The organism is Pseudomonas cuatrocienegasensis (assembly GCF_900110925.1).
GTDB lineage: Bacteria > Pseudomonadota > Gammaproteobacteria > Pseudomonadales > Pseudomonadaceae > Aquipseudomonas > Aquipseudomonas cuatrocienegasensis.
Genome location: NZ_FOFP01000001.1, coordinates 224,330 through 338,199, shown reverse-complemented (window position 1 = coordinate 338,199; position 113,870 = coordinate 224,330). Strand labels below are relative to the sequence as shown.

Here is a 113,870-nt window from a genome sequence, read left to right as displayed (position 1 = left end):
ATTGTGGTGTCGAGCCAGGATAAAAAAGCTGAGAATCTAGTGGCCGGGTTCTGGTTTCCAGAGCTTACTCATCCGGTCGAAGTCTTTGACGAGGCCGGCATTGACTACGACCTCGCGAGCCCTAAAGGTGGCCTGGCGCCGTTCGATGGTTTTGACTTGCAAGACCCAGCCAGCCTGAAGTTTTGGACCAACCCAGAGCATCGCAACAAACTGGGCAACACCCTCAAACTCTCAGCTGTCGACCCGTCGAAATACGATGCGATCTTGCTCGTGGGTGGCCACGGCCCGATGTGGGACTTCGTCAACAACAGCGAACTGAGTAACGCCGTACGTACCATTTATGAAAACGACGGCATTGTCAGCGCCGTTTGCCACGGTCCGGCGGGGCTTATCGACGTCAAGCTCAGCAACGGCAATAACCTGATCAGTGGACGCCGCCTTACTGCGTTCACGGCTGAAGAGGACGCCTCGCGGCAATACGACAAGATAATACCCTTTGAGCTGGAAGGCGCTTTGAAGAAAGCCGGCGCACTATTTGAATCCGCCCCACTCTTTGAAAGCCGTGTAGTGGTCGATGGACGCCTGATAACCGGTCAAAACCCGGCATCCGCGAAAGCGTTTGGAGAGGCTATCGTCACCGCACTGAAAGAAAAGGCCGAGTGACGGCAGATAACTCACCCAAGGGAAAGGGGCTGATCGATGGAACAGCCCCTACTCTGAACCTACCGCCCCAAAAAAAACACAGTCCTCAATCCAGCACAGCCACCATCTGATCCGCGAGTTGGCCAAGGTCGATAGCCACATCATCGAACGGTTCATTGACCAGCGGATAATTGGCCGCGCACGCCTGCTTTAGTCATTTGCCATGAGCGCAGAAGGACAGCAATCCCATCTGTGACCGGCCCGCTTTGACCAAGCCGCGAACGCTTGTGGGGTTCGCGAAGCAACTGGTGAGTGTGTTGCTGCAACACGGCTCACGACGAAAAGGCAATAGCGCCTAAAGTCCGGCTAGCTCTCCGACACATAACTCCACTCAACCCGATTGCGCCCTGCCGTTTTACCTTGGTATAGCGCGGCATCTGCCTGCTGCAAAAACGCCTCAAACGCTTGCGCGCGGGTGAACTGACCCGAGACGCCGATGGTTGCGGTGCAGCGGATCAATTGGCTGTCGCTGGTGCTAGGTACTTCGCTGTATTCGATCGCCGCCCGTGTACGCTCTGCCAATTGCATGGCACCAACGTGGTCGGTATCCAGAGCGATGATCACAAATTCCTCACCACCCAGCCTGCACACCAGATCGCCTTGCCGGGCAGTAGCCTTGAGGACGTCGGCAACGTGGCACAAGACAAGATCGCCGACGTTGTGCCCAAGGGTATCGTTGATACGTTTGAAGTGGTCGATGTCGACCATCAGCAGGTACGCAGGCCCGGCAGCGCGTGAGCGGAAGTGCGCCTCCAGCGCATCCATCAGCCCGCGCCGGTTCAGCAACCTGGTGAGCGGGTCATGGGCGGCCAAGGTAAGCAGCTCATCCGTAAGGCGACGCAGCACCAACCACACCGCGCAGGGCGGTAGTACCGTCGCCAGGAACGACATGTAAATGTAAAAGACCTTCTGGAAGCCGCTGCTCATATCGAGGGCCGCCATACCGCCATCGATAATGAGTAGAAACTTAGCGGCGTTCAGAAGACAAATGCCGCCGATCAGTACGGCAAATACGAGCATTTCCACATGCAGGTCCTTGGCAAAGCTTCGTCTGCCATAGAGCACTGCCACTGTCATGGCCAGAAAGAGCATCGCACACAAACCTGCCAATAACGCATGGCGGGCCTCTTGCCCGAACAGCGATTGCATCAATAGCTGCAACATCGTGTAGACAGCCGCCACTGCGAGCAGCGGCCGTAATACCGGGGTTGGGCGATCGAAAAAGCGCATGGCGCCAAGGACATAAGCAACAGGAGCACAGAACGTCAGTGTGTGGCTGGCAACACTCATAAAACCCCAACCCGGAGGGCCCTCGAGCAATTGCAGGATATACGCGAGCCCGAGCAAAAAGTTGCCGAGAGCAAAGACTTCCATGCCCATCTTCTTGCCATTCAGCCGGGCGCTGATCAGCCAGAACATCAAGCAGAAACACAGGAGGTGCACGCAGAGCATGCTGATGATGACAGTGGTGATCATAAGATTCGCGCAAATAGAGACATTGCAATAGCAGCCGTGCATTGGGGGAATGGCAAAGCTACCCGTTTGCTGGAAGCCCCCGTGCTGCAGTCGTATTCAGTATGGCTATTTAACACCACCGCGAGGGCTCGCCATAGCCACAATGACTTGGCGCCTTGAGCCTACTCGCTCTATCAGTCACGTCGCCACTCAGTCGGTGCACACGCCTAAACCAGCGCCTGTTCTGTGACGAAAATCCTGACAGTGGATTGTCTTCTCTGCCTTTACCCATCCATCTGATCCGCTTTTTATTGGAAAACCTGAGTCTGTTACCAGATCAGCCCTGCCCGCATCATTCACCTCGCCTGATAAAGCCCGACGAGGCCCGTAATGAGCGAACGAATTCCCGCGCAGATCATCGAGACCATCGATCCGCGCCAGCCTATCCGCCTGACCCCGTCACAAGCCGGCGGGCCGATTCATACCCGCAGTTTTAGCGGCCGTTTTCGTAACCTGCGCCTGTATGGCGCAGGCTTGCTGTTTCTGATCTTCTTCGGCACCGCCTGGCTGGACTGGGGTGGTCGCCAGGCGGTGTTATGGAATTTGTCCGAGCACCGTTACTACATCTTTGGCGCGACCTTCTGGCCGCAGGATTTCATTCTGCTCTCGGCGCTGCTGATCATCGCGGCGTTTGGCTTGTTCACCATCACCGTGGTGGCCGGGCGGGTGTGGTGCGGCTACACCTGCCCACAGAGCGTGTGGACCTGGGTGTTTATGTGGGCCGAGAAGGTCACCGAGGGTGAGCGCAACCAGCGGATCAAGCTGGATGCCGCGCCCTGGTCGCTGAACAAGCTGCTGCGACGCAGTGCCAAGCACGGAATCTGGCTGGGCGTCAGCCTGCTTACAGCGGTGACCTTTATTGGCTACTTCACGCCGATCCGCGAGTTGGCCAGCGACCTGCTGCACCTGCAGTTGGAGGCCGGCACCCTGGTCTGGGTGTTGTTCTTTATGGCCGCCACCTACCTCAACGCCGGCTGGCTGCGCGAGAAGGTCTGCGTGCATATGTGCCCCTACTCGCGCTTTCAGAGTGCGATGTTCGACGATGACACCCTGCTGGTGGCCTACGACGCCAAGCGTGGCGAAAGCCGTGGCCCGCGCAAGAAGGACAGCGACCACAAGGCCGAAGGCCTCGGCGATTGCATCGACTGCACTATGTGCGTGCAGGTCTGCCCGACCGGTATCGACATCCGTGATGGTTTGCAGATCGACTGCATCAGTTGCGGCGCGTGCATCGATGCCTGCGACTCGATCATGGACAAGATGGGCTACGCCAGAGGCCTGGTCGGCTACCACTCGGAGCGGCAACTGCAGGGCGGCAAGACTCACTGGCTACGCCCCCGACTGGTCGGCTATGGCATCGCGCTGGTGCTGATGTTCGGCGCCTTTGCCTGGGCCTTGAATGAGCGTTCGATGCTGTCCATCGACTCGGCCAAGGACCGCAGCATGTTCCGCGAGAACCAGCTGGGGCAGATCGAAAATACCTATCTGCTCAAGGTGATCAACAAGACCCAACAGCCACAGCGCTATGGCCTGGCCCTGGTCGACAGCCCCGGCTTGCGCCTGGACGCGCCGCAGCAGTTGCAGCTGAACCCCGGGGAGATTCTCGATGTACCGGTGACGGTGGTGCAGGAGAGCGACACGCTCGAAGCCAGCGCCCTGCCCGTGCGCTTCGCGATCCATAACCTGGTCGATGCCAGCGAGCAGGCGCAGACCCAGAGCACCTTTCTCTCGCCGCGCTGGCGCTGACAGACATGGCTCGGCAACTCCCAGTAGACTGTGGCCTCCCCCTGGCCGCAGTCACGGATACGATGAAACGCTACGAGAAATTCGCCGACCAGATTGCCGAGCTGATTCGCTCTGGTGTGCTCGCTCCCGGCGAGAAGGTGCCGTCGGTGCGTCACGCCAGCCGTACTCATGGGGTCAGCCCGTCCACGGTGTTTCAGGCGTACTACCTGCTGGAAGATCGCGGCCTGATCCAGGCGCGCGCGCGCTCCGGCTACTTCGTTCGCGAGCTGGCGCGGCACTCCCTGGCCGAACCGGAAACCAGCCAGCAGCCGACGCAAACCACCGAGGTGGATGTCAGCGAGCTGGTGTTCTCGGTGCTCGCTTCGCTGAAAGACCCCGGCACCGTGCCGTTCGGCTCAGCCTTCCCCAGCCCCCAGCTGTTTCCCCTGCCGCGTCTGGCCCGCTCCATGGCGCAGAGCGTGCGCGATATGCCGGCGCAAGCGGTGATCGCCGATATGACCGAGGGCAACCCCAACCTGCGCCGGCAGATTGCTCTGCGTTATATGGTCAGCGGGGTGATGCTGCCGCTGGAGGAACTGGTGATCACCAGCGGCGCCATGGAAGCGCTCAACCTCTGCCTGCAAACGGTGACCCAGCCTGGTGACCTGGTGGCCATCGAGGCGCCGGCCTTCTACGCCACGTTGCAGGTGCTGGAGCGCTTGAAGCTCAAGGCCGTGGAGATACCGGTCAACCCGCGTGAAGGCATCGACCTGGACGTGCTCAGCGAGCGCCTGACCGACCTGCCGATCAAGGCCTGCTGGTTTATGAGCAGCCTGCAGAACCCGCTCGGCGCAAGCATGAGCGACAGCAAGAAAGAGGCGCTGTATCAGTTGCTGCAGCGCCATCAGGTGCCACTGATCGAGGATGACGTCTACGCCGAGCTGTATTTCGGCAGCCAGCCGCCCAAACCGGTCAAGAGCTTCGACCGCGAGGGCCTGGTGATGCATTGCGGCTCGTTTTCCAAATGCCTGGCGCCGGGTTATCGGGTTGGCTGGGTGGCCGGCGGGCGCTATGCCGAGCAGATCAGCCGGCTCAAGCTGATGACCACCATTTCGCCCTCCGTACCGGCCCAGGCCGCCCTGGCCGACTACCTGCAACACGGCGGTTACGACCGCCACCTGCGCAAGCTGCGCCATGCCCTGGAGGCGCAGCAGGCGTCAATGCTGGCCTCGGCGGCGCGGCACTTTCCCACGAGCACCAAAGTGACGCGGCCCAGTGGCGGCTACTTTCTCTGGTTCGAGTTCCCCGAACAGGTCGATGCGCTGCGCCTGTTTCAGCTCGCCCTGGCCCAGGGCATCAGCCTGGCACCGGGGCCGATCTTCTCCGCCACCCGGCGCTTTGGTAATTGCGCCCGGCTTAACTACGGCCACCCCTGGGGCGTCGAGAGTGAACAGGCGATGGCGGTGCTGGGGCGGATTCTCGCGTCGTTCTGATCCGTCAACGCAGGTCGTTTTTCGCGGCCTGCGGCCTCGGCGCTGCATAACCCTTTCCAGACTCTTGCGCTAAACCTGTACAACTCTCGTATAAATATAAAGATCATGCACAGCTTTCCTGCACCGACCACCCGCTTGCTGAGCAGCGCATTTAGCCCAGAATTTTCGGGCATTACAGCCATTTCATGGACTTACATGTCACCCATTACCGGCTATCGGTTACTCCGGTAAAAACCCTAAATAAATTGTACAAAAAAAATTACCTGTATAAGATTTGCACAAGAGGGCACTCACCACCTGCTGAGCCTCCCCTGCACACGCAGCAAGCAGTCGCAGCCCCCCAAGGGCAGAGGAGCGGATTTCATGCAAGCACAATTAAGCATCGCACAACGCCTGGGCCTTGGATTTGGGCTGATCCTGTCGCTGATGATCCTGATTGCCCTCATCGGTGTACTGCGCGTGAGCTTTATCGATGAGACGCTCACCGCCGTCAGTGAAGGGGCCTCACTCAAACAGCGCTATGCCATCAACTTCCGTGGCAGCGTGCATGACCGTGCAATCGCCATCCGCGATGCCGTGCTGGTGGACAACGACGCCGCGTTGAATCGCCAGTTGGCAGAAATTCAGCGGCTCAAGGATTTCTACCAAGCGTCGGCCCAGGACATGAACAGCCTGCTGCGTGAACAACCAGCCACGGACACCGAGCAACGCCTGCTGAGTGATATCCAGACGATAGAGCGCAGTACATTGGCCTTGACCGAACAGCTGATCGGCCTGCGTAGCCGAGGTGATACAGCCGCGGCTAAAACCCTGCTGATGGATCAAGCGTCGCCGGCCTATGCCGAATGGCTCAAGCGCATCAATGCCTATATCGATCACCAGGAACAAACCATTGGCAAGGATATTGGCGAGGTGCGCGAAGCCGCAGGTGGCTTCCGTCTGCTGATCCTGCTGGTCAGCGCAGCCGCAGTGCTGCTGAGCATTGGCGTCTCTCTGGTCATCATCAACAAGCTGAAATCCACCCTCGGTGCCGAACCGTATCGAGTGGCCGACGTCATCCAGCGCTTGGCCAAGGGGGAGCTTAACCAGAGTATCCAGACCCAATACCCGAACAGTGTCATGGGCGATCTGCAAAACATGGTCAAGCACCTCGCCGAGACCATCGCGCAGGTGCGTAGTGCTGCCAGTGAACTGACACTGGCTTCAGACCAGTTGTTGACCACCTCCGACAGCAACAACCAGCAGATCCGTCTCCAGTCCAGCGAGGCCGAGCAAATGGCCACCGCGATTAACCAGATGGCGGCAACCGTTAATGAAGTGGCCAACTACGCCGCCAGCGCTGCTTCGGCCACGCGCAATGCCGACAGCGAAGTGGCCACCGGCAACCAGGTGGTCAGCGCCACCGCCAGCGCCATTCAGAACCTGGCGCGCACCCTGGAGAGCGCCGCCGAAAGCGTGCAGCAGGTGTCCACCGACAGCGAGAGCATCGAGAAAATCATCGAAGTCATTACCTCCATCGCCGAGCAGACCAACCTGCTCGCCCTGAATGCGGCGATCGAGGCCGCACGGGCCGGCGAACACGGCCGTGGCTTTGCCGTTGTGGCCGACGAGGTACGTTCCCTGGCTACCCGTACCCAGGATTCTACTCGGGAGATTCGCGGCATGATCGGCAAGCTGCAGGACGGCGCTGGTAAAGCCGCCGAGGTGATGCGCAACAGCCGCCACCTGGCTCAACAGACAGTCGAGCAAACCGGTCAGGCTGAAACTGCGTTGAACAAGATCCGCAGCGAAGTCACCGCGATCAAGGACATGAACGCACAAATCGCCAGCGCCTCGGAAGAACAGAGCGCGGTGGCCGAAGAGGTTAACCAGAACATCAACCGCATCCACAGCGCCACCCTGGAAACCTCAGCTGGCTCTGCACAGGTAGCCTCCTCCAGCCGCGAACTGGCCACCCTGGCCAATCGCCTGACCGATAAGGTCAGTTTCTTCAAGCTGTAACAGCCTGCCGGGCGGGGTTGCAGTCTCCTCGAATTAGGCATGGGTAGAAACGGAGGGAGCGTCCAGCCTTTATCGCGAATAAATTCGCTCCTACCTCGTCTGCCGTAGGGGCCTGCTAGCCGAAACCTTTGCTTGAACTTTTCTCTCGGTATTCACCTGTCAGCTCGGCTAACGTAGCGGCCCGACTTTGCGAGATTCACGTTATATGGACTCGATTACCCAGGCCGTCCTCGGCGCCACTATTCAAGGTGCCCTGCTCGGCCGCTGGCAAGGCCGCAAGGCCCTGCTGTATGGCGCCATGCTCGCCACCCTGCCGGACCTGGATGTGGTCATCGATTATGGCGACGCCGTTGCCGACATGACCTACCACCGAGGCTTCAGCCATTCGCTGTTCGTCCTCAGCGGCCTGGCACTGCTGCTGACCTGGCTGACCCGACGCTTGCGGCACAACCCCGGTTATTCATCACAACGCCTGTTTCTGACCTTGTGGCTGGTGCTGATTACCCATCCCTTGCTCGACGCTTTCACCAGTTATGGCACCCAGTTGTTCTGGCCATTTATGCCCATACCCACGGCCTGGTCGAGCATTTTCATCATCGACCCGGTGTACAGCGTGCCGCTGATTGTCGCCGTGGTTGCAGGGTTACTGTTCGGCCTGCACGGCAAAACGCCGCGCGCGCCCGTGATCGCCCTGGCGCTGTCGACCCTGTACCTGGGCACCACCCTGGTCGGCAAGAGCATGGCCGAACAGCGGGTGCAGACCCAACTGGCCGAGCAAGGAATACAGGCCGAGGCATTGTTCAGCACACCGACACCGTTCAACAGCCTGCTCTGGCGGGTGATCGTTGTGGATGGCGAGCAGTATCACGAGGCCCTGGTCGGCTGGTTCGATGACGCGCCCCCGCAGCTCGCCAGCATGCCCCGCGGCACAGCCCTGGCCGCAGCGCTGGCCGACTCGCCGATGCATGCACGGCTGCAGTGGTTCACCGACGACATGTTGCGCTACGACCGCATCGACGATCGCCTGATCGTCACCGATATCCGCCTGGGCATGACCGGCTTTCACCCCTTCCGCTTCGACTTCGCCCACTGGCAAGACGGCGCCTGGCAGCTACAGACACCGGTCGAGCGCTGGCCTGTGGAGCGCGGCGACATGGCGCGTCTGAAACAGCTTGGTCAACGCATCTGGCAACCGGACACGCCGATTCCGCTGGCCAGTTGGGCCGCTGAGCTGAGTCGACCACCGCTGGCCAGCGGCAGCGTGCAGTAACAGGATCCAGCGGCGCCCACAGAGGCGCTGTGCATGGTCTAGGCTCAACTCCAACCTTTACCCGTTGGAGTATGGCCATGAACATTCGACAGAAGATGATCGCCTGTGGCGCGATCAGCGTACTGGCAGCCGCTCTACTGGGCAGCATCGGGTTCTGGGGGCAGACTCGCCTGGCTGGTGCCCTTAACGAAAACCAGTTGAGTGTCAGCGCCCTGCGCAACCACCTCGAAGGCGACATGATGCACGACGCCCTGCGCGCCGATGTACTCGCCGCCTTCTATATCGACCCCGCTGACAGCGCAGCGGTGACCCAGGTACGCGATGACCTGCGCGCGCACAGCGAATGGTTTACCCGCACCCTGAATGACAACGCCAAGCTGCCGCTCAGTGCTGATATCCGTGAAGCCATCAGCGAGTCGCAACCGGCCCTGGCCAGTTACATTCAGCAGGCCGAAGGCATCGTCAACCTGGCCCTGACTGACCCGCAGGCCGCACGCCAGCAGATGGCCGCTTTCGATGCCAGTTTCGGTGATCTGGAAGAAAAGAACGAAGCCCTCAGCGGCCTGATCGAGGCGCACTCGGCGCAAACCCGCAGCGAAGGTGAGGTCGCCGTGGAACAGGCCGCCTGGTTACTGATTGGCGGCATTCTGCTGGTCTGCTGCTTGCTTTGCCTGCTCACTACCCAGTTGATGAAAGCGGTATTGCGGCCACTGGAGAAGATTATCGGGGTGGCGCGTAACATTGCCCAGGGCAACCTGCGCAGCACCATCAGCATCGACAGCAACGATGAGGCCGGGCAACTGCAGCAGGCACTGGCGGACATGCAGGGCAACCTGCGCAAGATGATCGACAGCATTCGCCAGGAAGGTGAACAGTTGCAGCAAACCGCGCAGAGCCTCAGCGGCGCCTCGCAGAACATCGTGCGCAGCACCACGGAAGGGTCGCAAAGCGCCAGCAGCATGGCTGCGGCCATGGAGCAGATGATAGGGAATATCGGACAGATTGCCGGCCACGCGCGCAATGCCCAGCAGATTTCCTCGCACTCCGAACACCTGGCCAGCAATGGTGGCCAGGTGATCATGGGCGTCGTCGATGGCATGAGCCGGATTGCCGAAGCGGTCAACGAGTCCAGCGCCACCATCACCGCGCTAGGCGAGTCATCCGAGGAAATTCACTCGATCATCCAGGTGATCAAGAGCATCGCCGAACAGACCAATCTGCTCGCCCTCAACGCCGCCATCGAGGCGGCGCGCGCTGGCGAGGCCGGCCGTGGTTTTGCCGTGGTGGCCGACGAGGTCCGCAACCTGGCTGCGCGCACCGCGCAGTCGACCCAGGAAATCACCGGGATGATCGAACGCATCCGCACCAGCACCGAACAGGCGGTCAACAGCATGCAAACCGGGGTCACTCGGGTAAGCGATGGCGTGACCCTGGCGCGTCAGGCTGGGGAATCAATCAATGAAATTCGCGGCGGCGCACAGCGCGCGGCCGAGGTGGTGGAAGAGATATCGCAGACCATCAGCGAGCAGAGCCGCGCCAGTAGCGAAGTGGCGCAGCAGGTCGAACATATCGCACAGATGTCGCAGCAGAATAGCCGCACCGTCAACGAGCTAGCCGACGCAGCGCAAACCCTGGATCGCGTGGCGCGCAGCATGCAGAGCGCGGTGCTGCAGTTCCAGACCTGATCCGTTGGGGTATGTTGACGCTTTGTCGCACTACGGGTTGCCGCGCAAAAGCTGGCCTGGCTTACGGAATTCGCCCTATTCATATGGATGTGCATGGTGAGGGCGATGGTGTTGCGATTATCGCGAATAAAGGCTAGGCGCCCCCTTCGCTCCTGCAGGGCCGTACTTTGCCTAGGGTCTGTTGCCGTTTCGTTCGCGGACGCGCCGAAACGGCAACAAGGCCAAGCCCATCAGGTGCGGAATTGCCGCACCAGGTTCTGCAGCTCGACACCCAGGCGCGCCAGTTCGGCGCTGGAGGCAGCAGTTTGCTCACTGGCACTGGCGCTTTGCTCGCCAATGTCACGTACCCGCGTCACGCTCTCGCTGATGGTCTCTGCCACCGCGCTCTGCTCTTCGGCAGCGGCGGCGATCTGCTGATTCATCTGTTCGATGGTGCTGACTGCCAGGGTGATGCGGCCCAGGGCGGCGCCCGCCTCGGCCGCCAGGCTGACGGTGCGCTGGGTCATGCTACGGCTGCTCTGCATCTTTTCCACCGCAGCCTTGGCCATACGCTGCAGGCTGGCAATCAGTTGCTCGATCTCTTCGGTGGAGTCCTGGGCACGCTTGGCCAGTGCCCGCACCTCGTCCGCCACCACGGCGAAACCACGGCCTTGCTCACCGGCACGCGCTGCCTCGATTGCCGCGTTGAGTGCCAGCAGGTTGGTCTGCTCGGCGACGTTGCGGATCACTTCCAGCACACTACCGATGCGCCCACTTTCCTGGTTCAGTGCTTCGATGGACTCGGCCGACTGTTCAACCTCGCCCGCCAACTGGCCAATCTGGCCAACGGCCTGCTGCACCACGCTGTTGCCCTGCTGTGCTTCGCTGTCGGCATCACGCGCGGCCAAAGACGCCTGCTCGGCATTCTGCGCCACCTCCTGCACGGTGGCGGCCATCTCGTGCATCGCGGTGGCGGTCTGTTCGGTTTCCTGCTTTTGCGTCTGCACACCCGCGCTGGTTTGCGCGGTAATCGCCGACAGTTGCTCGGCAGCGGCGGCAATCTGCGTGACGCTGCCACCAATGCGCCCGACCAGGCTGCGCAGGCTGACAGTCATCGCCTGCATGGCAGCCATCAGTTGGCCAACCTCGTCGGCGCGTTGCACCGCCAGGTCCTGGCTCAGGTCACCGCCGGCAATGCGCTGGGCAAAACTTACCGCCAGACGCAGCGGGCTGACGATGGAGCGGGAAATCAGCAGCGCCGAACAGATGCCGATCAGCACCGCCGCACCGCCCATCAGGCCAAGCAACAGCAGCACCTGGCGGCTCTCGGCACTCATCACCGCTTCCTGCTGAACCTTCGCCTCGTCGGTCAAGGCCAGCACGGCACGCGCCTTGTCGATCATTGCGGTTTCGATTTCGCTGTTCTGCTGGCGCACCTGCTGGTAGTTGGCAAAAGCATCCTGGTAACGCTTGAGGGCGACCAATGAGGTTTCAATAGCCTCCTTCTGGCTCTCATCCAACCAGATGGTCAGGTTGCGGGCGATGGAAGTCTGCTCCTCACTGATCAGCGACCAGTTCTCCAGCGCTTCGGCGGAGCCGTCGATGATGTACTGGCTCTCGTTGCTGCGCAGGTCGAGCATGCGCTTGCTCAGGCCTGATGCGGTTTCGGCCAGGGTCAGCGGGTCACTGCCACGCAATTTGTCGCCTTGCAGGCGCAACTCGCGAACGGCGTCATACATGTCCAGTTCGACGATATCGAACTGCTCGCGGGCCTCGGTAGCAGCCTCGTCCATTTGCTGCCGGGCGGCGCGCGCTTTGTCGCGCTGGGCAACGAAGGCTTCAAACTGCTGCAGATAGTCCGCAGTCGCCTGTTCCATGGTCTGCAGGCGCGCACGCTGTTCACTCGCAGCGCCTTCGGCGCGCTGGTTCAGCAGTGCGCGAACATCGCTCAGGGCCTTGCGCACTTGCTCGGCCCGGGCGGGATCGCCGCTGATCGCAAAGTCACGCTCCATGCGCCGGGCCTCCAGGATCATCGCGTCCACCTCGGAGAACTGGCTGACCTGCTGATGCCGCTCAAGTACCGAGCTGACCGAGAAGAACCCGGTGCCGGTCACCATGACGGTCAGCAACAGCACCAGGCCGAAACCCAGCAGGAGTTTCTTGCCCACGGCAAGATCGGTGAACAGGCGGGTAGCAGACGACATAAACAGCTCCAGTCATTCTTGTTCAACAACCTCAAAACGCGCCGCACAGGCCGCAGCTTGGGCATTTTTACCCGTGCGTCTTGAAGGTGGTTCGGTTACAGGGCAACGCCCGTACCAAGCCTACACCGCTGTGTCGGCAGGGATCGGCAATTCATGAGCTAGACACTCACGAGTTCAACCCCGTGAGGCGCCCGCCAGACAGAGTTTAGTACAGGTATGACGGCGTTCTGCCAGTCTGGTCAAACAAAAGGCTCTTCTCCAGTTGGCTGTTGCAGCCGCAACGCAAATCCCGTGGGAGCGTCGCCCCGGCGCGAAGCTTCTGGACTCACAGATGTTGCAGATTCTTGGTGCGCGCAGCGCACCCTACTGTAGGAGCTAAGGGCGCGCCCAGCCTTTATTCGCGACGTTCGCGACACAATCGCGAATAAATTCGCTCCTACAGCTAGGGTGCGTTTTAGCGCTCGGCCAGCACCTGCACAATGCGCGGCCGCAGTACCTCGCCTAACACAGCCAGAGCGCCAATTGCCCCGGCGATCCAGTACCAGCGCTGTACCGGGTCAAACCCCAGCCAGCCGAGGGCGTGCAGAAACACCATGAGGATCAGCACCGGGCTGACATAGCGCACCATGAACAACCACAGCGCGTAACCCAGCGGCGGCAAGCCCAACTCGTCACGCATGATCTCACTGCGCAGCGCGTAGCCGGCCAGCAGCACCATGAAGATCCCACCCAGCGGCATCATCCAGCGCGAGGTGAGGAAATCCAGCCAGTCGAAGACGTTCTTGCCCAGAGGCGTCCAGCCGGCCAGCAGGTTGAACGAGAGCATCGCCAGCAGGCTGATCAGCAGCAACACCACACCCGATGCGGCGGCGGCTTTCAGCCGGCTGATACCGTGCTTCTCGTTGAGGTAAGCGACGCTCGCCTCAACCATGGAGATGGCCGACGACAGCGCTGCCACCGAGACCATGGCGAAAAACAGCACACCGAAGACAGTGCCGAACGGCATTTGCTGGAACGCCAGGGGCAGGCTCATGAAGATCAGCCCCGGCCCGGCACTGGGGCTCATGCCGTTGGCGAAGATGATCGGAAAGATCGCCAGCCCGGCCAGCAGCGCCACGCAGGTGTCGCAGAGCACCACCATAAAGGTGGTCCGGGTGATCGACTGATCATCAGGGATATAGGAGCCGTAAGTAAGAATGGCGCCGGAGGCCAGGCTCAGGGTGAAGAAGGCATGGCCAAGTGCAGCCAGCAGCGCCTCGCCAGTGATTTTCGAGGCGTCGAAATGGAACAGGAAGTCGAAGCCGGCCTTGAAGCTGCCGCTGGTAAAGGCGTAGCCGACCAGAGCCAGCAGCATGACGGCCAAGCCGGGCATCATCCAACGCAGGGAGCGCTCCACGCCGGCCTGCACACCCTTGCCGACGATGCACAGGGTCAGCAGCGCCACCAGCACACTCCAGCCGCCCAGTTGCCAGGGGTTGGCGTTGTGCGCCTCGAACACCCCGCCCAATGCCTCGACGCTGCTGGCAGCCAGGGAACCGTCGAGCATCTTCCAGGTGTAGGCAAAGGCCCAGCCCGCCACGACCACGTAAAAGCACAGGATCATAAAACCGGCCAGCATGGCCATGCCGCCAACAGCCCTCCACAGCGGGTTACCGCCGTTCTCGCGCACCACTCGGCCAATGGCGTCGATGGGGCTGCCCCGACCACGCCGGCCGATGGCGATCTCGGTCATCATCACCGGGATGCCAATCGCCAGGATGCAGGCCAGGTACATCAGCACGAAGGCGCCGCCGCCGTATTCACCGGTGATGTAAGGGAATTTCCAGATATTGCCGAGGCCGACGGCCGAGCCGGTTGCAGCGAGGAGAAAACCCCAGCGCGAGCGCCAGAGGTTCTTGGGAGTTTCACGGGGCATGCGTCACCTGCTTGTTTTTATCTGTGACGGGATCGAACCCGCGGCGCTTATGGCGCTGCGGAGTGCACGGCTTTTATGAAGCCAGGTTCACTGGGCGTCGGGCGGCACCTCCTGCGCAGCCCGTTTGCCAGGACTACGGGGATTCACCGCGCGCCACCACAGCGAGGATACGCAGCAGGGTCACAGTTAAAACGGCGCGCATTATAGCGTTGCGCAAGCGCATCAGTCGGCAGCGATCACGCCACGACGCACCTGGTCTTCTTCGATGGACTCGAACAACGCCTTGAAATTGCCCTCGCCAAAGCCCTGATTGCCCTTGCGCTGGATGATCTCGAAGAAGATCGGGCCGATCACCGTGTTGGTGAAAATCTGCAGGAGGATGCCGTCATCGCTGGGCGCGCCATCGATCAGGATGCTCAGCTCGCGCAGCACCTCGGTCGGCTCGCCATGCCCGGCCACGCGGCTGTCGACCTTGTCGTAGTAGGTGCCGGGGGTGGCCATAAACGCCACGCCATTGGCCCGTAACTGGCGCACGGTGGCGTAGATATCGTCGCTGCTCAGGGCGATGTGCTGGATGCCTTCGCCGTGGTAGTCGCGGATAAACTCCTCGATCTGCGACTTGTCGTCGGCCGACTCGTTGATCGGGATGCGAATCTTCCCGCAGGGCGCAGTCATCGCCCGCGACAGCAGGCCGGTGAGCTTGCCTTCGATATCGAAATAGCGGATCTCGCGAAAGCCCGCAATGCGCTCGTAGAAGCCTGACCAGACGTCCATCTGCCCACGCTTGACGTTATGGGTCAGGTGATCGATTTCGCACAGGCCCAGTGCATTATCCTGGGGCGTACGCCCTTCGATATAGTCGAAATCGACGTCGTAGATGCTCTTGTCGCCATAGCGGTCGACCAGGTACAGCAAGGAGCCGCCGATGCCCTCGACACAGGGAATGTTCAGCTCGCCAAAGTTGGCGTGGCTGCCTACCAGCGTGGCGCCCTGGGACTCTACATAGGCTGCGGCCTGGGCGGCATTGTGCACGCGAAAGGCCATGGCGCAGGCACTCGGCCCGTGCTTCAGACCGAACTCGCGCACATGCCCGCTGGGGCTGCCGTTGAGCACGAAGTTGATGCCATTCTGCTGGAACAGCCAGACATCCTTGGAGCGGTGTTTGGCGGTTTCGGTAAAGCCCATGGCGCGGAATAGCTCACGCAGTTGCTGAATGCCTTCGGGCGTCGGTGCGGTGTACTCGACGAACTCGAAACCGTCGGTGCCGATGGGGTTGTGCTGCTCGATCCTGTTCACGGCGTTCATGGCGCCTCCTGATTGTTGTTGTGGTCAACCGCTGCAGGTGGAGCAACGGCGTGGAGTGACCTCATAACAACCGAGCGTGGGGCGCTACTCAAGACTGGCCTGGGCAGATGCCCTCCAGCGCTGCTGAGCAACCGGCACGATTTTCTTACAGGACTCGAATATTCGTAGATAGCCAGCGCACCAACCCGCCGGTCGTAACGCTTTATTTACAGAGTGGTTGGCAAACGTGCCAGCCACTCACGCAGAGCGCTCGAATCCATAAGCACGCTCTACCTTCGCCACACGGGTAGTACAGGCGGCATACCAGATAGCCCGGCCCTTCTCACGCACCACGACATGCTCGGCGTGGTTGCGCCAGGCGAGAATCGCCTCTTCGCTTGCCCAATAGGACAAGGTAATACCCAGGCCATCGCTGCGCGCCGACTCGACACCGAGAAAACCCGGCTGCTCGCGCGCCAGCTCGAGCATGCGCTGCGCGGCGGCGGCATAGCCGTGGTCCCCAGGAGTGCGTATCGAGGTGAACAGCACCACGTAATACGGCGGTGTGGGCGTGGCGGCGATCATGCCGGCTGCACCTGACGCGCTTCATGGGTAGCCTGCACGGCGCAGGCGCCGACCAGCCCGAGCACTACGGGCGGCACCCGCCCTTGTAGCGCTGCGCGCTCGGGCTGGAACAGGGTGGCGATAAAGAACGGATGGTCATCCAGCTCGATGGCGCGCACCTCGCCGCCATCATCGTGACCGCTGGCCTTCAGCGACTGTGCCAGCAGCGGCTCGCGAAACTGCTCCTGCAGACCATAGCGGCACAGGTACTGCTCGCTGATCTCGCGCACGCCATACAGCTCGGCAATCCGCGAGCCGGAGACCAGACGCACCCGCGCACTCACATCCAGCAGCGCACAGGCCAGCGGCGCGATCATCGGGTTGGCAGCCTGGGGCGTCAGCTCGGCGTGTTCGGCATCCACCCAGCCGAGCTGGTGCCGCGCGTATTCCAGCAACGCATGCTGAAACCCACCACAGGTGCCGAGGAACGGCACTTTGCGCTCACGGGCCAGGCGAATCGCACAGAGCGCGCCGGCCGTGCTGACATAGGGGCTGCCTGGCACGCACCAGATGCCGTCATAGTCTTGCAGGCACTGCCCGTCGCCGATGCTGTCGCTGGCCAGCCAGTCAAAAGCGACCGTAACACCCAGCGCCTCACCGGCCAGGCGCAAGGCCTCGGGAATCGCGCGGTGCGCCGTGATCGCTGCGTTGTAATCGCCTACCAACGCGACCTTGATCCGACATTCGCTGAGCATGTGCTTCTCCCCTGTTGTGTGATGGCCCGCATCCCACTATAAAAGGGCGTTAACGCAATAATAATTGGCGCTTAAGCAACTAGAGATTGCACCCATGCAATATCAAATCGGCCATGCCGACCTCTGTCTGGTGCTGGCCCTGGTCCGCGGTCGCTCCCTGGCCCGCGCCGCCGAACTGCTGCAGGTCGACGTCTCGACCATCTTTCGCGCCATTCGCCGGCTGGAAGCGGCGCTGGGTGTGGCCCTGTTCGAAAAAAGCCGACGCGGCTACACGCCCACCGACACCGCCCAGGCACTGGCCGAGCAGGCCGAACGTGCCGAGCTGGCACTGGACGCCGCCCGGGTAGCGCTGGAACAGGGCAAACAGGTGGTCAGCGGCACCGTGCGCCTGACCTGTACCGACGCCGTGCTCAGCAACCTGCTGCTGCCCGCACTGGCGCGCTTTATGCCGAACTACCCAGCGCTGGCGCTGGAACTGGTCACCTCCAACGACTTCGCCAACCTCAGCCGGCGTGATGCCGACGTCGCCCTGCGCCTGACCCGCCAACCACCGGAACACCTGGTCGGCCGCCGACTCGGCGCCGTCTCCTATGTGGTCTGCGCGCGCGCCGATGGCCAGGACCGCAGCGACCTGCCCCGGCAAAGCTGGATCGCCCCCGACGAGTCGATGCCAGACCACGCCACCGTAGTCTGGCGCCTAGACCATCTGCCGGGGGTAGTCCCCAGCTACCGCTGCAGCAGCATGTCCGCGGTGGCGCAACTGACCGCCGCCGGTCTCGGCGTAGCCGCCCTGCCCGACTTTATCCTGCGCGGCCGGCCCGAACTGCACGCCATCAGCGAGCCCTTGCCAGGCTGCGACACCGAACTCTGGCTGCTGACCCGCCCAGACTGCCGCTCGCTGCGCTCGGTGCAGACGCTGTTCGAGGAACTCAGCAAGGCCTTGATGAGCGAAGGCTGAGCCGCATAGCCGGAGATCGCAGGGAGTGAAGAGCGACGTCCACCCTACATCTGCAAAACCAGGCGACCTGGGCAACGGCTAAAAGCATCGCCGCTAAAGCGCCTCCCACAGGTGCAAGGCTGCGCCTTGGTGGGAGGGGCTTCAGCCGCGACAGGCTTTATTGGTTTACCGGCTAGATGCTGCGGGCTCACATGCCCAGGGCGCTTCTGTCCAACAGGTGACTCATGGCCGCTTTGAGCTTCATCGGCCGTACCGGTTTGTGCATCAGGGTGTGGCCCAGCTCGCGCATTTGCTGTTTGAGCTCGTTGCTGTAGTTCGCGGTGATCATCAGGGCTGGCAGCTGTGCGCTGCGCCGCGCGTTGATCTGGGCGACGGCGTCGACGCCATTGCGGTCGTCGTCGAGGTGGTAGTCGGCGATCAGCAGGTCGGCGTCGGCGTGGAAGTTGTCGACCTGGCGCGCCAGATCCTGCTCGGACAGCGCGGTGATCACCTCGCAGCCCCAGGTTTCCAGCAGGGTGCGCATGCCGGCGCAGATCGCCGCGTCGTTATCCAGCACCCACACCCGCGCGCCGCCGAGGCGTTCGACCAGCGGGTTCGGCGCTTCCTCCAGCGCCCGGCTGCGCGGCGCGCGGGTGGTCAGCGGCACTTCAATGGCGAACAGCGAGCCCTTGCCTTCGCAGGACTGCACGCGAATGCGGTGGCCGAGCATGCCGGCGATCTTTTCGACAATCGCCAGGCCCAGCCCCAGACCGCGGTCCTGCTTGCGCAGGCTGGCGTCGCCGCGTTTGAACTCCTGGAAGATCTCGACCAGTTTGTCCTGGGCGATGCCGATGCCGGTGTCCCAGACTTCAATCGACAGGCTCTGCCGATGCCGCCGACAGCCAAGCAGAATGCGCCCATGCTGGGTGTAGCGGATGGCGTTGCTCAGCAGGTTGCGCAGAATCCGTGCAAGCAACTGCAGGTCGCTGCGCACCAGCGCCGAGCAGGGCACAAAATCCAGGCTCAGGCCTTCGCTGCCGGCGATCTGGCGGTATTCGGCGGCGAGGTTTTCCAGCAGGTCGCTGACCGCAAAGGGCGCGATATCGGGCTTGATCACCCCGGCGTCGAGCTTGGAAATGTCCACCAGGGTGCCGAGCAGGCTTTCCACATCCTCCAGGGAGTTGCTGATATTGCGCACCAGCGGCGCGTGACCGGCCGCCCCCTTCTCCAGCAGCGCGCTGGTGAACAGCCGGGCGGCGTTGAGCGGTTGCAGCAGGTCGTGGCTGACCGCCGCGAGAAACTTGGTCTTCGACAGGTTGGCCTGTTCCGCCTCGCCCTTGGCCTCGCGCAGGCGCACCTCCATGCGCGTGCGCTCGTCGATCTCACGGCGCAGTTGGCCGTTGAGTTCGGTCAGTTCGGCAGTGCGTTCACGCACCCGTTGCTCCAGGTGCTGATAGGCCTGATGCAGCGCCTCGGCGGTGCGGCGGCGCTCGGTGATGTCGCGGATCAGCACGAAAATACCGACCACCTCGCCGCTGGCCTGCCGATTGGGCACGTAGGAACGCAGCATGTAGCGCTCCTGGCCATGGTGGTTGGTTTCGGCAAACTCGAAGGTCACGCTCTCCCCCGACAGTGCCCGCTCCACGTATGGCTCCAGGCGCTGCCAGTGCTCCTGGCTGTGCACCACCCGCAGGCTCTGGCCGAGCATGGCGTCGCGCGGCCAGCAGTACCATTCCTCGTAGACCTTGTTGGTGAACTGGTAGACCAGATCGGCCGTGAGGTAGGCGATCAGCGCCGGTACGTGGTCGGTGATCAGGCGAATCCAGCGCTCGCTCTCGCTCAGCGCCTCGGCCTGGCGATAGCGCTCGGTGATGTCGGTAAAGGTGTTGACGAAGCCGCCGGTGGGCAGCGGATGGGTGCGCACCTCGAGCATGCGGCCGTCGAACAGGCGCAGCTCCATCTCGCTGATCGGTTTGCCCTGGGCATCGCGACTGGCCGGGGTCAGCAGGGCCAGTTCGCTGTCGGCCATGACCTCGGCGAACGGCCGGTGCGCGTTGATCGGCGCCAGCCCGCAGAGATCGAGAAAGCGGTGATTCCACAGCTCCAGCGCGCCCTCGGCGTTGACCATGGCCATGCCCTGGGACAGGTTGTCGACGGCGCGCTGCAACAGCCGCGACTTCTGCGCCAGGGCCTGTTCGCGGCGCAGGGTTTCGTTCTGTTTGACCTCGGTGATATCGGTGTAGAGGATCACCAGCCCGCCCTCGCGGGTCGGCCGTTCGCTGACCTGCACCCAGCGCCCGTCCTGCAGGCGGTAGAGCATGTGCTCGTCGCGGCTGCCGCGCTGCTCCTCGACCACCAGGCCGGTGCTTTTGCTCAGGCGTTTGATTTCTGCCAGGCGCGTACCGGCGCCGATGCGCGCGCGGCTGTGCGACCAGAACGACTTGAAGCGGCTGTTGAACAGCACGATGCGCTGCTCACGGTCGAACAGCACGAAGCCATCGGAAATGCTTTCGATGGCATCGATCAGGTGCTGGTGCGCGGTCTCGGCGCGTAGGCGGGCGTCGCTCAGCAATTGGTTGCTGGACTTGAGTTCGGCCATGGCCTGGTTCAGCGCATCGGTGCGCTCGCGCACCTGCTCGGCCAGCACCACGGAATGCTGGAACGCGGTGTAGCCGTCGTCGCCGTGGGCCTGGGCCGATTCGACCCGCTCGATCAGCGCCGCGTTGATCCGCTTGAGCTTGTGATTGGCCAGCTCCAGCGCCTCACAACGGGCTTGCAGAGCGGCGCACTCAGCCCCGACCGGGGCGCCCGATGGCGACGCCGGTGAAGGTCTGGTTGATGTGCATTCCATTGAACTGCTCCCCGTAGGTGTTGAAGCCGATCACAGGCTGGTTGCGCAAGAACGCCGAGACCGGCTCGACGCCGCCCTGGGCCTCGATCTCCAGGCGCCGCAGGAAACAGTCACAGCCGATGGTCAGCAGCAGCGGCCCAAGACGCTCGCGCAACCCGGCGAAGACCTGCTCCAGGTCGGGCAATAACGGCCCAGGGCGCATGGCGGTGAGCACGATGCCGTTCTCCACCGCGCAGTAAAACGTCAGGCTGAGGTCATCGTTGACCCGCTGAATGGAGCGCACGTAGTACTGCTCGCCAATGCGCACCGCCAGCGGGTGAGCAGCGAACAGTTGATGGTCGAGAGCCTCCAGCGGCACGCCGATCAGCTCGGCATACTCCAGGGCGGCCGGCCCGGCATTCAGTTCGAAGACCCGACGGCTGGCGCTGTCGGCGCGGGTCACCACGAGTTTTTCGCTGCCCGGCAACATGTGGTGGGTGCTGAACACCTCGAAATCCAGCCAGGTGTTGAACAGCACCACCACCGCCGCGCCACGGTGGAACTGGCCGCCGTGGTAGACGTGGGTGTGGGTCAGGTGGTTGTCGTCCCCGGCCGACCCGCCGAAATGCGGGATGCTGCCAAAGGCGGCGCTGAGCGCACCGAGCACCACCTCCTCGCGGCTGGACAAGCCATCGAGCAGGGTCAGGGCAAAACTGTGGCCCTTGATCGAGGCCAGTTCGTTGTTGCGGCAATCGCCCACCAGGCGTTCCACCAGTTGCTGGGCGTCGATCAGGCTGAAGCGCTCCATCTCGTCGATCAGCGCGCTGGCGATGGAAAAGCTGCGGTGGTCGAAGCCCACGGCGCTGACGCAGCCGCGGTCGTAGCCCTGGGCGGTGATCTCGCCGGCGCTGGTGCAACCGACCAGGCTGACCCCGCCGAAGTACTGATCCAGGGTCGCGCCCAGGCGCTCCAGGTCGTATTCGGCCGAGCAGAAGAACAGCACAAAGCCCAGGTGCGGGTGGATCAACTGACGCGCCAACTCCTGGGCCACCAGCTCGACATCGCTGGCATTGGAGGTGGCGGTGACGACGCCCTCGGTGTGCAGGTGTGGCATGGCGGGCCCCGTAAAATCGCCTACATGGCATGGGGTCATTCTACGAAGCGCGCCCCGCCGGCCCCATGCCACTTGAGTAGCGCCGGCCTCGTTCCTAAGTAGCAGGTTGGCTGACGGTCGTCGGTTCACGACAGATAGCGGCGTAACACCAGCGGCAACCCGAGGAACAGGCCGGTGACAATCAGCAGGATCGATAACAGTTCAAGGCTGTAGATGCTCATCGAGGATCCTCCGCAGGCAGTGTGCAAACACACAAAAGCCGGGGGGTTTAACCCACCCGACTTTTGCGCACGTCTAAAAAGCCACCGTAGATGCTTTGTAAAAGTGTCCTGTGGGGCGACTTACCAGCTGACCACGGCCCCTACAGCAAAGGTGTCGGTGTCTTCGCCCAGACCGCTGCCGGTGGCGGCATCGATCTCGTACTGGTTGTACTCGGCGACCAGCTTGAGGTTGTCGTTGATGGTGCGGAAGTACGCCACGCCGCGGGTCTCATAATCGGCGGCCGTGCCCAGGCCGTTGCCGTCGTCTTCGGTCTTGCCGTAGGACAGCGCCAGGCGGTTCTTGCCGAAGGTGTAAGAGCCTTGCAGCAGGTAGCCTTCGCTGTCGATCTCGCGCAGCGTGGCTTCACCAGCGTTGTTGGTGAAGAACGGGTTGATGCCCTCGGCCTGGAAGCCCGAGGCGGTTACCGAGAAGCCGTTGAGCTTGGCCTGTACACCGTAGCCGAGGCCCTGGGAAGTGACGGAATCGACGCTGTTGTCGGTGTTATCCGAGGTCTGGTAGGCGCCGTTGATCCACGAGTAAATGGTCGCGCCGCCGAGCTCGAACTGGTAGCTGACCTCGGACTCGAAACGCGGCTCTTCCTGGTACGACTTGCCCACCGCGCTGTCGTCGTTGGTGTCCACCGGGTCAATGATGCCCACCGCCACGCGCAGGCCCTCGGCCAGGTTGTTGTTGCGGTAAGTAATCTGCGAAGTCGGGAACGGGTACGGGTAGCCGGTGCCGATATTGCCGAAGGACACGCCGGTACCATCGACCAGGCCGAGGGTGTCGCTGACGTTGCCGTAACCGGCCAGCAGCTCGTCGAGGAAGATATTAGAGCGCGAGAACAGGCCGAAATCCTTACCCACCAGCACTTCGCCCCAGGCCGGGTTGGCCACGGTGCCGTAGAACTGGCGCACGTCGATGGCGGTGTCGGTGCCGTTGGTTTCGCTGTCGTTGATGGTCACCCAGAACGAGGCGCGGCCACCGACTTTCAGATCGTCGATCTGCTTACCGAAATTAAAGCCCAGCCAGTTCGGCAGAAAGCCCATTTTGACCCGCGACTGGCGACGGTCGAATTGCTCGCCTTCGCGGTCCACGTCGCTGTTGACGAAGAACGCGTTGATATAGCCGTCGGTGGAGAACGTGGTGTCGTCCTGGTCGTACAGCACGATCTCGGCGGCGGCCTGCTGGGCGCTGGCCAGAGCCACGGCAGCTGTCAGGGCGAGGGGCAGGAATAGAGGGGTGGCGATTTTATTGTTGTGCATAGCGCTCTCCGCGTCAGGGGTCGACCATCGTCAGTCGGGTCGGGGCCGATTATCGAAAAGCCCTGCCCCGCGCCCCATGCGCCCTTGGCAGCGAACGCCTGCTGCTTTGGCCGCTGCGCCCGGCGCAGGCGCAAAGACGTACGACCCGGCGCGCGCGGGCGCTACATCCAAGGGTGTATGGCGAAGGTCGTAGACGCCGGAGTTGCAGCGTTTTTCGCGTCGGCGCGATCCCAGCGAGCCCAGCAAGCGCCCAGGCATCACTGCGCCATGCCCGGCTATGGGGCGGCGCCCTGCTTGATCAGTTGACGGGGCGATAAGGGCGGCGCGACGCTTTCATATGCGAGAACATACAAGTCGTGCCCTGTGGCGAATGCTATGCACAACATCGATGCAGTTGAATGGCTGCAATCGCTTCGCCACAGGCGTGGCGCCAACGGCTGCTGGATGCTGCAAGCCGGCTCATACAGGTCACGCGTGGTGGCCTGAACAGACTTGCAACAGCCAACGGGGCATAGCCTTCCGTGGCTACGTCAGAACGGCCGGTTACCCGCTGCATGGTCCAGCAGCAGCGCCGGGGGCTGGAAGCGCTCACCGTACTGCTCGGCCAGGTACTGGGCGCGGGCGACAAAGTCCTGCAGCCCGTACTGGTTGATGAACTGCAACGCGCCGCCGGTCCAGGCGGCAAAGCCGATGCCGAAGATCGAACCAATATTGGCGTCCGCCACTGAGGTCAGCACGCCCTCCTCCAAGCAGCGCACGGTTTCGATGGCCTGGATAAACAGCAGGCGGTCACGCACATCCTGTGCGGCTATTTGCGCCTCAGGCTGCTCGAAACGCGTCTTCAGCTCGGGCCACAGGTATTTCTTGCCGGCTCCTGGGTACTCATAGAACCCCGCGCCGGCCGCCTTGCCGGGACGTTTGTACTCGCCAACCATCATCTCGATCACCGCGAACGCCGGATGCTCGGGCATGGCCTTACCCTCGGCCGCCAGGTCCTTGAGGGTCTGCTGGCGAATATGCTGCATCAGGCTCATCGACACCTCATCGCTGATCGCCAGCGGCCCGACCGGCATCCCGGCCTTACGTGCCTCGTTCTCGATCAGCGCGGCGCTGACGCCCTCGCCCAGCATGGCGATGCCTTCGTTGGTGAAGGTGCCGAACACCCGCGAGGTGAAGAAGCCACGGCTGTCGTTGACCACGATCGGGGTCTTTTTAATCTGCATGACGTAGTCAAAACCGCGCGCCAGGCTCTCGTCGCTGGTCTGTGCGCCTTTGATGATCTCCACCAGGGGCATCTTGTCCACCGGGCTGAAGAAATGCAGGCCGATAAACCTGTCCTGCTGCTGCACCGCCGTGGCCAGGCCGGTGATCGGCAGCGTGGAGGTGTTGGACGCGATCAGCGCATCGACCAGGGCAGCCGCAGCGGCTGCCGCCGTGACCTTGCCCTTTAGCTCGCGGTCCTCGAATACCGCCTCGATGATCAGGTCGCAGCCAGCAAAGTCAGCCTCACGCTCGCTGGGTGTGATCAGGGCGAGAAAGGCGTCGCGCTGTTCGACGCTCATATGGCCCTTGCTGACTTTCTTGTCGAGCAGTGTGGCCGAGTAGCGCTTGCCCTTTTGCGCGGCCTCGAGCGAGACATCCTTGAGTACCACTTCGATGCCCGCCGCCGCGCTGACATAGGCGATCCCGGCGCCCATCATGCCGGCGCCGAGCACGCCGACTTTCTTGGTCTGGTAGGTCGGCAGCCCCTGGGGCCGCGAACCACCGGCGTTGATCTGGTTAAGCTGAAACCAGAAGGTACCGATCATGTTCTTCGCCACTTGCCCGGTGGTCAGCTCGGTGAAGTAGCGTGCCTCGATGATCTGCGCCGTGTCGAAATCGACCTGGGCGCCCTCGACCGCCGCGCAGAGGATCTTCTCCGGTGCCGGGAAACAGCCTTTGGTCTTGTCACGCAGCACGCTGGGCGCGATGGCCAGCATCTGCGCCACATTCGGCGAGCTGGGCGTACCGCCGGGGATCTTGTAGCCCGGCACGTCCCACGGTTGCTTGGCCGCCGGGTTGGCGGCAATCCAGGCGCGGGCCTTGGCCAGCATGTCCTCGCGGCTGGCGGCCAGCTCGTGGATCAGCCCGGCCTTGAGCGCGGCGTCCGGGCGCACCTTCTTGCCCTCGGCAAGGTACGGCAGGGCCTTTTCCAGGCCGAGTAACCGCACCATGCGCACCACCCCACCACCGCCGGGCAAAAGCCCCAGAGTCACTTCCGGCAGGCCAAGCTGTACATGGCTCTCGTTCAGGGCAATGCGATGGTGGCAGGCCAGGGCAATTTCCCAGCCACCACCCAGCGCGGCGCCATTTATAGCCGCCACCACCGGCTTGCCCAGGGTTTCCAGGCGGCGCAGCTGGCCTTTGAGCTTCAGGATCATCGCGTAGAAGCTCTGCGCATCGGCCTGGGTGACCTTGATCAGCTCACCAAGGTCGCCGCCGGCGAAAAAGGTCTTCTTCGCCGAGGTGACGATGACCCCGGCAATCGACTCCTTCTCGGCCTCCAGTCGCTCGACGATCTGCGCCATGGCCTCGCGGTACACCGCGTTCATGGTGTTGGCACTCTGGCCGGGCATGTCCATGGTCAGCACGACGATTGCGTCCTGACCTTTTTCGTAACGGATGGCATCAGTCATTTTTGAAATTCTCTACCCAGATGTCGGAGGAGCGCTTCAGCGGCGTCGCAAGCGATGGTCAGGTCGGGGGGCGTAGGCAAGAATGAGCACTCCCGGAGGACTTCCAACCCTGCATGGCCGAGCGCAGTAGCCGGTGCTAGCGCCTTAGACCCGCTCGATAATGGTGGCAATCCCCATACCGCCGCCGACGCAGAGCGTGGCCAGGCCGTAGCGCAACTGGCGTTTCTCCAGCTCGTCGAGCAGCGTGCCGAGGATGGCGCAACCGGTCGCGCCCAACGGGTGGCCCATGGCGATGGAGCCGCCGTTGACGTTGACCCTGTCCTCGCTCACGCCCATGTCCTTCATGAACTTCATCACCACCGAGGCAAAGGCCTCGTTGACCTCGAACAGGTCGATGTCGGCAATCTTCAGCCCGGCCTTGGCCAGCGCCTTGCGCGTGGCTGGCGCGGGGCCGGTGAGCATGATGGTTGGATCGCTGCCGGTCACGGCGGTGGCGACTATCCGCGCGCGCGGCTTAAGCCCCAGCTCGCGGCCCTTGGCCTCGGAGCCGATCAGCATCAACGCAGCACCGTCGACAATCCCGGAGCTGTTGCCCGGCGTATGGATATGCTCGATCCGCTCGACATGGCTGTAGACGCGCAGCGCAGTGGCATCGAAGCCCATCTGCCCCATCATCTCGAAGCTCGGCTTGAGCGTGCCCAGCCCTTCGAGGGTGGAGTCGCCGCGAATGAACTCATCATGATCGAGCAGCACGATGCCGTTCTGATCGGCAACCGGCACCAGGGATTTGTTGAACGAGCCATCCGCACTGGCACGGGCCGCTTTTTGCTGCGAGCGTAAGGCGAAGGCATCGACATCGGCGCGGCTGAAGCCTTCCAGGGTAGCGATCAGATCAGCGCCTATGCCTTGCGGCACGAAGTCGGTCTGGATATTGGTCGCTGGGTCCATCACCCAGGCACCGCCGTCCGAGCCCATGGGGATGCGCGACATCGACTCGACACCGCCGACCACCACCAGGTCCTCGAAGCCTGAGCGCACTTTCATCGCGCCCAGGTTGACCGCCTCCAGGCCTGAGGCACAGAAACGGTTGAGCTGCACGCCGGCAACACTGACATCCCAGCCGGCGACCATGGCCGCCGTCTTGGCGATATCAGCGCCCTGGTCGCCCACCGGGGTTACGCAGCCCAGCACCACATCGTCGACCTGGCTGGTGTCCAGCCCCGTGCGCGCCTGCAAGTTACGCAGCAGGCCAGCCACCAAGTCGACCGGCTTGACGCTGTACAACGCACCGCCCTTCTTGCCTTTGCCGCGTGGTGTACGCACGGCGTCGTAGATAAATGCCTCAGTCATGCAGTCCTCGCAGATGCAGCCGCTGCCGCCGATCGGCGTAGCGCGTGGGTGGTCCGGTTGCTGTCACCATAGCGCGGCACAGATTTCACTCAATGACCGATCCGCTCAGGTCCGTTGACCGCTCGGCTCAGACCAACGGTCAAACAGCGCAAGAAGGCAAACGCAGGCGTCTAGCTCAAGGGGCGATGTCGGTAACCCAGCGGCCTTCATAACCTCTGGCTCCTAGCCTGCAATCCTTAGCAATCAAGGCGTCTATAGCCAGCCTCAGGCCACCCCTACAGTTAAATCACGCCACCGGTAGTCCGTTGTCAGGTCGGCGCTGCAGGAGTCGTCGCCGGGTTTTGCCGGGGCGGTTTGAATGATCGTCATGAGGCGTGAAGTTGCACCGCACAGTAGGCGGTGCCACCAAACGCCGTAAAAAACAACAAGGCCAACCGCCATGTTCAACCCCATGAAAATACGCCAGGCAGGCATGATCGTATTGGCTACAGCCGTGATCCTGATCTTGCCCAACCTCACCCGTCTGGTCGGCTAACGCTGAACATCACCTCTGCCAGTGCACCCTGCGCGCTCCCCTGGAGCGCGTCGGCGGCGGCAGCCCACTCTGCAAACATCTGGAGGTCTGCGCCTGTGCTAGGGTGATTTCACTCAGCCTAAGGAGCACGCCATGCGCAGCCTATTTTCCACCCTCTGCCTACTTATCAGCCTGCCCCTGTTGGCTGGCGAAGCGGAAATCGGCGCCGCTCTGGCGGCCTTGCAGTCACCCGACAGTGTGCTGATTGACGTACGCAGCGCCGAGGAATTTGCCGCTGGCGCCTTGCCCGGCGCCGAGCAAATCGAACCGGAACAGATCGCCAGTCGCATTGGCGCTATTGCCCCCGACAAAGCGGCGCCGATCATTCTTTACTGCCAGAGTGGCCGCCGCTCCGGCATCGCAGAAGAAAACCTGCGTGCCATGGGTTACAGCAACCTGATCAACGCCGGTAGCTATGAAGATCTGAAACACGCTCTGGAGTCCCAGGATTGAACGCACGTCGTCTCTGCACCGCCCTGTGGCTCCTGCTGCCCTTCATCCATCTGCATGCTGCCGAGTTGACGCTGGAGTTGGGCACCCACAGCCAGCGCCTGAGCAGTGCGCAACTGCTCGCCCACCCGCAGGCGCAAACGGTCGAGATCCGCGACGATGTCAGTTATAAGCGCAGCATGCGCTACCGCGCCGTGCCCTTGGCGGCGCTGCTGCAAGGCGTGCAGCCGGGCGATCACCTGCAACTGGTGGCCAGCGATGGCTTTGCCGCCGAACTCTCCGCAGCCCCTGCATTGAGCCAGACCGGTAGCCAGGCCTGGCTGGCCATTGAAGACCCAGCCCAGCCCTGGCCGCCTCTGGGCGCTGGCAAACCCAGCGCCGGGCCGTTCTACCTGGTCTGGCAAAACCCCGCGGCCAGCCAGATTGGCCCGGAACAATGGCCATTCCAGCTGGCCAGCATCCGCACACTGGCCCCGGTGGCGCAGCGTTTCCCCCAGCTACTGCCCGCCGCTGACGCCAGCCCGACGGTACAGGCCGGCTTTGCCCAGTATCAGAAAAACTGCATGGCCTGCCATCGTCTGAATGGCGCGGGCGACTCGCAATTCGGTCCGGACCTGAATATCCCGCATAACCCGACGGAGTATTTCAGCAGCGATTTTCTGCGCCGCTATATCCGCGAGCCCCAGAGCCTGCGCCGTTGGCCGCAGGGCAAGATGCCGGGGTTTACGCTTGAGGTGATGAGTGAGGCGCAGCTAAGCGAGTTGCTTGAGTATTTGCAGCATATGGCAGGGAGAAAGGTACAGCCTTGAGCCCGTGATGCTGGTAGATGAACATCCAGGTGCGCACGGCGCACCCTACAGAATAGCCCCTCTGCCGTTGCGGCAAAGGGGCTGAGCGGATTACTGCTGCTGTACGCGCAACACCGGCGAGACCAGCACATGGGCGCACATCTGCTCACCGCCGCCACCACGGCGCATGCCACGTACCGGGCAGGCGTCGAGGTAATCCAGGCCCACGGCGAGTTTCAGGTGACGCTCCGGGCGGGCCAGACAGTTGGTCACGTCAAAGCTGTACCAGGCGCCATCGACCCAGGCTTCGGCCCAGGCGTGGCTGGCCAGGTGGTCGTGGCTGTCGGTGAACAGGTAGCCGGATACATAGCGCGCCGGGATACCCAGGCTACGTGCGCAAGCGAGAAACGCATGGGCGTGATCCTGGCAAACGCCTTGGCCACCGGCAAAGGCCTGGGCCGCGCTGGTGTCCACCACCGTGCTGCCGGGCTGGTAGCTGATATGTGCGTTGAGCGCATGCATCAGATCAATCAACCCATGGCGATCCTGGCGGGCAGCGCACTGCTGGCGGGCGAAGGCACGCAGGGCCTCGTCCGCTTCGGTCAGGCGAGTGAAGCGCAGGAATGGCAGCGGCGATTGCGCCTCGTGCTCGGCCTCGCGCTGCTCATCGATGACCACCTGGCCACTGGCGCTGATGACGATGGACTCATGCGGCTCGTCCAGGGTCAGCACATGCAGAATATTGCCGTAGGGATCGAGCTGCGCCCGTGTCGGACGCGGCAGCTTGAGCTGCCAGTCGATCACCTGCTGGCGCTCGCTGTCGTGGGGCGTCATGCGCAGGTACTGGATGCTGCCGCGTACCTGATCGTCATAGTGATAGGTGGTGTCATGGCTTATGGACAGTCTCATGCGACCTCCAGGTAGGACGTGTGAATGGCTTGGCCCAGGTCGCGAATGCGCAGGATGAACTCGGTCAACCAGGCGTGCAGCCCTTCGTCGAGGACCTCTTCGATGCCGGTGTAGCGCAACCGCGCTTCCAGCTCGGCGGCCAGGCGCTGCGCCGGGCGGCCGTTATTACCGGGCAGGCCGGAAAGCATCAGATTCAGCTCATCGACACAGGCGCGCAGCGAGCGTGGTACTTCCGGACGCAACAGCAATAGCTCGGAGACCTTGCGGGTGCCGGGCGAGCCGCGGTAAATCTCGGCGAAGGCCTCGAACGAGGACAACGCCCGGAGCAAGGCACTCCACTGGTAGTAGCTGCGCGCCGGCCGGCCATCGAGCTCATCGATGTCTTCACCGAGCATTTCGTAGCGGGCGTCGAGCAGGCGCAGGGTGTTATCGGAGCGCTCGATAAAGGTGCCCAGGCGAATGAAGCGGTAGGGTTCGCCGCGCATGATGGTGCCGAAGGTCGCCCCACGGAACAGGTGCGAACGCTCCTTGACCCACTCACAGAAATGGCTGATGCCATAGCGGCCCAAACCGTGCTCGGCGATCACACGGATCTCCAGCCAGGTGGCGTTGATGTTCTCCCACATTTCTGCGGTAATCCGCCCGCGCACGGCGTGGGCGTTGCTGCGTGCCGCACCCAGGCAGTTGTAGATACTTGCCGGGTTACTGGCATCCAGGGCGAAGAAATGCAGCATGCGCTCGGCATGCATGGGGCCGTGGCGCTCCAGGTAATCGTCCAGGGTGCCGGTAATCACCAGCGGCATGGCCAGTTCGTCCAGGCCATCACCGCGGCCATCCTGCGGCATCAGCGACAGCGAATAGCTGACGTCGAGCATGCGCGCGAGGTTTTCCGCGCGTTCCAGGTAGCGCGACATCCAATACAGGTCAGAGGCAGTTCTCGATAGCATGATCAGTCCTCCACCACCCAGGTGTCCTTGGTACCGCCGCCCTGCGACGAGTTGACCACCAACGAGCCTTCACGCAGCGCCACGCGGGTAAGACCACCCGGCACGATGCGGGTTTCCTTGCCGGAGAGGACGAACGGGCGCAGGTCGATGTGGCGCGGCGCAATGCCGTTCTCGACAAAGGTTGGGCAGGTCGACAGGCACAGCGTTGGCTGGGCGATATAGGCCTCTGGCCGGGCAATCAGGCGAGCGCGGAAGGCTTCGATCTCGGCCTTGGTCGCCGCCGGGCCGACCAGCATGCCGTAGCCGCCGGAGCCCTGGGTTTCCTTGACCACCAAGTCTGGCAAGTTGGCCAGCACATGGGACAGGTCCGCCGGCTTGCGGCATTGCCAGGTGGGCACGTTCTTGAGAATCGGCTCTTCGCTGAGGTAGAAACGGATCATCTCGTCGACATAGGGGTAGATCGACTTGTCATCTGCCACCCCGGTGCCGATGGCGTTGGCCAGGACTACGTTGCCACTGCGATAGCAGGCCAGCAGGCCGGGTACGCCGAGCATGGAATCAGGATTGAAGGCCAGCGGATCAAGGAAGGCATCGTCCAGACGCCGATAGACCACATCGACCTGCTTGGCACCCGCCGTGGTACGCATGTACAGCTTGTCGTCACGCACGAACAGGTCGGCGCCCTCGACCAGCTCGACGCCCATTTCACGGGCGAGGAAGGCATGCTCGAAGTAGGCGCTGTTGAAGCGCCCAGGCGTGAGTACCACCACCGTCGGGTTGTCCAGCGGGCTGGAGCTTTTCAGGGTGTCCAGCAACAGGTTCGGATAGTGGTTCACCGGGGCGATGCGCTGGGCGGCGAACAGCTCGGGGAACAGGCGCATCATCATCTTGCGGTCCTCGAGCATGTAGCTGACGCCACTCGGGGTACGCAGGTTGTCTTCCAGCACGTAGTAACTACCGTCACCGTCACGCACCAGGTCGACCCCGGCAATATGCGCGTAGATGTTGCGGTGCAGGTCCAGGCCCTGCATCGCCATCTGGTAGCCCTCGTTGGCCAGCACCTGCTCGGCCGGCACTATGCCCGCCTTGATGATGCGTTGGTCATGGTAGAGGTCGGCGAGGAACATGTTCAGCGCCTGCACGCGCTGGATACAGCCACGCTCGACGATGCGCCATTCACTGGCAGGAATACTGCGCGGGATGATATCGAAGGGGATCAGCCGCTCGGTGCCCTGATCGTCACCATAAAGCGTGAAGGTGATACCCGCCCGGTGGAACAGCAGGTCGGCCTCGCGCCGGCGCTGGGCCAGCAGTTCGGTCGGCGTGTCAGCCAGCCAGCGAGCGAACTCGCGGTAATGCGAGCGGCACTCACCGCTCGCCAGATGCATCTCGTCATAAAAAGCGCGGGGCATGCCTAACTCCTTGTCACCCGAACATGTATGGATTGTTGCAAGGGCCGAGCCAGAGCGCTTAAGCCTTGCAATTCAATCACTTGGAACAACGCCCTAGAAACAATGCACCAAAATAGCGCAAGGCAATGCCCACTTTACGCTCGCGCGCTCCAGCAAGGCGCATCGCTAGGCGCAAATAAGGCCTGCCTGCCTCAGCCAATGCAGGTAAAAACCCTCTGCTACCCGATTCAAGACGCTCACTCGCTGATTCAGGCTGACGAGCATCTGCGCACGACTCTGCTGGCTGGGCTGATGCTCGTCCAGCAGGTGGTGCCAGTCATCCAGCCATTCACGTATCAGGGCCTCGGTCATTTCCGGGTGGCCTTGCAGCGCCAGCACCCGCTCGCCCCAGGCGAATGCCTGGTTGTCACACCAAGGACTGCGCAGTAGCGGCTGGGCGCCCTCGGGAATGGCAAAGCTGTCGCCATGCCACTGAAACATCTCGAAGGTCTCAGGCAGGTGCGCCAACCAGGGGTTGTATTCAGCGCCCGCGCTGCGGGTCAGCGGCTGCCAGCCGCTTTCGGTGTAGGGCATGCGCTGCACCGGCGCACCGAGCGCCTTGGCCAATAACTGCCCGCCAAGGCAGTGCCCCAGCAAGGGCACCTCGCGGGCCAACAGGTCGCGCAGCGCCATGTCCTCGTCGGCCAGCCAGGGCAGCGCGTCATTGACGCTCATGGGGCCGCCCATAATCGCCACCGCGCGGGCACGACTAAGATCCACGGCGGCAAGCTCACCCTGGTCGACGCGCACTTCACGGTAGGCAATACCACGCTGGCGCAGCACCTGGCCCAGATGGCCCGGCGGGCAATACGCCACGTGGGTAAAAATCAGTACCTCGCTCATGGCCGTTCCCCCAATCACTTCAAGGCGTCGAGCTTGGCATAACAAGCGTTGCTGAGCCCATCGAATAGGCATCGACCCGCCACAGCGGGTCGATGTCATTCGCGAGTCCTACGGGCGGCCCGCATCAGCGAGCCGCCGCACTGCCTAAGGTCGCGCCCCCCTGACCTCCTGGGTGACACCCCAACCGTCGAACGTGCCCCCAAGCGGAAGGACCACCGACTTCATGTCGTGCTCGAAGTCGCCAATACCGGCATAGGTGGCGTACATCACTTTGCTGACCTGCAGGTGCCAGGCGCCGTCATCACGCTCGGTTACCAAGGCATGCAGGGATTCACCGCGGAAATTGCGGGTGGCCTGACGCGCGCGCGCCTCATCGGGAAAAATGGCATAGAACTCGATGGGATGAACGCTGGCAAAGTCGAAACCGCCCTCTTTCATCCGCCGCAAAACACCACTGCTGACATCATCGTGCAAGGCTGTGCTCATGAAGGTACTCCTCAGGCGATGGATGGATGAACCGCTTTCCCATTGCAACCATCCCGGGGAGGGATGGTGTCGCGACACCTTGAAAGATGCCGCCCGAGAATCAGGCAGGATGCACCTGATGTGTCATAAGCCAGACCTGAAGCCAGGGCTGGTCGACGGTGATACCGCAGACGCCGGTATCGGCACCGTCATGTGCAGCGTAGCGCGATCTGCACAACTTTGCTGCATCCGCGTGACACCTTGTCACAAAGCGCTAAGGGTCTGTTGCCGTTTCGTTCGCGGCTAGGGCCGGCTCAACCAACGCATGACCCAGCGGCTGAGCAGACTGGGGGAAAACTGATCAGCCCAGTACAGCAGCCCGAACTGCAGGCTGATCGGCCGATGCACCTTGGGCGCCTGGGCCTGCTGCCACGCCGCCAGGGCAATGTCTTCGGCGTCCAGGTGGACGCCCAGGCGGCGCATCACCGGCGGCCTGCTGCCCTGGCCAGTGACCATGGGCGTGTTGACGAACGGCGGCATCAGGCTGCCGACACGAATACCATGGACGGCCCATTCCAGCTCCAGGGCCTCGGTAAAACCGCGCACTGCGCATTTGCTCGCCGAATAGGTGGCCATCTGCGGCACACCGTACAACGCCGATGCCGAGCCCATATTGATCACCTGGGCCTGGGGCGTGGCTTGCAGATAGGCAAAGGCGCAATGGGTAACGGTCAGCAGCCCGCTGATATTGATCTGCACGGTCAGCAACTGATCGGCCAGGCTGATCTGCTCGAACGGCCCGCAGCGCAAGATCCCGGCGCCGTTGAACAGCACATGCAAATGGCCACCGTGAGCGCCGCAAAAGTCAGCCAGTGCCTGCTGTACCGCCGGCTCGTCGCAGACATCGACCGCTGCGAACCAGGCCCCCACCAACTCATCGGCCAGGCACTGCAAGGCCTCGCCATCGCGGTCAAGCAGGCCGACGGCCCAACCACGGGCATGGAACAAACGCGCAGTGGCGGCGCCAATACCCGAGGCGGCGCCGGTAATTAAAATGGTCTGCATCAAAAACCCCTTGCTTTGAGAAACAGCGCCACCCGCGCCAGGGCAAAATCAGCGACATGCAGCAGCCCGGCATGGGCCTGGAACACGTGCCACAGCCCCGGATAGCGTTCCAGTTGCACCTCCACCCCAGCCGCTTGCGCCGCCGCAGCAAAGCGTAGGCTGTCGTTGAGCAGAATTTCATCCTCACCGACCTGCAGCAGCAGCGGTGCCAGGCCGGTCAGGTCGTCGAACTGCGGTGACAAGCCAGGGTCATCCCGTGCCACATCGGCCGGGCAATACAGACCAATGGCCTGGGTCACCCAGTTCGGATGAATCAGCGGATCGCCACCGGCCGGGCTATGCAACTGGCTGCCGGTAAAGTCGGTGACCGGGGAGAAACACACCAGCGCACCTGGTTGCGGCAAGCCTAGATGGCGCAAGCGCAGGCTGGTGATCAGGCTCAGGTTGCCACCGGCCGAATCACCGACAAAGGCGATCCGCTGCGCCGGGTAGCCGGCAGCGAGCAGCGCCTGATAAGCGGCAATTGCGTCCTCACGGGCGGCCGGGTACCGGCTCTCGGGTGATAGGCGATAATCCAGCGCACAGACACTGGCCTGGGTGCGCGCGGCCAGGTGGGCACAAATCGCCCGGTGGGTCGCCGGCGACCCGGCAACGTAAGCGCCGCCGTGCAGGTAGAGCAGCACGCTGCCGCTGGGCTGCGAGGGCCGGTGCCATTCGCAGGGACGTCCGCCCAGGTGCCCGGCCTCGCGGCTCACCCCGGCCACAGGCAGCGTCGCAGCGGTTAGCGCGCGAATCACCGCACGCTGAAAAGGTACCGGCAGCGGCGGCCGCACCAAGCCGCGAAACAACACCCGTAATGCGCCGCGCAAAACGCTGCGCAGCAGCGGTTGATCGGCAGGCGGCGCAATGAAGTCAGCGGATGCAGTCATAGTCGTCCATCTCCGGCGCACGGGTCAGCCCGCGATAGGTAAAGGTATAGCCCGGCCAATTGTTGCTCTGGCTACCCGTGGCGCTGATGTACCAGCTGGTGCAGCCCTGGCTCCAGATGGTGCGCTGCAGATCCTGTTGCAGCCGCTGGTTGTAAGGCTGCTGCACACTCGCCTTGACGTCCAGGTAGCGCAGCTTGTCGCGCTTGAGTGCCTGGACGCAGCCCAGCACATAGCGAAACTGGCTCTCGAGCATGTAGATGATCGAGTTGTGCCCCAGGTTGGTGTTTGGCCCATACAGCAAAAACAGGTTGGGGAAACCACTGACACTGATGCCCTTGTACGCCTGCGCGCCGGCCTGCCAGGCCTGGTTGAGGTCGCGGCCACCCAGGCCGGTAATGCGCATCGGCGCAAGAAAGTCGCTGGCGGCGAAGCCGGTGCCGTAAATCAACACATCACAGCGGTGCTCACGGCCATCCGCAGTGCGCACAGCCTGCTCAGTAATCGCCTCGATGGCGCTGTCGACCACCTCGACATTGCCCTGGGCCAGGGCCGGATAGTAATCGTTGCTGATCAGGATGCGCTTGCAACCCATTGGGTAGTCCGGCTGCAGGCGCGCGCGCAGCTGCGGGTCGGCGACCGCCTGGCGCAGGTGCTGACGAAAGCGCCAGGCGAACAGCTTCATCAGTTGCGGGAAGCTGATAAACGCCAGGGCGCGAACCTCATGCTGCAGGTATTTGAGCCCGCGACTCAGGCGCAACAGCCCAGGCACGCGGCGCAACAGCGCCAGCTCCCAGGGCCTGTAAGCGCGGTCTGGCTTGGCCAACACATAGGCTGCCGAGCGCTGAAACAGCGTCAGGTGCGCGACCTGGGCCTGCAACTGCGGGACGAACTGAATAGCTGAGGCGCCGGTGCCAATCACCGCCACACGGCGCCCACGCAGGTCCAGATCATGGCGCCAGCGCGCCGAATGGAATACTTCGCCAGCGAATTGCTCGATACCAGGTAACGCCGGAATCGCCGGCCGATTGAGTTGGCCGCAGGCACTGACCAGCGCCCGGCAACGCAGCGTCTGCCCGCCCGCCAGGTTCACCTGCCACTGGCCGTTGTGTGCGTCGAACACCGCTCCCAGCACCTCGCTGTTGCAGCGGATCAGCGGCCGCAGGCCATAACGCGCCACACAGTCGAGCAGGTAGGCGTGAATCTCTGCCTGGCCGGCAAAGGTGCGCGTCCAGTCGGCCTTGGGCGCGAAGGAAAACGAATACAGGTGCGAAGGCACATCACAGGCCGCACCGGGATAACTGTTGTCGCGCCAGGTGCCGCCGATTTCGCCGGCTTTTTCCAGTATCAGCAGGCTGTCGACGCCGGCCTCACGCAGCTTTATCGCCAGGCCGATACCGGCGAAACCACTGCCGATGATCAGTACATCCAGCACCGTTTGTTCAAGGGACTCTGTTGTCATTATTGTCGGCTCCCGTGCCGCCATCAGGGCGGCTGCCCGCATCCTACGCCGCCCGTTACCAACAAAGGTATGGCATAGTCGGCCAACCTATTGTGATTTTCGGACAGCGCATGACTCAGGTTATTCCCAGACCGCCACGCCGCAGCATAACCAGCGTGCAACTGCTGACCCAGCTCGGCCTGGACCATGGTCTGAGTGTCGACAGCTGCCTGGCGGACACTGGCCTGACACCCCTGCAACTGGCCGACCTGCAGGGCGAAATCGACACCCGCCAGGAGCTGCAGGTGGTCAGCAACCTGATCACCGCGTTGCCCGCTATTAGCGACCTCGGGCTACGCGCCGGCCTGCGCTATCAACTCACAACTTATGGCATCTGGGGCTATGCCATGCTCGGCAGTCAGAACTTTCGCCAGGCGGCAGAGTTGGGGCTGCGTTACCTCGACCTGACGTTCGCCCTCAACCACATTCATCTGCTGGAAGAAGGCGACCAGGCGCACCTGTACCTGGAGGATCGCGACGTGCCGCCGGCCCTGCGTGGTTTTCTGGTGCAACGTGACCTGATGGCGGTGCTGGTGATCCAGCGCGAGCTGATTGGTAGCGCCCTGCCCCTGCGCGGCATCCAGCTTCGCCAGTCGGCGCCTGCAGACACCACGCCCTTTATCGAGCGCCTCGGCGTGCTGCCGGCCTTCGACAGCCCCTGTAACCGGATGAGTTTCGACCGTGCCCTGCTTGAGCATCCCTTGCCGCGCGCCAACCCGCACAGCGTGCAACTCTGTGAAGCCCAGTGCCAGGCCCTGCTCGCCCGCCGCCAGGAATACGCCGGGCTGGCCGGGCAGGTTCGACGCTTGCTCCTCGCGCGCCCCGGGCGCTTGCCCGACATGGAACAAGTAGCCGAGCAACTGCACATGAGCACCCGCACCCTGCGGCGCAAACTGACAGAGCAGCACAGCAGCTTTCGCGCGCTGCAGGACGATGTGCGCCAGGCCCTGGCCGAAGACCTGCTCAGCGCCGGCGGCCTGAGCCTGGAGGAAATCGCCGAACGCCTGGGCTATGGCGAGGCCTCGAACTTTATCCATGCCTTTCGCCGCTGGACCGGCAGCACGCCGGGTCAGTACGGCACTAAGCCGGCGTCAGACGCCAGATACCCTCACCGGTAACGCCATACAACTGCCGCCCAGGCAACGCGTCAATCGCCATGCCGCCGGTGAAGCTGCCGAATGCGGGCAACAGGCACAGCCGTTCATCCAGACAGAAACAAGCCAGGCGCACACGCTCGCGGCCACGCCCGCGCAGGTGAAACACCGGGTGCACGTGGCCAGCCAGTACGTGATGGCTGGGGTGCGGCTCGGGGCTGTGCTGCAGGGCGAAGGGGCCGACCAGGTAAGGCTCGGCGACCACCTCGATGCCCAGCTCGGCCGGTGGGTCGCCAGCGCTCAGGTCATGGTTGCCGCGTATCAGGCTAATCCGCAGCTCGGGGTGCGACGCGCGCCAGGCGGCGAGCGCGGCCATAGTGGCGGGCGCGCGGGACTGGCGGGCATGCAGAAAGTCACCGAGCACGATCAGCCAGCGACAGGCATAGCGCGCCAGCAAGGCATCCAGGCGAGCCAGATTATGCGCCGTGGTGCCGCTCGGTACCGGCTGGCCAAGGGCACGGTAAGCCGCCGCCTTGCCCAGGTGCAGGTCGGCGATCAGCAGAGCCTGGGCGTCGGGCCAGTAGAGGGCCTTGTCGGCCAGCAATAACAGCGGCGTATCGGCGACAGTGACCGGGCATTCAATAGGTAGTTGGGCGTTCATCTAGGACTCTAAGGCTTTGGCGGCGGCGGATTTACGCGGTTTACCTGTCTTGCCCTCGCGCACGCGCCGCGCTCTTGGCAGCTCACGCTCGACGTCGATCTGCTGCGCAACGGGTGGCGTATCGGCACCAGGGCCGGCGGCACGCTCCAGGTCGGCGACCATGCGCGCGATGCGATCGGCCAGCTTCTCCGAACTCAGGCTTTCGCGCAGGCGCTCGACCAGCAGCGGGAACGCCAGCGGCGTTGCCCGCTCCAGGGCCTGCAGCTGAATCGGCCGCTGGCACAGCTGCTGCAGGGTCTGACGCAGCTGCTCGACGTCCAGCTCCTGGCTCAACACCTCCTGTTCGGCCTGGCTGAGCAGCAGGTTCGCGGGGTCGTACTGGCGAAACACCTCGTAGAACAACCCGCTGGACGCCTGCACCTGACGCGCACTTTTGGCTGCGCCCGGGTAGCCGGCAAACACCAGCCCGGCGATCCGGGCGATTTCGCGAAAGCGTCGGCGTGCCAGCTCCCCGGCGTTCAGGCTGCCAAGCACGTCGGCGAGCAGGTCATCCTCGCGCAGCAGCTCGCGAGCCAGGTCACGCGACCAGTCGACCTCGGTGGCCGAAAGCAGCTCGAAGCCGTAGTCATTCACCGCGATGGAAAACGTCACTGGCTGACGCCGACTCAGGCGCCAGGCCAACAGACTGGCCAGACCCAGGTGCACATTGCGCCCGGCAAAGGGATAAACGAACAGGTGCCAGCCCTCGCGCGAGCGCAGGGTCTCGACCAGCAGACGCTCGGGCGTGGGCAACGCTGACCAGGCCCGCTGCACCGCCAGCAGCGGTTGCAGGCGTTGCATCTCCGGCCCAATAAGCTGCCCGGCTGCGGCCGCGGCAAAACGCGCCACCACGGCGTCGGCCAACTCGCTGGACAACGGCATGCGCCCGCCGCTCCAGCGCGGCACGGCCGCCTTGCGGCCCTTGCCGCGACGCACGTAGGCGGTCATGTTCTCCACCCGCACCAGCTCCAGCAGGCCGCCCGCGAACATAAAGCAGTCGCCGGGGCGCAGACGGGCAATAAAAGCCTCTTCGACACTGCCCAGGGCACGTCCACCACCGCCCTTGCTCCAGAACTTCACGCTGATGCTGGCATCGCTGACGATGGTGCCTACGCCCATGCGATGGCGCCGCGCCAGGGCCGCGCTGGGTACTCGCCAGATGCCCTCCTCGTCCGGTTCGGCGCGGCGGTAATCGGGGTAGGCGGTCAACGAATGGCCGCCATGGCGCACGAAGGCCAGCGCCCAGGCCCAGGCGTCATCGCCAAGGGTGCGGTAGGCCCAGGCGCTGCGCACCTCGGCCAGCAGCTCCTGGGCACGAAAACCGCCGCCCAAGGCCATGCTGACCAGGTGCTGCACCAGCACATCCAGCGGGTTTTCTGGAGACTGCCGCCCTTCTACCTGACCGGCGCGCACGGCGTCCTGCACGGCAGCGGCCTCGATCAACTCCAGGGCATGGGTCGGCACCAGGGTGATGCGCGAGGTGCGCCCCGGCGCATGCCCGGAACGCCCGGCGCGCTGCAGCAGGCGGGCGATGCCCTTGGCCGAGCCGATCTGCAGCACCCGCTCGACCGGCAGAAAATCCACGCCCAGGTCCAGGCTGGAGGTACAGACCACCGCTTTCAAGCGGCCGTCCTTGAGGCCCAGCTCGACCCAGTCACGCACCTCCCGAGCCAGCGAGCCGTGGTGCAGGGCGATAAGTCCGGCCCAGTCAGGGCGGGCTTCGAGCAGCGCCTGGTACCAGATTTCCGCCTGGGCACGGGTGTTGGTAAAGACCAGGCTGGAGGCACTGGCGTCGAGCGCGGCCACCACCTGATCACGCAGGCGCAAGCCCAGGTGCCCGGCCCAAGGAAAACGCTCCAGGCTCGGCGGCAACAGGGTGTCGATCTGCAGTTCCTTGGGCTGCAAGCCCTGCACCAGGCGCCCGCCGCCCTGGGGCACCAGCACCTCCAGCGCATGGGCCTGGTTGCCCAGGGTCGCCGACAGCCCCCAGACAATCAGCTGTGGGTGCCACTGGCGTAAGCGCGCCAGGGCCAACTGCAATTGCACACCGCGCTTGTTGCCGAGCAACTCGTGCCACTCATCGACCACCACCATGCGCAGCCCGGCGAACTGGGCGGCGGCGTTGGCCTGGGTCAGCAGCAGGGTCAGGCTTTCCGGCGTGGTGATCAGCCCGGTGGGCAGGCGCCGGGTCTGGCGCGCGCGCTCACTGCTGGCGGTATCACCGGTACGCAAGCCCAGGGTCCAGTCCAGCCCCAAGCCATCCAGGGGCGCCTGCAACGCGCGCTGGGTGTCGGCCGCCAGGGCGCGCATCGGGGTGATCCACAGCACGCCCAGGGGCGGCGCGACCCGGCGGCCTGCTTTGGTGCTGCTGGCCTGCTCCTTGGCTAGGCGCGCCATGGCCGCCAGCCACACCGCATAGGTTTTACCGGAGCCGGTGGTGGCATGCAGCAGACCGGATTGGCCTTGGGCCACCGCCGCCCAGACCTCGCGCTGAAAGGCAAAGGATTGCCAGCCCTGGCTGGCGAACCAGCGCTCGCCCACATCACTCATGGCAGCATCGCCTGGAGCATGGCCAGGGTGTCGGCCTCCTCCACGGTCTTGTCCTGACGCCAGCGCAGCATGCGCGGGAAGCGTACGGCGATGCCGCTCTTGTGCCGCTTGGACAGGGCAATGCCCTCGAAGCCCAACTCGAACACCAGGCTCGGTGTGAGGCTGCGCACCGGGCCGAATTTCTCCAACGTGGTTTTGCGCACGATGGCATCGACCTGGCGCATCTCGGCATCGGTCAGCCCGGAATAAGCCTTGGCGAACGGCACCAGGCTACGCCCTGGCGTACCGGGCGGGGCGTCCCACACGGCAAAGGTGAAATCGGTATAGAGGCTGGCGCGACGACCGTGGCCGCGCTGGGCATAGAGCAGCACGGCGTCGACGCTGAACGGCTCGACCTTCCACTTCCACCACACGCCAACATCCTTGGTCCGGCCCACGCCGTACTGGGCCTCGCGCGCCTTGAGCATCATGCCCTCCACGCCCAGGGCGCGGGAGGCTTCGCGCTGCGCCGCCAATGCCGCCCAGCTATCAGCTATCAGCAGTGGCGAGAGCAGCAGACGCGGGCTGGCACAGGCCGCGACCAGCGCCTGCAGACCTGTACGCCGATGGTGCTGGGGTTGGCTGCGGTAATCCTCGCCCTGCCATTCCAACAGGTCGTAGGCCATCACCGCCACCGGCACCTCATCGAGCAGCTTGCGGCTCAGGGTCTTGCGGCCGATGCGCTGCTGCAACAGGGCAAACGGCTGAATGCCCTGTACGGCGGAGGCCTCGGCCACTGGCGGTGCATTGAGCAAGGCGCCCTGCACGTCCTCGTCCGCCGGCCCATGGCGCCAGACCACCAGCTCGCCGTCGATCACCGTGCCGTCGGCCAGGGTGTCGACCAGGCCATGCAGGTCGGGGAAGCGCTCGGTGATCAGCTCTTCGCCGCGCGACCAGATCCACAACTGCCCGTCGCGCTTGACCAGTTGCACGCGTATGCCGTCCCACTTCCACTCCGCTTGCCAGTCCTGGACTGGCCCCAGGGCGCTGTCGAACTGCTCGGGCGGCAGTTGCAGGGCATGGGCGAGGAAGAACGGGTACGGCTGGCCACCACGTTGCGCATGCTCACCCGCCGATTCCGGGGCGATCAGTTGCAGGTAGCGTTCGGCGCTCGGCCGGTGCGACAGCTCGGTGTAGCCAACCAGCCGCTGCGCCACGCGCTTGGGGTCCAGCTCGGCCAGATTGGCCAGGGCGCGAGTCACCAACAGGCGCGACACGCCGACGCGAAAGGCCCCGGTGATCAGCTTGATGCAGACCATCAGCGCCAGCGAATCCAGCTCTCGCCAGAAGCTCGGCAAACGCTCGGCCAGCTCCTCCGGCGGCAAGCCGCGCAGCGGCAGCAGGCGCTCTTCGAGCCATTGGGCCAGGCCAAGCTCCGACGATTGCTCGGCGGCCGGCAACAACAACGCGATGGTTTCGGCCAGGTCGCCCACCGCCGAATAACTTTCCTCGAACAGCCACGCCGGTAACTGCGCCGCCTGCATCGCCAGTTCACGCAGGGTGCGCGAGGGCACCAGTTGACGGGGCCGCCCGCCGGCCAGGAAGAACACCGCCCAGGCGGCGTCCTCAGGTGCGGCCTCGGCAAAATAGTCCTGCAACGCCGCCAGCTTGGCATTGCTTGAAGTGGTCGCATCCAGGCGCGCGTAGAGCGCGGCAAAGGCCCTCATGCCGGCTCCTGGGTAGCGTCAGTCGGCGCCTCGGCACTGTCGTCCTCATCGCCGTATTCGGTGTCGAAGGCCTGGGCATCCAGGCCCTGCTCACGCAGGTGACGCACCAGAATATTGACTGAACCGTGGGTGACGAACACCCGCTCCGCGCCGCACTCGGCAATCGCCCAGTTCAGCCCCGGCCAATCGGCGTGGTCAGACAATACGAAGCCACGGTCCACGCCGCGCCGCCGACGCGCGCCACGCAGCAGCATCCAGCCGCTGGCGAAGGCGTCGCTGTAGTCGCCAAAGCGGCGCATCCAGGTGCTGCCGCCGGCCGAGGGTGGCGCCATGATCAGGCCCTGGCGCAGGCGCGGATCACCCTTGGGCACCTCGCTGACGCGCAACGTGTCGGGCAGGGCAACCCCGGCGTCGCGGTAGACCTGGTTGAGCGGCTCCATGGCGCCGTGGACGAGAATCGGTCCGATGCTCGCGTCTATGCCCTGCAGCAGCCGCTGCGCCTTGCCGAAGGCATAACAGAACAGCACGCTGGCGCGACCGGCGGCCTGGTTCTGCCGCCACCAGTCATCGACCCCGGCAAAAATCTGCGCCTGGGGCTGCCAGCGGTAGATCGGCAGGCCAAAGGTCGATTCGGTGATAAAGGTGTGGCAGCGCACCGACTCGAAGGGCGCGCAGGTGGCATCCGGCTCGACCTTGTAATCCCCCGAGGCGACCCAGACCTCGCCACGGTATTCCAGGCGTACCTGGGCCGACCCCAACACGTGACCGGCCGGGTGCAGGCTCAGGGTGACGTCGTGGTGATTGATGCGCTCGCCGTAGGCCAACGTCTGCAAATTGATCTCGGCGCCCAGGCGCGAGCGCAGGATGCCCTCACCCGGTGCAGCCGCCAGGTAATGCTGGCTGCCCCACCGCGCGTGGTCGCCATGACCATGGGTGATGACCGCGCGCTCCACCGGGCGCCAGGGGTCGATATAGAAGTCGCCAGGCGGGCAATACAGGCCTTCGGGGCGGGCAATAACCAGATCCATGCAGAGACGTCCTGTGCACACGCGTTAAGGGGTGATAAGGAATGAACCAACGCGGCCGCAGCGCCCGCGCAGTGACAGGTTGGACGGCCGGCCTGGAGAAAAAGTTGAGGCAACCGCTCTATCAAATGTCAGCAACCCATGCAATTCAAGCCTGCGCAGCATGGCGAAACAGAAAATCCATTCGCGCAGACAGCGCCCACTGAGCGCGCTATCGTGCACCTATGACAATGCATGCCACTGAATGCCTGCTGACCTACCAAGCGCCTTGGTCCTGGTCGCAGTTTCACGCCCATTACGCCCTACGCGCGCTGCCCGGCGTTGAACAGCTGGATGCCCACGGCTACACACGCAGCGCCGAACTGGACGGGCGCTGCGGCTGGTGGCGGATCACACCATTGGAGGATGTCGCAGCGCTGCGCCTTGAGGTCAGCCCCTCCCTGGCGCCCTGCCTGCCACAACTGGCACTGCGTGTGCGGCGCATGTTCGACCTGGACGCCGAGCCGTTGCGTATCGCCGCCCACTTTCGTGACGATCCGTACCTGGCTGATGCCTTCGCTCGCCGCCCCGGCCTGCGTTTGCCCAGTGCATTCGACCCGTTCGAGCAGGCGATCCGCGCCATCGTCGGCCAGCAGGTTTCGGTCAAAGCCGCGGTGACCTTGGCCACGCGTCTGGTCCAGCGCCTTGGCCGACGCCTGCCGGAGGCCACACCCGGCAGTCCGCAATGGCTGTTCCCCGATGCACCCAGCCTGGCCAGCGCCGACCTGAGTGGCATCGGCATGCCCGGCCGGCGAGTGCAGACGCTGCAGCACTTCGCCGCCGAGGTGGCTGCAGGCCGCCTGCAGTTGACCCTGGACGCCGGTAGCCAGGCGCTGGCCGAGCGCTTACGCAGCCTGCCCGGCATCGGCCCCTGGACCGCCGACTACATCGCCCTGCGTGCTTTTGGCGAGGCCGATGCCTTCCCTGCGGCCGACCTCGGCCTGCTCAAGGCCCCGCTGTGGAATGGCGCCAGCCTGACCCCACGGGAGTTGGCCCGGCGCGCCGAAGCCTGGCGGCCCTGGCGCGGTTATGCGGCGGTACAGCTGTGGTACGGCGCCTAATAGATAGCCTGGGCGAAAGGTCGAACCCGCGCCGCTCCGCCACGGTCATAGGCCTTGAGGTCGTCCGCGGCCACCTGACTGTTTGCCCACTTCGAGGAGCCCACCATGAGCGATGCGCCTGCCACGCCACCAGACGCCGCCGAGGTCGCCGCCTTTCGCGACAAGGTCCTGGCCAAACTGACCTACTCGGTGGGTAAAGACCCGGAACATGCGGTCGACCACGACTGGTTCGAGGCCATCGCCCTGGCTACCCGCGACCACCTGGTGGACCGCTGGATGGCCCACACCCGGGCGACCTACGCCCAGCAGCGCAAACGCGTGTACTACCTGTCCCTGGAGTTTCTTATCGGCCGCCTGCTGCTCGACAGCCTGAGCAACCTGGGCCTGCTGGACATCGCCCGCAGCGCCCTGCACGACCTGGATGTCGACCTGGAACGCATCCGCACCCTGGAAGCCGACGCGGCCCTGGGCAATGGTGGCCTGGGTCGCTTGGCGGCATGCTTTATGGAGAGCATGGCCACCCTCGGCCTCGCGGCCCACGGCTACGGCATCCGCTATGAACACGGTTTGTTTCGCCAGACCATCGTCGATGGGCGGCAAATGGAGCAGACCGAAACCTGGCTGGACTTCGGCAACCCCTGGGAGTTCGAGCGCCCGGAAACCAGCTACCTGATCGGCTTTGGCGGCAGTGTGTCGAGCGCCACTAACAGCGATGGCGAAGTACGCCAATTCTGGCACTGGGCCGAAGGCATCCGCGCCAACGCCTATGACACGCCCATCGCCGGCTGGCGTGGCAAAGCGGTGAACACCCTGCGCCTGTGGCGCGCGCGGGCGGAAAGCGACTTTCATCTGGAGCGCTTCAACGCTGGCGACCATATTGGCGCAGTGGCCGAAGAGGCACGCGCCGAGAGCATCTCCCGGGTGCTTTACCCGGCCGACAGCACCGAAGCGGGCCAGGAACTGCGCCTGCGTCAGGAATATTTCTTCGTCAGCGCCTCGCTACAGGACCTGCTGCGCCGCCACCTCAAGCAGCATGGCGAAGTGGAGTCGCTGCCCCAGTACGCTGCCATCCAGCTCAACGACACCCACCCGGCGATTGCCGTGGCCGAGCTGATGCGCCTGCTGGTGGACGTTCACGATCTGCCCTGGGAGCGCGCCTGGACCACCACCGTGGCGACCCTCGCCTACACCAATCACACGCTGCTGCCCGAGGCCCTGGAAACCTGGCCGGTGGGCCTGATGGAGCGGCTGCTGCCGCGGCACATGCAGATCATTTACCTGATCAACGCCTACCATATCGACGCCCTGCGCGCCCGCGACCTGCATGACTTCGACCTGCTGCGCGCGGTCTCGCTGATCGAGGAAGACAACGGCCGCCGCGTACGCATGGGCAACCTGGCCTTCCTCGGTTCGCACAGCGTCAATGGCGTGTCCGGGCTGCACACCGAGCTGATGCGCAGCACCGTGTTCAGCCAGTTGCATGCGCTCTACCCGGAACGCATCAACAACAAGACCAACGGCATCACCTTCCGCCGCTGGCTGTATCAGACCAACCCGGCGCTCACCGCGCTGCTGGTCGAGGCGGCCGGCCCGCAACTGCTCGACGACCCGCAGCAGTACCTGTCGGCAATAGAAGCCTTTGCCAACAAGGCCAGCTTTCGCAAGCGTTTTGCCGCCCAGCGCCGGCAGAAGAAGCTCGAACTGGCACAGCTAGTCGAAGAACGCCTGGCCATCAGCATCAATCCAGATGCGCTGTTCGACGTGCACATCAAACGTATCCACGAGTACAAACGCCAGTTGCTCAACCTGCTGCACACCGTGGCGCTGTACCAGGCCATGCGCGCCGAGCCGGCGACCACCTGGGTGCCACGGGTGAAGATCTTCGCCGGCAAGGCCGCCGCCAGCTACCACCAGGCCAAGCTGATCATCAAGCTGGCCAACGACATCGCCCGCACCATCAACGCCGACCCGACCCTGCGCGGCCAGCTCAAGCTGGTGTTTTTGCCCAACTACAACGTCAGCCTGGCCGAGGCGATCATCCCGGCGGCGGACCTCTCCGAGCAGATTTCCACTGCCGGGTTGGAAGCCTCGGGCACCAGCAATATGAAGTTCGCCCTCAATGGCGCGCTGACCATCGGCACCCTGGATGGCGCCAACGTGGAGATGGCCGAACGTATCGGCCAGGAGCACATGTTTATCTTCGGTATGACCGCCGCCCAGGTGCAGGCGCGCAAACGTGCCGATGCCTTCAGCGCGCAGCAGAGCGTGGCCGACTCAGCGCGTCTGCACGAAGTGCTGCAGGCGATCCGCAATGGCGTGTTCTCACCCGACGAGCCGAGCCGCTACACCGCCCTGGTGGACAACCTGATCGCTTATGACAACTTCTTTGTCTGCGCCGATTTCGAGGCCTACTGGGCGGCCCAGCAGCGGGTTAGCGACTACTGGCAAACGCCGGACCAGTGGTGGCGCTCGGCGGTGCTCAACACCGCGCGCGCCGGCTGGTTCTCCTCGGACCGCACCATCAGCGAATACGCCCGCGAGATCTGGCAGGTGATGGACTGACAGCAAGGCTCAAGGCGGATCAATGCGCGCCAACACCTTAGCCGGCCGAGTCAGCGGTAAGGCGAGAATCAGGCCCTCGCCGGAGGCCGGATAAATGCCGGTCAGGGCGGTGATATTGACCTGATGGGAGACCAGCACCCGCGCAACCCCGGCCGGCAGGGCGTTGATCTGCGCCAGCAGCGCTTCGATCTGCTGGTTGGCCGTGGTGCGGTTTTCAAAAAACGAATCCAGCGGCGGCAGTGGCTCGACCGGGCCAAGGTCCATGGCCTGGGCCGTGTCGCGGGCGCGGCACCAGCGGCTGCTGAGCAACTGCGGGCGTTCGATGCCCAGGCCGCGCAAGCGCTCGCCCCAGCGCCGGCCTTCAGCGCGGCCCTGTTCGTTGAGGTTACGCTGGGTGCTGCAATCGCCTAGGGTGAAACCGGCGGGGTCGCCGACACCCGGTGCAGTGGCATGACGCAACAGCAGCAGCGCGCGGCCCTCGCGCAGCGCTGCCCAGGCCTGTTGTTCATCCGCCTGGGCCAGCCCGCTCGATAGCAGGCCAACCATCAGGCAGAGAGCCGATACTGAAGCAACGAACGACGCCATGACGACTCCTGAACCCAGTCAAAGAGCCATCACCATAGCCATTATTCATGCGATATCCCACTACCTAACCGTAGGGTGCGCCGTGCGCACCGCCGCAGCCATGGTTAACGCCGCTGCTATCAACGCGGCGGCACGCCGACCGCCCGCGGCCCCATGATCCACCAGTTGAACGCACCCAGCAGGGGGAACAGCAATAACAAGCTCAGCCACAACAGCTTCATGCCGCGGCTGACGCCACTGCGCAGCACCTGCGCGGCGGCCCACAGGTGGACCAGCAGGAGCAATGCGCCGAGCAGCAGGTAGAGCGGGTCCATGGCAGTTTCCTAAAGACAGTGTCTTTAGGAGAACCTGTGCGAGCTACAGGGTTCCCGCTATCTCAGTCGTCCAGCTCGGGAAAGCGCGCCACCAAGGCGTTATCGCCCGGCACGGCCGGCTGCGACGCACGGTGCAGCAGCAGGCAGCGCGGGTGCTCGCCGATATCCAGCCAGTAAGGCGTACCGGCAGGCACATGGAGGTGATCGCCCTTCTCGCACAGCAGCCCATGCACATACTCACCGACTTGCAGGTAGACCAAGGCACGCCCACCCAGCAGGACGAACTGCTCGGCGGCGCCGCTCACCCGCACCTGGCGCCAGTGCGCGCGCCATTCGTCGCGCTCGGGGCTGGTTTCGGCGACGCTGAGCAGCAGGTCGCTCGCCTGCAGCGGGCTGTCCGGCAACGCCCGTACCTCTGCCTCTGTCGCACCGGGGCGCAGGTCAATGCGCGGGGCATCGCTGGCAAAGGTCACGCCCTGCTCGGCCAGGGTCCGAGTGATGTCCTCGGTATGGGTGAGGAGCTTGTTCGGCAGGTCGGCCGTGCTCAGGTGATAGACGCTCAAACTGCTCATGGTCAGGACTCGCTGGTTGATCGGAGCGCCCAGGCACTCCGTTTCGATAAGAAGATAGTGTGGTGCAGACCGCTCACGGTCGCTCCTCCGGCACTCGGCTAAAGGTGATCGCCGCAGCGGCCAGGGCCACCAGGCTGGCAATCGCAAAGGTCCAGGCCGGCCCCAGACTGCTCCAACTGTAGCCCGAATAGAGCGCCCCCAGGGCGCCACCGACGCCGGCCAGGGCCGCGTACAGCGCCTGGCCCTGGCCTTGCTGGCGGTCGCCAAAACTGCGCTGGACGAAATGAATGGCCGCCGCGTGGAAGGCGCCAAAGGTCGCCGCATGCATCACCTGGGCGAGCAACAGCACCGGCAGATGGTCGGCCAGGTTGCCCAACAATAGCCAGCGCAACGCGGTAATCAGGAAGCTGGCCAGCAACACCCTACGCAGCGAGTAGCGCGACAGTATCCGCGCCATCAGCATAAACAGCACAATCTCGGCGAGCACGCCCAGGGCCCAGAGCTGGCCGATCAACCCGCGCGAGTAACCCAGCGATTCCAGGTGCAGGCTGAGGAAGGTGTAGTACGGGCCATTGCTCAATTGCATCAGGCCGACACTGGCATAGAACGCCAGAATGCCCGGCCGACCAAGCTGACGCAGAAAGCCGCCCTCGCCCGCGCTGCTCGGGCGAAACTGCGGCTGTGCGTTGGGCACCCAGGCGCTGGCAATGACGATACCGGCCATGATCAATACCAGTGCCCAGGGGTAGGCATCCAGGCTGAGGCGGTCGAACAATTCACCCAACCCGACCACGGCAACGATAAAACCAATCGAACCCCATAGGCGGATCTGGCTGTAACGCGCCGCCTGCTCGCGCAAATGCGCCAGGGTGATGACCTCGAACTGCGGCAGCACCGCATGCCAGAAGAACGCGTGGGCCGCCATGATCAGCGCCAGCCAGGCATAGCTGTGGCTGATGAAGATGCCGGCAAAACAGGCCAGGGTGCAGAGCGCGCCAAGGCGCACGATCAGCAGGCGCTGCCCGCTGTAATCGCCCAGCCAACCCCACAGGTTGGGCGCCACGCAGCGCATCAGCATGGGAATGGCCACCAGTTCGCCAATGCGCGCCGGTGAAAACCCCAGGTGGTCGAAATACAACGCCAGAAACGGCGCCGTGGCGCCGAGCAGGGAGAAATAGAAGAAGTAAAACCCGGACAGGCGCCAATAAGGCAGCACCGCGCTCATAGCGAACCTGCAGCCTGCGCAACACCGGTAGCCTGGGTTGAGCGCAGCGATACCCGGGAACCTTTTACCCGACTATTGCGCGGCTCAACCCCAGCCACAGGCGCCATCACAGCTGCGGCAATACCGGCGTGGTCACCCGCACATCGGCATTCTGCGCACGGTGGCGCAGCAGGTGGTCCATCAGCACGATGGCCATCATCGCCTCGGCAATCGGCGTAGCGCGGATGCCCACACAAGGGTCGTGGCGGCCCTTGGTGATGATGTCCACCGGGTTGCCGTCGACATCGATGGAACGCCCCGGCGTGGTGATGCTGGACGTTGGCTTGAGCGCCAGGTGGGCGACGATTGGCTGGCCGCTGGAAATACCGCCAAGAATGCCGCCGGCATTGTTCGACAGGAAACCCTCGGGAGTCAGCTCGTCACGGTGCTCGGTGCCGCGCTGGGCGACACTGGCAAAACCGGCGCCGATCTCCACGCCCTTGACCGCGTTGATGCTCATCAGCGCATGGGCCAGCTCGGCGTCCAGGCGGTCGAAGATCGGCTCGCCGAGGCCCGGCATCACGCCTTCGGCGACCACGGTGATCTTCGCACCGACCGAGTCCTGATCGCGACGCAGCTGGTCCATATAGGCCTCCAGCTCCGGCACCTTGTCCGGGTCGGGGCTGAAGAAGGCATTGTCTTCCACCGAATCCCAGGTCTTGAACGGAATCTCGATAGGCCCAAGCTGGCTCATATAGCCACGCACCACGATGCCCTGGGTGGCCAGGTACTTCTTGGCGATGGCGCCCGCCGCCACACGCATGGCGGTTTCGCGCGCCGAGCTGCGGCCACCGCCACGGTAATCGCGGATGCCGTATTTGTGGTGGTAGCTGTAGTCGGCGTGGGCCGGGCGGAACAGGTCCTTGATCGCCGAGTAGTCCTTGGATTTCTGGTCGGTGTTGCGGATCAGCAGGCCAATCGCACAGCCGGTGGTCTTGCCCTCGAACACCCCGGCGAGGATTTCCACCTCGTCGTCTTCCTGGCGCTGGGTGGTGTGGCGGCTGGTGCCAGGCTTGCGCCGGTCCAGGTCGCGCTGCATGTCCGCCAGCGAGAGTTCGACGCCCGGCGGGCAGCCGTCTACGATGGCGACCAGCGCCGGGCCGTGGCTCTCGCCAGCGGTGGTGACGGTAAACAACTTGCCGTAGGTATTGCCGGACATGGGCACAACGCTCCGCGAAATTCGTATCCTGGCCGCCCAGCCACGCAGGCTTGGGCCAACTCGATGAGCCGGCGAGTATACCCGCCGCGCCCGTGCAGTTCACCCACGAACCTTTATCCACCATCAGCATCCAAGGGGTTCCCTTGCCACAGTACCCGTCCATGCTGCGAGCCTTACTGTTGACCCTTTCCCTGCTCACCGGCCTGGCCCAGGCCAGCACCACCTTCGACCAGCGCCCGCAGACCCTGGAGAGCGAAAGCGGCACCCTGCGCGGCACCCTGCTGCAACCGCGCACCACGCAGCCGATGCCAGTGGTGCTGCTGATCGCCGGCTCCGGCCCCACCGACCGCGACGGCAACAACCCGGCCGGGCATAACGACAGCCTCAAACGCCTGGCCATGGCTCTGGCTCGCGAGGGCATCGCCAGCCTGCGCTACGACAAACGCGGGGTGGCCGCCAGCCGCGCCGCCACCCCCAACGAACGCGACCTGAGCGTCGAGCAGTACGTCGCCGATGCAGCCGCCTGGGGCCGTCAACTCAAGGCCGACCCGGCTTTCGACCGCTTGATTTTGCTCGGCCATAGCGAAGGTGCGCTGATCGCCAGCCTCGCCGCCGACGCTGCCCAGGCCGATGCCGTGGTATCCCTGGCCGGCAGCTCGCGGCCCATTGACCAGGTGCTGCGCGAGCAACTGCAGTACCGCCTGCCGCCGCAGTTGCTGGCGCAGAGCACACAGCTACTCGACACCCTGCTTGCTGGGCAAACCGTCAGCGAGGTCCCCGACGAGCTACAGGTGCTGTTCCGCCCCAGCGTGCAGCCGTACCTGATCTCGCTGTTTCGCCAGGACCCCAGCGCCGCCTTTGCCCGCCTGCGCATGCCGGCCCTGATCGTCCAGGGCACCCACGACATTCAGGTCGGCGTGGCCGACGCCCAGGCCCTGCAGGCCGCCAAGCCGGATGCCGAACTGGCGCTGATCGACGGCATGAACCATGTGCTGCGCATCGTACCCATGGATTTAAAGGCACAACTGGCCTCTTACGATGAGCCTGGGTTACCGTTGGCCCAGGCGCTGAGCCAACGGCTGGTGGCCTTTATCCAGGGGATAGACCGCCGATAAGGCTCCAGTCCTGCGCCGACCAGCCGATAGAATCTGAGTCTGGTTGCCCGCGCGTTGCAGACCGCAACGAAATGGCAACAGACCCTAGCCAGCCAAGCCTGGCCCGCGCACAGGACCGCTGCTGATGACCGACACCGACGACGCCGCCCCTCCTGTTGACCAGGAACCCGCCACCGACACGCCGCCGGCTCACGCCTGGGCCGAGCTACCGGCCGAGCACTTTCGCCTGCTGCGCCTCGCCTCGCTGCCCGTCGACCGGCACACCGGCGCCCGCCCACTGCGCTTCGTCCAGTTCGGCCGTGTCGAGCGGCATGCCAAAGGCCAGAGCCTGCTGCGCTTGAGTATTCAGATACCTGGCCAACGCCTGCGCAAAGAACAGAATCTGCTGGAAGTGTGGATCGACCACCGCGCCAAGGAAGTGCGTTTCGGCCCCGACAAGGGCCTGTCCGTGGAGCCATCCAACCGTGGCCTGGGGCGTTTCTTACTGGCTCAGGGCGTCGCTTGGGCGCGCCAGCACTGCGCTCATTATCAGGTCGAGGGCGGTGCACTACCGGCCAAAGACGCCCTCAACGACGAAGCCCGCGCGCGCCGTGACCATTGCCTCAAGGCCCAGGGCTTTGTGGTCGAGTACCTCGACCCACTGCAGCTCAAGGCCCAGTACAGCGCGCCACGGGTCAGCAGCCTGCACCCGGACTGGCACACCGAGAAGGTGCAGTTCGTCGAATTACTGGACGCGGCGGCCATGCTCGAACAGGCCGAGCAGAACCTGCGCGAACAAGAGGTGAAGCTGCGCAAGCAGGACGAGCGGATCAATGCACTCAAGCAGGAAGACAGCAGCCTGCGCTTCACCATCGCCTGCCTGGTGGCCTTCTGCCTATTCCAGGCGGCGCTGCTGATCTGGATCGCGACGCGCTAACGCGCTTAGCCCGCAACCCGTGCGCGAAACAGCGCCTGGTGCTCGCGGCACTGCTGCGCCGCCAGCATGAACACACCGTGGCCACCGCGCTGGAATTCCAGCCAGGTGAACTCGACCTCGGGATACAGCGCCTCGACATGCACCTGGCTATTGCCCACCTCGACGATCAGCAGGCCACGCTCGGTAAGGTGATCCGCCGCCTCGGCGAGCATGCGCCGCACCAGGTCGAGCCCGTCGTCACCGCAGGCCAGGCCCAGTTCGGGCTCGTGCTGGTACTCGGCCGGCATATCGGCGAAATCTTCGGCATCGACATAAGGCGGGTTCGACACGATCAGATCGAAGCGCTGTCCCGGCAGACCGGCGAATCCATCACCTTGCACGGTGTAGACCCGCTCATCCAGGCCATGGCGCTCGATATTGCGGTTGGCGATTTCCAGCGCCTCATAGGACAGATCGCCCAGCACCACCTCGGCGTCGAGAAATTCATAGGCGCAGGCAATGCCGATACAGCCCGAACCGGTACACAGATCGAGAATCCGCGCCGGCTCGCTGGCCAGCCAGGGGGCAAAGCGCTGCTCGATTAGCTCGCCAATCGGGGATCGAGGAATCAGCACACGCTCATCGACGATAAACGGCAACCCACAGAACCAGGCCTCACCGATCAGGTAGGCAGCCGGCACACGCTCGACGATACGCCGCTGCAGCAGAGCCTGCAGGTGCGCGTGTTCGTCATCTTCGAGGCGGCAGTCGAGGTAACTGTCAGCGATCTCGTAAGGCAGGTGCAACGCACCGAGGACCAGTTGCCGCGCCTCGTCCCAGGCGTTGTCCGTACCGTGACCGAAGAACAACTCCTCGCGCTGAAAACGGCTGACAGCCCAGCGGATGTAGTCACGCAAGGTACGCAGGCGGGTATGGACAGGGGCGGCATCGGTCACAGGCAAACTCCGGCGGGTGGAAAACCGCGGCATTCTAGCCCATGCAGCCAGCCGGTAAGCGGCACCCGTGGGAAAAAACGCGACTCAATCCGGCGATTTGCCTTGACCATCGTCGCGCCGCTCACGGCGCAGCTCACGGGCAACGGCAATCGCAACAGCCAGGGCGAACAGCAGCCAGAAATGCGCAGCAAATTGGGAAAACAGGTTCATGGGCAACTCCTTTGCGGCAGGGTCTGTTCTCGTTTCGTCGCGAGCCGCGTTGCTGCGAAAAATCTCGCCAGGCCGGGCGGCGTTCCGCTAGGCGGAGGACGCAGGGAATGGTGTTCCCTTGCCAAGTCCTCCAACAACGCATAGCGAGATTTTGCGCGCAACCCGCAGGGCCGGGCCCGTTTTAGCGCGATGCTGCGTTTCTCGATGGCTCATTTAGCCAGCTAAACTTCGCATCTCGTGCCTTGCCTCGCGCTAAAACTGGCTCCGGCGCGGCCGCGAGCGAAACGAGAACAGACGCTCGGACCACACGGCCTGTGTGGCAGTTCGATGGTGCACTGACCACCTGTCGCCTGCAATAGCGCGATCAAGAGGTTCACAGCAGCCGTCGACAGGCGGACAATAGGCCATCGAAGTGAGGAGCCCTGCCATGTCCACCCATCCGCAAACGATGTTTCAACTCACGGGCCGTAGCCACGCCCCGGCCAGCCTGAAGAGCGCCACGCTGGTGGTCATCGATGCGCAGGAAGAGTACCGCAGCGGCGTACTGCAACTCCCCGGCCTGGACGAAGCGCTGGCCGAAATCGCTGCCCTGCTGGCGGCTGCCCGTGCCCAGGGCACGCCCGTGGTACACATCAAGCATCTCGGCATCCCCGGTGGCGTGCTCGACCCACGCGGACCGCGCGGCGCGCACCTGCCCGAAGTGCTGCCCTTGCCTGGGGAGCTGATAGTAGAAAAACGCATGCCCAACGCTTTTTCCGGCACCGAGTTGCATGATCGTTTGCAAGCCTTTGGCCGCCTGGACCTGATTATCTGCGGCTTTATGACCCACTCCAGCATCAGCACCACGGTGCGTGCGACCAAGGATTACGGCTACCGCTGCACCCTGGTCGATGCCGCCTGCGCCACCCGTGACCTGCCGACCCCGGACGGCACAGTGATCAGCGCCGCACAGATGCACCGCGCGGAAATCATCGCCCTGGCCGACAACTTCGCCGCCGTGGTGCACAACGCCAGCGACCTGCTGTAGTCCGCCAGTAGCTGCCGGCGCGGTTGAACCACCGCCGGTGCAGCCGGTCATACCGCCGACAGCCCAAAAGGACATCGGAATGAAATTATCAGACGGTTTCGACGCCCGTCGCCTGCGTCCACACGGCTCACGCCACTGGCGTCTGCGCCTGGGTGCAGGGCTTGCCGCGGTGTGTGCGACCGTTGGCGTGCTGCTGGCCATGGCCGGTGCTGCCACCCTACTCGGGCGCCCGCCAGCAGTGGGCACCCTCAATGAGTCGCAGGGTGCCGGCGCTGTGGTGCTCGGCCTCGGCCTGGTACTACTGTGGGCCGGCATTCTCGTCTGGCGTCTGTGCCGACGCCGCCTGCGCCGCCCCAGCGACCTGAGTTTATCGCCCGGCCTGATGAAAAAACGCGACTGAACGCGCGCCCAGGCGCAGCACGACAGTGCGCGCCTTGGTTACACTAGCGGCCTTCGCGGAGGCCTAAATGCAAGACGACGACCTTTCCCTGTTCCAAGCCGAGTTGCGTGGCGTCAAGCCGATCAAGCATGACCGCGCCGACACCGGCAAACCCAAGCCCAATCGTGCCCAGCTGGCCACCCTGCGCCAGGCGGCCACGGCGCGTGTGGAGTCGATCAAGGTGGACGGCCTGTCCGACCAGTTCGTCATCGACGTGGGCGCCGAAGACCCGCTGTACTGGGCGGCCAATGGCATGCAGGAAGGCCAGATGCGCAAGCTCAAGCTGGGCCAGATCGCTTTCGAGGGCAGCCTCGACCTGCACGGCATGTCGGTGGAGAAAGCGCGCGACACCCTGTGGGCGTTTATCGCCGAGGCCAACAAGCTGGAGGTGCGCTGCGTGCGGGTCACCCACGGCAAAGCCGCGCGTATGGACGGCCGCAAACCGATGATCAAAAGCCACGTCAACACCTGGCTGCGCCAGCACCCGCAAGTACTCGGCTTTACCTCATGCCTGGCCAAGCACGGTGGCACCGGTGCGGTCTACGTAGTACTCCGACGCACCATGATGGACGGCCGCGACGAGTAACACTGCGGCTTGCCAGCCATTGCCCCGCCTTCTACCCTGCGCATTTTTAGCGCTGCACCCGCCACAGGAATCCCCATGTCACTGGAACAGCAGTACACCGCCATCCTCGGCAAGCTCGGTGAAGACGTCACCCGTGAGGGCTTGCGCGACACGCCCAAGCGCGCCGCCAAGGCCATGCAGTACCTTTGCCAGGGTTACCAGCAGAATCTGGAAGAAGTCACCAACGGCGCACTGTTCAGCTCCGATGCCAGCGAAATGGTGCTGGTGCGCGATATCGAACTGTATTCACTGTGCGAGCACCACCTGCTGCCGTTCATTGGCAAGGCGCATGTCGCCTACCTGCCCAACGGCAAGGTACTGGGCCTGTCCAAGGTCGCGCGCATCGTCGACATGTATGCCCGCCGCCTGCAGATCCAGGAAAACCTCAGCCGGCAGATCGCCGAGGCGGTGCAGCAGGTCACTGGCGCGCTGGGCGTAGCTGTGGTGGTCGAAGCGCAGCATATGTGCATGATGATGCGCGGCGTGGAGAAGCAGAACTCCTCAATGGTCACCTCGGTGATGCTCGGCGAGTTTCGTGACAACGCCGCCACCCGCAGCGAATTTCTCAGCCTGATTTAATACGCCGGCAAACAAGTAGCCTGGGTTGAGCGCAGCGATACCCGGGAGACAAGCGCACATGGCCAAACCTGAGGGCCAAGCGATTACAGCCATTCAGCGCAGTAGATGCCACGCAGAGCATGCGCTGCGGGTCGAGTCGGGTGGGCACCGCCAATTGTCCCGGGTGTCGCTATGCTCGACCCAGGCTACCGACGGCCATTCGCCGTAGGACGCGGCTGGCTACGCAGCGGATCGAGCAAACCCGACAGGCCGTTATGGTCGATCTCCTGCATCAGCGCCAAGAGCCGGCCAATTTCCCCGGACGGAAAGCCTTCACGGGCAAACCAGTTGAGGTAATGCCCCGGCAGATCGGCCAGCAGCCGCCCCTTGTACTTGCCGTAGGGCATCTCGCGGGTTACCAGCAGCAACAGGTCTTCAGGCTTCATCAAGGGCTCGGCGGCGCAGATTGAGCGCGAATTATGCCGCTGGGGTCAGTGTTACGCCAAGGCGGAAAAACTCGGGTAAGCTGCGCGCCTCTGTTAAACGACCAAGGTTTGTCCCCCCATGATTATCAAGGCACTGCGCATCGGCCTCGGCCAGTTGATCATCTTCCTCGACTGGGTCAGCCGTCCGGCCAAGCGCAAACGTACCCCTGAAGCTCAGGCTGCGGTCGAGCAAAGCGCCAGCAACCTCGCGCTCTATCAGTTTCACGCCTGCCCGTTCTGCGTCAAAACCCGCCGCACCCTGCACAAACTGAATGTGCCAGTGACCCTGCGCGACGCGAAGAATGATGCCCAGGCGCGCAGCGAGCTGGAGCAGCAAGGCGGCAAGATCAAGGTGCCGTGCCTGCGCATCGAAGAAAACGGCCAGAGCACCTGGCTGTATGAGTCCAAGGCGATCATCGCTTATCTCGACAAGCGCTTCGCTGCTGCCTGAATAAATGACCGGGGCCGCAAAATGCGGCCCCGTTTGTTTTAGCAAAAACGCAGACTCATCAGCCTTAGTTCGCCAGCACCCGCACCTTGCCCACCATACCGGCCTGGTAATGGCCGGGGATCAGGCAGGCAAAGTCGAATTCACCGGCGCGATTGAAGGTCCAGATAAGCTCTTCGCGCTGCCCTGGCGCGATATGGGCCATGTCCGCTGAGTCGTGCTGCATGCCGGGTGATGTCGCCATCATTGCCGCATGCGCTTGCAACTCGGCTTGAGTACCGAGCACAAACTCGTGCATGACCTGCCCGTCGTTGCGGTGCACAAAGCGAATGGTTTCGCCCTGCTTGACCTCAAGCTGATCAGGGCTGAAACGCATCTGATCGTTCATGCTGATCTCGATGGTGCGACTGACCTGCTCCGGCTCACCGGCAATCCCCCAGGCTTTCTGCTGATGGGTCGGCGCGGCGGCGTGATGCCCGTCATGCTGTTCGCCAGCGGCCAACGCAGCAGCGCTGCCCAACAGCAGCCCCAGGCTCAACAGCAACGCGACAGAATTTGAAGATGCACTCATGGTTAGGTTCTCGACTTACACACTGAATAAAGGGTGCAGGTATGCACGACCTGCGCCCGGCAAAAACGCTATTCAGACGAGAGTTAACCGTGGCGGACGTTCGAGGGGTTCGCTGATAAAGCCGACAAATTGCTCCAGGCGTGTCAGCGATGGTTCGTCGCTGTGCTGCGGTGCCTGGCAACCACTCAGCGAGTTCAGCGTCACGGCCCCCACACAAAACGCGCAGAGGCTGCACAGGCGACTGTCGCCAGCAGGTTGCTGCGCTGTATCGACCTTGCTCGGCTGATGCTGGGCATGCGCAGCTACTGGGGCAGGCGCCTCGGTAATCGACCTCGCGACATGATGGCCGCCGTGTGACATCGCCATTTCAGGCATCCCGCCGGCCTGGCGGGCAGCGCCGCACACCTGCATACCAAGCGCCGCCATGGCCTGTGCTGGCAATGCCAGCATCAGTATCCAGATCAGGGCGGTACGCAGGGTTTTGCGCATAGGACAGGCTTTCAGTGCAGGACGATGGCGCGATTATCCGCCGAATGGATTGCCTGTCCAGCGCTTAGATGGTCGCAGTCTGCCCCGACAATGTTGGTAGCAACCGCACACCCAGTGCCCCGAGTGCCGCAACGACTGCCAAAGCGACCACGGCAAACCAGCCCCACTGCGCCAGCACCAAGCTGCCAAGCGCGGCGCCGCTGGCCATGCCGATAAAGACCCCGGTAAACAGCAACGCATTGAGCCGGCTGCGCGCTTCGGGCTGCAGGCCGTAAACGATAGTCTGGTGTGCCACCAGCGAGGCCTGGATACCGAAATCAAAACCCACGGCGCAGACGATCAGCACTATCAGTTGGCCCTGGCTCGGTAACCACGCTGCCAGCCCCATGGCGGCGAACGACAGCAGCACCAGCCCCGCACCCAGGCGCGTCACAGGCTCCGGGCCACGGCGATCGGCCAGGCGCCCGGCCAAGGGCGCAGCCAGGGCACCGGCCGCCCCCGCCAAGCCAAAGGCCCCAGCAACCGAACTGCCCAGATTGAAGTTGCCCTGCAGCATTACCGCCAAAGTCGACCAGAAGGCACTGAACGCCACCGACAGCAGGCCTTGGGCCCAGGCGGCGCGGCGCAACGCCCCGTGCTGCCGCCAGAGCTGCACCATCGAGCCCAGCAGCGCGCGATAGCCCAGTTGCGTGGTCGGCGCGAAGCGCGGCAATCCGCGCCACAAGGCCACACCGATCAGCGCCACCGATACCGCGGCCAGGGCATAGACCGCGCGCCAGCCCAACTGCTCGGCGACCACCCCACTGACCACCCGCGACAGCAGGATACCCAGCAGCAGGCCGGTCATCACCGTGCCCACCACCTTGCCGCGTTGCGCCTCGGGCGCCAGGGTCGCCGCCGCCGGCACGATGTCCTGGGCCACGGTGGCCGTCAGGCCGACCAACAGGCTCGCCAAGAGTAACCAGCCAATGCTCGGCGCCAGGCTACTGAGCAGCAGCGCAACGAGGAGCAGGCCAGCCTTGAGCAGAATGATCCGGCGCCGGTCATAGCGATCCCCCAGAGGCGCCAGGAGCAAAATGCCCAGCGCATAGCCCAACTGCGTCAACGTCGGCACCAGGCCCACGGCCCGTTCGCTGGCGTGAATGTCAGCCACCAGTACGGCGAGAATCGGCTGGCTGTAATACAGCGAGGCGACGGCAAAGCCAGCCGCGGCCGCCAGCAACAGAACCAGCCAAGAGGACAGGCCAGCTTTATGCAGAGGATGGATATCAGACATGACAGTAGCTCGGGGAATAACAGTGCGCGCAGTTTCCCAGGCCATGCGCGCCGCTGGTAGGCGCATGGCTCGCAGATCTGCTATACGCTAAGCGTATGAAAGAACACTCAACCCCGACCACCGACCGCCTCGAATTGCTGCACACCTTCGTGCGCATCGTCGAAACCGGCAGCCTCTCTGCCGCCGCCGTACAACTGGGCGTCAGCCAGCCCACGGTGAGCCGACGCCTGCAGGTGCTCGAACGCAATCTGGGCCTGAGATTGCTGCAGCGCTCGACCCACGGCATGAAACTCAGCGATGACGGCGAACGCTGCTTCGCCCAGGCACGCGAGCTACTGGACAGCTGGGACAACCTGGAAAGCAGCCTCAAGGGCAGCAGCGAACAAGCCCGCGGTACCCTGCGCGTACTGGCACCCCACGCCTTCGGCCAGGATCAGTTGATCACCCCATTGCTCGCCTATCTCGACGAGCATCCCGAGGTGCAGGTGGAATGGCTGCTGCATGATCGCCGCCCGGACTTTATCGCCGAAGGCATCGATTGCGCGATCCAGGTCGGCAGCGTGGACGACCCCAATGTGGTCGCGCTGCATCTGGCCGAGGTGCCACGCATCGTGGTAGCAGCGCCTGGCATATGGGGCAGCGGCCCTGCCCCGCTCGACAGTAACACGCTGAGCGCCCTGCCCTGGCTGGCACTGAAAACCTATTACCGGGACGAGGTGACACTGACCCAACAGCACAGCGGCAGCGTGCAGCGTTTTGCTATTCGCCCACGGCTGAGCACCGACAGCCTGTACGCGCTGCGCAACGCCGCCCTGGCTGGCATGGGTGCCTGCATCGCTTCGTCGTGGATTGTCGCCGATGACCTGCGCAGCGGCCGCCTGGTGCAGCTGGCGCCCGAGTGGCAAGCCGCGCCCTTGCCGGTCTACCTGGTCTACCCTTACGCCCGCCACTACCCGGCGCGGCTGCGCCTGTTTATCGCCCGGATGCGCGCCAGCATGCCCAACCTGAGCGGCATGCGCGCACCGGGCTAGCAGGCTCAGCCAAGCATCGTGACATGCCGCGGATGGCTGGCAACCCGCGCCAGCCAGGCCTGGATTGCCGGATAGGGGCTGAGGTCGAAGCCACCTTCGTCCGCTACATGGGTGTAGGCGTAGAGCGCGATATCGGCAATCGAATAGGCATCACCGACCAGATAAGGCGTCTGTTCAAGCTGCTTTTCCATCACCCGCAAGGCCTTGTGCCCACGCGCCTGGCAGACCTGATATTCATCAAGCCGCTCGGCCGGCATGCCTTGGTAGAGCTGGATAAACCGCGCCACCGCGACATAGGGCTCGTGGCTGTACTGCTCGAAAAACTGCCACTGCAACACCTGAGTGCGCAGGCGCGGCTCGGTCGGCAGAAACGCGCTGCTGTCGGCGAGGAAGTTGAGAATCGCGTTGGACTCCCACAGGCAGGTGCCGTCGTCCAGTTCGAGCACCGGAATCTTGCCGTTGGGGTTTTTCGCCAGAAAGGCCTCCTCGCCGGTTTCACCCTTGAGGATGTCGATCGGCACCCACTCATAGGGCTGATCAAGCAGGTGCAGCATCAGCTTGACCTTGTAGCAGTTGCCGGAGCGGTAATCGCCATAAACCTTGTACATGTTGCGTCCTCCCTGTGCGGCTTATCTGGTAGTCGCCCGTTTGTTCAAGCAGCACGGCCGGCTTGCGCCTCGCGGATCACCGCAGCCAAACGCTGCAGGCCTTCGCTCAGGCGCTCGGGCGCGACGTGGCTGAAGTTAAGCCGTAAATGCCCCGGATTGGCGTCCGGGTCGATAAAGAACGGCTCGCCGGGCATAAAGGCCACGTTCTGCGCCAATGCCGGTGCCAGCAGGGTGCGCGTATCCAGCGGCTGTTTGAGGGTCAACCAGAAGAACAGCCCGCCCTGGGGCACCTGCCAGTCGGCCAGGTCGCTGAAATGCTCGGCAAGCACGTCCTGCATGGCGTCGCGGCGAACCCGGTAGAAATCCCGCAGCTCGGCCAGGTGCTCGCGGTAGTGACGCGTGCCCAGCCATTGCAGCGCCTGCCACTGGCCGACCCGGTTGGTGTGCAGGTCAGCAGACTGCTTGAGGCGCAGCAGGTAGGGGTACAGATCCGGCGTGGCGATCAGGTAGCCGACGCGCAGGCCCGGCAGCAGGGTCTTGGACACGGTGCCGGTGTAGATCCAGCTGGCCTTCTGCAGACGACTGACGATCGGTGTGGCGCTGCCCTCATCGAACACCAGCTCGCGGTAGGGTTCGTCTTCGATCAGGGTCACGCCGAACTCGTCGAGCAGCGCCGCCACAGCATCACGCTTGGCCTCGCTGTAGCGCACCGCCGAGGGGTTCTGGAAGGTCGGGATCAGGTAGGCGAAGGCCGGCTTGTGCTTCTCCAGGCGCTCGCGCAAGGCATCGAGCTGCGGACCATCGGCCTCCTGGGGCACGGCGATGCAGTTGGCGCCAAACAGCTGAAACGCCTGCAGCGCGGCCAGGTAAGTCGGTGCTTCGAGCAGCACTTCGGTGCCCGGATCGATAAACAGCTTGCTGGCCAAGTCGAGGGTCTGCTGCGAGCCGCTGACGATCAGCACCTGGCTGGCATCGCAGGGCACGCCCAGGGCGCGGGCTTCTTCGGCGATGGCTTCGCGCAACTCCGGCTCACCCTCGCTGGTGCCGTACTGGCCCATGCTGGTCGGCATGTCAGCCCACTCCACCCGTGGCAGCATCGGCTCGGCGGGCAGGCCGCCGGCGAAGGACATCACCTCGGGGCGCTGCGCGGCAGCCAGAATTTCACGGATCAGGGAGCTTTTCAGGCGGGCGACGCGTTCGGAGAAGGCCATGGTGATCACCGGTAGCAAAGGCAGAGAAAAATAAGTCAAACTGGTTGACCGAAACTACGACGGCACAGGCAGATACGTCAATATGCTTGACCTTAAAAATTCCGTCACCCAACAAGCTGCCATGGAAGCCTTCTTCTTTGGCTATCAGGCGTTCACCGCCAAGGCCGACGAGATGCTCGCGCGCCGTGGGCTGTCGCGGGTGCACCATCGCATCCTGTTCTTTATCGCCAAATACCCTGGCCTGAGCATGAAACAGCTGCTCGGCTACCTGGGCGTGAGCAAGCAGGCCCTGAGCATTCCCCTGCGCCAGTTGCAGGAGATGAACCTGGTGGTCAGCGTCACGGCCGACGAGGACAAACGCAAACGCCTGTTGGGCTTCACCGCCGAGGGCGCCAAGCTCGAACGCGCCCTGCGCCGCGAGCAGGCCAAGCTGCTGCAGCGCGCCTTCGCCGAGGCCGGGGAAGCGGCAGTGAATGGCTGGTTGACGGTCAATCAAGCGTTGGGCAAGGGCCGATGCACTGAGGACGAGCAGTGTTCGGCCGTATGAAAGCCTAGTGTCGCGACACGAATAATTGGTCGCTATCTGTAGGAGCGAAGGGGGCGCCTAGCCTTTATTCGCGATAATCCTCAAAAGCGCTGAAAGCATCGCGGCTAAAGCGGAGCGCCGCCCGGCCCCTCCCACGCGACCTAGCATTGACCGACATTTGATTCATGTCTCGACCCTAGCTCGCCTGCGAAACCTCGCCCGCCGCCTTGAAGAACACCAGAGCCATCGCCACGCTCGCGCCGATCAGGGGGAACAGCGCCAGAACGATCAGAATCACCGTAGCGAGCATGATGCCGCCGATGATGTTCAGCCAAGCCATGAGGTTGAACACCGGGTAGACATTCTTTGCCTGGCGCAGGCGAATCCCAAGCCAGGTCAGCAGGGCCCCGTACACGCACATCAGGCCGAAGTAGACGAACATCGGCACGCCCAACTGGCTGGTGGCATCGCCCCAGATCAGCTCGAAGCTACTCAGCAGCAAGGCAACGATCACCACGGCCCACACCGGGTTGCTCAACCCCGTGGCGGAAAAACGCTGTTCGGCGAACGCCTTCATGCGCAGCAGCAGGTAACAACCAAGGATCGTCACTGCCGGGCTGAGCCAGGTGCTGATCAGCAGCAAGATCGGATCGTCCAGCAAGCCGGAGGCCAACGCGATGCCGAGCAGTACCACCGCACCCAGCACCGAAACCAGGCTTAGCCAGCCCAGCATCCTTAATTGAGAAGCGCTCCAGCCCTCAAGGACAGGAGCAGGTGCAGCGTCTACCAGGTCGACCTGGGGGGCGGCATAGGGGTTGTTGTCAGGGGTCATCGCGGTTCCTTGTGCGTGTTCGACGGTAAGCGCTGCACACTACCCGCAGCGGCCGCTTTCGCCAACCGACTGTATGGCTTTTTACGCAGGTTGCTGTACGGCGACGCTCACCCTTGCAGCGCATAGTCTTGCAGCCATCGACCTCGAGTAGCTGCCCATGAGCACCGAACTGCTGATCGCCTTTATCGCCTTTGCCTTTGTCACCTCGGTCACGCCTGGGCCAAACAATATGATGCTGCTCGCCAGCGGGGTGAATTTCGGCCTGCGCCGCAGTTTGCCGCACATGTTCGGCATCAGCCTGGGCTTTATGCTGCTGGTGGCATCGGTCGGTCTCGGTCTCGGCCAACTGTTTGAGCAGGTACCCCTGCTCTACAGCATATTGCGCTACCTCGGCGCCGCTTACCTGCTGTACCTGGCTTGGAAAATCGCCAACTCTGGCGCACCGGATAGTCAGGCCAAGGCGGCAAGCAAGCCATTCAGTTTTCTGCAGGCGGCGGCCTTTCAGTGGGTCAACCCGAAAGCCTGGATCATGGCCATTGGCGCCATCACCACCTACACGCCGCACGATAACTTCGTGGTCAACGTCCTGCTGATTGCGGCACTCTTTGCCCTGGTCAACTGCCCCAGCGTAGGCCTGTGGACGGTGGCCGGCAGCCTTTTGCGCAACTGGTTGAACAACCCCCGCGCGTTGCGCATATTCAATATCGGCATGGCTCTGCTACTGGTTGCCTCGCTGTATCCCATCTTCGCCGACACTGGACTGCTCTGATGCACGACCTGCCCCACTCCCGCTTACGCCCCCTCGCCGACACCTCGACCTCGGCGGTGGTGGCCGGCTTTATCGCCATGCTCACCGGCTATACCAGCTCCCTGGTGCTGATGTTCCAGGCCGGCCAGGCTGCCGGCCTCAGCGCCGGGCAGATTTCCTCGTGGATCTGGGCATTGTCGATTGGCATGGCGATTTGCTGCATCGGCCTGTCGCTGCGCTACCGTGCGCCGGTGATGATCGCCTGGTCCACGCCCGGTGCGGCCCTGCTGATCACCAGCCTGCCCGGCGTGCCTTACAGCGAGGCGATTGGCGCGTATATCTTCGCCTCCGGACTGATTGTGCTGATCGGCCTGACCGGTACTTTCGACCGCCTGATGCGCCGTATCCCCGGTTCGATTGCCGCGGCGCTGCTGGCCGGCGTGCTGTTCAAGATCGGCCTGGAAATCTGCGTCGCCGCCGAGCAGCAACCGCTGCTGGTGGTGGCCATGCTGCTGGCTTATCTGGTTGGTAAGCGCCTACTGCCGCGCTATGCGGTACTGGCCGCCCTGATTGTCGGCACTGTGCTGGCGGCCGTTTTTGGCCTGCTGAATTTCCAGCAGTTCGAGTTGCAACTGGCCACGCCGGAATGGACCACGCCGAGCTTCTCTCTGGCGGCGGTCATCAGCATCGGCATTCCGTTGTTTATCGTCGCCATGGCGTCGCAGAACCTGCCCGGCATGGCCGTGCTGCGCGCCAACGGTTATGACGTCCCCGCCAGCCCGCTGCTGACCACCACCGGGCTGACGTCGATACTGCTGGCGCCGTTCGGCAGCCACGGTATTCATATGGCAGCCATCAGCGCGGCGATCTGCGCCGGCCCGGAAGCCCATGAGGACCCGAAAAAGCGCTACACCGCCGCGATCTGGTGTGGGGTGTTCTACGGCATTGCCGGGATCTTCGGCGCCACCCTGGCCGCGCTGTTCGCAGCGCTGCCGAAAGCCCTGATCCTGTCCATTGCTGCGCTGGCGCTGTTCGCCTCGATCATTGGCGGTCTGACCCAGGCCATGAGCGAGCCGGACGAGCGTGAAGCCGCGCTGATTACCTTCCTGGTCACCGCGTCGGGCATGACCCTGTTCTCGGTCGGCTCGGCGTTCTGGGGGATTATCGCCGGTCTGCTCACACTGGCGATTCTTAACGCCGGTAAAGCCCGCGCCTAACGTAAGAAGGCGCCCGCAGGCGCCTTCCATCCATCCGTAAACAGACTCAGATGGCGGTGGCCCCGCCGTCCACTGCCAGCGCGTGACCGGTGGTAAACGCTGCGTTGTCGCAGCACAGGTAGAGCACCGCCGTGGCGATTTCCTCCACCTTGCCGATGCGCCCAACCGGGTGCATGGCAGCGGCAAACTCGCCCTTGCGCGGGTCCGCCTCGTAGGCGCGGCGGAACATATCGGTGTCGATCACCGCCGGACACACCGCGTTAACGCGGATTTTCTTCTTCGCGTATTCCACCGCCGCCGACTTGGTCAGGCCGATCACCGCATGTTTGGAGGCGCTGTAGATGCTCATCTTCGGCGCCGCACCGAGACCTGCGACCGAAGCGGTGTTGACGATGGCGCCACCGCCCTGGGCCAGCAACAACGGGATCTGGTGCTTCATGCACAACCACACGCCTTTGACGTTGACGCCCATGATGGCGTCGTATTCCGCCTCGCTGCCATCGGCCAGCTTGCCCTTCTCGATCTCGATACCGGCATTGTTGAACGCATAGTCCAGACGCCCATAAGCCTCCAGCGTCGCGGCCATCAGCGCCTGCACCTCGGCCTCGCGGGTCACGTCGCAGCGTACGAAGGTCGCCTGCCCACCGGCTGCGAGGATCAACTCGACAGTGCCTTCACCGCCTGCAGTATCGACATCCGACACCACGACGCTCAGGCCAGCCTGAGCGAACGCCAACGCGGTGGCGCGGCCAATACCGGCGGCGCCGCCAGTGACCAGGGCTACCTGGCCGGAGAAGGTGAAACTCATCGGTGCATCCTCGCAATGGAATGTTTTCGGGGCAGTGGCGCGAGTCTAGCCAGGCGGCGAAGCGGCGCGCAGCACTATAGGTTGCGCGGTTGAAGCTCCATGCAAAAAGCTGATTAAGCTGCCAAGCAATCATCACCCACGTCGATCAGGCAGCATTCCAGACGCCGGACAATCCTTGCCCTGCTGGGCGACAAGGGCTATCACCAAGGTTTCCGCCAATGGAGCACCTGCCATGTCAGCCCCTGTGAACCGCCAGTTTCTGCTCGCCAAACGCCCAGTCGGCCTGCCCAGCCGCGACACCTTCAGCTATGTCGAAAGCTCATTGGGCCAGCCCGCCAGCGGGCAGATCCTGGTGAAGAACGCCTACCTGTCACTCGACCCGGCCATGCGCGGCTGGATGAACGATGCCCGCTCCTACATTCCGCCAGTAGGACTCAACGAGGTGATGCGCGCCCTCGGCGTTGGCGAAGTCATCGCCTCAGAGCACCCGGACTTCGCCGTCGGCGACACGGTTAACGGTGCCCTTGGCGTGCAGGATTATTTCCTCGGCGAACCGCGCGGCTTCTACAAGGTCGACCCCAGCCGTGCACCGCTGCCGCTGTACCTCTCGGCGCTAGGCATGACCGGCATGACCGCCTACTTCGCCCTGCTCGATGTCGGCGCGCCCAAAGCCGGGGAAACCGTGGTGATTTCCGGCGCGGCCGGGGCAGTGGGCAGCGTGGCCGGACAAATTGCCAAGCTCAAAGGCTGCCGCGTGGTCGGCATCGCCGGTGGCGCTGACAAATGCGCGTTCCTGCGTGATGAGTTGGGCTTTGATGCCGCCATCGACTACAAGAGCGAAGACCTGCCGGCCGCCCTCAAGCGCGAATGCCCCAAGGGCGTGGATGTGTACTTCGATAACGTTGGCGGCGACATCCTTGAGGCGGTGCTCAACCGCATCAACTTCAAGGCCCGCGTGGTGATCTGCGGCGCCATCAGCCAGTACAACGCCACCCAAGCGATCAAGGGCCCGGCGAACTACCTGCAGTTGCTGGTCAACAGCGCGCGCATGGAGGGCATGGTGGTAATGACCTACGCGCCGCGCTTCGCCGAGGCGGCTCAGGAAATGGCCGGCTGGTTGGCCAGCGGCCAGCTGAAGTCCAAGGAAGATATCGTCAGCGGCCTGACCACCTTCCCGGACACCCTGCTCAAACTGTTCAACGGCGGTAACTTCGGCAAGCTGATCCTTAAAGTCGACTGAGGCAATCGTGCTTTATGGCCGCGCCCCATAGCGCGGTCTATGCCTGCACCAAATCGTCCTCGGCGTAAGGCTTGATCGGTTGCCAGCGGCGCAACAGCATGTACAGCGTCGGGATCACGAACAGGGTGAAGAAGGTGCCGACCAACAGGCCACCGACAATCACCAGACCAATCTGCTGACGGCTTTCCGCGCCCGCACCACTGGCAATCGCCAGGGGCAAGGAGCCAAGCACCATGGCGCCAGTGGTCATCAGGATCGGCCGCAGGCGCTGCACCGAGGCCTCGACGATCGCCTGGCCCAGGGCCACACCTTCGCGCTGCAGGTGGTTGGCGAACTCGACGATCAGAATGCCGTGCTTGGTAATCAGGCCGATCAGCGTAACCAGACCGATCTGCGAGTAGATATTCAACGTACCGCCGAACAGGGTCAGCGCCAGCAGTGCCCCGGCCATCGACAAGGGCACGCTGAACAGGATGATCAGCGGGTCGGTGAAGCTCTCGAACTGCGCCGCCAGCACCAGGAAGATAAACGCCAGGGCCAGGACGAAGATCAGCAAAATCCCCGAACTCGATTCCTTGTAGTCCCGCGAGGTGCCGGTGTAGTCGTACTGGGTATCCGCCGGGAACACCTCGCGCGCCGCGTCCTCCAGGTAATCCAGCGCCTCGCCCAGGGTGTAGCCAGAGCCGACGTTGGCGCTGATGGTCACCGCGCGCAGCTGGTTGAAGTGGTTGAGCTCACGTGGCGCCACCGTCTCGCGCACCGAGATCAGGTTGGACAGCTGCACCATGCTGCCATCGCCCGCCCGCACATAAACGCGGTCAAGGTCCTGGGGGTTGCGCCGGTCGATGTCCTGCAACTGCACCAGCACGTCGTATTGCTCGCCGTTCTGCTTGAAGCGGGTGACCTGACGGCTACCGAACAGGCTTTCCAGGCTGCGACCGATGGTTGCCACATCGGTGCCGACGCTCACCGCCTGCTCGCGGTTGACCTCGACCTTCAACTGCGGGGTGTTCAGCTTGAGGTCGCTGTCCAGGCTTTCCAGGCCGGGGTAGCCGCGCACCTGCTCGATCAACTGGGCGACGTAGGTCTGCAGCTCGGCGTACTCCATCGACGAACGGATAACGAAGTTGATCGGCTGGTTGCGCGCGCTCTGCCCCAGGGGCGGGCGGTTGACCGGAAACACGCGCATGCCGGCGATATCCTGCAGCTTGGGCAGCAGCTCGTTGCGAATTTCGAACTGATTGCGGCTGCGGTCGGCCCAGTCTTCCAGTTTCATAAAGGAAATGCCCTGGGCCACGGTCGGGAAGCCGGCGATGACCATATAGCGATTGGTCTCGGCAATGCTTTCGTAGGCCGCCTCGACTTCCCGGGCATAGCGCGCGGTGTAGTCGATGGTGGCGCCATCCGGGCCGTTGAATACGCCGACGATGGTGCCGGTGTCTTCGGTCGGCGCCAGCTCTGAACGCAGGCCGGAAAACAGCCAGACGCAGGCAATAATGGTCGCCAGCAACACCGCAAGCATCAACACCCAGGCACGCAGGGCCTGTTCGAGCAGGTGCCGATAACGGTAGGTAACGCCGTTGAGAAACCCTTCAATCAGGTTGTAAATGCGCCCGTGCTGCTCGTCTTTAACGTGGGCCTTGAGCAACACCGCGCACATCATCGGCGTCAGGGTCAGGGCGACGAAGCCGGACACCAGTACGGCGCCGGCCAACGTCCAGGCGAACTCGGTGAACAGCTTGCCGGTGATGCCCTGCATAAAGCCGATGGGCGCGAACACCGCAGCCAGGGTCAGGGTCATGGCGATCACCGCGAAGGCGATCTCGCGGCTGCCCTTGAGCGCCGCCGCCCGGGGGGCCATACCCTCCTCGATATGCCGGTGGATGTTCTCCAGCATGACGATGGCGTCGTCCACCACCAAGCCAATGGCCAGAACCATGGCCAGCAGCGTCAGGGTGTTGATGGTGAAGCCCATCAGCGACATCAGGGCGAAGGCGCCGATCAGCGACACCGGAATGGTCACCAGCGGGATGATGGTCGCCCGTAACGAGCGCAGAAACAGGAAGATGATCAGGATGACCAGCACCACCGCTTCCCAGATGGTGATAAACACGTTGTCGATTGACTCGCGGATAAACTGCGAGTTGTCGTTGGCAACCGCCATGTCCATGCCTTCGGGCAGCAGCGCGCGGACGTCCGGCAAGGCGGCGTTAAGGCCGTCGGAGATGTCCAGCGGGTTGGCCGTGGCCTGCTTGACCATGCCCATCGACACCGCCGGTTTGCCGCGATAACGCACCAGGCTGCGCTCATCACGCGCGGCGATCTCGGCGTGGCCGATGTCCGACAGGCGCAACAGGTAGCCGCGCGAGTCGTCGACGATCAGGTTGTTGAATTGCTCGGGGGTGTTCAGGTCGGTTTCCGACAACACAGTGAATTCGCGGTCGCTGGACTCGATACGGCCTGCGGGAATCTCCACGTTCTGCCGGCGAATCGCTGCTTCCACGTCCTGCACGGTGAGGTTGTGCGCGGCGAGTTTTTCCGGGTCCAGCCAGATGCGCATGGAAAAGGTTCGCGCCCCGCGCACCTGTACCTCGGAGACGCCCGGAATGGTTTGCAGGCGATCCTTGATCACCCGCTCCAGCACATCGGTGATCTCCATGGCGCTAAAGCGCTCGCTGAAGAAGGCCAGCCAGATCACCGGCTGGGCATCGGCCTCGACCTTCTGCACGATGGGCTCGTCGATCTCGTCCGGCAGCAGGCCGCGCACCCGGCCGAGGCGGTCACGCACGTCGTTGGCTGCCTCATCGGCATTGCTGCCCAGGCGGAACTGCGCGGTGATCTGGGTGTTTTCCGAACGGCTGATCGAGCTGACGAAGTCCAGCCCATCGATCCCGGACAACACGTCCTCGATCGGCTGGGCAACCTGCGATTCCATGATCTCCGGGCTGGCGCCCGGGTAGGTGATGTTGACCGTGACAATCGGCACATCGATATTCGGATACTCGCGCACCGCCAGGCGGTCATAGGCCATCAGGCCCAGCAATACGACGATCAGCGAGAGGACGGTGGCAAAAACCGGGCGGCGGATGCAGATGTCCGACAGCGTCATGCGCCCTGCTCCACCGCCTTGGTACGCACGCTCATACCAGGGTTGACCTTTTGCCAGCCGGCGCTGATCAGGGTCTCGTCACCCGTGAGGCCCTCACGCACCTCGACGGCACCGTTGCTGCGCTTGCCCAAGGTCACCTCGCGGCGCTCCACCTTGCCGTCGACCACCAGGTTGACGAACAACTGGTCGCCAATCGGCATCACTGCAGCCTCGGGAATGATCAGCGCATCGGGGCGTTCGGCGAGGATCACCGACACCCGCACGAACTGCCCGGGACGCAGCCGGCGGTCATCGTTGTCGATGTGCGCGCGGATATCCTGACTGCGCCCGGCCACGTCCAGGCGCGGGTTGATCGCATAAATTTCCCCGATAAAACGCTCATCGGGGAAGGCATCCAGGGTGATTTCCACCGACTGGTTGAGGCGCACCTGGCTGACGGCTTTCTGCGGAATGCGGAACTCGACCTTGAGTGGGTCGAGCACCTCCAGGTTAATGATGTCCTGACCGGCAGTGAGGTAGTCCCCCGCGCTGACCTGACGCAGGCCGAGCACCCCGGAATAAGGGGCGAGGATTTCGGTCTTGTCCAGTCGCGCCTGGGCCAGGGCCAGACTGGCCCGTGCGGCTTGCTGCTGGGCGCTGGCCTCATCAAGGGCCTGGGCATTGCTGGCGCCGCGCTTGAAGAGCATCTGCGCGCGCTCGAAGTTCTTCTCGGCGAGGTTGAGGTTGGCCCGGGCCTGGGCGAATTCGGCGCGGGCGATGGCATCATCGAGGCTGACCAGCAAGGCACCCGCCTCGACCGCCTGGCCCTCGCGAAAATGCAGCGTGGCCAGACGCCCATCGATTTCCGGCCGGATCATCACCGACTCGTCGGAGCGCAGCGAACCGAAGGTCACCAGTTCGTCACGCACCAAGGTCTTTTTTGCCTGCACCACCTCGACCAACGGCCCTTCGGCGGCCTGCAAGGGCGTTGCCGCCAGCAGTGCACAGACGGCGGCGAACACCCATACCCGGGAAAACATAGACAGCCCCTTTTGTTCTGTAGAGGCCGAGTCTAACGGTGTCACCGCGTGACTCAGCCACCAAGATGTATCCCGATATTATGCAAGCCCGGACCTACTGACGCATGCCGCGCCCGCTGACCAACAGGTGAATACAGGCAGCGTAGAGCACCGCCGTGGCCACCAACATAAAGCCAATCGCCACGCCGATGCGGATGTCGGACACCCCGAGGATGCCGTAACGGAAGGCATTGACCATGTGCAGCACCGGGTTGGCCATGGACACCGACTGCCAGAACGGCGGCAACAGGGTAATCGAGTAGAACACCCCGCCCAGGTAGGTCAGCGGCGTCAGAACGAACGTCGGGATGATCGAGATGTCGTCGAAGTTGCGCGCGAACACCGCATTGATAAAGCCGCCCAGGGAGAAGATGGTCGCCGTCAGCAGCACCACCAGCACGGTTACCCCCAGGTGATGCACCTGCAGATGGGTGAAGAACAGCGACAGCAGCGTGACGATCAGCCCCACCGCCAAGCCTCGCAGCACACCGCCGGTGACGTAGCCCACCAGGATGATGTGCGGCGACACCGGCGAGACCATCAACTCCTCGATGGAGCGCTGGAACTTGCTGCCGAAGAAGCTCGACACCACGTTGCCATAGCTGTTGGTGATCACCGACATCATGATCAGCCCCGGTACGATGTACTCCATATAGGTGAAACCACCCATGTCACCGATCTGCCGGCCGATCAGATTGCCGAAGATCACGAAGTACAGAACCATGGTGATGGCTGGCGGCAGCAACGTTTGTGGCCAGATTCGGGTAAAGCGCCGCACCTCGCGGTAGACAATGGTGCGCAGGGCGACCAGGTTGGCGGCCAGCTCGCTGTTCAGGTATTCCGTGCTCATACCGCCCCCTTCGCCAGATTCTTTTCGACCAGGGAGACGAACAGTTCCTCCAGGCGATTGGTCTTGTTGCGCAGGCTCAGCACCTCGATCTGCTGCTGCGCCAGCTGACGGAACAGCTCGGTCACCCCCATGTTCTTGTCCACCTGTACTTCCAGGGTGTGGTCATCGACCCGCACCACCGGGTAGCCCAGCAGTTGCGGCACCGCCTGCAGCGACCCCTTGATATCCAGCAGGAAGGTTTCTACGTGCAGCTTTTTGAGCAAGGCCTTCATGCTGGTGTTTTCCGCGATGCGGCCGTGATCGATGATGCCGATATTGCGACACAGCTGCTCGGCCTCCTCCAGGTAGTGGGTGGTGAGGATGATGGTGATGCCTTGCTCGTTAAGCTCGGTGAGAAAGCTCCACATCGAGCGGCGCAACTCGATGTCGACCCCCGCCGTCGGTTCATCGAGAATCAACAGACGCGGCTGGTGCACCAGGGCGCGGGCGATCATCAAACGCCTTTTCATCCCCCCCGACAGCTCACGCGAGGGTGTGTCGCGCTTATCCCACAAGCCCAGCTGGGTGAGATACTGCTCGGCCCGCTCGCGGGCGATACGCGCCGGTATGCCGTAATAGCCGGCCTGGGTCACGACGATGTCGAAGACCTTCTCGAACTGGTTGAAGTTGAATTCCTGTGGCACCACGCCGAGGCAGCGCTTGAGTGCCGACGGCTGGGTATCCAGGTCATGACCGAACACCGACACCGTGCCACTGCTCTTGGTCACCAGCGTGGAGAGGATGCCGATAGTGGTGGATTTACCGGCCCCGTTCGGCCCGAGCAGAGCGAAAAAGTCGCCCTCGGCCACATCGAGATCAATGCCATGCAACGCCTGAAAACCGTTGCCGTAAGTCTTGGTCAACTGCCGGATGGACAGCGCAGTAGTCATGGAAATACACACACCTGATGGATGAATAGATAACGGTGAGGGTTACATCGAGCAACACAAGCGTAGCGCGCCAGTCTACCGCCAGCCCGAGCGCAGGCCCACCATCAATACAAGCTCGAAGCCCGTTTACTCCTGAGGCGAGCAGCCACAAACCCTATCATCACGCAGCGCCCCGCGTACGCGTCGGTCATTGATGTTGCTCATCAACGTCGCTCATGACGGAGCAATAAGCCGAACTCGCTGAGCCACCGGCGGTCATTAACCAGAGGCATAGACGTGGTAGACGAGCGCCTGCTGGATTGAGCATTCACCGCAAAAAGGAAGCCTTGGCTAAGCCAGTCTGTTGAGCACTTGAGACGGGGCGGCTAGCAAAGTACGCACCCTTACAACGCAAAGCAGACACAATGGCCCGGACTCCTTGAGCGGCATCAACTCCAACAGGTTCTTGACCCTGCGCTGTGCCTGAGTCGTTATCGACGACTAAGCTCGTGACGGAGCGCCTGCCGCGCCCGTCATCACGGAGGATTGTGCATGCTTGCTGTCTGGTTGATCGTTCTGGTGCTTGGCACTGCGTATTTGGCGCACCTGCGGGTCGCCCCCCTTCCCGCTCTGGGCGCCGTCGCCGTTTACCTGCTGGCCATGGGCGCGTTCAGCCATGCGCCTGGGTGGCTGCTGATTGTCTTCTGGCTACTCTGGCTGGCGGTGGCCATCCCCTTGGCACTGCCGGACCTGCGTCGCAAGTATTTCACGGCGCCCTTGTTCGCCTGGTTCCAGCGCGTACTGCCGCCGATGTCGGCCACCGAGAAGGACGCCATCGAAGCCGGCACGGTCTGGTGGGACGGTGAGCTGTTCAGCGGTCGCCCCAACTGGGACACCCTGCTCGCTTACCCCAAGGCCACGCTGACGGAAGAAGAGCAGGCCTTTATCGACGGACCGACCGAGGCACTCTGCGCCATGGTCAGCGACTGGGACATTGGCCAGCGCATGGACCTGCCGCCCGAAGCCTGGGCGCATATCAAACAGCACGGCTTCTTCGCCCTGATCATCCCCAAGGAGTACGGCGGTAAAGGCTTCTCCGCTTACGCCCACTCTCAGGTGGCGATGAAACTGGCGACCCGCAGCGGCGACCTGGCCTCCACCGTGATGGTGCCCAACTCCCTCGGCCCGGCCGAGTTGCTGTTGCACTACGGCACCGACGAACAGCGCAACCATTACCTGCCGCGCCTGGCCAGCGGCGAGGACATTCCCTGCTTCGCCCTGACCGGCCCGCTGGCTGGTTCGGATGCTGGCGCCATGCCAGACAGTGGCATCGTCTGCAAGGGCAACTGGAACGGTGAGGAAGTCATCGGCCTGCGCCTGAACTGGGAAAAACGCTACATCACCCTCGGCCCGGTGGCGACCCTGCTGGGCGTGGCCTTCAAGGCCTACGACCCCGAGCACCTGCTGGGCACGGAAGAAGACCTGGGCATCAGCCTCGCGCTGATCCCTACCGACACTCCCGGCGTGGAAATCGGCCGTCGCCACCTGCCCCTGGGCGCCGCCTTTATGAACGGCCCCAACGCCGGTAAGGATGTATTCATCCCCCTGGACTACCTGATCGGCGGACAGCCCATGCTCGGCAAGGGCTGGATGATGCTGATGAACTGCCTGTCAGTGGGCCGCTCCATTTCACTGCCGGCGGTAGGTACCGGTGCAGCCAAGTTCACCAGCCTGGTCACCGGCCAGTACAGCGAGATCCGTGAGCAATTCAATGTGCCGCTGTCGGCCTTCGAGGGCATCCAGGAAGCGCTGGCGCGGATTGGCGGCAACGCCTGGCTGATGGACGCGGCGCGCATCCTCACAGCCAATGCCGTCGACTTGGGGGAAAAGCCCTCGGTGCTCTCGGCCATCCTCAAATACCACCTCACCGAGCGTGGCCGCGAGTGCATCAGCCACGCCATGGATGTGCACGGCGGCAAGGGCATCATCATGGGGCCCAACAACTACCTGGGTCGCAACTGGCAGGGCGCGCCGATCTTCATCACCGTCGAGGGGGCGAACATTCTCTCGCGTAACCTGATGATCTTTGGCCAGGGCGCCATTCGCTGCCATCCCTATGTGCTCAAGGAAATGGCCCTGGCCGGTCGCGAAGACCGCGACCAGGCGCTGCTGGAATTCGACGAACTGCTGCTGCAGCACATCGGCTTCGCGGTCGGCAATGCAGCCAGCACCCTGGTTCTGGGCCTGAGCTTCGGCCTGCTCGGCGCAGCACCCGGTGATGCCGTGAGCCGCCCGTACTTTCGCGCGCTCAACCGTCTGGCGGCGGCCTTCGCCCTGCTTGCCGACACCAGCATGATGCTGCTCGGCGGCGAGCTGAAACGCCGCGAGCGCCTGTCAGCACGCCTTGGCGATGTACTCAGCCATCTCTACCTGGCCTCGGCCGCACTCAAGCGCTACCACGACCTCGGCAGCCCAGAGCACAGCCGCGTGCTGCTGCGCTGGGCCCTGGAAGAAAGCCTGGGCAAAGCCGAAGACGCCCTCGATGGCCTGCTGGAGAACTTCCCCAGCCGGATACTGGGCGGCCTGCTGCGCGTGGTGGTCTTTCCCTTCGGGCGCCGGCACAACGGTCCGGATGATCGCCTGGACGCCGAAGTCGCGGCGATCATCGGGCGTAATGCCGGCGATCCGGCGCTGGAGCAACTGCTAGAAGGCTGCTACCGCCCGCAAAGCGCTGACGACGCGGTCGGCGCGCTGCAACACGCCCGCGACCAACTGCTGGCAGCCGCCCCGCTGCACAAGAGGCTGCACAAGGCGCTGAAAGCCGGCGAACTCAGCGAAGTGCCCGAGCACAACCTGATCGACAGCGCCGTCACCCAGGGCATACTCAGCGAAGAAGAGGGCCAGCGCCTGCAATTGGCCGAACGCGCCCGGCGCGTGGTGATTGATGTGGACGACTTCGCCAAGGAAGAACTGCTCGCCACACCCGGCAAAGTGCGCTGACGGACCATGCAGGACAGCGGGCGCGTGGAGCTCTATACTCCTGCGCCCGTTTTACTTAACAGGATTTGCCCCATGGCCAATGCGCACCTCGACCACCACCTCGCCCTGCTCAACCACCTGCGCGGGATTCTGGTAGCCCTGGGTGAAGCCGAACAGATTCTCGATGACAGCCACGCCATGTACCTGGAACGCTACGACGAACTGCTCGCTGACCTGCCCCACGACCAGGAAGGCAGTCTCTACCTGGGCCAGGATTTGATCAGCCAGATTTTCCAGCGCTACCCGCAAATCGCCCACCTGGTCCCGCGGGACCTGCTGTGGTTCTTCGGCGGCGATTGCCTGCATTTTATGCCCGACGAAGAAATCGAGATGTACCAGAGCCTCGAGGAGCGCCGCTTCTACGCACTGGAAAACGACGAACCGTTCGACTGGAACCAGGAAAAGCAGTTGCTGGCCATGCCCGCTAGCGGTAACGCGCACTAAGCGCGCAACCGATACGCGAATAGCCCGCCAGACAGGTGTCAGCGGGCTTTAGCAAGCGCTGTATAAATCGCAGAAACGAAAACGCCGCTCAGTGAGCGGCGTTTTCGTTATTTTCTTTCGAAAATGGAGCGGGAAACGAGACTCGAACTCGCGACCCCGACCTTGGCAAGGTCGTGCTCTACCAACTGAGCTATTCCCGCATACAAAATGGCGTCCCCTAGGGGACTCGAACCCCTGTTACCGCCGTGAAAGGGCGGTGTCCTAGGCCACTAGACGAAGGGGACATTGCCCGGAATCCGTTATTGCTTTCCGGCTTCCTTCACTTTGCCGTTTCAGGCATTGCGCTGGAAGTGGCGCGCATTCTATGGAGCCTTTGAAGGCTCGTCAACCACTCTGCAAAATATTTTTAAAATCAACGACTTCACAATGCTTTAGCACATCGAGCGAAGTCCTGTGCTATGAGCTAAGCCGCGAAGGCACTACACTCGATCGCACTACCAGTGCCCGAGAGGTCGTTAAGGATGTCCCCGCTCGTGATAACCCTGCTGATTGTCGGCGGCATCGTCATCCTGATTACGATTGCCTACATCAACAATCTGGTCGAAAACAACAAGTTGGAAAAGGCGCGCCTCAAGGCGGATCTGACTGATCGCGTACGCCGCCTGGCCGAAGCCTCTGAGGGCTTGCCCGGCCAGTTCATGACGCCCGCATTGAAGCTTATGCTGAGCAACCTGCAGGTCCACTTCCTCGAGCGTCTGCTATTGCTCGACCGGGGCAATGCAGCGCTCAAACGCCAGCTTGATGACCTGCGCCAGCAGATTGCTCTGGGCGATTCCATCCCGGTGCGCAATCCGCCGCAGAAGATCATTGCCGAAGCGCGCGCCAAGGATGTGCGTTTTCAACTGGAAAACCTGCACAACCTCATTACCCGCTGCGCCAAGGATGGTGTGCTGGGCACCAATGAAGCCAAGCTGTGGGTCCTGGAGATCCGCCACATGCTGGTGATGCTGCATATCGAATTGTTTACCAATATCGGCATGCAGGCAGTGCAGAGCAATCAGCCTGGCCCCGCCCGTCTGGCCTTCGAGCGCGGCGTGCAGTACCTGCGCAAACAACCGGACCCGACCCGTTACCAGGCACCCCTGCAAAAGCTGGAAGCCCAGCTGGCGCGTGCCAACGCCATGGTGGTGGACATGGGCAAGCCGGCTGCCGAAGACAACAGTGAATTGATCGATGGCCTCAAGGCTCTCGACAGCGACGACGACTGGAAGAAAAAATCTCTCTACGACTAATCGAGATATGCCATGAGCCTGATCGTATATGGTGCTGCACTGTCACCCTTCGTGCGCAAAGTCAGGCTCTGCCTGGCATACAAAAATCTTGCCTACAACCTGGAACTCATCCTGCCCACCAATCAGCCAGACTGGTATCGAGACATTAGCCCTCTGGGCCGTATACCCGCGTTCAAGGATGGCGACACCAGCCTCGCCGACTCCAGCGTCATCTGCCAATACCTCGACGAACAGTATCCCGAAACACCTCACCTGCTCGGCCAGACAGCCACCCAGCGCGCCCAGGTCCGCTGGCTGGAAAAATACGCGGACTACGAACTGGCGCCTCTGTGTACCTTCGCCGTATTCCGCAACCGCGCACTGTTGCCCAGCATGGGTCAGCCCTGCAACGAGTCGGCCGTGCAGGCTGCGCTGCACGACAAGCTGCCGCGGCACTTCGATTATCTGGAACGGACGCTGAGCGCCGCGCCCTACTTCGTCGATGACCAGCTTTCACTGGCCGACCTGGCAATCGCCTGCCAACTGATCAACATGGAACACGGCGGCGAAACCCTCGATGCCGCACGCTGGCCCAACCTGGCTGCGCACTATGCGCGTATGCGCACGCTGCCGATTGTCGAAGAGGTAGTGACGGGCGAACAAAAAATGCTCGCCCGGATGAAGCCCAAAACGGACTGAGTAGCGCGCCTTAAGCCTGTTGCCGTTTTGATCGCAAATCGTATTGCCGCGAAAGAAACGGCAACAGCCCCTAGCAGTCACTGGCTGCCAGAAAAATTCGGCACAATTGCTCGACACCGGCCTGATCAGCCTCACTGAAGCGCCCCACGCTCGGGCTGTCCAGGTCCAGCACGCCAATCAGCCGGCCGTCCTTGACCAGCGGCACCACCAGCTCGCTGTTCGAGGCGCTGTCACAGGCGATATGCCCGGCGAATGCGTGCACATCCTCGACCCGCTGGGTCTGCCGGCTGGCCGCAGCGGCGCCACAGACACCCCGGCCAAAGGGAATCCGCACACAGGCAACCTTGCCCTGAAACGGCCCCAGCACCAGTTCGTCATGACGCGCCAGATAGAAGCCGGCCCAGTTCAGGTCATCCAGTTCGTGAAACAAGAAGGCGGCAAACTGCGCCGCGTTGGCAATAAAGTCCCGCTCACCGGCCAACAAGGCCTCTAGCTGCGCCGCGCGCAAGGCATGGCCGTCCAGCCCCTGCCCGGTTGTCTGTAAATCAATCATGTCTGTTGCTCCAGCAAGGCCAGGCCCACCCAATGGCGGGCGAATTGGTAGGCGCAGCGGCCATTACGATTACCGCGCCCTAGAGCCCAGCGAATAGCGGCCTTCTCCAGCGCCTCATCCCATTGCCAGGTCAGGTTTGCCGCCTTGGCGTGCACCTCAAGCCAGTGCCGCACCACTGACAGAAAATGTTCTTGGGTGAAGGGGTAGAACGACAGCCAAAGCCCGAAACGATCGGATAACGCGATCTTGTCCTCGACCGCCTCGCTGGGGTGCAACTCGCCATCGACGCGCTGCCAGTTGGCATTGTCACTCTCTCGCTCGGGCAGCAGATGGCGGCGGTTGGACGTGGCATACAGCAACAGGTTGTCCGGCGCCCGCTCCAGCGAGCCATCGAGCACGCTCTTGAGCACCCGGTAATCACCCTCGCCCGCCTCGAACGAGAGGTCATCACAGAACAGCACGAAGCGCTGGGGCAGGTGCTGAAGTTGCTCCACGAGCCGTGGCAGATCGGCCAGATGATCGCGCTCGATCTCGATCAGGCGCAGGCCGTTAGCCGCATGCTCGGTCAGCAAAGCGCGCACCAGCGAGGATTTTCCCGTACCACGGGCGCCCCACAGCAAGGCGTGGTTGGCCGGTAGGCCCTGGACAAACTGGCGGGTATTGCGCGCCAGTTGCTCGCACTGGGTATCGACGCCAATCAGATCGCTCAGGCTCAGGTCCAGGCTTACGGCCAACGGTTGCAGATAACCGCTGCTACCTTCACGGTGCCAACGCGCGGCCAGGCACTGCGCCCAGTCGATGGGCGTCCTGACCACAGGCAATAGGGGTTCTAGCCGGCTCATCAGCTGATCGGCGCGAGCCAGAAACGCATCTAACGGGGACTGCATGGCAGGCTCCTTGCTGGAAGAAAATGCCGCCGCCGCGTGCTGCCGAGTGACGAGGCAGATGGGCTATGCTTGGCAACGGACGGATACGAGACAACCTCAACCATGGATCTATCGCTCACACAGCGCCTTTCATTCAAACAGGCCGGGTTGACCGTGCTGGTGGCGTTTATCCTGGGGACCGCGCTCAGCCTGATTCAGGTGGGCATTGATTATGCCAGCGAAGACGCCTCCATCAACCGCGAGATTCATGCCCTGCTGGAAATCAGCAACAATCCCGCCGCCCGCATTACCTACAACATCGACGCCGAGCTGGCCCAGGAACTGGTCATGGGCCTGCTGCGCTCGCCGGCCGTGATCAGTGCAGCCCTCGTCGATACGGCCGACCGGCCCCTGGCCAGTGTCAGCCGCCCGGCCCTGGAAAGCCGCTACCGGGTGTTCAGCGATTCACTGTTCGGCTCGCGCCGGCACTTTGCGACACCTCTCGCCATCAGCCACGCCCCGGGTGAAGCCTTGGGTTTTCTCAAACTGGAAGTAGACACCTACGCATTCGGCAGCCACTTCCTCAACCGCGCCCTGCTCACCCTGGCCACCGGCTTCGCCCGCAGCCTGCTGTTGTCGCTGATTCTGCTGGTGCTGTTCTATTTCATGCTGACCAAACCGCTGGTCCAGGTCATCCGCGCGCTCAGCGAGCGCGACCTGAGCAGCCCCGACCGCACACGCCTGCCCTGCCCGCCTGGCCATGAGCACGACGAAATCGGCATCCTGGTACAGGTTACCAATCAGCATCTGGACAGCATCAGCACAGAAATCGAGCAGCGCCGTGGCGCAGAAGATCGCCTGACCCAATACCTGAGCGAGCTGGAAAACATCGTGTCAGCGCGTACCAACGAACTCAGCGCCACCAACCAGCGCTTGATCGAATCGAACCACGAGCTGGAAGCCGCACGCCGCCAGGCCCTGGACATGGCCCAGGCGCGCTCGGCCTTTCTGGCCAACATGAGCCACGAAATCCGTACCCCGCTCAATGGCCTGCTCGGCATGCTCGCGCTGTCCCTGGATGGCCCACTGAACAGCGAGCAGCGCCAGCAACTGTCGATCGCCCATGACTCGGGCACGGTGCTGGTCGAACTGCTCAACGATATTCTCGACCTGTCCAAGTTCGAAGCCGGCCAACTGGAGCTCGAACAGATTCCCTTCAACCTGGGCAACCTGGTCGAAGACACCGCCAGCCTGCTCTCGCAGAACGCCTCTCCTGGCGTAGAGCTGACCTGCCTGATCGACCCGCAATTGCCTGTCCAGTTGGCCGGTGACCCGACGCGGGTGCGCCAGATTGTCAGCAACCTGTTGTCCAATGCCTTGAAATTCACCCGCTTCGGCCGGGTCGACGTCCAGGTCGAGCGCACTGCCGAAGGCGTAGCCATCCATGTGCGCGACACGGGTATCGGCATTGCCGAGGCGGCAATCAATCGTATTTTCCAACCCTTCGCCCAGGGCGGTGCGGGCATCGCCCGGCAATTCGGCGGCACAGGGCTGGGCCTGGCCTTGACCCGTCGGTTATGCGAGGCAATGCGCGGGAAGCTGGAGGTCAGCAGCCAGGAGGGTTTCGGCAGTTGCTTTACAGCCAGTCTGCCGCTGCACAGCCAGGACGGCCCAGCAAGCGTGCCGCACCTCAAGGGTCGCGTGGTTGCACTGACGTCCAGTCGCTCCGGCCTGGCCGCGGTACTCGAACAGACACTGCCAGCCTGGGGTCTGGCGTATCAACGACTGGACACCGACGCCAGCCTGGCCGGCTTAAGCGTCGACCTATTGATCAGCGACTGCCCGGAATGCCTCCCGACCCTGCGCAGCAGCAACCCGGTACCCATTCTGCTGGTCACCCGCTACGGCAGCTTTCTGCCGGCTGCAGAGGCGCGTGCGTTGGCGCCGCTTGAGCAACTGCCTCACCCACTGTCGCGCCACTCCCTGCTGCAAGTGCTGCAACGCCGGCTGACGCCACAACCGCTTACGGCGGCCAGCAGCAGCCCCGCGGCAACCCAGAACAGCACGCGCCGCCGTGTGCTGCTGGTCGAGGACAATGCGGTCAATCAACTGGTCGCCAAAGGGATGCTTGGCAAACTCGGGCACGATGTCCTGCTGGCTAACCAGGGCGCCGAGGCCCTCGATATGCTCACCCGCGAGACCGTGGACCTGGTGCTGATGGACTGCAATATGCCCGTTATGGACGGCTACGAGGCCAGTCGGCGCATCCGCCAGGACGTCCGCTACGCGGATTTACCGATCATCGCGCTAACGGCCAATGCCCTGCCGGATGAACGCGAGCGCTGTCGCGCCGCAGGCATGAACGATTACCTGGCCAAACCCTTTCGCCGCGACGAATTGGCCAGCCTGCTGAACCAATGGCTGCCTGCCACTGATGACTGAACACAGAGGTTCTAATTATTGACCGGGTTCAGGCGATCCAGCAGCTCGCCCAGCTGCAAGCGTAAACGGTCCAACTCCTGCGTATCGACACCATGCTGACACAGCAGCGCGTGCTTGAGCGGCGCGACCCGAGTCTGCAAGGCCTGGCCCGCCTCACTCAGGTACAGGTGCACCTCGCGCTCATCCACAGCACCGCGCTGACGCCGCAATAGGCCAAGTTGCTGCAGGCGCTTGAGCAAGGGGGTCAGCGTGCCTGAATCGAGCTGCAACCGCGCGCCCAGGGCCTTGACCGTAGGTTGCGCCGGCGGACTGCCCTGCCACTCCCAGAGCACCAGCATCACCAGGTACTGCGGGTAGGTCAGGCCAAGCGCTTCGAGCATCGGCTTATAACCGCGAATGACGGTCCGCGAGGCGGCATACAGCTTGAAACACAGCTGGTTGTCCAACTGCAGGGATGCATCGAAATCACTCATTTGAGCAGGGCTTCGATCTCGGCAGTCAGGTCTTGCGGCTTGGTGGTAGGGGCGAAACGCTTGACCTGGCTGCCGTCGGCACTGATCAGGAACTTGGTGAAGTTCCATTTGATGCCCTGACTCCCCAATAGACCCGGGGCACGCTTCTTGACCTGCACGAACAGCGGATGAGCATCCGCGCCGTTGACATCGACCTTCTTGAACAGTGGAAAGGTGACCCCGAAATTCAACTCGCAGAACTCGGAAATCGCCCCTTCATTGCCCGGCTCCTGCTTGCCGAACTGATTGCAAGGGAAACCCAGCACAACCAGACCACGATCCTTGTATTGCTGCCAGAGACTCTCCAGCCCCTTGTACTGCGGGGTGAACCCACATTTGCTGGCGGTATTGACCACCAGCACGGCCTTGCCGGCGAAATCGGCGAGCGTGGTCTGCTCACCTTTGATGGTGGTCAGCGGAATATCGAACAATTTATCGGTCATGGCGAAACCCTACAGAAATGAGGCAACCAAAATAGTGCGCAATTGAATTGCACACTATTTATATTCAGAAAAATAAGGCCCGCTGATGGCGAGCCATAGGTCGAACCTGCCACACACAGCTAGCTGCGCGGCACCAGCTTCAGCGATACCGAGTTTATGCAGTAACGCAGCCCAGTCGGCGCCGGACCGTCAGGGAATACGTGGCCCAGGTGCGCGTCACAGCGCCCGCATTTCACCTCGATGCGGTGCATGCCGTGGCTGAAGTCGTCGACGCTGGTGATGACATCCTTGCCCAGCGGCTGAAAGTAGCTGGGCCAACCGCTGCCGGAATCGAACTTGGCATCCGAATCGAACAAGGCCTCGCCGCAACAGGCGCAGTGGTAAATGCCTGGGGTCTTGCTGTCATGGTATTCGCCGGTGAAAGCGCGTTCGGTGCCACCCAGGCGACACACATGAAACTGAGTGTCCGACAGCTCTTCGCGCCAGGCATCCAGAGGTTTCTCGAGCTTATCCACGACACATACTCCTCAAGTGAAAAATCGCCGAAGCGATTGTTGACGCCGCATACCTTGGTGGGCACACCGCAAAAAAGCCCGGTAGGCACCTTTGCCAAGATCAGGCTGCGACGTATCATTCGACGCCAGTCTGTCACCGGCGTTACAGCCTGCCAAGGCTCAAGCGATCGAGTCTTTTACAAGGTTGTTCAACAGCGCCTCACCTCTCGGGAACCCCACATGCAGTTCAGCAAATCGAACAAGCTCGCCAATGTCTGCTACGACATCCGTGGGCCGGTGCTCAAGCACGCCAAGCGTCTCGAAGAGGAAGGCCAGCGCATCCTCAAGCTGAATATCGGCAACCCGGCGCCGTTTGGTTTCGAGGCCCCCGAGGAAATTCTCCAGGACGTTATTCGCAACCTGCCTACGGCCCAAGGCTACAGCGACTCCAAAGGTCTGTTCAGCGCCCGTAAAGCGGTGATGCAGTACTACCAGCAAAAGCAGGTCGAAGGCATCGGCATTGAGGATATCTACCTGGGCAACGGCGTGTCCGAACTGATCGTCATGGCCATGCAGGCGCTGCTCAACAATGGTGACGAAGTGCTCATCCCGGCGCCCGACTACCCGCTGTGGACTGCGGCCGTGGCGCTGTCCGGTGGCAAGCCGGTGCACTACCTGTGTGACGAGCAGGCCGGCTGGTTCCCTGATATCGCCGACATGCGCGCCAAGATCACCCCCAACACCAAAGCCCTGGTGCTGATCAACCCGAACAACCCAACCGGCGCGGTGTACTCGCGCGAGGTGTTGCAGGACATCGTCGAGCTCGCCCGCCAGCACAACCTGGTGGTGTTCTCCGACGAAATCTACGACAAGATTCTCTACGACGAAGCCCAGCACATCTGCACCGCCTCCCTGGCCCCGGACGTGCTCTGCCTGACCTTCAACGGCCTGTCCAAGAGCTACCGCGTGGCGGGTTTCCGTTCAGGCTGGGTGGCAATTTCCGGCCCCAAGCACCGCGCACAGAGCTATATCGAAGGCATCGACATCCTCGCCAACATGCGCCTGTGCGCCAACGTGCCGAGCCAGCATGCGATCCAGACCGCCCTGGGCGGCTACCAGAGCATCAATGACCTGGTGCTGCCGCAAGGCCGCCTGCTGGAGCAGCGCAACCGCACCTGGGAGCTGCTCAACGACATCCCGGGCGTCAGCTGCGTCAAGCCGATGGGTGCGCTCTATGCCTTCCCGAAGATCGACCCCAAGGTTTGCCCGATCCATAACGACGAGAAATTCGTCCTCGATCTGCTGCTCTCGGAAAAACTGCTGATCGTCCAGGGCACTGCCTTCAACTGGCCGTGGCCGGATCACTTCCGCGTGGTCACCCTGCCGCGCGTGGATGAGCTGGAGATGGCCATCGGGCGCATCGGCAACTTTCTGAAAACCTACCGACAATAAACGGAGCACGCCATGCCTGCGGCCCCTCGCTACCTGCTCACCGGCGCCAGCTCCGGCATTGGCGAAGCCCTGGCCCACGCCCTCGCCGCCCAGGGTTTCGACCTGGCCCTGGCGGCGCGGCGCGAAGACGCGCTGCACAACCTGGCCCATAGCCTGCGTGAGCGCCACGGCCGTCAGGCTGTTGTTCTGCCACTGGATGTTACCGACTACGCAGCCTGCAAAGACGTGGTCGGCCTGGCCGCGCACGCCCTCGGCGGGCTCGACGGCATCATCGCCAACGCCGGCATCGCCCAGGGTGGACGCAGCGGCAGCGAAGGCCAGTTCGAGCGCGACAAACTGACCCTGGAAACCAACCTGCTCGGCACCATCGCCTGCCTGGACGCGGCCTGCGCGCTGTTTCGCGAGCAAGGCCACGGCCACCTGGTCGCCATCGCCTCGGTCGCTGGACAGCGCGGCCTGCCGCGCAACGCCGCCTACTCGGCAAGCAAGGCAGGGCTGATCCGCTACATGGAAGCGCTGCGTGCCGAACTGCACCACACAACCCTGGCGACCAGCCTGATTCTGCCGGGATATATCGACACCCCACTCAATGCCAGCCTGCGCAGCCGGCCCTTCCTGATTCCCGTCGAGCGAGGCGCACGCCTGATTGCCCGGCATATCGACCGTAAACGCGCACTGGCCTACGTACCGGGCTGGCCCTGGGCGATCCTTGGCCGCCTGCTGCCACTGCTGCCCACCGCGCTGGTGGCGCGCCTCTGATGGACCTGCATATCGACGACTTCTACAAGGACGCCGCGGCGGGCCTGCTGGCGCTGTACCAGGCCTTTCCGCGACGTATCGACCTGTATGTCGAAGACCTGATCGGCCGCGAAGAGCCGGACGAGTTCGGCCTACCGAGCAAACGCCACCAAGCCTGCCTCGGCACTCTGCTGTGGCTGGCCGAAGAAGGCTACCTGCGTTTCGAAAGCACCATCGCCTACGACGCCCTCGACCAGGCCGTGCTCAGCGAAAAAGGCTTTCTGCGCTTGAGCCGCAGCACACTTCATGCGCTAACCGACGGCGAGGCACTGCCACCGAGCGTACGTCGCGTACAGGGCACGCTGGCCTTTCAACTGCGTGACGCCCTGGCGCAGCACCACAGTGAACGTATCGCCCGCCTTACCCGCCTACTGTTCGCAAGCAACCTGAGCGAACCCAAGCCGGCCGCAACCAAACAACAGGCCGATGACGTCGATGACTGAGTGCCCGCTGGCATTGGCACGGCACAAATATCCCACCTGCAGCCCACGCAGATGGGCAGCGACATAGTTTGAAATAGTCCCTAGGTTGAAGCGCCGGGGTGCCCGCCCTTATATAGCCGGCATATTGAACACATCTATCCCTTTGAGGAGTCGTTTCACACCATGATGCGCATTTTGCTGTTCCTGGCTACCAACATGGCGGTGTTGATCATCGCCAGTATCACCCTCAAGTTGTTGGGGGTGGATCGTTTTACCGGCCAGAACTACGGAAGCCTGTTGGTTTTCTGTGCCGTATTCGGTTTTGCCGGCTCGCTTATCTCGCTGTTCCTGTCCAAGTGGATGGCGAAGATGAGCACCAAGACCGAAATCATCACCCAGCCGCGCACCCGCCATGAACAGTGGCTGCTGCAGACTGTCGAGGAGCTGTCGCGCGAAGCCGGTATCAAGATGCCGGAAGTTGGCATCTTTCCGGCCTATGAGTCGAACGCCTTCGCCACCGGCTGGAACAAGAACGACGCCCTGGTCGCCGTCAGTCAAGGGCTGCTGGAGCGCTTCTCGCCCGACGAAGTGCGTGCAGTACTGGCCCACGAGATTGGTCACGTGGCCAATGGCGACATGGTCACCCTGGCACTGATCCAGGGCGTGGTGAACACCTTCGTGATGTTCTTCGCGCGGATCTTCGGCAACTTCGTCGACAAGGTCATCCTCAAAAACGAAGACGGCCCGGGTATCGGCTATTTCGTGGCAACCATCTTCGCCGAACTGGTCCTTGGTATTCTGGCCAGCATCATTGTCATGTGGTTCTCGCGTAAACGTGAGTTCAAGGCCGACGAAGCCGGTGCCCGCCTGGCGGGTACAGGCGCGATGATCGCCGCCCTGCAACGCCTGCGCGCCGAGCAAGGGGTTCCCGTTGAGATGCCTTCCAGCCTGACGGCCTTCGGCATCAATGGCGGCCTGAAAAACGGCCTGGCTGGGCTGCTGCTGACCCACCCGCCACTGGAAGACCGTATCGAAGCGCTGCGTCAGCGCGGCTGATACTCAGCACCACCTGGACAAGGCGACCTGCGGGTCGCCTTTCTTTTGCCTGTACGATCGACTGATCGAGAAAGTCGATTACTGCGCTCGAATTTCCCTGTTTGATCCCCTGCGACCCCTGATCAAAGATGGCCCATCGATCAGGAGCCTCCCATGCTACCCAGCCTTTTCATTTCCCATGGTTCGCCCATGCTGGCCCTTGAACCTGGCGCCAGCGGCCCAGCTCTCGTGCAACTGGCCAGTCGTATGCCGCGGCCCACAGCCATCGTGATTGTCTCCGCCCACTGGGAAAGCCAGGCACTGCGCGTCAGCAGCGGCGCCCGGCCACAAACCTGGCATGACTTCAGAGGCTTCCCTCCTGCGCTGTACAGCGTCGAATATCCCGCGCCAGGCGACCCAGTATTGGCGCGAACAGTCATCGCCCTGCTCGCTGCGGCGGGACTGGAAGCACAGGCCGACAGCGAACGCCCCTTTGACCACGGCACCTGGGTGCCACTGTCTCTGCTCTATCCCCAGGCCGATATACCGGTGGTGCAGATTTCCCTGCCCAGCCGCCACGGCCCTGCCCTGCAAACCCGCATTGGCCGCGCCCTGGCAGCCCTGCGCGGGCAAGGCGTGCTGCTGATCGGCTCTGGCAGCATCACCCACAACCTCGGCGAGCTCGACTGGCAGGCAGGCCCACACAGCATCCAGCCCTGGGCCAAGGCGTTTCGCGACTGGATTGTCGATGCCCTGGCCAGCGATGATGAATCGCGCCTTCACGACTATCGGCAGCAAGCGCCCTTTGCTCAGCGCAACCACCCCAGCGACGAGCACCTGCTACCGCTGTTCTTCGCCCGCGGTGCCGGCGGCGCCTTTCAGGTGGAGCATGGCGGCTTCACCTATGGCGCACTGGGCATGGACATCTACAGCTTCGCCTGAGTCTGGTGCTCGCCAAACAACAGGCATAAAAAAAGCCCCGCACTTGGCGGGGCTCCTTTGATTCAGCGAAGCATCAATCTTCGCGATAACGACGCAGCTTCAGGGGCTTGCCACCTACGCGGGTATCTTTCAGCTTGGTCAGCAGACGCTCTAGGCCTTCTTCCGGCAGCTCGACCAGGCTGAAGCTCTCGCGCACCTGGATGCGACCGATGGCTTCGCGGACCAGGCCGCCCTCGTTGAGGATGGCACCGAGCAGGTTCTTCGCGGCGATACCGTCCCGCGCACCCAGCGCGGTACGGCAACGGGCACGGCCTTCGGCCAGCGGTACCGGTGCACGACGCTCACGGCTGCCATCACGCTCAGGACGTTCGCCCCGGTCGCTGCGCTCGCTACGTTCACGGGTGCCAGTGCTGCTCGGCACCAGCGGCTGATCGCGCTCGACGTCAGCCAGGGTCAGGGCCTGGCCATTGGTGGCCTTGCGCAGCAGGGCTGCGGCCAGGGCACGCGGGCTGCAGCCGATATCGGCGGTCAGACGATCCAGCAGCTCACCATGGCTGGCTTCGGCGTCCGCTACCAGCGGTGCCAGGCTGTTGGTCAGTTTCTTGATGCGTGCGTCCAGCACTTGCTGGGCATTCGGCAGCTTGACCTCACCGACCTTCTGCCCGGTCACACGCTCGATCACCTGCAGCATGCGGCGCTCACGCGGCGTCACCAGCAGCAGTGCACGGCCGGTACGGCCCGCACGGCCGGTACGACCGATACGGTGCACGTAGGATTCCGGATCGTAGGGCATGTCCACGTTCATCACGTGGGTGATACGCGGCACGTCGAGACCACGGGCAGCGACGTCGGTGGCGATGACGATATCCAGGCGACCGTCTTTCAGGGACTCGATGACGCGCTCACGCTGGTTCTGCGCAATATCACCGTTCAGCGCGGCAGCCTTGTAACCCTTGGCTTCCAGCGCGGCGGCCAGGTCCAGGGTGGCTTGTTTGGTGCGTACGAAACCGATCAGTGCGTCGAACTCTTCGACTTCCAGCAGGCGCAGAACAGCAGCGTGCTTCTGGTCGGCGTGGACCATCAGGTGCGCCTGCTCGATGGCAGTCACGGTCTGGGTCTTGGTTTCGATCTTGACGTGCTTGGGGTCACGCAGGTGTTTTTCTGCAATGGCGCGGATCGAGTGCGGCAGCGTGGCGGAGAACAGCACCGTCTGGCGGCTTTCCGGCATGGCCTTGAAGATCACTTCGAGGTCGTCCATAAAGCCCAGCTTGAGCATTTCGTCCGCTTCGTCGAGCACCAGGTGCTGGATGGTCGACAGCACTTTCTCATCGCGACGCAGGTGGTCTACCAGGCGGCCCGGCGTGGCCACGACGATCTGTGCGCCATTGCGGATGGCTTTGAGCTGCGGGCCCATCGGTGCGCCACCGTAAACGGCGATGACATTCACGCCCGGCATTTGCTTGGCGTAGGTTTCAAAGGCGGTGGCAACCTGCAGGGCCAGCTCACGGGTCGGCGCGAGGATCAGCGCTTGCGGCTGGCGCTTGGCCGGGTCGATGCGGCTGAGAATTGGCAGGGCGAAAGCTGCAGTTTTGCCGGTACCGGTCTGCGCCTGGCCGATCATATCGTGGCCGGCGAGGATCACTGGAATCGCTTGTACCTGAATAGCCGAAGGCTCTTCATAGCCAGTGGCGATGACAGCAGCGAGAACATTGGGGTTGAGATTGAGTGCGGCGAAGCCGCCAATTTCCTGGGTCATGGGTCTGCCTCTAGTGCATCCGCAAAGACCCATGTTCCAAAGCTGCGCATGCCGTGTACGACCCGAAAGTCACCCTGGCAGCCCTGTAGGCGGGGATTTGCGAAAACGTGTGATAAATGAATCGTCAAGGGTAGTTCGCAAAGCGAACTGACTGCCGAAGTCAACCTCCGGGCGAGTTGTGCAACCTGAACGTGGCCATGAATTGACCGGCGCGCACTATACCGGAAAACCTGACAGCTGTGCTGGTTTTTTGCATATTGAAACGCGCACCGCCCCCAGCACAGCACGCGTCCGGCAAAAAATGCTCTACAGTCTTGGCCTGATTCGCCGGATGGTCTATACCCGTGCAACTGCTCAACTCGCCGAAGGACTCCTGCAATGACTCAGACCATCCAGGGCCGCGTCAGCCGTGAAAAACGAGGCGCCATCATGCTGATCGGCCTGGACCGCACAGCCAAGCGCAACGCGTTCGACCTGGCCCTGCTCGATGACCTGTGCCGCGCTTACGGCGAATTCGAGCGCGACTCCCAGGCCCGCGTGGCCTTGGTGTTCGCCCATGGCGAGCATTTCACCGCAGGGCTCGATCTGGCCAATGTCGCCGCGCAGTTCGCCGCCGGCTGGCAAATCCCCGAGGGTGGCTGCGACCCATGGGGCGTATTCGGCGGACCACGGGTCAGCAAACCGGTAATAGTCGCTGCTAAAGGCTACTGCTACACCATCGGCATCGAATTGATGCTGGCTTCGGATATCAACCTCTGCGCCAGCAACACGCGCTTTGCGCAGATGGAAGTGCAGCGGGGGATCTTCCCATTCGGCGGCGCCACGCTACGCATGCACCAGGCGGCTGGCTGGGGCAATGCCATGCGCTGGCTGCTCACCGGCGATGAGTTCGATGCCCATGAAGCCTATAGGCTCAACCTGGTGCAGGAAGTGCTGGCCAGTGAAGATCTGATGCCCCGCGCGCTGTTCCTGGCCGAGCGGATTGCCGCCCAGGCACCGCTCGGTGTGGCGGCGACCCTGGCCTCTGCCCGCCTGGCGGTGACCCAGGGCGAAGCAGCGGCGGCGGCGCAGCTGCACGAAACGGTCGTGCGCCTGATGGGCAGCGACGATGCCCGCGAAGGTGTGCGCGCCATGCTCGAACGGCGCCCAGGCGACTTCAAAGGCAGTTAAGCACGCACAGCTAGGTGGCCGGGCGCAGCGCGTTGATTAGCGGCAGCAGGGAGTAGCCCAGGCGCGGAGCCAGGGCCTCGGCGCGGGCGCGCAGGCCGTCCATATCGAGCGTTTGCTCCAGATCAGCCGGCACCAGCAGCACCACGTTGCCTTCCTTGACCGGGCATTCCCAGTAGTGCCGGTGATACAGCCCGCGCAACAGCGGCGCGCCCAGCGGTTTGCCGTCATTGCCGGCCCATTGGTTGATCACCAGCCAGCCACCGGGGTTGAGCTGCTTCTGGCAGTTTTCCAGAAACCGCCAGGCCAGATGCCCAGTCGCCGGGCCATGGTCGGTGTACAGGTCGACGAACAGTAAGTCGGTTTTTTCCGCGCTTTCCAGCAATTCTTGAGCATCGCCAATGCGGATGGTCAGGCGCGGATCATCGTCCAGCCCCAAAAACTCCATGGCCAGACGCGGCACATCAGCGCGCAATTCGATGGTCTCGACATCGTCCAGGTCGAGAAAGCGCAGGCAGGCCTGGGTCAGGTTGCCAGCCCCTAGACCGAGAAACAGCGCCGTTTCGGGCGCTTCATGGCACAGCGCGCCGAGCAGCATGGCGCGGGTGTAGTCGTACTCCAGCCAACTCGGGTCAGCGGTGAACACGCAGCTCTGCTCAATGGAGTCACCGAACTCAAGGAAGCGGTAATCACCGATTTCCACCACGCGGATCACGCCGAAGGCATCGCGAACTTCGGCAAGCACCACTTCATCGGCCATATCTTCCACTGGCGGCAACCCTGGCATTGCACTGTTCTCCCACAATATTCACCCCAGCCTCATGCCGGGAAAGATCAATTGTCAGGCAAGCGCCGGCTTCGGGTCACGCGCTAATTACCTCAGCAGGGCAGCTATACATCCGGTCTATCAGCGCCATCGGCTTGAAGCCCGGCAGTGATCGGTTACCATGCCCCACCGATCACCTGCTGCCCCGATAGAGAGCCGACATGTCGCAACCCTGGAGCCCTGCAAGCTGGAGAAGCAAGCCCATCATCCAGCAGCCGCACTACCCTGATGCCGCCCAGCTGGCACGCGTCGAGCAGACCCTGGCCGGTTATCCGCCGCTGGTATTTGCCGGCGAAGCCCGCGAGCTGCGTCGCCAGTTTGCCGAAGTGACTCAGGGGCGCGCGTTTCTTTTGCAGGGCGGCGATTGCGCCGAAAGTTTCGCCGAGTTCAGTGCAGCGAAGATCCGCGACACCTTCAAGGTGCTGCTGCAGATGGCCATTGTCATGACCTTTGCCGCCGGCTGCCCGGTGGTAAAAGTCGGACGCATGGCCGGGCAGTTCGCCAAGCCGCGCTCGGCCAACGATGAAACCATCGATGGCGTGACCCTGCCGGCCTACCGTGGCGACATCGTCAACGGCATCGGCTTCGACGCCGCCAGCCGCGTGCCAGACCCGGAGCGGCTGCTGCAGGCGTACCATCAGTCCACCGCCAGCCTCAACCTGCTGCGTGCCTTTGCCCAGGGCGGTTTTGCCGACCTGCATCAGGTGCATAAATGGAACCTGGAGTTCATCGAGCACTCAGCCCTGGGCGAGAAGTACAACCAACTGGCCGACCGCATCGACGAAACCCTGACGTTTATGCGCGCCTGTGGCATGGACGGCGCGGCTCAGGTACGCGAGACCAGCTTCTTCACCGCCCACGAAGCGCTGCTGCTGAACTATGAAGAGGCCTTCGTGCGCCGCGACAGCCTCACCGGCGGCGACTATGCCTGCTCGGCGCACATGCTGTGGATCGGCGACCGCACCCGCCAGGTCGACGGCGCCCATGTCGAGTTTTTGCGCGGCGTCGGCAACCCGATCGGGGTCAAGGTAGGGCCGAGCATGACCGATGAGGACCTGATCCGCCTGATCGACATCCTCAACCCGGACAACGACCCCGGTCGTCTCAACCTGATCGTGCGCATGGGCGCGGACAAGGTCGAAGCCGGCCTGCCGCGCCTGATTCGTACCGTGCAACGCGAAGGCCGCCAGGTGCTGTGGAGCAGTGACCCGATGCACGGCAACACCATCAAGGCCTCAAGCGGCTACAAGACCCGCGACTTTGCGCAGATTCTCGCTGAGGTGAAGCAGTTCTTCGCCGTGCACCAGGCCGAGGGCAGCTACGCCGGCGGTATCCATATCGAGATGACCGGGCAGAACGTCACCGAATGCATCGGCGGTGCGCGACCAATCACCGAAGCCGGGCTGTCGGACCGCTACCACACCCACTGCGACCCACGGATGAATGCCGACCAGTCCCTGGAACTGGCGTTCCTGATCGCCGAAACCCTCAAGCAGGTGCGCCGCTAGGGGGTTAGCAGGCTCTGTGGGAGGGGCGGCGCGGCGCTTTCGCCGCGATGCGTTCAGTCGCGGCTAAAGCCCCTCCCACAGCCGCAGCAGATTATTCAGGATGCTCCATGGCGGCACCGCCCTACGCCGTCAGGCGCTCGCGCAGACGCCCCAACATGCCCATCAGGCTGCCAACCTTCTCGCGGTCATGCTCGTCGCGGGGCGGCTGGGCCAGACGGGTGACCACCTGCGCCGGTTGCGCACGCCATAACTGCGCCTGCTCGACAGCCGCCTGCAGACCCTTTTCAAACAGGCCACGGCGGATCGGTTTAGGCAGATAGCGGAAAATCTGCGCCTCGTTGATCAACTTGAGCAGCGACTGCGTGTCGCTGAACGGTGTAACCACCAGGCTCAACAAACGCGGGTGGGCCTGGGCAAGGCTTTTTAGCAAGGGCGAGACATCCTCGCCAGCCACCTGCAGGTCACTGACCACTAGATCGACCGGCTGGCTGTTGAGCAGCGCCACCGCCTCGTTCAGGGATTGCGCGCGCAGCAAGCGATGACCGTGAGCCGCACAGAACCCGGACACCACGTCGAAGGTCGGCGCCTCTTCATCCAGCAACAGCACGCTAAGCGCGTCCTGCGAGAGCACCACTGGTGCGCTCGTCACCTGCAACTGGCGCGCGGCGATCTGCGCCGCCTGGCGCAGGGTAAAAGCCATTTCCTGCTGGTCCCAGGGCTTGGTCAGGTAGCGGAAGATACCGCCACTGTTGAGCGCCTCCACGGCAGCATCCAGATCGCTGTAGCCGGTCAGCAGAATCCGCAAGGTATCGGGAGCGATCTGCTGCGCCTGGGCGAGCAGCTCGGCGCCACTCATCTGCGGCATGCGCTGGTCGCTGACGATGATATGCACCGGCTCGCTTTTCAGGCGCTGCAAGGCCCGCCGCGGATCGCTTTCGGTCAGCACTTGATAATCGCGGCGAAACTGCAGGGCCAGGCTGCGCAAAATGCGCTCTTCATCGTCGACGAACAAAATACGAATGGGCTCGCTCATATCAGGCACTCCGTTGTAGTGGCAGCGCCTGTGGGCGCGGCAGGCGGATCAGAAAGCGCGTACCGCGCCCAGGCTCGGACACTGCGCGAATCTGCCCGCCGTGGTCCTGAATGATTTTGTAGCTGATCGAAAGCCCCAAGCCAGTGCCCTCGCCTACGGGTTTGGTGGTGAAAAACGGATCGAAAATCCGCGCCAGCACCTCGGCGGTCATACCTCGCCCGGTATCACGCACGGAAATGAATACGGCACTCTCATCGGCCCAGGTTTTCACCACGATCTGGCCGAAGCCCTCGATGGCCTGGGCAGCGTTATTGAGCAGGTTGAGCAGCACCTGGTTGATCTGCGACGGCGCACAGGGCATACGCGGCAAGTCGCCAAGTTGCAGAATGGTTTCCGCCTTGTCCTTGATGCCGTTGCGGGCGATTACCAGGGCACTGCGAATACACTCGTTGAGGTCGACCTCTTCGCTCATGGCGCGGTCCAGGCGGGCGAAATCCTTGAGCCCGACCACCAGTTCGGCAATCTGCTCCAGGCCATAAAGGGTGTCGCTGAATAACTGGGTAAAGTCCTCAACCAGCAGTTCCGGGGCCGCCTTGGCGCGGGCCTCGGCGGCCGTTTCCAGGGCCTCGGCCAGGCGCGCTTCATCACACCCGGGGTCGCTCAGGCAGTCGCCCAGGGCGGCTTGCGCATCGGCCAGCTCGAACAGCGGCGCACTGAGTTCACGCAGCAACTGCACGTTGTTCGTCACATAGCCCAGCGGGGTGTTCAGCTCATGGGCGACACCGGCGACCATCTGCCCGAGAGAGGCCATCTTCTCCGACTGCACCAGTTGAGTCTGCGACTCCTTCAAGTCCACCAGGGCCTTGCGCAGCACCTGATTGCGCTGGGCAATGCGCGCTTCCATGGCCTTGAGCAGGTCCAGCACGGTGCCCAGGCCGCGGTACAGGCCCTCGGCGTCGACCAGGATAAAGTCCTCGGTGATCGGGTACTGCAGCTGCGCGGTAATCTGTTTGGCCGCCTCTTCCAGGTTGGTCTCCAGGCTGACCACCAAGGGCGCTGGGTTCATCACCTCCTCCACCGGATGGCGACCGCGCAGGTCGCGGCCAAAGCGCTGCATAAAGATATCTTGCAGCGTACTGCGGCTCACCAGCCCCAGCGGTTTGCCGGCGTCGTCGACAATTGGCAACGAGAGAAAGGCCTTGTGTTCAGGCGTCAGCAAGCGGTCTGCTACATCGGCAATGCTCATGAGCGCAGACAACGGCGCAACCGGCTTGAGCAAGCGCGCTAGAGCGCTGGCAGTGGTCATGGACAACCCCCATGTGCGTTGGGAAGCCGTCATTCAACCAGCGTCAAGTTGCCAGCATGTGACAGGCATCACAGGCGCCTCCACCAATTCGTCATTTGGCGCGTTGCGGCGAAACGACAACAACCCTGGGTAATGCACTGCAGGCCATGGTTGCCGTTTAATAGTCGGCCGGTGGGCCAAGCCTCTCCCGCAATGACCGTGCAAACCACGGCAACACCACAAACCTCAAGTTTTCGACGAATAAGGATGGCTATGCCATTGCACTTGCGCCTGCTACTGCCTGCCCTTTGTCTGGCCACGGGTTTTGCCCTGGGCTTTATTCAACTGCCTGGGCTGGCCGCTGGCGCCGCGCTGTGCGTGTTGCTGCTGTATGCCGACAGGTATTTGCCCAATGCCTTATGGACGCTCTTGAGCCTGCTGGCCTGCATCGCCCTGGCCGCGCACGCCCTACCCGGCTTTAACGCCACCCCGCTGTGGCCTGCACGGCAACTGAGCGTCGATGCGCCGCCTTATGCGCTGCGTCTGTCTTGGGACAAGCTGCTGGTGGGTGTCACGCTGCTGGTCTGGTGGCTAGGGCAACACCCGCCGCGTAAGGCGCTTTCAGCCAACGTCTGGCTGACAGCCGCACTGACCTTGCTGGGTGTGCCGCTGCTGGCAGTGATGCTGGGCGTGGTCGGTTGGCAACCGAAGTGGCCTGAACAGTTGTGGCTGTGGTTGGCAGTCAACCTGGGCGTGGCCGTGCTGGCCGAAGAACTGCTGTTTCGTGGTCTGTTGCAGAGCCGTCTGGTCGGCTGGCTCGGTGCCTGGCCCGGGATAGGCCTGACAACGCTATTGTTCGCCGCCGTGCATGCGCCTTTCAGTCCGTTATTCGCCGTAGTCGCCGGGCTCGCCGGGCTGGGCTATGGGTTGATCTTTCACTTCAGTGGCCGCATCAGCCTGGCCATCGCGTTGCATGGCGCGGTCAATCTATTGCACCTGCTGCTCTTGAGTTACCCGCTGCGCGTGGCATGACGGTAGCGCGTCGGTCCGCAAACACTGACAAGACGTGAACAGGCGCGGTATGGTGAACGTCCACTCTCTGGATAAGGGGCGCCGCCATGCCCTGGTATGCCTGGTTATTGATTATTCTCGTCATCGGCTCGCTAATCGGCGGTCTGCTGATCGTCTTGCGCACGGCCAAACCCCTGGATCTCGACGCCGAACAGCTCAAGCGGGTTCGCGAACGCAAAGCCGAGATGGAAGCCAAGGACGCTCAGGAAGCCCGCGAGCGCTAAGGCGAAACGGCGGGCCTGACGCTAATATGCTGGCGACCGAAAATCGCCTGCAACTGCCCACCCACTCGCAGTTGCTCCATCAATTCAGCGAACCGCTCCGCGCTAATAGGCGCTTCGGGACGCAGCAAGGCATGATGCTGGTAGCGCTGGTCTATTCGCTCAGAGATCAGTAGCTGCGCCTCGTACTCAGGGTAGCGCGCGAGAAAGTCGTCGATATAGGAACGCGTCACCAAGGCGATATCGGCGCGCCCATGCAGGAGCATCAGCAAGTTACTGTCATGGGAATAGGTCAGCACCACATTGAAATGTCGAGCCAGGTAGCTGGGATCGGCATTGAAGTTGGCGAAGCCGTAGTGGTAACCGTTATAAAGGGCAAGACGCTTGCCCGCCAAGTCAGCAAAATAAGTCTGCGTACGCGTCGCCTCCTGGCGCGCCACAAACACTTCGGCATCCTCAAGTCCCATGTCGATGTCACGATAGTCCATCGACTGCCAACCCCAGGCCGGGTTCTCAAATAGCGCCAGATCAATCCGCCCCGTTTCAAAGTCGCGAAAGCGCCGCGCCAGGGACGTGGGTACCGTCACAAAGCGAAAATCAGTCTGGACTCGGTTAAGTGCATCGACCAGTTGTGGCAACAGCGCGCGAGGCTGTGCGTCCTCGGTCTTCATCACGTAGGGCGGGAAATGGACCGCGCCGACATGCACGACCCGCTCCTGGGCGGAGGCAGTCACACTCAGCAGTACGGCGCAGGCACCCAGCAGGCAGGCGATTAATGGCAACAAAGGTGGCATACGACACAACATCTCTATTGGTATGTGCGCCACAGTACCTGAGGAAAATCTGACCGAACAGAGGACTTTTCAGGATTCGCGCTGACCCATCCTCACTGACGCGCACACGCCTGGCAGTGGGTTAAAGACCGAGCGCGGGCTCCTTGAACACCAACAACAGCGCCTCTTCGGCCAACTGATCCAAGCCCATAGGCCCCTCGGGGCGGAACCAGGTATTGGTCCAGCTCAATGCCCCCGTAAGAAAACGCCGCAGGATAAAAGGATCACTCTTGACGAAACCGGCAGCGCGAGCCTCCTCCAAGACGCCCAGCCACAACCCTTCGTAGATATCGCGCAACTCGAGGATGACCGCCTGGCTGGCTGGTGTCAGTGAACGCCACTCATACACCAGCACCGCCATGGCCTCACCCGTGCCGCCCATGATCGACTGCAGCTCGCAGCGGATCAGCGCCAGCACCCGGCCGCGCAGATCGCTCGCCTCGGCCAACGAAGCCTGCATCAGCGCGGTGTTGTAACGAATGGTCTCCTCCATCACCGAGCGCAGGATCTCGTCCTTACTCTTGAAGTGATGAAAGATGCTGCCGGACTGAATGCCCACGGCGCCGGCCAGGTCGCGTACGGTGGTGCGCTCATAGCCCTTGCTACGAAACAGATGCGCGGCGGTTTGCAGCAGCTTGCCACGTGCGCTGTCAGGGTCAGTGATCTGCCCCCTGGCCACCAGTTCCTGCATCACCGCCTGAGCTTGTTGATCATCCACGCACTTCATCTCCAGCGCTAGAAAGCTTGGGGGACAGCGCATGCCCTACCTGCCACCGGACCTCAGCAGATGCCCCCAAGTACTTGTCGTAATTGGTGAAATCTATTCTGCGCGGGCTGCCCAAGCAAGCGCTTGGCATAAATCAGCACAAAACAGCTTATCCAGGTCTTTTCAACCAAGCGCTTGCTTGGTATGTTCAGCTCACTATTCAGGTGTAGCGGACAGACAACAATGACCAAAACCGTACGCATCGGCTGCGCTTCCGCCTTCTGGGGCGATACCAGCACCGCCGCCGCCCAGTTGGTACAGGGCACCAAACTGGATTACCTGGTATTCGACTACCTGGCCGAAGTAACCATGTCGATCATGGCTGGCGCACGGATGAAGAAGCCCGACGCCGGCTACGCCACTGACTTCGTGGAAACCCTGGCGCCGCTGCTGGCTGATATCGCCGCCAAGAACATCCGTGTGATCAGCAACGCCGGCGGGGTCAACCCCAACGCCTGCGCCGCCGCACTGGCAGCCGCCTGTGAGCAGGCCGGGGTCAATCTGAAGATTGCCGTGCTGCACGGCGACAACCTGCTACCCAAACTCGGTGAACTGACCAAGGCCGGCACCGTGGAGATGTTCAGCGGCGCGCCTTTGCCGCCTTTCTGCGTGTCGGTCAACGCCTACCTGGGTGCACCGGGCATAGTCGAAGCACTCAAGCTCGGCGCCGATATCGTGATCACTGGCCGCGTGGTGGACAGCGCCGTGGTCAGCGCCGCCCTGGTGCATGAATTTGGCTGGAGCTGGAGCGACTACGATCAGCTCGCTCAAGCTGCATTAGCCGGGCATATCATCGAGTGCGGCGCGCAGTGCACCGGCGGCAACTTCACCGATTGGGAAAGCGTGCCGGACTACGAACATATCGGCTTCCCTGTGGTGGAAGTGGCGGCCGATGGCAGTTTTGTCGTGGCCAAGCCGGAGGGTTCCGGCGGCTTGGTCACGCTTTTTACTGTGGGCGAGCAGATGCTCTATGAAATCGGCGATCCGCGGGCCTATTACCTGCCCGATGTGCTCTGCGATTTCACCCAGGTGCAACTCAACCAGGTCGGCGAAAACCGCGTTGAGCTGAAAGGCGCACGCGGCCTGCCGCCAACCGATCAGTACAAGGTCAGCGCCACCTACCCGGATGGTTTCCGCTGCACCGCCAGTTGCCTGATGGCTGGCATCGATGCGGTGAAAAAAGCCCAGCGGGTCAGCCAGGCGATTATCAACAAGACCGAGGAAATGTTCGCCGAGCGTGGCTGGGGGCCTTACAAGGAAGTCAGCATCGAACTGCTCGGCTCCGAGGCCACCTACGGCCCCCGTGGTCAGCGCGCAGATACTCGCGAGATCGTGATCAAGATCGCCGTGCGTCACGCCAAAAAAGAAGCGCTGATCCTGTTCTCCCGCGAGATAGCCCAGGCAGCCACCGGCATGGCGCCGGGCCTGACCGGTATCGTCGGTGGTCGCCCTACGGTTTACCCGGTTATTCGTCTATTTAGCTTTCTCGCTGACAAGTCTGCCTGTCAGTTGCAGGTAGAAATTGACGGCGAACGCACAGCTGTCGCGCTGCCGCAGATCGCGGTGCTGGATAGCGCGCATATCGCTGCCGATAGTGCCGCCCCACTGCCAAGCGGCCAGGCCGACGCATGCGTACCGCTGATCAAGCTGGCCGTAGCGCGCTCTGGCGACAAGGGCAACCACAGCAATATCGGTGTAATGGCCAGAAAGCCCGAGTACTTGGCCTGGATCGCCGCTGCGCTGAGTGAGGGTGCCGTGGCCGAATGGATGCAGCACACGCTCGATGCACAAACCGGCAAGGTCAGCCGCTGGTATCTGCCGGGCAGCCATAGCCTGAATTTTTTGCTGGAGAACGCCCTGGGTGGCGGCGGCGTTGCCTCCCTGCGCATCGACCCGCAAGGCAAGGCCTTCGCCCAACAGTTGCTGGAATTCCCGATACCGGTGCCCAAGGCACTGGCGGAAACCTTGAATGGTGCGCACGGCGCACCCTACGGGGCGATGTAGGGTGTGCCGTGCGCACCGGAACCACTTAGGACAACAATAAAAATGACCTACGACTCAGTGTTTAAACCCGGCCTGTTCAGCGGCCAGACGATTATGGTCACCGGTGGCGGCAGCGGTATTGGCCGTTGCACCGCCCATGAACTGGCGCACCTGGGTGCCCACGTGGTGCTGGTGGGGCGCAAGCTGGAAAAACTCGAAGCCACCTGCGGCGAAATCATCGAAGACGGCGGCAGCGCCAGTTTTCAGGTTTGCGATATCCGTGATGAAGAAGCCGTCAAGGCCATGGTCAAAACTGTGGTCGCCGAGCGCGGGAAGATCCATCACCTGGTCAACAACGCTGGCGGCCAGTTCCCCGCGCCGCTGATCGGCATCAACCAGAAAGGCTTCGAAACCGTGGTGCGCACCAACCTGGTCGGCGGTTTTCTGATCGCCAAGGAAGTGTTCCTGCAGAGCATGAGCAAACACGGCGGCAGCATCGTCAATATGCTCGCCGACATGTGGGGCGGCATGCCGGGCATGGGCCATTCGGGCGCGGCGCGGGCCGGTATGGAGAACTTCACCAAGACTGCCGCCTATGAATGGGGCCATGCCGGGGTGCGGGTCAACGCCGTAGCGCCGGGCTGGATCGCCTCCAGCGGCATGGACACCTACCCCGAATCGATGAAAAACATGATCCGCTCGCTCAAGGATCACGTGCCGCTGCAACGCATCGGCAGCGAATCGGAAGTGGCCGCCGCCATCGTCTTCCTGCTCACGCCAGGCGCCAATTTCATCAGCGGCAACACCATCCGCATCGACGGTGCAGCGAGCCAGGGCACCCGCGCCTGGACCCTGGGCAAGGCGAAAAACAGCGAGACCTATAACGGCTTCCACCGGGCCTACGTGCCTGACGTACTCAAGGGTGAGGAGTAACGCCATGCCGGTTATCCAATCCGAGATCGATGTGCATGGCGAGGACTTCGCCAAGAACCGCGAAGCCATGCTGGCCGCCGTCGACAGCTTTCGCCAGATCGAACAGAACTGCCTGAACAAGGCAGCCGAGGCCAAAGCCAAATTTGAAAAACGCGGCCAGTTGCTGCCGCGCGAACGCCTGAACCTGCTACTCGACCCCGGCGCGCCGTTTCTCGAACTGTCGTCGCTGGCCGGCTACAAGCTGCACGACGACAAGGACGGCACCCAGGCCGGCGGCGGAATCATTTCCGGCATCGGCTATATCGCCGGGGTGCGCTGCCTGGTTACCGCCAGCAACAGCGCGATCAAGGGCGGCACCATCTCCCCCACCGGTCTGAAGAAGACCCTGCGCCTGCAGCAGATTGCCTTCGAGAACAAACTGCCGGTGGTGGCGCTGACCGAAAGCGGCGGCGCCAACCTCAACTACGCCGCGGATATCTTCGTCGAAGGCGCCCGCGGCTTTGCCAACCAGGCGCGTATGTCCGCCATGGGCTTGCCGCAGATCACCGTGGTACACGGTTCCAGCACCGCCGGCGGCGCTTACCAGCCAGGGCTGTCGGATTACGTGGTGGTGGTGCGCGGCAAAGCCAAGATGTTCCTCGCCGGCCCGCCGCTGCTAAAAGCCGCCACCGGCGAAATCGCCACCGATGAGCAACTGGGCGGCGCGGAAATGCACGCCCAGGTCGCCGGTACCGCCGAATACCTGGCGGAAAACGATGCCGATGGCGTGCGCATCGCCCGCGAAATTCTCGCCATGCTGCCGTGGAATGCCCAACTGCCGGCACGTCCGGTTAAGACCTACAGCGAGCCGCTGTATCCGGTCGACGAACTGCTCGGCCTGGTGCCGGCCGATGCCAAGAAGCCCTACGACGTGCGCGAAATTATCGCCCGCATCGCCGACGGCTCGGCGTTTCTCGACTTCAAGAACGAGTTCGACAACCAGACGGTCTGCGGCCATTTGCAGATCGAAGGCCAGCCCTGCGGCTTTATCGGCAACAACGGCCCGATCACCCCGCAAGGCGCGGCCAAGGCGGCGCAATTTATCCAGCTGTGCGAGCAGAGCAACACGCCGATTCTGTTCTTCCACAACACCACCGGCTTTATGGTCGGCACCGAGTCGGAGCAGCTCGGCGTGATCAAGCACGGCTCGAAGATGATCCAGGCGGTGGCCAACGCCACGGTGCCGAAACTGACCATAGTCGTTGGCGGTTCCTACGGTGCCGGCAACTACGCCATGTGCGGTCGCGGCCTCGACCCGCGCTTTATCTTCGCCTGGCCCAACAGCAAGACCGCCGTAATGGGCGGCGCCCAGGCCGGCAAGGTGCTGCGCATCGTCACCGAGGACAAGCACGCTAAGGAAGGCAAGGAAGCCGATCCGAAGATGCTCGACATGCTCGAGCAGGTCACTGCGCAAAAACTAGACAGCCAATCCACCGCGCTCTACGGCACCGCCAGCCTGTGGGACGACGGCCTGATCGACCCACGCGATACGCGCAAGCTGCTCGGCTACCTGCTGGATATCTGTGCAGAGGCCAACCTGCGTTCACTGAAGAAGAGCAGCTTCGGCGTGGCGAGATTCTGACCTCAATACAAGATCCGGTGCGCACGGCGCACCCTACGGAGAACAACAATGATCTTCACCCAAGAACACGAAGAGCTGCGCCGCACGGTCCGTAACTTTGTCGACAAGGACATCAACCCCCACGTCGAGCAGTGGGAAAAGGACGGCCGCTTTCCGATCCACGAAATCTTCAAGAAAGCTGGCGACCTCGGCCTGCTGGGCATCTCCAAACCGGAGAAATTCGGCGGCATGGGCCTGGACTACAGCTACTCGATCGTCGCAGCTGAAGAGTTTGGCACCATCATCTGCGGCGGCATACCGATGTCCATCGGCGTGCAGACCGATATGTGCACCCCGGCCCTGGCGCGCTTTGGCTCCGATGAGCTGCGCGAGGAGTTCCTCAAGCCGGCGATTAGCGGCGAGATGGTCGGTTGTATCGGCGTCTCCGAAGTCGGCGCCGGCTCCGATGTCGCCGGGCTGAAAACCACGGCCAAGAAAGATGGCAGCGACTATGTGATCAACGGCAGCAAGATGTGGATCACCAACTCGCCCTCGGCTGACTTTATCTGCCTGCTGGCCAATACCTCGGACGACAAGCCGCACAAAAACAAATCGCTGATCATGGTGCCGATGAACACGCCGGGCATTACCCTCAGCCCGCACCTGGACAAGCTCGGCATGCGCAGCTCGGAGACCGCCCAGGTGTTCTTCGACAACGTGCGTGTGCCGCAGCGCTACCGCATCGGCCACGAAGGCGCGGGTTTTATGATGCAGATGCTGCAGTTCCAGGAAGAACGCCTGTTCGGCGCGGCCAATATGATCAAGGGCCTGGAGCACTGCATCAACAGCACCATCGACTACTGCAAGCAGCGGCATACCTTCGGCAGTCCCCTGATCGACAACCAGGTCATCCACTTCCGCATGGCCGAGCTGCAGACCGAGATCGAGTGCCTGCGCGCCCTGGTCTATCAGGCCACCGAGCAGTACGTGCGCGGCCGTGACGTCACCAACCTGGCCTCCATGGCCAAGCTCAAGGCCGGACGCCTCGGCCGTGAAGTCACCGACAGCTGCCTGCAGTACTGGGGTGGCATGGGCTTTATATGGGACAACCCGGTCTCGCGCGCCTACCGCGATGTGCGCCTGGTCAGCATCGGCGGCGGTGCCGACGAAATCATGCTGGGCATTATCTGCAAGCTGATGGGCATTCTGCCGGGGAAAAAGAAGGGCTGAACCGTAGGGTCTGTTCCCGTTTCGTTCGCGGCCGCGCCGAAACGGGAACAGACCCTAGGGTGGATGTCGCTTTTTACATCCACCAAACCGCTGCTCGGTGGGTCGATAAAGCGCGATCCACCCTACGGCCACCTTCCCCTTGCGAATACATCAAGGAGCCTGCCATGGCTGACCTACCGAACTGCGAAACCCTGCTGCTTAACCTCGACGCGGGCGTGCTGCATATCACCCTCAATCGCCCGGACAGCCGCAACGCCATGAGCCTGGCCATGGTCAAGGAACTGCGCGCAGTCCTGGAAAGCCTGCGCAATGACCCAAGCGTGCGCGCCATTGTGCTGCGCGGTGCCGGTGGGCACTTCTGTGCCGGTGGCGATATCAAGGATATGGCCGGTGCTCGTGCGGCCGGTGGCGATGCCTACCGCAGCCTTAACCGCGCCTTCGGCAGCCTGCTGGAAGAAGCGCAGAGCGCGCCACAGGTGCTGATCGCCGTGCTCGAAGGCGCCGTGCTGGGTGGCGGTTTCGGCCTGGCCTGCGTGTCGGATATCGCCATCTGCCAGCAGGACGCCAAGTTCGGCCTGCCGGAAACCACCCTGGGGATTCTACCGGCGCAGATAGCGCCCTTTGTGGTGCGGCGCATCGGTCTGACCCAGACCCGTCGTCTGGCCCTTACCGCCGCCCGCTTCAATGGCAGCGAGGCCGAACGCCTGGGCCTGGTGCATTTCAGCGAAGCCGATAGCGAAGCCGTCGACGCCCGTTTGCACCAGGTAATTGGCCAGGTGCGCCAATGCGCGCCGCAAGCCAATGCCCAGACCAAGACCCTGCTGCTGGCCGCAGAACACGAAGCACTCGGCCCACTGCTGGACCGCGCCGCCGAACAGTTTGCCGCGGCAGTAACCGGCGCCGAAGGCGTCGAGGGCACCATGGCCTTTATGCAAAAACGTGCGCCGAAATGGGCGCAGTAGAACGTAGGGTGGATGTCGCTTTTTACATCCACCGAAACACCGCACGGTGGATCGATAAAGCGTGATCCACGGGGTGGCCATCCACCCTACACGAGCCAAGTCCGTAGCCCAGCAGGAGCACCCAGATGCCCGCCTTTAACAAGATTCTGATCGCCAACCGCGGGGAAATCGCCTGCCGGGTGATGCGCACCGCCCAGGACCTCGGCTACCGCACCGTGGCCGTGTACTCGGAGGCCGATGCCGACGCACGTCATGTGCAGCAAGCCGATGAAGCCGTGTGCATCGGCCCGGCTCAGGTCAACCAGTCCTATCTGCTGATCGCCAATATCATCGATGCGGCGCAGAAAACCGGGGCTGACGCGATCCACCCTGGCTACGGCTTTCTCTCGGAAAACGCCGACTTCGCCCGCGCCTGTGAGGCCGCCGGCATCGTGTTTATCGGCCCGACCGTAGAAGCCATCCACCTGATGGGCAGCAAGCGCCTGTCGAAGATCGCCATGCTCGAAGCCGGCGTGCCGTGCATTCCCGGTTTTGAGGGCGCAGCCCAGGACGATGAAACCCTGAGCCGCGAAGCTGAGCGCATCGGTTACCCATTGATGATCAAGGCCAGTGCTGGTGGCGGTGGCCGTGGCATGCGTCTGGTGCATGAATCTGGCGAACTGCTGGCGCAGATCCGCACCGCCCGTTCCGAGGCGCAGAACGCCTTTGGCAGCGGCGAGCTGATTCTCGAACGTGCGGTGATCCAGCCGCGCCATGTGGAAATCCAGGTATTCGGCGACCAGCACGGCAGCATCGTTTATCTCGGCGAGCGCGACTGCTCGGTGCAGCGTCGCCACCAGAAGGTGGTCGAGGAAGCGCCCTGCCCGGTGATGACGCCCGAACTGCGCCAGGCCATGGGCGAGGCGGCGGTGAAAGCGGCAGCGTCAGTGAACTACGTCGGCGCCGGCACCGTGGAGTTTCTCCTCGATCAGAGCGGTGAATTCTTCTTTCTGGAAATGAACACTCGCCTGCAGGTCGAGCACCCGGTTACCGAACTGATCACCGGGCAAGACCTAGTCGCCTGGCAGATTCGCGTAGCCGAAGGCCAGCCGCTACCGCTCAAGCAGGACGAGATTCGTCTGACCGGCCACGCCATGGAAGTGCGCCTGTACGCTGAGGACGCCACGCAGAACTTCCTCCCGCAGACCGGCACCGCCCTGCGCTGGGAGCCGGCACTGCGCGACGGCATTCGCATCGACCACGGCCTGGTCGAGGGCCAGGCCATTACGCCGTTCTACGACCCGATGCTGGCCAAGGTCATCGCTTACGGAGCAACCCGCGAAGAAGCGCGGCGCAAGCTGGTGCGCGCGGTGGAGGATTGCGTGCTGCTGGGCGTCAACGGCAACCAGCGCTTTCTCGCCAACCTGCTCAGCCACCCCGAGTTTGCCGCCGGTAACGCCACCACCGCATTTATCGCCGAGCATTTCGCCAGCGACCCAAGCCTAAGCCCGCAGCCACCCAGGGCCTGCGAACTGGCAGCCGCAGCCGCCCTGCTGTTCCAGCAATCGGCCAATGCCCGCGCGCATCAACCGGGCCTGTCCGGCTGGCGCAATGCCGGCAGCGCGCCCTGGCGGTTTCTGCTCAAGCAGGGCGAGCAGACCTTCGCCGTGGAGCTGCACGTGCAGGCCGACGGCCCACAACCCAGCCTGCTGGCCACGATTGGCGAGCAGCAGGTCAGCCTCAACCTGCTGGCCAGCGACGGCCGCTGGGCTACCCTGGAGCTGGACGGTATTCGCCAGCGCCTGGCCTATCACCTGGCCGGCGACAATCTCTGGCTGTACGGCCATAGCGGCAACCTGCAGCTGACCGATATCACTCATTTGCCAGTCAGCAGCGCCACCGGTGCAGGCTCGGGCAGTGTCAAGGCGCCGATGGACGGTGCGATTGTCGAAGTGCTGGTCGAGGAAGGCGCCACGGTCAGCAAGGGCCAGCTGCTGCTGGTGCTGGAAGCGATGAAGATGGAACACCCGCTCAAGGCCAGCATCGACGGCGTGGTGCGCCGCATTGGCGTCAGCCGTGGTGATCAGGTGAAGAACCGCCAGCTTTTGGTGGAAATCGAAGCCGTAGACGCCTGCCCGTAGGGTGGATGACGCTTCACCCATCCACCACTGCGCCATCCAGGTGGATGAAAAAACGTCAGCTACGCACCCCGATCCACCCTACATAAAAATAAAAGTGGAGAAGCCCTATGTCACTGCAAGGCAAAACCCTGTTTATCACCGGCGCCAGCCGTGGCATCGGCCGTGAAATCGCCCTGCGCGCCGCACGCGACGGCGCCAATATCGTAATTGCGGCGAAAAGCGCCGAGCCCCACGCCAAACTGCCCGGCACTATCCACTCGGTGGCTGCCGAGGTCGAGCAAGCCGGCGGCAAAGCCCTGGCCCTGCAGGTCGATGTGCGTGACGAGAACGCGGTAAAAGCGGCCATGGCCCAGGCCGCTGAGCATTTCGGCGGTATCGACGCGCTGATCAACAACGCCGGCGCCATCAAACTTGTCGGTGTGGAAAAGCTGGAGCCCAAGCGCTTCGACCTGATGTTCCAGATCAACACCCGTGCGGTGATGGTCTGCAGCCAGGCCGCCCTGCCCTATTTGAAAGAAAGCGGCTCCGCCGCGGGGAAACAGAGTGCCAGCGGGCATATCCTTAACCTGTCGCCACCGCTGAATATGGACAGCAAGTGGTTTGCCCAACATGGTCCCTACACCGTGACCAAATACGGCATGAGCATGCTCACGCTGGGTATGAGCGAGGAGTTCAAGAAGTACGGCATCAGCGTCAACTCACTGTGGCCGAAAACCATGATTGCCACCGCCGCCATCGAGTTCGAGCTGGGCAGCCGCGACGCCTTCAAGCGCGCCCGCACCCCTGCCATCATGGCCGATGCCGCCCACGCCATTCTCAACAGCAGCGGCCGTAGCATCACGGGCCGATTACTGATCGACGAAGACATTCTGCGCGAGCAGGGTGTCAGCGAGTTCGAGCACTATCGCTTTGATCCAGCGGGTGGTGCGCTGATTGCGGATCTGTTTATCGACTGAGCCCAGCGTCTGCTGCTGACTGCTGGTCTATGCTGATGCCAGGCCGCAGATAATACTTATGCGATAACAATACCTGCACAATGCCGCTATATACTGGATGAGACAGTCGCACGCAGGGAGCACCGCGAAGAACACCCCTGCCGCACAGCTCGCATTGCTCGCCTGGCTCTTGCCTGGCCACTCAGGGGAAATCATGAATCAAGCATTTCGTGTCGTATGGAGCAACGCCCGCAATACCTTCGTTGTGGTCGATGAATACACCAGCGCGCGTGGTAAGCGCGGAGGCTGCACCCGCCTGCTCACCAGCGTAGCACTTGCCCTGACGGCAGCAGGAACAGCCCAGGCTACCCCAGGTATTTGCGGGGCAGGCAATAACGCCATCAGCAGCGACGAATCCTACAGTTGCTACCTATACGGCAATGACAGCCTGACAGTGACTGAATCCGGCAGCATCATTACAGCCAATGAGTCAGCCGTTTTTAGCGACAACGGTTTCGGCAGCATCAGCAATGCTGGGGAAATCCGTAATACCGACGGCACCTATTACCTGGACGGATCGGGTATTTATCTACAAGCCAGCGGCAGCAGTATCAGCAACCTGGCAGGCGCCACCATCGAAGGTTCCTTCGTCGGCATTACTCTGGATGGGCTGATGCAAACGGTGACGCTCGATAGCCTCAGCAATGCCGGCACCATCACCGGAGGCACCGGTATCCTGGCGACCGGAGATGTGGGCATCAGCACCATCGTCAACAGCGGCACCATCAGCGGCATCGGTAATGATGGTGTCGGCATTGGTATTGATACTGGCACGACCATCGACTCAGTCAGCAACAGCGGCACCATCAATGGCACCCTGGCGGGCATTCAGGTCTATGACAGCACTATCGGTGTGATCAATAACAGTGGCACCATTTCCGCAGTGCACTACGCAATCAGCGACCTGAGTTTCAGTGGTATCTCCGCAATCAACATCACAGGCAACAGCGCACGCCTGGTGGGCGACGTTGATGCAGGCAACAGTCTCTTCACCCTCAAGTCTGGCGCAGTTTTCAGCAATGAAAATGCCATCAGCGTCGACCGCTTTGTAATCGAGAACGGTGCCACACTCAGGATGGGCGCGGGCCTCAGCACGTCCAGCACGATGGACGACGGCATCTTTGCCTTCACCGGCTTTAGCAACGCGGGAACCCTTAGCCTGGCGGCTGGCGTCACCGGCACTATTTATGGCGATTACACCCAGGCCAGCAGCGGCGCCTTGCGCATAGGCGTGAGCGATGACAGCACCTACGGCAAGCTGGTGGTCGACGGCACCGCCACCCTGGCCAGCAATGCCAAGCTTGAGGTGGACGTAAGCAATCCGGATTACCAGTTCAGTGCCAGCACGCTCAACGACGTACTCAGCGCCAACAACTTGATCAGTGACGGCACCTTCGCTGTCAGCGATAACTCCCAGCTGTTCAACTTTGGCGCAATCAAGGACGGCAATACCGTCGACTTGACGCTGACCAAGGCCGCCAGCGTGCTCGACAGCGTTATCAGCACCGGCAACAGCCCGGCACAAGGCGCAGCCCAAGTGCTCGACAATGCGCTAAGTGCAGATCCGACGGGCGAATTGGCGTCCAACTTCGTCGGCCTGACCAGCGAGCAGGAGGTCTCCGACGCTGTCACCTCTACGCTACCCACCGTCGCAGGCAACACCAGCAATGCCACCAGCAGTACCCTGGCTGGCATCAACCGGGTGGTTCAGGCGCATCAGGACAACAACAGTGGCCTCTCCTCAGGTGACGCCGTTGCAGAAGGAAACCTGTGGATCAAGACCTTCGGCTCCTGGGCCGAGCAAGACCCGCGCAACGGTATCTCCGGCTACGACGCCGATACCCAGGGACTGGTTATCGGCGCCGACACGGCCATGTCCGAGAATACCCGCCTCGGCCTGGCTTTCGCGTATGCGCAGACCGACCTGGACAACGACTCGCGGGTTGCCCCACAAAGTGCGCAAATCGACACCTTCCAACTGATTGGCTACGGCAGCTATGCCCTGGGCGTCGACACCGAGCTGAACTTCCAACTCGATGCTGGGCAGAACCGCAGCGAAGGCAAGCGCCATATGCCGTTTGCCGATGCCACCGCCACAGCAGATTACGATGGCTATAACATTCATGCTGGCATTGGTATCGGGCACAACATGCGCCTGTCCGAGCAGTTGACCTTCGTGCCATCGGCCCGCGCCGACTACACCTGGATCGGTACTGACGCCTATCGCGAGAAGGGCGCAGGTGCACTTAATCTGGACGTCGACAGCAACGACAGCGAGGAACTGCTGCTCAGTATCGACGGCAAGCTCAACTACGCGCTGAGCGAAGCCACCGTACTCAGTGCCAACATTGGTGCCGGCTATGACGTGATAGACGAGGACAGCGCGATTACCTCCAGCTACGCTGGCGCACCGGGGGCAGCCTTCAAGACATCGGGCATGGACATGGAACCCTGGCTGGCACGCACAGGCCTGGGGCTGACTCACACCCTGGCCGGCGGGACCGAAGTCAGCCTGCGCTACGACGCTGAAGTGCGCAGTGATTTCACCAACCAGGGTGCGTCACTTAAAGCACGCTGGGCGTTCTAAATACTCTGCCGCAGAGCAAAGGCCGCGATATAGATCGTGGCCTTTGTGTTTATCGGACAGGCATACTGAACGGCTCCACTAGGGTCTGTTGACGTTTCGTCGTGAGCCGCGTTGCCGCGAAAAATCTCACCAGGCTAGGCGGAGGACGCAGGGAATGGTTGTTCCCTTGCCAAGTCCTCCAACACCGCATGGCGAGATTTTGCGCGCAACCTAGGCGGCCCCACCCGAAGGGCCGGGCCCGTTTTAGCGCGATGCTGCGTTTCTCGAT

At 63.0% G+C, this 113,870-nt stretch carries 99 protein-coding genes, 2 tRNA genes and 2 pseudogenes (1 of these 103 cut by a window edge); 47 read left to right on the top strand and 56 right to left on the bottom strand.

Going from position 1 to position 113,870, the window contains the following annotated elements:
- Positions 1-663: the 3' portion of a type 1 glutamine amidotransferase domain-containing protein gene (locus tag BMW49_RS01620; RefSeq protein ID WP_069516842.1), read on the top strand. The gene continues 105 nt to the left of window position 1, outside the view; the window shows 663 of its 768 coding nt (coding positions 106-768); its start codon lies beyond the left edge, outside the window; it ends in the stop codon at positions 661-663.
- A gap of 345 nt (positions 664-1,008) precedes the next feature.
- Here the strand turns inward: BMW49_RS01620 and BMW49_RS01615 are convergent, their stop codons facing one another.
- Positions 1,009-2,178 (bottom strand): GGDEF domain-containing protein, encoded by a 1,170-nt coding sequence (locus BMW49_RS01615; protein ID WP_069516843.1) that lies wholly within the window; start codon positions 2,176-2,178, stop codon positions 1,009-1,011.
- A gap of 369 nt (positions 2,179-2,547) precedes the next feature.
- On the opposite strand from BMW49_RS01615, the gene ccoG reads away from it, so the two are divergent.
- The 6 genes and pseudogenes from ccoG (at position 2,548) to BMW49_RS25760 (ending at position 10,391) form a co-directional block, all read left to right on the top strand.
- A complete protein-coding gene (gene ccoG, locus BMW49_RS01610) occupies positions 2,548-3,963 on the top strand; it encodes a cytochrome c oxidase accessory protein CcoG (RefSeq protein WP_069516844.1) in 1,416 nt (471 codons plus the stop codon).
- A gap of 62 nt (positions 3,964-4,025) precedes the next feature.
- A complete protein-coding gene (mapR, locus tag BMW49_RS01605; RefSeq protein ID WP_069516845.1) occupies positions 4,026-5,435 on the top strand; it encodes a GntR family transcriptional regulator MpaR in 1,410 nt (469 codons plus the stop codon).
- Between the two features lie 363 nt (positions 5,436-5,798).
- Positions 5,799-6,311: pseudogene (locus BMW49_RS25450) on the top strand (MCP four helix bundle domain-containing protein); the annotation flags it as partial.
- Between the two features lie 243 nt (positions 6,312-6,554).
- Positions 6,555-7,436 carry a methyl-accepting chemotaxis protein gene (locus BMW49_RS25445; protein WP_425272734.1) on the top strand — a complete coding sequence of 294 codons (882 nt, stop codon included), beginning with the start codon at positions 6,555-6,557 and terminating at the stop codon, positions 7,434-7,436.
- 205 nt (positions 7,437-7,641) lie between these two features.
- The gene (locus BMW49_RS01595) at positions 7,642-8,706 is read left to right on the top strand and encodes a metal-dependent hydrolase (protein ID WP_069516847.1); all 1,065 of its coding nucleotides are present in this window, start codon (positions 7,642-7,644) and stop codon (positions 8,704-8,706) included.
- A 77-nt stretch (positions 8,707-8,783) separates the two neighbouring features.
- Positions 8,784-10,391, top strand: coding sequence for a methyl-accepting chemotaxis protein (locus tag BMW49_RS25760; protein WP_069516848.1), 1,608 nt, complete (start codon positions 8,784-8,786; stop codon positions 10,389-10,391).
- 230 nt (positions 10,392-10,621) lie between these two features.
- Here the strand turns inward: BMW49_RS25760 and BMW49_RS25430 are convergent, their stop codons facing one another.
- From BMW49_RS25430 to BMW49_RS01565, 6 genes and pseudogenes are all read right to left on the bottom strand, one after another.
- Positions 10,622-11,485: a methyl-accepting chemotaxis protein gene (locus tag BMW49_RS25430; RefSeq protein WP_425272732.1), complete on the bottom strand. Its 864-nt coding sequence runs from the start codon at positions 11,483-11,485 to the stop codon at positions 10,622-10,624.
- Positions 11,480-12,403, bottom strand: a pseudogene (locus BMW49_RS25425) (HAMP domain-containing protein); the annotation flags it as partial. The pseudogene BMW49_RS25425 and the gene BMW49_RS25430, both read right to left, overlap by 6 nt.
- Positions 12,404-13,028: 625 nt before the next feature.
- Positions 13,029-14,489 (bottom strand): sodium-dependent transporter, encoded by a 1,461-nt coding sequence (locus BMW49_RS01580; protein WP_069516850.1) that lies wholly within the window; start codon positions 14,487-14,489, stop codon positions 13,029-13,031.
- A gap of 222 nt (positions 14,490-14,711) precedes the next feature.
- Positions 14,712-15,794: a 4-hydroxyphenylpyruvate dioxygenase gene (hppD, locus tag BMW49_RS01575; RefSeq protein WP_069516851.1), complete on the bottom strand. Its 1,083-nt coding sequence runs from the start codon at positions 15,792-15,794 to the stop codon at positions 14,712-14,714.
- Positions 15,795-16,031: 237 nt separating this feature from the next.
- Positions 16,032-16,358, bottom strand: a complete 327-nt coding sequence (locus BMW49_RS01570; protein ID WP_069516852.1) for an antibiotic biosynthesis monooxygenase family protein — start codon at positions 16,356-16,358, stop codon at positions 16,032-16,034.
- Positions 16,355-17,092 carry a CTP synthase C-terminal region-related (seleno)protein gene (locus BMW49_RS01565; protein WP_069516853.1) on the bottom strand — a complete coding sequence of 246 codons (738 nt, stop codon included), beginning with the start codon at positions 17,090-17,092 and terminating at the stop codon, positions 16,355-16,357. Before BMW49_RS01565 ends, BMW49_RS01570 begins: the two co-directional genes overlap by 4 nt.
- Positions 17,093-17,186: 94 nt before the next feature.
- Between BMW49_RS01565 and BMW49_RS01560 the strand changes: the two genes are divergently transcribed.
- Positions 17,187-18,050, top strand: a complete 864-nt coding sequence (locus BMW49_RS01560; RefSeq protein WP_069516854.1) for a LysR family transcriptional regulator — start codon at positions 17,187-17,189, stop codon at positions 18,048-18,050.
- 187 nt (positions 18,051-18,237) lie between these two features.
- On the opposite strand, the gene nahK is transcribed toward BMW49_RS01560, so the two are convergent.
- The 5 genes from nahK to BMW49_RS01535 all read right to left on the bottom strand — a co-directional run bounded on the left by nahK (position 18,238) and on the right by BMW49_RS01535 (position 27,524).
- Complete coding sequence (nahK, locus tag BMW49_RS01555; RefSeq protein ID WP_069516855.1) at positions 18,238-20,880, bottom strand: hybrid sensor histidine kinase/response regulator NahK/ErcS'; 2,643 nt, start codon at positions 20,878-20,880, stop codon at positions 18,238-18,240.
- Entirely contained in the window at positions 20,819-21,973 is a 1,155-nt protein-coding gene (gene nosP / locus BMW49_RS01550; RefSeq protein WP_069516856.1) for a nitric oxide-sensing protein NosP, read from the bottom strand. Before nosP ends, nahK begins: the two co-directional genes overlap by 62 nt.
- Positions 21,974-22,314: 341 nt before the next feature.
- Positions 22,315-23,499: a porin gene (locus BMW49_RS01545; protein ID WP_069516857.1), complete on the bottom strand. Its 1,185-nt coding sequence runs from the start codon at positions 23,497-23,499 to the stop codon at positions 22,315-22,317.
- Between the two features lie 530 nt (positions 23,500-24,029).
- Entirely contained in the window at positions 24,030-26,174 is a 2,145-nt protein-coding gene (locus BMW49_RS01540; RefSeq protein ID WP_069516858.1) for a 3-hydroxyacyl-CoA dehydrogenase NAD-binding domain-containing protein, read from the bottom strand.
- A gap of 144 nt (positions 26,175-26,318) precedes the next feature.
- Positions 26,319-27,524 carry an acetyl-CoA C-acetyltransferase gene (locus BMW49_RS01535; protein ID WP_069516859.1) on the bottom strand — a complete coding sequence of 402 codons (1,206 nt, stop codon included), beginning with the start codon at positions 27,522-27,524 and terminating at the stop codon, positions 26,319-26,321.
- A 667-nt stretch (positions 27,525-28,191) separates the two neighbouring features.
- On the opposite strand from BMW49_RS01535, the gene BMW49_RS01530 reads away from it, so the two are divergent.
- Both BMW49_RS01530 and BMW49_RS01525 read left to right on the top strand, forming a co-directional pair.
- Positions 28,192-28,551 (top strand): rhodanese-like domain-containing protein, encoded by a 360-nt coding sequence (locus BMW49_RS01530; protein WP_069516860.1) that lies wholly within the window; start codon positions 28,192-28,194, stop codon positions 28,549-28,551.
- Positions 28,548-29,357 carry a c-type cytochrome gene (locus tag BMW49_RS01525; RefSeq protein WP_069516861.1) on the top strand — a complete coding sequence of 270 codons (810 nt, stop codon included), beginning with the start codon at positions 28,548-28,550 and terminating at the stop codon, positions 29,355-29,357. The genes BMW49_RS01530 and BMW49_RS01525 overlap by 4 nt, the downstream gene beginning before the upstream one ends.
- Before the next feature lie 90 nt (positions 29,358-29,447).
- Here the strand turns inward: BMW49_RS01525 and BMW49_RS01520 are convergent, their stop codons facing one another.
- From BMW49_RS01520 to BMW49_RS01485, 8 genes are all read right to left on the bottom strand, one after another.
- Complete coding sequence (locus tag BMW49_RS01520) at positions 29,448-30,245, bottom strand: transglutaminase family protein (RefSeq protein ID WP_069516862.1); 798 nt, start codon at positions 30,243-30,245, stop codon at positions 29,448-29,450.
- Positions 30,242-31,192, bottom strand: a complete 951-nt coding sequence (locus BMW49_RS01515; RefSeq protein ID WP_069516863.1) for an alpha-E domain-containing protein — start codon at positions 31,190-31,192, stop codon at positions 30,242-30,244. Before BMW49_RS01515 ends, BMW49_RS01520 begins: the two co-directional genes overlap by 4 nt.
- A gap of 2 nt (positions 31,193-31,194) precedes the next feature.
- Positions 31,195-32,604, bottom strand: coding sequence for a circularly permuted type 2 ATP-grasp protein (locus BMW49_RS01510; protein WP_069516864.1), 1,410 nt, complete (start codon positions 32,602-32,604; stop codon positions 31,195-31,197).
- Positions 32,605-32,769: 165 nt separating this feature from the next.
- Positions 32,770-33,486 (bottom strand): type 1 glutamine amidotransferase, encoded by a 717-nt coding sequence (locus BMW49_RS01505; RefSeq protein ID WP_069516865.1) that lies wholly within the window; start codon positions 33,484-33,486, stop codon positions 32,770-32,772.
- A 144-nt stretch (positions 33,487-33,630) separates the two neighbouring features.
- A complete protein-coding gene (locus BMW49_RS01500) occupies positions 33,631-33,972 on the bottom strand; it encodes a ribonuclease E inhibitor RraB (RefSeq protein ID WP_069516866.1) in 342 nt (113 codons plus the stop codon).
- Between the two features lie 282 nt (positions 33,973-34,254).
- Positions 34,255-35,016: an SDR family oxidoreductase gene (locus tag BMW49_RS01495; protein ID WP_069516867.1), complete on the bottom strand. Its 762-nt coding sequence runs from the start codon at positions 35,014-35,016 to the stop codon at positions 34,255-34,257.
- Positions 35,016-35,945, bottom strand: a complete 930-nt coding sequence (locus BMW49_RS01490; protein ID WP_069516868.1) for an alpha/beta hydrolase — start codon at positions 35,943-35,945, stop codon at positions 35,016-35,018. Before BMW49_RS01490 ends, BMW49_RS01495 begins: the two co-directional genes overlap by 1 nt.
- The gene (locus BMW49_RS01485) at positions 35,929-37,404 is read right to left on the bottom strand and encodes a flavin-containing monooxygenase (protein WP_069516869.1); all 1,476 of its coding nucleotides are present in this window, start codon (positions 37,402-37,404) and stop codon (positions 35,929-35,931) included. The genes BMW49_RS01490 and BMW49_RS01485 overlap by 17 nt, the downstream gene beginning before the upstream one ends.
- A 110-nt stretch (positions 37,405-37,514) precedes the next feature.
- On the opposite strand from BMW49_RS01485, the gene BMW49_RS01480 reads away from it, so the two are divergent.
- Positions 37,515-38,561, top strand: coding sequence for an AraC family transcriptional regulator (locus tag BMW49_RS01480; protein WP_083251669.1), 1,047 nt, complete (start codon positions 37,515-37,517; stop codon positions 38,559-38,561).
- Here the strand turns inward: BMW49_RS01480 and pdeM are convergent.
- The 4 genes from pdeM to BMW49_RS01460 are packed head-to-tail and all read right to left on the bottom strand — an operon-like array spanning position 38,524 to position 44,521.
- Positions 38,524-39,198: a ligase-associated DNA damage response endonuclease PdeM gene (gene pdeM, locus BMW49_RS01475; RefSeq protein WP_069516870.1), complete on the bottom strand. Its 675-nt coding sequence runs from the start codon at positions 39,196-39,198 to the stop codon at positions 38,524-38,526. The two genes, BMW49_RS01480 and pdeM, sit on opposite strands and share 38 nt — an antisense overlap.
- Positions 39,199-41,787 carry a ligase-associated DNA damage response DEXH box helicase gene (locus tag BMW49_RS01470; protein ID WP_069516871.1) on the bottom strand — a complete coding sequence of 863 codons (2,589 nt, stop codon included), beginning with the start codon at positions 41,785-41,787 and terminating at the stop codon, positions 39,199-39,201.
- Positions 41,784-43,493 (bottom strand): ATP-dependent DNA ligase, encoded by a 1,710-nt coding sequence (locus BMW49_RS01465; RefSeq protein ID WP_069516872.1) that lies wholly within the window; start codon positions 43,491-43,493, stop codon positions 41,784-41,786. The genes BMW49_RS01470 and BMW49_RS01465 overlap by 4 nt, the downstream gene beginning before the upstream one ends.
- Positions 43,490-44,521: a ligase-associated DNA damage response exonuclease gene (locus BMW49_RS01460; RefSeq protein WP_069516873.1), complete on the bottom strand. Its 1,032-nt coding sequence runs from the start codon at positions 44,519-44,521 to the stop codon at positions 43,490-43,492. The genes BMW49_RS01465 and BMW49_RS01460 overlap by 4 nt, the downstream gene beginning before the upstream one ends.
- Positions 44,522-44,748: 227 nt before the next feature.
- Between BMW49_RS01460 and BMW49_RS01455 the strand changes: the two genes are divergently transcribed.
- Both BMW49_RS01455 and BMW49_RS01450 read left to right on the top strand, forming a co-directional pair.
- A complete protein-coding gene (locus tag BMW49_RS01455) occupies positions 44,749-45,618 on the top strand; it encodes a DNA-3-methyladenine glycosylase family protein (RefSeq protein ID WP_069516874.1) in 870 nt (289 codons plus the stop codon).
- Between the two features lie 105 nt (positions 45,619-45,723).
- Positions 45,724-48,180 (top strand): glycogen/starch/alpha-glucan phosphorylase, encoded by a 2,457-nt coding sequence (locus tag BMW49_RS01450; RefSeq protein WP_069516875.1) that lies wholly within the window; start codon positions 45,724-45,726, stop codon positions 48,178-48,180.
- Between the two features lie 9 nt (positions 48,181-48,189).
- Here BMW49_RS01450 and BMW49_RS01445 read toward each other — a convergent pair whose 3' ends face one another.
- The 5 genes from BMW49_RS01445 to aroC form a co-directional block, all read right to left on the bottom strand.
- Entirely contained in the window at positions 48,190-48,765 is a 576-nt protein-coding gene (locus BMW49_RS01445; protein ID WP_069516876.1) for a histidine phosphatase family protein, read from the bottom strand.
- 119 nt (positions 48,766-48,884) lie between these two features.
- Positions 48,885-49,079, bottom strand: coding sequence for a PLDc N-terminal domain-containing protein (locus BMW49_RS01440; RefSeq protein ID WP_069516877.1), 195 nt, complete (start codon positions 49,077-49,079; stop codon positions 48,885-48,887).
- A gap of 62 nt (positions 49,080-49,141) precedes the next feature.
- Positions 49,142-49,651 (bottom strand): cupin domain-containing protein, encoded by a 510-nt coding sequence (locus tag BMW49_RS01435; RefSeq protein WP_069516878.1) that lies wholly within the window; start codon positions 49,649-49,651, stop codon positions 49,142-49,144.
- A gap of 73 nt (positions 49,652-49,724) precedes the next feature.
- A complete protein-coding gene (locus BMW49_RS01430; protein WP_069516879.1) occupies positions 49,725-50,876 on the bottom strand; it encodes an MFS transporter in 1,152 nt (383 codons plus the stop codon).
- Between the two features lie 106 nt (positions 50,877-50,982).
- Positions 50,983-52,074 (bottom strand): chorismate synthase, encoded by a 1,092-nt coding sequence (gene aroC / locus BMW49_RS01425; protein WP_069516880.1) that lies wholly within the window; start codon positions 52,072-52,074, stop codon positions 50,983-50,985.
- Between the two features lie 161 nt (positions 52,075-52,235).
- On the opposite strand from aroC, the gene BMW49_RS01420 reads away from it, so the two are divergent.
- Entirely contained in the window at positions 52,236-53,189 is a 954-nt protein-coding gene (locus BMW49_RS01420) for an alpha/beta hydrolase (protein ID WP_069516881.1), read from the top strand.
- Positions 53,190-53,307: 118 nt separating this feature from the next.
- Positions 53,308-54,105 carry a hypothetical protein gene (locus BMW49_RS01415; RefSeq protein ID WP_371850859.1) on the top strand — a complete coding sequence of 266 codons (798 nt, stop codon included), beginning with the start codon at positions 53,308-53,310 and terminating at the stop codon, positions 54,103-54,105.
- Between the two features lie 5 nt (positions 54,106-54,110).
- Here the strand turns inward: BMW49_RS01415 and prmB are convergent, their stop codons facing one another.
- Both prmB and BMW49_RS25300 read right to left on the bottom strand, forming a co-directional pair.
- Complete coding sequence (gene prmB, locus BMW49_RS01410; RefSeq protein WP_244168294.1) at positions 54,111-55,040, bottom strand: 50S ribosomal protein L3 N(5)-glutamine methyltransferase; 930 nt, start codon at positions 55,038-55,040, stop codon at positions 54,111-54,113.
- Between the two features lie 84 nt (positions 55,041-55,124).
- Positions 55,125-55,250, bottom strand: coding sequence for a hypothetical protein (locus BMW49_RS25300; protein ID WP_256539513.1), 126 nt, complete (start codon positions 55,248-55,250; stop codon positions 55,125-55,127).
- A 427-nt stretch (positions 55,251-55,677) separates the two neighbouring features.
- Here BMW49_RS25300 and BMW49_RS01405 point away from each other — a divergent pair, with 427 nt between their 5' ends.
- The 4 genes from BMW49_RS01405 to folE all read left to right on the top strand — a co-directional run bounded on the left by BMW49_RS01405 (position 55,678) and on the right by folE (position 57,920).
- The gene (locus BMW49_RS01405) at positions 55,678-56,277 is read left to right on the top strand and encodes a cysteine hydrolase family protein (protein WP_069516884.1); all 600 of its coding nucleotides are present in this window, start codon (positions 55,678-55,680) and stop codon (positions 56,275-56,277) included.
- Between the two features lie 79 nt (positions 56,278-56,356).
- Positions 56,357-56,677 carry a hypothetical protein gene (locus BMW49_RS01400; protein ID WP_069516885.1) on the top strand — a complete coding sequence of 107 codons (321 nt, stop codon included), beginning with the start codon at positions 56,357-56,359 and terminating at the stop codon, positions 56,675-56,677.
- A gap of 67 nt (positions 56,678-56,744) precedes the next feature.
- Complete coding sequence (locus tag BMW49_RS01395) at positions 56,745-57,302, top strand: Smr/MutS family protein (RefSeq protein ID WP_069516886.1); 558 nt, start codon at positions 56,745-56,747, stop codon at positions 57,300-57,302.
- 75 nt (positions 57,303-57,377) lie between these two features.
- Complete coding sequence (gene folE / locus BMW49_RS01390; protein ID WP_069516887.1) at positions 57,378-57,920, top strand: GTP cyclohydrolase I FolE; 543 nt, start codon at positions 57,378-57,380, stop codon at positions 57,918-57,920.
- Between the two features lie 185 nt (positions 57,921-58,105).
- Here the strand turns inward: folE and BMW49_RS01385 are convergent, their stop codons facing one another.
- A complete protein-coding gene (locus BMW49_RS01385; protein WP_069516888.1) occupies positions 58,106-58,345 on the bottom strand; it encodes a DUF3820 family protein in 240 nt (79 codons plus the stop codon).
- A gap of 118 nt (positions 58,346-58,463) precedes the next feature.
- On the opposite strand from BMW49_RS01385, the gene BMW49_RS01380 reads away from it, so the two are divergent.
- Positions 58,464-58,835, top strand: a complete 372-nt coding sequence (locus tag BMW49_RS01380; RefSeq protein ID WP_069516889.1) for a glutaredoxin family protein — start codon at positions 58,464-58,466, stop codon at positions 58,833-58,835.
- A gap of 64 nt (positions 58,836-58,899) precedes the next feature.
- On the opposite strand, the gene BMW49_RS01375 is transcribed toward BMW49_RS01380, so the two are convergent.
- The 3 genes from BMW49_RS01375 to BMW49_RS01365 form a co-directional block, all read right to left on the bottom strand.
- On the bottom strand, positions 58,900-59,403 hold the full coding sequence (locus tag BMW49_RS01375; protein WP_069516890.1) for a cupredoxin domain-containing protein: 504 nt from the start codon (positions 59,401-59,403) through the stop codon (positions 58,900-58,902).
- A 72-nt stretch (positions 59,404-59,475) separates the two neighbouring features.
- Complete coding sequence (locus BMW49_RS01370; protein WP_069516891.1) at positions 59,476-59,892, bottom strand: hypothetical protein; 417 nt, start codon at positions 59,890-59,892, stop codon at positions 59,476-59,478.
- A 64-nt stretch (positions 59,893-59,956) separates the two neighbouring features.
- Complete coding sequence (locus BMW49_RS01365) at positions 59,957-61,168, bottom strand: MFS transporter (RefSeq protein WP_069516892.1); 1,212 nt, start codon at positions 61,166-61,168, stop codon at positions 59,957-59,959.
- Positions 61,169-61,263: 95 nt separating this feature from the next.
- Here BMW49_RS01365 and BMW49_RS01360 point away from each other — a divergent pair, with 95 nt between their 5' ends.
- Complete coding sequence (locus BMW49_RS01360; protein ID WP_069516893.1) at positions 61,264-62,199, top strand: LysR family transcriptional regulator; 936 nt, start codon at positions 61,264-61,266, stop codon at positions 62,197-62,199.
- Positions 62,200-62,204: 5 nt separating this feature from the next.
- On the opposite strand, the gene BMW49_RS01355 is transcribed toward BMW49_RS01360, so the two are convergent.
- Entirely contained in the window at positions 62,205-62,807 is a 603-nt protein-coding gene (locus tag BMW49_RS01355; protein ID WP_069516894.1) for a glutathione S-transferase family protein, read from the bottom strand.
- Between the two features lie 44 nt (positions 62,808-62,851).
- Positions 62,852-64,018 carry an aminotransferase-like domain-containing protein gene (locus tag BMW49_RS01350; RefSeq protein WP_069516895.1) on the bottom strand — a complete coding sequence of 389 codons (1,167 nt, stop codon included), beginning with the start codon at positions 64,016-64,018 and terminating at the stop codon, positions 62,852-62,854.
- 82 nt (positions 64,019-64,100) lie between these two features.
- On the opposite strand from BMW49_RS01350, the gene BMW49_RS01345 reads away from it, so the two are divergent.
- Positions 64,101-64,565 (top strand): MarR family winged helix-turn-helix transcriptional regulator, encoded by a 465-nt coding sequence (locus tag BMW49_RS01345; protein WP_069516896.1) that lies wholly within the window; start codon positions 64,101-64,103, stop codon positions 64,563-64,565.
- 175 nt (positions 64,566-64,740) lie between these two features.
- On the opposite strand, the gene BMW49_RS01340 is transcribed toward BMW49_RS01345, so the two are convergent.
- On the bottom strand, positions 64,741-65,376 hold the full coding sequence (locus BMW49_RS01340) for a hypothetical protein (protein WP_069516897.1): 636 nt from the start codon (positions 65,374-65,376) through the stop codon (positions 64,741-64,743).
- A 157-nt stretch (positions 65,377-65,533) separates the two neighbouring features.
- Between BMW49_RS01340 and BMW49_RS01335 the strand changes: the two genes are divergently transcribed.
- Positions 65,534-66,145 carry a LysE family translocator gene (locus BMW49_RS01335; RefSeq protein ID WP_069516898.1) on the top strand — a complete coding sequence of 204 codons (612 nt, stop codon included), beginning with the start codon at positions 65,534-65,536 and terminating at the stop codon, positions 66,143-66,145.
- Positions 66,145-67,341 carry a benzoate/H(+) symporter BenE family transporter gene (locus BMW49_RS01330; protein ID WP_069516899.1) on the top strand — a complete coding sequence of 399 codons (1,197 nt, stop codon included), beginning with the start codon at positions 66,145-66,147 and terminating at the stop codon, positions 67,339-67,341. The genes BMW49_RS01335 and BMW49_RS01330 overlap by 1 nt, the downstream gene beginning before the upstream one ends.
- Before the next feature lie 46 nt (positions 67,342-67,387).
- Here BMW49_RS01330 and BMW49_RS01325 read toward each other — a convergent pair whose 3' ends face one another.
- Entirely contained in the window at positions 67,388-68,149 is a 762-nt protein-coding gene (locus BMW49_RS01325; protein ID WP_069516900.1) for an SDR family oxidoreductase, read from the bottom strand.
- Positions 68,150-68,381: 232 nt separating this feature from the next.
- On the opposite strand from BMW49_RS01325, the gene BMW49_RS01320 reads away from it, so the two are divergent.
- On the top strand, positions 68,382-69,389 hold the full coding sequence (locus tag BMW49_RS01320) for an NADP-dependent oxidoreductase (protein ID WP_069516901.1): 1,008 nt from the start codon (positions 68,382-68,384) through the stop codon (positions 69,387-69,389).
- Between the two features lie 37 nt (positions 69,390-69,426).
- Here BMW49_RS01320 and BMW49_RS01315 read toward each other — a convergent pair whose 3' ends face one another.
- The 4 genes from BMW49_RS01315 to BMW49_RS01300 all read right to left on the bottom strand — a co-directional run bounded on the left by BMW49_RS01315 (position 69,427) and on the right by BMW49_RS01300 (position 75,335).
- Positions 69,427-72,498, bottom strand: a complete 3,072-nt coding sequence (locus tag BMW49_RS01315) for an efflux RND transporter permease subunit (protein ID WP_069516902.1) — start codon at positions 72,496-72,498, stop codon at positions 69,427-69,429.
- Positions 72,495-73,517 carry an efflux RND transporter periplasmic adaptor subunit gene (locus BMW49_RS01310; RefSeq protein ID WP_069516903.1) on the bottom strand — a complete coding sequence of 341 codons (1,023 nt, stop codon included), beginning with the start codon at positions 73,515-73,517 and terminating at the stop codon, positions 72,495-72,497. The genes BMW49_RS01315 and BMW49_RS01310 overlap by 4 nt, the downstream gene beginning before the upstream one ends.
- 94 nt (positions 73,518-73,611) lie before the next feature.
- Positions 73,612-74,391: an ABC transporter permease gene (locus BMW49_RS01305; RefSeq protein WP_069516956.1), complete on the bottom strand. Its 780-nt coding sequence runs from the start codon at positions 74,389-74,391 to the stop codon at positions 73,612-73,614.
- A gap of 11 nt (positions 74,392-74,402) precedes the next feature.
- Positions 74,403-75,335, bottom strand: coding sequence for an ABC transporter ATP-binding protein (locus tag BMW49_RS01300; protein ID WP_069516904.1), 933 nt, complete (start codon positions 75,333-75,335; stop codon positions 74,403-74,405).
- Between the two features lie 531 nt (positions 75,336-75,866).
- Here BMW49_RS01300 and BMW49_RS01295 point away from each other — a divergent pair.
- A complete protein-coding gene (locus tag BMW49_RS01295) occupies positions 75,867-78,314 on the top strand; it encodes an acyl-CoA dehydrogenase (RefSeq protein ID WP_069516905.1) in 2,448 nt (815 codons plus the stop codon).
- A gap of 72 nt (positions 78,315-78,386) precedes the next feature.
- Complete coding sequence (locus tag BMW49_RS01290; protein WP_069516906.1) at positions 78,387-78,797, top strand: PA2817 family protein; 411 nt, start codon at positions 78,387-78,389, stop codon at positions 78,795-78,797.
- Positions 78,798-78,921: 124 nt separating this feature from the next.
- On the opposite strand, the gene BMW49_RS01285 is transcribed toward BMW49_RS01290, so the two are convergent.
- Positions 78,922-78,997: transfer RNA gene (locus tag BMW49_RS01285), tRNA-Gly, on the bottom strand.
- Between the two features lie 8 nt (positions 78,998-79,005).
- Positions 79,006-79,081 (bottom strand) — tRNA-Glu (locus tag BMW49_RS01280).
- Between the two features lie 237 nt (positions 79,082-79,318).
- Here BMW49_RS01280 and BMW49_RS01275 point away from each other — a divergent pair.
- Together BMW49_RS01275 and BMW49_RS01270 are read left to right on the top strand one after the other, a co-directional pair.
- The gene (locus BMW49_RS01275) at positions 79,319-80,089 is read left to right on the top strand and encodes a hypothetical protein (RefSeq protein ID WP_069516907.1); all 771 of its coding nucleotides are present in this window, start codon (positions 79,319-79,321) and stop codon (positions 80,087-80,089) included.
- 12 nt (positions 80,090-80,101) lie between these two features.
- Positions 80,102-80,767, top strand: a complete 666-nt coding sequence (locus BMW49_RS01270) for a glutathione S-transferase family protein (RefSeq protein WP_069516908.1) — start codon at positions 80,102-80,104, stop codon at positions 80,765-80,767.
- Positions 80,768-80,837: 70 nt separating this feature from the next.
- Here the strand turns inward: BMW49_RS01270 and BMW49_RS01265 are convergent, their stop codons facing one another.
- Together BMW49_RS01265 and BMW49_RS01260 are read right to left on the bottom strand one after the other, a co-directional pair.
- Positions 80,838-81,320, bottom strand: a complete 483-nt coding sequence (locus tag BMW49_RS01265; protein ID WP_069516909.1) for a GAF domain-containing protein — start codon at positions 81,318-81,320, stop codon at positions 80,838-80,840.
- Positions 81,317-82,207 carry an ATP-binding protein gene (locus BMW49_RS01260; protein WP_069516910.1) on the bottom strand — a complete coding sequence of 297 codons (891 nt, stop codon included), beginning with the start codon at positions 82,205-82,207 and terminating at the stop codon, positions 81,317-81,319. Before BMW49_RS01260 ends, BMW49_RS01265 begins: the two co-directional genes overlap by 4 nt.
- Before the next feature lie 102 nt (positions 82,208-82,309).
- Between BMW49_RS01260 and BMW49_RS01255 the strand changes: the two genes are divergently transcribed.
- Entirely contained in the window at positions 82,310-84,628 is a 2,319-nt protein-coding gene (locus BMW49_RS01255) for a hybrid sensor histidine kinase/response regulator (protein ID WP_069516911.1), read from the top strand.
- An 11-nt stretch (positions 84,629-84,639) separates the two neighbouring features.
- Here the strand turns inward: BMW49_RS01255 and BMW49_RS01250 are convergent, their stop codons facing one another.
- From BMW49_RS01250 to msrB, 3 genes are all read right to left on the bottom strand, one after another.
- The gene (locus BMW49_RS01250) at positions 84,640-85,101 is read right to left on the bottom strand and encodes a MarR family winged helix-turn-helix transcriptional regulator (RefSeq protein WP_069516912.1); all 462 of its coding nucleotides are present in this window, start codon (positions 85,099-85,101) and stop codon (positions 84,640-84,642) included.
- The gene (locus BMW49_RS01245) at positions 85,098-85,583 is read right to left on the bottom strand and encodes a glutathione peroxidase (RefSeq protein WP_069516913.1); all 486 of its coding nucleotides are present in this window, start codon (positions 85,581-85,583) and stop codon (positions 85,098-85,100) included. Before BMW49_RS01245 ends, BMW49_RS01250 begins: the two co-directional genes overlap by 4 nt.
- Positions 85,584-85,702: 119 nt before the next feature.
- The gene (msrB, locus tag BMW49_RS01240; RefSeq protein ID WP_069516914.1) at positions 85,703-86,098 is read right to left on the bottom strand and encodes a peptide-methionine (R)-S-oxide reductase MsrB; all 396 of its coding nucleotides are present in this window, start codon (positions 86,096-86,098) and stop codon (positions 85,703-85,705) included.
- 219 nt (positions 86,099-86,317) lie between these two features.
- On the opposite strand from msrB, the gene BMW49_RS01235 reads away from it, so the two are divergent.
- From BMW49_RS01235 to BMW49_RS01215, 5 genes are all read left to right on the top strand, one after another.
- Positions 86,318-87,529, top strand: coding sequence for a pyridoxal phosphate-dependent aminotransferase (locus BMW49_RS01235; RefSeq protein ID WP_069516915.1), 1,212 nt, complete (start codon positions 86,318-86,320; stop codon positions 87,527-87,529).
- Between the two features lie 12 nt (positions 87,530-87,541).
- Positions 87,542-88,288, top strand: a complete 747-nt coding sequence (locus BMW49_RS01230; RefSeq protein WP_069516916.1) for an SDR family NAD(P)-dependent oxidoreductase — start codon at positions 87,542-87,544, stop codon at positions 88,286-88,288.
- The gene (locus BMW49_RS01225) at positions 88,288-88,770 is read left to right on the top strand and encodes a hypothetical protein (RefSeq protein WP_069516917.1); all 483 of its coding nucleotides are present in this window, start codon (positions 88,288-88,290) and stop codon (positions 88,768-88,770) included. The genes BMW49_RS01230 and BMW49_RS01225 overlap by 1 nt, the downstream gene beginning before the upstream one ends.
- 162 nt (positions 88,771-88,932) lie before the next feature.
- Positions 88,933-89,805 (top strand): protease HtpX, encoded by an 873-nt coding sequence (gene htpX, locus BMW49_RS01220; RefSeq protein ID WP_069516918.1) that lies wholly within the window; start codon positions 88,933-88,935, stop codon positions 89,803-89,805.
- 153 nt (positions 89,806-89,958) lie between these two features.
- Positions 89,959-90,726, top strand: coding sequence for a DODA-type extradiol aromatic ring-opening family dioxygenase (locus BMW49_RS01215; RefSeq protein WP_069516919.1), 768 nt, complete (start codon positions 89,959-89,961; stop codon positions 90,724-90,726).
- Positions 90,727-90,799: 73 nt separating this feature from the next.
- On the opposite strand, the gene BMW49_RS01210 is transcribed toward BMW49_RS01215, so the two are convergent.
- Positions 90,800-92,482 (bottom strand): DEAD/DEAH box helicase, encoded by a 1,683-nt coding sequence (locus tag BMW49_RS01210; RefSeq protein WP_069516920.1) that lies wholly within the window; start codon positions 92,480-92,482, stop codon positions 90,800-90,802.
- Between the two features lie 378 nt (positions 92,483-92,860).
- On the opposite strand from BMW49_RS01210, the gene BMW49_RS01200 reads away from it, so the two are divergent.
- Positions 92,861-93,652: a crotonase/enoyl-CoA hydratase family protein gene (locus tag BMW49_RS01200; RefSeq protein ID WP_069516921.1), complete on the top strand. Its 792-nt coding sequence runs from the start codon at positions 92,861-92,863 to the stop codon at positions 93,650-93,652.
- 10 nt (positions 93,653-93,662) lie between these two features.
- On the opposite strand, the gene BMW49_RS01195 is transcribed toward BMW49_RS01200, so the two are convergent.
- Positions 93,663-94,436, bottom strand: a complete 774-nt coding sequence (locus tag BMW49_RS01195) for a spermidine synthase (protein WP_069516922.1) — start codon at positions 94,434-94,436, stop codon at positions 93,663-93,665.
- A gap of 200 nt (positions 94,437-94,636) precedes the next feature.
- On the opposite strand from BMW49_RS01195, the gene BMW49_RS01190 reads away from it, so the two are divergent.
- Positions 94,637-95,983 carry a class II 3-deoxy-7-phosphoheptulonate synthase gene (locus BMW49_RS01190; RefSeq protein WP_069516923.1) on the top strand — a complete coding sequence of 449 codons (1,347 nt, stop codon included), beginning with the start codon at positions 94,637-94,639 and terminating at the stop codon, positions 95,981-95,983.
- 121 nt (positions 95,984-96,104) lie between these two features.
- Here BMW49_RS01190 and BMW49_RS01185 read toward each other — a convergent pair whose 3' ends face one another.
- Both BMW49_RS01185 and BMW49_RS01180 read right to left on the bottom strand, forming a co-directional pair.
- A complete protein-coding gene (locus tag BMW49_RS01185) occupies positions 96,105-97,016 on the bottom strand; it encodes a response regulator (protein WP_069516924.1) in 912 nt (303 codons plus the stop codon).
- Position 97,017: 1 nt separating this feature from the next.
- Positions 97,018-98,322, bottom strand: a complete 1,305-nt coding sequence (locus tag BMW49_RS01180) for an ATP-binding protein (RefSeq protein WP_069516925.1) — start codon at positions 98,320-98,322, stop codon at positions 97,018-97,020.
- A 252-nt stretch (positions 98,323-98,574) separates the two neighbouring features.
- On the opposite strand from BMW49_RS01180, the gene BMW49_RS01175 reads away from it, so the two are divergent.
- Positions 98,575-99,333, top strand: a complete 759-nt coding sequence (locus tag BMW49_RS01175; protein ID WP_069516926.1) for a CPBP family intramembrane glutamic endopeptidase — start codon at positions 98,575-98,577, stop codon at positions 99,331-99,333.
- 86 nt (positions 99,334-99,419) lie between these two features.
- Positions 99,420-99,596 (top strand): DUF2897 family protein, encoded by a 177-nt coding sequence (locus BMW49_RS01170; protein WP_069516927.1) that lies wholly within the window; start codon positions 99,420-99,422, stop codon positions 99,594-99,596.
- On the opposite strand, the gene BMW49_RS01165 is transcribed toward BMW49_RS01170, so the two are convergent.
- Together BMW49_RS01165 and BMW49_RS01160 are read right to left on the bottom strand one after the other, a co-directional pair.
- Positions 99,593-100,387 (bottom strand): substrate-binding periplasmic protein, encoded by a 795-nt coding sequence (locus BMW49_RS01165; RefSeq protein ID WP_069516928.1) that lies wholly within the window; start codon positions 100,385-100,387, stop codon positions 99,593-99,595. The genes BMW49_RS01170 and BMW49_RS01165 overlap by 4 nt on opposite strands.
- Before the next feature lie 121 nt (positions 100,388-100,508).
- Positions 100,509-101,144 carry a TetR/AcrR family transcriptional regulator gene (locus BMW49_RS01160; protein WP_069516929.1) on the bottom strand — a complete coding sequence of 212 codons (636 nt, stop codon included), beginning with the start codon at positions 101,142-101,144 and terminating at the stop codon, positions 100,509-100,511.
- Positions 101,145-101,375: 231 nt separating this feature from the next.
- Between BMW49_RS01160 and BMW49_RS01155 the strand changes: the two genes are divergently transcribed.
- The 8 genes from BMW49_RS01155 (at position 101,376) to BMW49_RS01120 (ending at position 113,602) form a co-directional block, all read left to right on the top strand.
- On the top strand, positions 101,376-103,196 hold the full coding sequence (locus BMW49_RS01155) for an acyclic terpene utilization AtuA family protein (protein WP_069516930.1): 1,821 nt from the start codon (positions 101,376-101,378) through the stop codon (positions 103,194-103,196).
- A 42-nt stretch (positions 103,197-103,238) separates the two neighbouring features.
- Positions 103,239-104,108, top strand: a complete 870-nt coding sequence (locus BMW49_RS01150) for an SDR family oxidoreductase (RefSeq protein ID WP_069516931.1) — start codon at positions 103,239-103,241, stop codon at positions 104,106-104,108.
- Positions 104,109-104,112: 4 nt separating this feature from the next.
- Positions 104,113-105,729 (top strand): geranyl-CoA carboxylase subunit beta, encoded by a 1,617-nt coding sequence (atuC, locus tag BMW49_RS01145; RefSeq protein ID WP_069516932.1) that lies wholly within the window; start codon positions 104,113-104,115, stop codon positions 105,727-105,729.
- A gap of 48 nt (positions 105,730-105,777) precedes the next feature.
- Positions 105,778-106,938, top strand: coding sequence for a citronellyl-CoA dehydrogenase (gene atuD / locus BMW49_RS01140; protein WP_069516933.1), 1,161 nt, complete (start codon positions 105,778-105,780; stop codon positions 106,936-106,938).
- A 164-nt stretch (positions 106,939-107,102) separates the two neighbouring features.
- On the top strand, positions 107,103-107,900 hold the full coding sequence (locus BMW49_RS01135; RefSeq protein WP_069516934.1) for an enoyl-CoA hydratase/isomerase family protein: 798 nt from the start codon (positions 107,103-107,105) through the stop codon (positions 107,898-107,900).
- Between the two features lie 125 nt (positions 107,901-108,025).
- Positions 108,026-110,020 carry an acetyl/propionyl/methylcrotonyl-CoA carboxylase subunit alpha gene (locus tag BMW49_RS01130; protein WP_069516935.1) on the top strand — a complete coding sequence of 665 codons (1,995 nt, stop codon included), beginning with the start codon at positions 108,026-108,028 and terminating at the stop codon, positions 110,018-110,020.
- Between the two features lie 107 nt (positions 110,021-110,127).
- The gene (locus BMW49_RS01125) at positions 110,128-110,976 is read left to right on the top strand and encodes an SDR family oxidoreductase (protein ID WP_069516936.1); all 849 of its coding nucleotides are present in this window, start codon (positions 110,128-110,130) and stop codon (positions 110,974-110,976) included.
- A gap of 193 nt (positions 110,977-111,169) precedes the next feature.
- Complete coding sequence (locus BMW49_RS01120; RefSeq protein ID WP_069516937.1) at positions 111,170-113,602, top strand: autotransporter domain-containing protein; 2,433 nt, start codon at positions 111,170-111,172, stop codon at positions 113,600-113,602.
- Positions 113,603-113,870: the final 268 nt, after the last annotated feature.

Coding starts and splice junctions, on each gene's coding strand:
- BMW49_RS01615 (WP_069516843.1), bottom strand. CDS start 2,178: ATGATCACCACTGTCATCATCAGCATGCTCTGCGTGCACCTCCTGTGT.
- ccoG (WP_069516844.1), top strand. CDS start 2,548: ATGAGCGAACGAATTCCCGCGCAGATCATCGAGACCATCGATCCGCGC.
- mapR (WP_069516845.1), top strand. CDS start 4,026: ATGAAACGCTACGAGAAATTCGCCGACCAGATTGCCGAGCTGATTCGC.
- BMW49_RS25445 (WP_425272734.1), top strand. CDS start 6,555: ATGGGCGATCTGCAAAACATGGTCAAGCACCTCGCCGAGACCATCGCG.
- BMW49_RS01595 (WP_069516847.1), top strand. CDS start 7,642: ATGGACTCGATTACCCAGGCCGTCCTCGGCGCCACTATTCAAGGTGCC.
- BMW49_RS25760 (WP_069516848.1), top strand. CDS start 8,784: ATGAACATTCGACAGAAGATGATCGCCTGTGGCGCGATCAGCGTACTG.
- BMW49_RS25430 (WP_425272732.1), bottom strand. CDS start 11,485: ATGACTGTCAGCCTGCGCAGCCTGGTCGGGCGCATTGGTGGCAGCGTC.
- BMW49_RS01580 (WP_069516850.1), bottom strand. CDS start 14,489: ATGCCCCGTGAAACTCCCAAGAACCTCTGGCGCTCGCGCTGGGGTTTT.
- hppD (WP_069516851.1), bottom strand. CDS start 15,794: ATGAACGCCGTGAACAGGATCGAGCAGCACAACCCCATCGGCACCGAC.
- BMW49_RS01570 (WP_069516852.1), bottom strand. CDS start 16,358: ATGATCGCCGCCACGCCCACACCGCCGTATTACGTGGTGCTGTTCACC.
- BMW49_RS01565 (WP_069516853.1), bottom strand. CDS start 17,092: ATGCTCAGCGAATGTCGGATCAAGGTCGCGTTGGTAGGCGATTACAAC.
- BMW49_RS01560 (WP_069516854.1), top strand. CDS start 17,187: ATGCAATATCAAATCGGCCATGCCGACCTCTGTCTGGTGCTGGCCCTG.
- nahK (WP_069516855.1), bottom strand. CDS start 20,880: ATGGAATGCACATCAACCAGACCTTCACCGGCGTCGCCATCGGGCGCC.
- nosP (WP_069516856.1), bottom strand. CDS start 21,973: ATGCCACACCTGCACACCGAGGGCGTCGTCACCGCCACCTCCAATGCC.
- BMW49_RS01545 (WP_069516857.1), bottom strand. CDS start 23,499: ATGCACAACAATAAAATCGCCACCCCTCTATTCCTGCCCCTCGCCCTG.
- BMW49_RS01540 (WP_069516858.1), bottom strand. CDS start 26,174: ATGACTGATGCCATCCGTTACGAAAAAGGTCAGGACGCAATCGTCGTG.
- BMW49_RS01535 (WP_069516859.1), bottom strand. CDS start 27,524: ATGACTGAGGCATTTATCTACGACGCCGTGCGTACACCACGCGGCAAA.
- BMW49_RS01530 (WP_069516860.1), top strand. CDS start 28,192: ATGCGCAGCCTATTTTCCACCCTCTGCCTACTTATCAGCCTGCCCCTG.
- BMW49_RS01520 (WP_069516862.1), bottom strand. CDS start 30,245: ATGAGACTGTCCATAAGCCATGACACCACCTATCACTATGACGATCAG.
- BMW49_RS01515 (WP_069516863.1), bottom strand. CDS start 31,192: ATGCTATCGAGAACTGCCTCTGACCTGTATTGGATGTCGCGCTACCTG.
- BMW49_RS01510 (WP_069516864.1), bottom strand. CDS start 32,604: ATGCCCCGCGCTTTTTATGACGAGATGCATCTGGCGAGCGGTGAGTGC.
- BMW49_RS01505 (WP_069516865.1), bottom strand. CDS start 33,486: ATGAGCGAGGTACTGATTTTTACCCACGTGGCGTATTGCCCGCCGGGC.
- BMW49_RS01500 (WP_069516866.1), bottom strand. CDS start 33,972: ATGAGCACAGCCTTGCACGATGATGTCAGCAGTGGTGTTTTGCGGCGG.
- BMW49_RS01495 (WP_069516867.1), bottom strand. CDS start 35,016: ATGCAGACCATTTTAATTACCGGCGCCGCCTCGGGTATTGGCGCCGCC.
- BMW49_RS01490 (WP_069516868.1), bottom strand. CDS start 35,945: ATGACTGCATCCGCTGACTTCATTGCGCCGCCTGCCGATCAACCGCTG.
- BMW49_RS01485 (WP_069516869.1), bottom strand. CDS start 37,404: ATGACAACAGAGTCCCTTGAACAAACGGTGCTGGATGTACTGATCATC.
- BMW49_RS01480 (WP_083251669.1), top strand. CDS start 37,515: ATGACTCAGGTTATTCCCAGACCGCCACGCCGCAGCATAACCAGCGTG.
- pdeM (WP_069516870.1), bottom strand. CDS start 39,198: ATGAACGCCCAACTACCTATTGAATGCCCGGTCACTGTCGCCGATACG.
- BMW49_RS01470 (WP_069516871.1), bottom strand. CDS start 41,787: ATGAGTGATGTGGGCGAGCGCTGGTTCGCCAGCCAGGGCTGGCAATCC.
- BMW49_RS01465 (WP_069516872.1), bottom strand. CDS start 43,493: ATGAGGGCCTTTGCCGCGCTCTACGCGCGCCTGGATGCGACCACTTCA.
- BMW49_RS01460 (WP_069516873.1), bottom strand. CDS start 44,521: ATGGATCTGGTTATTGCCCGCCCCGAAGGCCTGTATTGCCCGCCTGGC.
- BMW49_RS01455 (WP_069516874.1), top strand. CDS start 44,749: ATGCATGCCACTGAATGCCTGCTGACCTACCAAGCGCCTTGGTCCTGG.
- BMW49_RS01450 (WP_069516875.1), top strand. CDS start 45,724: ATGAGCGATGCGCCTGCCACGCCACCAGACGCCGCCGAGGTCGCCGCC.
- BMW49_RS01445 (WP_069516876.1), bottom strand. CDS start 48,765: ATGGCGTCGTTCGTTGCTTCAGTATCGGCTCTCTGCCTGATGGTTGGC.
- BMW49_RS01440 (WP_069516877.1), bottom strand. CDS start 49,079: ATGGACCCGCTCTACCTGCTGCTCGGCGCATTGCTCCTGCTGGTCCAC.
- BMW49_RS01435 (WP_069516878.1), bottom strand. CDS start 49,651: ATGAGCAGTTTGAGCGTCTATCACCTGAGCACGGCCGACCTGCCGAAC.
- BMW49_RS01430 (WP_069516879.1), bottom strand. CDS start 50,876: ATGAGCGCGGTGCTGCCTTATTGGCGCCTGTCCGGGTTTTACTTCTTC.
- aroC (WP_069516880.1), bottom strand. CDS start 52,074: ATGTCCGGCAATACCTACGGCAAGTTGTTTACCGTCACCACCGCTGGC.
- BMW49_RS01420 (WP_069516881.1), top strand. CDS start 52,236: ATGCTGCGAGCCTTACTGTTGACCCTTTCCCTGCTCACCGGCCTGGCC.
- BMW49_RS25300 (WP_256539513.1), bottom strand. CDS start 55,250: ATGAACCTGTTTTCCCAATTTGCTGCGCATTTCTGGCTGCTGTTCGCC.
- BMW49_RS01405 (WP_069516884.1), top strand. CDS start 55,678: ATGTCCACCCATCCGCAAACGATGTTTCAACTCACGGGCCGTAGCCAC.
- BMW49_RS01400 (WP_069516885.1), top strand. CDS start 56,357: ATGAAATTATCAGACGGTTTCGACGCCCGTCGCCTGCGTCCACACGGC.
- BMW49_RS01395 (WP_069516886.1), top strand. CDS start 56,745: ATGCAAGACGACGACCTTTCCCTGTTCCAAGCCGAGTTGCGTGGCGTC.
- folE (WP_069516887.1), top strand. CDS start 57,378: ATGTCACTGGAACAGCAGTACACCGCCATCCTCGGCAAGCTCGGTGAA.
- BMW49_RS01385 (WP_069516888.1), bottom strand. CDS start 58,345: ATGAAGCCTGAAGACCTGTTGCTGCTGGTAACCCGCGAGATGCCCTAC.
- BMW49_RS01380 (WP_069516889.1), top strand. CDS start 58,464: ATGATTATCAAGGCACTGCGCATCGGCCTCGGCCAGTTGATCATCTTC.
- BMW49_RS01375 (WP_069516890.1), bottom strand. CDS start 59,403: ATGAGTGCATCTTCAAATTCTGTCGCGTTGCTGTTGAGCCTGGGGCTG.
- BMW49_RS01370 (WP_069516891.1), bottom strand. CDS start 59,892: ATGCGCAAAACCCTGCGTACCGCCCTGATCTGGATACTGATGCTGGCA.
- BMW49_RS01365 (WP_069516892.1), bottom strand. CDS start 61,168: ATGTCTGATATCCATCCTCTGCATAAAGCTGGCCTGTCCTCTTGGCTG.
- BMW49_RS01360 (WP_069516893.1), top strand. CDS start 61,264: ATGAAAGAACACTCAACCCCGACCACCGACCGCCTCGAATTGCTGCAC.
- BMW49_RS01355 (WP_069516894.1), bottom strand. CDS start 62,807: ATGTACAAGGTTTATGGCGATTACCGCTCCGGCAACTGCTACAAGGTC.
- BMW49_RS01350 (WP_069516895.1), bottom strand. CDS start 64,018: ATGGCCTTCTCCGAACGCGTCGCCCGCCTGAAAAGCTCCCTGATCCGT.
- BMW49_RS01345 (WP_069516896.1), top strand. CDS start 64,101: ATGCTTGACCTTAAAAATTCCGTCACCCAACAAGCTGCCATGGAAGCC.
- BMW49_RS01340 (WP_069516897.1), bottom strand. CDS start 65,376: ATGACCCCTGACAACAACCCCTATGCCGCCCCCCAGGTCGACCTGGTA.
- BMW49_RS01335 (WP_069516898.1), top strand. CDS start 65,534: ATGAGCACCGAACTGCTGATCGCCTTTATCGCCTTTGCCTTTGTCACC.
- BMW49_RS01330 (WP_069516899.1), top strand. CDS start 66,145: ATGCACGACCTGCCCCACTCCCGCTTACGCCCCCTCGCCGACACCTCG.
- BMW49_RS01325 (WP_069516900.1), bottom strand. CDS start 68,149: ATGAGTTTCACCTTCTCCGGCCAGGTAGCCCTGGTCACTGGCGGCGCC.
- BMW49_RS01320 (WP_069516901.1), top strand. CDS start 68,382: ATGTCAGCCCCTGTGAACCGCCAGTTTCTGCTCGCCAAACGCCCAGTC.
- BMW49_RS01315 (WP_069516902.1), bottom strand. CDS start 72,498: ATGACGCTGTCGGACATCTGCATCCGCCGCCCGGTTTTTGCCACCGTC.
- BMW49_RS01310 (WP_069516903.1), bottom strand. CDS start 73,517: ATGTTTTCCCGGGTATGGGTGTTCGCCGCCGTCTGTGCACTGCTGGCG.
- BMW49_RS01300 (WP_069516904.1), bottom strand. CDS start 75,335: ATGACTACTGCGCTGTCCATCCGGCAGTTGACCAAGACTTACGGCAAC.
- BMW49_RS01295 (WP_069516905.1), top strand. CDS start 75,867: ATGCTTGCTGTCTGGTTGATCGTTCTGGTGCTTGGCACTGCGTATTTG.
- BMW49_RS01290 (WP_069516906.1), top strand. CDS start 78,387: ATGGCCAATGCGCACCTCGACCACCACCTCGCCCTGCTCAACCACCTG.
- BMW49_RS01275 (WP_069516907.1), top strand. CDS start 79,319: ATGTCCCCGCTCGTGATAACCCTGCTGATTGTCGGCGGCATCGTCATC.
- BMW49_RS01270 (WP_069516908.1), top strand. CDS start 80,102: ATGAGCCTGATCGTATATGGTGCTGCACTGTCACCCTTCGTGCGCAAA.
- BMW49_RS01265 (WP_069516909.1), bottom strand. CDS start 81,320: ATGATTGATTTACAGACAACCGGGCAGGGGCTGGACGGCCATGCCTTG.
- BMW49_RS01260 (WP_069516910.1), bottom strand. CDS start 82,207: ATGCAGTCCCCGTTAGATGCGTTTCTGGCTCGCGCCGATCAGCTGATG.
- BMW49_RS01255 (WP_069516911.1), top strand. CDS start 82,310: ATGGATCTATCGCTCACACAGCGCCTTTCATTCAAACAGGCCGGGTTG.
- BMW49_RS01250 (WP_069516912.1), bottom strand. CDS start 85,101: ATGAGTGATTTCGATGCATCCCTGCAGTTGGACAACCAGCTGTGTTTC.
- BMW49_RS01245 (WP_069516913.1), bottom strand. CDS start 85,583: ATGACCGATAAATTGTTCGATATTCCGCTGACCACCATCAAAGGTGAG.
- BMW49_RS01235 (WP_069516915.1), top strand. CDS start 86,318: ATGCAGTTCAGCAAATCGAACAAGCTCGCCAATGTCTGCTACGACATC.
- BMW49_RS01230 (WP_069516916.1), top strand. CDS start 87,542: ATGCCTGCGGCCCCTCGCTACCTGCTCACCGGCGCCAGCTCCGGCATT.
- BMW49_RS01225 (WP_069516917.1), top strand. CDS start 88,288: ATGGACCTGCATATCGACGACTTCTACAAGGACGCCGCGGCGGGCCTG.
- htpX (WP_069516918.1), top strand. CDS start 88,933: ATGATGCGCATTTTGCTGTTCCTGGCTACCAACATGGCGGTGTTGATC.
- BMW49_RS01215 (WP_069516919.1), top strand. CDS start 89,959: ATGCTACCCAGCCTTTTCATTTCCCATGGTTCGCCCATGCTGGCCCTT.
- BMW49_RS01210 (WP_069516920.1), bottom strand. CDS start 92,482: ATGACCCAGGAAATTGGCGGCTTCGCCGCACTCAATCTCAACCCCAAT.
- BMW49_RS01200 (WP_069516921.1), top strand. CDS start 92,861: ATGACTCAGACCATCCAGGGCCGCGTCAGCCGTGAAAAACGAGGCGCC.
- BMW49_RS01195 (WP_069516922.1), bottom strand. CDS start 94,436: ATGCCAGGGTTGCCGCCAGTGGAAGATATGGCCGATGAAGTGGTGCTT.
- BMW49_RS01190 (WP_069516923.1), top strand. CDS start 94,637: ATGTCGCAACCCTGGAGCCCTGCAAGCTGGAGAAGCAAGCCCATCATC.
- BMW49_RS01185 (WP_069516924.1), bottom strand. CDS start 97,016: ATGAGCGAGCCCATTCGTATTTTGTTCGTCGACGATGAAGAGCGCATT.
- BMW49_RS01180 (WP_069516925.1), bottom strand. CDS start 98,322: ATGACCACTGCCAGCGCTCTAGCGCGCTTGCTCAAGCCGGTTGCGCCG.
- BMW49_RS01175 (WP_069516926.1), top strand. CDS start 98,575: ATGCCATTGCACTTGCGCCTGCTACTGCCTGCCCTTTGTCTGGCCACG.
- BMW49_RS01170 (WP_069516927.1), top strand. CDS start 99,420: ATGCCCTGGTATGCCTGGTTATTGATTATTCTCGTCATCGGCTCGCTA.
- BMW49_RS01165 (WP_069516928.1), bottom strand. CDS start 100,387: ATGCCACCTTTGTTGCCATTAATCGCCTGCCTGCTGGGTGCCTGCGCC.
- BMW49_RS01155 (WP_069516930.1), top strand. CDS start 101,376: ATGACCAAAACCGTACGCATCGGCTGCGCTTCCGCCTTCTGGGGCGAT.
- BMW49_RS01150 (WP_069516931.1), top strand. CDS start 103,239: ATGACCTACGACTCAGTGTTTAAACCCGGCCTGTTCAGCGGCCAGACG.
- atuC (WP_069516932.1), top strand. CDS start 104,113: ATGCCGGTTATCCAATCCGAGATCGATGTGCATGGCGAGGACTTCGCC.
- atuD (WP_069516933.1), top strand. CDS start 105,778: ATGATCTTCACCCAAGAACACGAAGAGCTGCGCCGCACGGTCCGTAAC.
- BMW49_RS01135 (WP_069516934.1), top strand. CDS start 107,103: ATGGCTGACCTACCGAACTGCGAAACCCTGCTGCTTAACCTCGACGCG.
- BMW49_RS01130 (WP_069516935.1), top strand. CDS start 108,026: ATGCCCGCCTTTAACAAGATTCTGATCGCCAACCGCGGGGAAATCGCC.
- BMW49_RS01125 (WP_069516936.1), top strand. CDS start 110,128: ATGTCACTGCAAGGCAAAACCCTGTTTATCACCGGCGCCAGCCGTGGC.
- BMW49_RS01120 (WP_069516937.1), top strand. CDS start 111,170: ATGAATCAAGCATTTCGTGTCGTATGGAGCAACGCCCGCAATACCTTC.